The sequence below is a fragment of the Rhodococcus sp. KRD175 genome, from assembly GCF_017168275.1.
Lineage (GTDB): Bacteria > Actinomycetota > Actinomycetes > Mycobacteriales > Mycobacteriaceae > Rhodococcoides > Rhodococcoides fascians.
Map to the genome: position 1 here is coordinate 454,867 of NZ_JABFAQ010000004.1, position 110,616 is coordinate 565,482.

The window sequence follows — 110,616 nt, forward strand, 5'->3', positions numbered from 1 at the left end:
GCGATCTCCCGGTACGTCTCGAGCGGGTCGGCGTCGTCGGGCAGCGAGTGCAGCGTCACGTGCGACGCGCCTGCAGTGAGGTGCTCGTCGAGTCGCGCCGCGATGGCGTCGGCATCGCCGTGTGCGACGAGCGCGTCGATCAGTCGGTCACTGCCGCCGTCGCCGATTTCCTCGTCCGAGTAGCCGAGCCGGTTCAGATTGTTGGTGTAGTTGCGCAGATGCAGGTAGGGATTGTTCACCGGTGGCCGACCGATCGCGCGTGCCTTCTCCGGATCGGTCTCGAGCACCACCTTGTGCTCGGGAGCGAGAATCTTGTTCGGTCCCACTGCTTCTCGGGCTTCACGGGTGTGTTCGGGAGTGGTCAGATAGGGGTGTGCGCCTGCGGTACGGCTCGCGGCCAGCGCGAGCACCTTGGGGCCGAGCGCGGCGAGGACCCGACGCTCCATCGGGACTCCGGCCTCGTCGAGGTCGTCGAGGTAGCTCACCAATGCGTCGTACGGCTTCCGGTATTCCTGGGTGGCCTCGGGGTGACCGGCACCGATGCCCAGGACGAACCGTCCGGGGTGCTTGCTCTCGATGCGGTGATACGACGCGGCGACGTCGGCGGCTGCATCGGACCAGATGTTGACGATGCCGGTGGCGACGACGATGGTGTCCGTGGCGTCGAGGATCTCCTCGGTGGTCGTCAGGTCCGCGGGCGGGGATCCGCCGAGCCAGATGGTCCCGTAGCCGAAGGACTCGATGGCGCGGGACAACTCCGGCGTGAACGCCGAGTGCAGTCGCCAGACGCCGTACTTGCCGAGTTCAGGTGTGGAAGTCATGTTCGAAGTCAACGCAGCAGCCTCTCGAAGATTCCGGGCATTCTCATTCGTCCGGTTCGATGATGCGATTTTCCGGGAACCGTGCGGGCGGCGGGCCGAAGGCGTCACGGGCGTTCTTGATGACGCCTTTGCCGACCACTCGGTTGCCCGCGCCGCCGATCGCCGCGCCGATTCCGGCGGGAAGCATCTTGCCGACCAGCAGTGCGCTGCGCTTGGCCAGGTATTTGGTGACGAACTTCTTCACCAGCGATTTGTTCATGCTGGCCATCGAGCCGCCCGGAATGCGTGAGGTGATGAGCGGGCCCCAGTTCTTGGCTGTCTTGCCCACTGTTCGTTGAACGATCTGCATGCCTGATTCGCCCAGTGCCACCGAGAGCACCAGCGCGCGTCGCTGCTGGTGATTCTCGACGGGAATGCCGTGCACGGACGCGACCGACAACGTCAGCAGAGCCGACGACTCGATGAAGAACGCGGTCTCGGCACCGACGGCGGCGAGCGATGCGACCGTACCGATTCCGGGGACCGCCGCTGCGCCTCCCACTGCCGATCCGCTGCCGGTGACCGCCAGCAGGAATCGCTTCTCGAGCCGTTCGATGATCTGGGCCGGGGTGTCGTACGGGTGTGCTCGACGCACGTGCGCGACGTATTTGTCGACGGCGGGTCCCTGTAGGCGGCTGGCGTTGTCCAGGATGTTGACCAGGGCCCGTTCGAGCTTGCCTCCGCTCGAGATCTCGACCTGAGCGTCGTCCTTCTTGCCTGCCATCGGTACCTCTTTCGGTTGCGAGCGTCGGTGACGCTGGTCGGGGGAGTTACCCGCGAATTCTTCGTTGCACACGTACGGGGCAATTTAGACTCGTGGCGTGCAGATTCCTCCGAGCGAGGTGGTGTCCGGTGGCGCGCGCCGCGTCGGGGTGCGGGCGTGTTCGAGACCCTGGCGAGCGGCATCGCGGCCGGTGACGATCCGCGCGGCAGACGAGGAAGGTATGGCGTCATGACGACACACGTTTGGCCCACTCTGAAGTACGACAACGCACGCGACGCGATCCGATTCATCGTCGACGTGTTGGGATTCGAGGAGTGCGCGGTGCACGGCGAAGGTGACCGCGTCGATCATGCGGAACTGCGCTGGCCCGACGGAGGCGGGGTGGTGCTGGGCAGTGTTCGCGACGGGAGTGCCATCGGCGAACTGCCGCCGGGTGTCGGGTCGATCTACATCGTCACCGACGACCCCGACGGCATCCACGATCGCGTCGTCGCGGCGGGCGGCACCGTCACGCAGGGCCTGCGCGAGGAGGACTACGGCAGCCGCGGCTTCACCTGCCGCGACGCCGAGGGGGTCTACTGGAGCTTCGGCACCTACGCCGGGGCATAGCCGTCACTGTTACACCCAGTGCTCGGGCGGGACCAGTTCGTCCGGCTTCGGCGGCTGCGGCGCGGTGCCGTCGCCGAAGGGCGATCCGCCGAGTGATTCGCGTCCGTGCGGTTCGAGCCAGCCGGCCAGATCGGGCCCCTTCGGCACGATGCCCGACGGATTGATGTCGGTGTGCACCTCGTAGTAGTGCCGCTTGATGTGATCGAAGTCGACGGTGTCACCGAATCCGGGGGTCTGGAACAGGTCGCGTGCGTAGTTCCACAGCACCGGCATCTCGGTGAGCTTGCTGCGGTTGCACTTGAAGTGGCCGTGGTAGACGGGATCGAAACGGACGAGGGTGGTGAACAGTCGCACGTCGGCCTCGGTGATGTGCTCGCCGACGAGATACCGCCGGGTGGACAGCCGTTCGACGAGCCAGTCGAGGCGAGCGAACAGGCGGTCGTACGCCTTCTCGTATGCCTCTTGCGAGCCGGCGAATCCGCAGCGGTAGACGCCGTTGTTGACGTCCTTGAACACCAGATCGGCCACCTCGTCGATCTCGCCGCGGAGCGCCTCCGGGTACAGATCGGGCGCGCCCTCGCGGTGGTACTGCGTCCACTCGGTGCTGAGGTCGAGGGTGATCTGTGGGTAGTCGTTGGTGACGACCTGGCCGGTGGGAACGTCGACGATCGCCGGCACGGTGATGCCTCGTTCGTAGTCCGGGAACCGTGCGAAGTAGGCGTCCTGCAGCCGAGGGATCTGTAGAACCGAGTCGACGCCGCCCGGCTCCTCCTGGAAGTTCCAGCTGCGCGGGTCGTGGGTCGGACCCGGAATGCCAAGGGACAGAACATCTTCGAGCCCGAGGAGTCGACGCACGATGATGGATCGATGGGCCCACGGGCAGGCCCGCGCCGCGATCAACCGGTAACGCCCGGGCTCCACCGGATACCCGTCCCGGCCGTCGGCGGTGATGCGCGTCGGGATGTAGTTGGTATCGCGCTTGAATTCCTCGCCCGGCTTCACGTAGGTGGCGTCCTCGGCCATGATCGAACTCCTCACATCGGTCGGTCTCACGAACGCTACCCAGTCCGGACCGGATTCAAGCGCCTAGGTTCGACGCACGGCGGTGTGGCAGGCGCCGATCTCCACGTAGTCGAGCCGGGCGGCAAGGCGTCGAGCGGTCGTGTTCTCCGGTCGCGCTCGCCACTGCGGTATCAGGCCGTCGTCGATGGCATCGTTGGTCGCGAGCCGCCCGACGACCGCGGCGTATCCGTGTCGTCGGTGTTCCGGGTCGGTGAGAACGCGCATGTCGGCCAGGATCATATTTTCTTCCGAGTACCCGGCCGAGGCCAGGGATCGCGCCGAATCCGCGGGTCGGTCGTCTCCGAGCAAAGTGAACCAGTGCCGCGACACCGGCTCGCCGAATGCCTCCGTCACGTCGGCCTCGCTGCAGTGCTCCGCCAGAGCACGGGCGTGCTCTGCGTCGTGGGAGATCAGCGGATCGTGGACGTCGATGGTGTGGCCGATCTCGGATCCGTAGGCCAGCGTGTGGGAGTCGATCTCGTACTGCTCGACGCGATCGCCCAGCAGCGTCGCCAACCACGTCCGACCGGTGTCTGCCTGGCCCTCGATGCCGCGTGCGGCGTCCACGGCCCAGGACGGCCCGACGATCAGAGTGGTCTGCGCCAGTCGGAGTACGACGATGTTCTCGGTGTCGGTCCGATGTTCGACGCGGTCTGCGGTGGTATCGAGGGCACGGTCGTCCAGCGACAGCCGTCGGCACCAGGCGAGTCGGACGATGTCGAGTCGGTGGGGATCGAATCGGTCGGCATCGTAGGCAGGCAATTCCACGGTTCGACAGTAGCGACGGCGCCGGAACCGACGGGCTGCGGCAGCTGTGGCGGCATTTCTGTTTCACCGTCCCAAAGCAATCTTTCGAACTTTTTCGCCCCCGGTGTTTCGCTCAGCGCCGATAGATGGCAGACTCGGTTTTGAGATTAGAGCTTCGACGTGAAGATCTAGCTCGCTTACAGAAGGTTTACAGAATGACGCAGGGCAGTGTGAAGTGGTTCAACGGCGAAAAGGGCTTCGGCTTCATCGAGCAGGATGGTGGCGGACCGGACGTTTTCGTTCATTACTCGGAGATTCAGGGTAGCGGCTTCAAGTCGCTCGACGAGGGCCAGCGCGTGGAGTTCGAGGTGGGCCAGGGTCAGAAGGGCCCCCAGGCTACCGGCGTCCGCGCCATCTGATTCAAGCTTCGTAACCCGATTTCTCCTGGTGGACTGAAACTCTAGACTTTTTCAGCACCAGAAACTCGGTGACAGGGCCGGATACACGGAAGTAATTCCGAGTATCCGGCCTTCGTCTGTTCGGTGAGGGCATCGACCGCGGTCGGTGCCCATTCTGTGTCGAAAGACGCCTTTGTCCCCTGGTGGGCGCATTGTCCGGGTTGCTCCGAGGCTACCGCCGGCCCTATATTCCAGTTGGAATAATTCGTGCGGGATAGGTGACGGGGGATCGATGCGAGCCGGAACCGTCAATCCGCTGGGCGTCTCGATTCTGGCTCTGCTCTCGGAGGGCCCGATGCATCCCTACGAGATGTATCAATTGCTGCTCTCCCGCAAGGAAGATCGAATCGTCAAGATTCGCCCGGGTTCGCTCTATCACGCGGTCGCACGTCTGCACGAGCAGGAACTGGTCGACGAGGTCGGAACCGACCGGGGTGGCAACCGTCCGGAGCGCACCACCTATCGGATCACCTCGGCCGGACGGCACGTGCTGACCGATCGGCTGACCGAAATTCTGAGAACCCCGGTGCGTGAATACCCGCAGTTCGTCCTCGGCCTGTCCGAAATGCACAACCTACCCGCATCCGACGCGACCGCCCTGTTGCGGGAGCGAATCGTGGACCTGACCGCGGACATCGACGAACTGTCGGGCTATCAACAGCTCGCAGCAGATCGCCAGATATCCGAAATCTATTGGGCCGGAATCGATTACATTCACCACATGCTGCGCGCAGAAGTGCAGTGGCTGACGCGCTACCTCGATCGGATCGACAGCGGCGAGCTCGACTGGCCGCATCACATCTCCGCACATCACACGAACCCGACTTCGGGGATAGGGAGCGCTACATGAATTCCGTCGAGACTGCCCCGTCGCAGCACGAGATCAGACCGTGGCCGGCGCTGTGGGCACTGTGCTTGGGCTTCTTCATGATCCTGGTGGACACGACGATCGTCGCGGTCGCGCAACCTGCGATCCTCACCGGGCTGAACACCGACATCAACAACGTCATCTGGGTCACCAGCGCGTATCTCCTCGCCTACGCCGTTCCACTGCTGGTCACGGGCCGATTGGGTGACAAGTTCGGTCCGCGGAATCTGTACATCGCCGGCCTGGTGCTGTTCACTCTCGCGTCCGTGTGGTGTGGGCTGTCGGGATCGATCGACATGCTCATCGCGGCGCGCGCGGTTCAAGGTCTCGGCGCGGCGATGATCACCCCGCAGACGATGGCGGTGATCACTCGTGTGTTCCCGGCGGAGAAGCGCGGAACGGCGATGGGGGCATGGGGTGCCGTCGCAGGCGTCGCTACGCTCGTCGGGCCGATTCTCGGCGGTGTGCTGGTCGACTCGCTCGGCTGGGAATGGATCTTCTTCATCAACGTGCCGGTGGGCATTCTCGCAATTGCGTTGGCGCTGAAGTTCGTTCCGGTGCTGCCGACCCACGATCACAAGTTCGATCTGCTGGGCGTTGCGCTCAGCGCTGTCGGACTCTTCTGCATCGTCTTCGGTATCCAGGAAGGTCAGAAGTACGACTGGGGTACCGGCGTGTGGATCCTCATCGGTGTCGGTCTGCTGGTCTTCGCGGGGTTCGTCTACTGGCAGTCCGTGAATACCAGCGAGCCGCTAGTGCCCTTGGCCCTGTTCCGCGACCGCAACTTCTCGCTGTCCAATATCGGTATCGCCGCAATGGGTTTCGCGATGTCCGGCATGATGCTGCCGATCATGTTCTACGCGCAGAGCGTCACCGGTCTGACGCCCACCCGATCGGCACTGCTGTTCGTTCCGATGGCGCTGCTCACCGGACTGCTCGCACCCAATATCGGCAAGCTCGTCGACAAGACGCATCCGCGGTACATCGCCGGATCGGGACTGTTCATCCTCGCCGCGTCGCTGCTGTGGTTCGCCTACGAGATGACGCCCACGACGGCCATCTGGAAGTTGCTGCTCCCCGTCGCTGCAATGGGTGTGGCGAATGCGTTGATCTGGTCTCCGTTGGCAGCGACGGCCACTCGCAATCTTCCGATGAGCCAGGCGGGTGCCGGTTCGGGAATTTACAACACCACCCGCATGATCGGCTCGGTTCTCGGTAGCGCGGGCATCGGCGCGCTCATCCAATCGCGCTTGGCCGCCGAACTACCTACCGGTGGATCGGCTTCGGGGGCAAACGAATTCGCCGGCCGAGTGCCCGAGATGCTGCGTGACGGCTTCACCACCGCCATGGCGCAGTCGCTGATTCTGCCCGCCGTCGTGCTCCTGGTCGGCATGGTCGCGGTCTGCTTCTACGCCCGGCCCGCGTTCGAGAAACCCATGTGAGTGGAACCTCGACCCCTGCTACGAAGTTCCACTCACATGCGGCGAAGCCGCTCTACAGCCCCAGATCCCGGCCGATCAGTTCCTTCATGATTTCGTTCGATCCGGCCCAGATCTTGGTCACGCGAGCGTCTTTCCACGCGCGGGCGGCGCGGTATTCGTTCATGAATCCGTAGCCGCCGTGCAGCTGGACGCAGTGGTCGAGAATTTCGTTCTGCACCTGCGAGCTCCACCACTTGGCCTTGGCTGCATCGATGGCCGTCAGCTCGCCCTGGCCGTGGGCGACGATGCAGTTGTCGATGTATGCCTGTGCCACATCGAGTTTGGTGACGAGCTCGGCGAGCAGAAACTTGTTCCACTGCAGCGAGCCGATCTGCTGACCGAATGCCTTGCGGTCCTTGGCGTACTGCAGCGTCTCTTCGAGAATGGGCCGTACGTGTCCGAGGTTGGCCACCGAGCAGCTGATGCGTTCCTGGGGGAGCAGCTGCATCATGTGGATGAAGCCGCCGTCGAATTCGCCGATCATGTTGGCGCTGGGTACTCGCACGTTCTCGAAGAACAGTTCCGCGGTGTCGGATTCGGGCTGGCCGACCTTGTCGAGTTTGCGGCCGCGGGTGAATCCCTCGGTTCCGTTCTCGACGGCGAACAGCGTGATGCCCTTCGCCTTCTTCTCGGGCGTCGTGCGCGTGGCGACGATGACGAGGTCGGCGGAATTGCCGTTGGTGATGAACGTCTTCGAGCCGTTGATGATGAAGTCGTCGCCGTCCTTGACGGCGGTGGTCTTCAGCGCGGCCAGGTCCGAGCCGCCGGAGGGCTCCGTCATGGCGATGGCGGTGAGGATCTCGCCGCTGCAGAACCCGGGCAGCCAGCGCTTCTTCTGCTCCTCGGTGGTGAGCTTGACGAGGTAGGGCGCGACGATGTCGACGTGAATACCGAAGCACGACGCCACCGCGGCACCCGAGCGGGCGAGTTCCTCACCGAGGACGGCGTTGAATCGGTAGTCCTCGGCTCCGCTGCCGCCGTATTCCTCGGGCACTTCGAGGCCGAGGAAACCGTTGCGTCCTGCTTCGAGCCAGATCTCGCGGTCGATGTATCGCTGTTCGACCAGCTTTTCCTCGACCGGTGTGATCGTCCTGGTGACGAACTCGCGTACCGATGCGCGGAAGTCGTCGTGGTCGGACTCGAACAGGCTGCGCTTCACTTACTTGTTCCTCTCGGTAACGGCTGATACGCGCACAATACTCGTCGATAACTACGCCCCGGAACGCGTATGGCACTATGCGAGGCATGGCTGACGCACCTACCTCGCTCGTCCGATCGACCACTGCGGCCGGCGCTGAGGTCGCTGTCCTGACGTTCGACCACGGCCCCCTCAATCTGTTCGATCAGGCAATGTTCGACGCGGTGGCCGCGAACGTTGCCGATCTGGCCGCGAACCCGCCGCGTGCGGTTCTGCTGCGTGCCGAGGGCAAGGTCAACTCGGCGGGCGTCGACGTGCACGTGTTCGAGGGATTGTCCGCGGCCGAGGGTGCCGATCTGTGGCGTGGGTTGTTCGCCGGCATCATTCACCCGCTCGAGGCGTTGCCGTGCCCGGTGATCTACGCCGCGCACGGTTTGACGCTCACCGCGGCGTTCGAGATCTCGCTGGCCTGCGACATCGTTCTTGCCGGACCCAAGGCGAAGTTCGGTCTGGTCGAGACCGTCGTCGGGTTGACGCCGTCGATGGGCGGACCGCAGCGTCTGGCCGAGCGGGCCGGGTCGGGTCGGGCACGTGAATTCGTCATGACCGGAGATCTCTACGACGCCCAGACGTTGAAGGAGTGGGGCGTGGTCAACCAGATCCACGACGACGTCGATGCCGCGGCGCTCGCGTTGACACACCGACTGGCCGACGGCCCTACCGTCGCCCATGCGGCCACGAAACAGATTGTGGCGGCGTGGCGTTCGGGCGGTGTGGCGCACGCGGACGACATCACGTCGGAGGTGTCGGGCGCATTGTTCGAGACCGATGATCTGCGCGGTGCGGTGACGAGCTTCCTCGAGGTCGGCCCTGGTAAGGCGACGTACACCGGCAAGTAGAATCGTATGAGTGAGTAATGATCAACTGGCCGAACTGCACCTGCACATCGAAGGGTCGCTCGAACCGCCGCTGATCTTCGATCTCGCCGAGCGCAACGCAATCACGCTGCCGTACAACGATATCGACGAATTGCAGGCGAAGTACGAGTTCACCGACCTGCAGTCCTTCCTCGATCTGTACTACGCGAACATGGCCGTGTTACGCACCGCCGAGGACTTCGCCGATCTGGCGCGCGCGTACTTCCGCCGCACCGCGCAGGCCGGGGTGACGCATGCGGAGATCTTCTTCGATCCACAGGCGCACACCGAGCGCGGTGTACCGCTCCAGGCCGTCGTCGAGGGATTGGCCGACGCCTGCGCGACCAGTGAGCGCGAATTCGGCGTCACCAGCGGGTTGATCGCGTCGATCCTGCGAGACAAGCCGGTGCTGCACGCCAACCAATTGCTCGACGAGCTGTTGGCGATGAAGGCACCGATCATCGGCCTCGGTCTCGACTCCGCCGAGGTCGGCTACCCGCCCTCGCTGTTCGTCGACGTGTTCGCCAAGGCACGCGCCGAGGGCCTGCACGTGGTCGCCCACGCCGGTGAGGAAGGCCCGCCCGACTACATCTGGCAGGCACTGGATCTGCTGAAGGTGGAGCGCATCGATCACGGCGTCCGGTGCCTGGAAGACGAGGCGCTGGTGAATCGACTTGTCGAGGAACAGATTCCGCTCACCGTCTGCCCGTTGTCCAACGTTCGGCTCAAGGTGATCGACGACGTCGCGCAGTTGCCGCTACGGCAGATGCTCGAACGTGGGTTGTCGGTGTCGATCAATTCCGACGACCCCGCTTATTTCGGCGGGTACGTCGACGACAACTTCGTCGCGCTGGAAGAGGGCATGGGTCTGACCGCGGACGAGCGGAAGCAGTTGGCGGAGAACTCGGTTCGCGCCAGCTTCGCGACAACCTGAATCAGTTCGCCGTCACCGAGATTTTCGGGTAGCCGGTTGCTCCGTCGGGGACGGTGTCTGCAGTCTTGTTGGTCTGCAGCTCCCCGGCGGAGTTGGTGGCCCGGGCGCGGATCGCGTGCTGGCCCGCCGGCAGGTCGAGCTCGATCATCCACTGCCGCCACGTGTCCTTGGAGTACTCCTCCGACAGGGTTGCCGGCACCCAATTGCCCTCGTCCACTTGTACTTCCACGGCCTCGATGCCGGTGTGCTGATCCCAGGCGACGCCCGCGAACACGGTCTTTCCCGCGGACACGGAGCTGCCCGACCGCGGGGTGTCGATGCGGGCAGCGGTCTTGATCGGACCGAGTACGCCCCAGCCGCGGTCGGTCCAGTATGCCGTCACCTTGTCGAATCGGGTGATCTCGATGTCGGTGACCCACTTGGTGGCCGAGACGTATCCGTACAGTCCGGGCACGACCAGTCGGGCCGGGTAACCGTGCTCCACGGGTAGCGGGGCGCCGTTCATCCCGACGGCCAACAGTGCGTCGCGGCCGTCGAGCAGCACTTCGAGGGGAGTGCCTGCGGTGAAGGCGTCGCTGCTGGACGACAGGGCCATGTCGGCGTCGGGGGAGATGCCCGCTTCTTCGAGGATGTCCTTCAGTGGGTAGCCGATCCACGTCGCGTTGCCGACGAGGTCGCCGCCGACGATGTTGGACACGCACGTCAACGTGACTGTTTTCTCCACCGCCTGACGCTGTGCCAGATCGGCGAACGTCAACTCGATCTCGCGGTCCACCATGCCGTGGATCCGCAGCGACCACGTATCCGACGCCACGCGTGGCACGACCAACGCGGTGTCGATGCGGTAGAAGTCCTCGTTCGGGGTGATGTACGACGCGAGGCCGTCGATCTTCAGGTCCGCCCCCGACGGTATCGGCGTTTGCGGCGTCGGGGTCGGGAGCATGAAGCCGAGTCGATCGGCGGTGACCGCTCGCGCCGAGGTGAGCATTCGTCCGGCCGTCCCTGCGACGACTCCGAGTACTGCGGCACCGGCGGCGAGGGTCAGAAAACTGCGTCGGTTCATTCCGTCGGTCGCCGGGGTGGCGGATCCGATGAGGGCGTGCAGCACGACGATGCCGACGATGACGCCGCCGATGGTCGGGACTGCATAGAACACCGTCGCGTCGGGTCGGGTCACCGCGGCGAGGACGCCGATTACGCCCAAGGCGGCGAACACCGCGGCCCCGATCGGTTTGCGAGCGATTCCTGCCGCGGCGGCGATAGCGCCGATGACCACGGCCATACCGAGGAACAGGGCGAGCTTGTCGGAGGTGCCGAACGTGTCGATGGCCCATTCACGGACCGGTGCCGGACTGTTGTCGACGGCCGAGGATCCGACGGCGGTCAGTGGTGACGAGTTCGGTCCGATGGGGACGGCGATCAATTCGCCGACGCCGAGGACGACTCCGGCGGCGATGATGCCGGACAGCGCGCGTTTTCCTGTGCTCACCGAGTCCAATGTAAGCGAATCCGTCGTGCGCGGTATTTTGTAGCAGGGTACGAGATACCGCTCACGACAGCAGGTGCGCCAAGTAGTCGTTGCGGAACAGCTGCGTCGGGTCGAGGGAATCGCGGATGCGCAGGAAATCGTCGAAGTGCTCGTAGGAATCACGCAGCTCGGCGCTGCCGAGAGAGTGCAGTTTGCCCCAGTGCGGCCTGCCGCCGACACTGCGGCAGATGGTTTCGACGGCGTCGAAATACTCCCGGTGATCGCGGCGGTGGTACTGGTGCACGGCGATGTACGCCGTCGGACGCCCGGATGCCGTGGACAGCCAGATGTCGTCGGCGGCCGCGAACCGCACCTCGACGGGGAACGCGATGGAGATCGCCGAACGCTCGAGCCAGCGATCCACCTCGCGCAGCACCCAGGCGATCTCGGAGACGGGCACGGCGTATTCCATCTCGACGAACTTGACCGTCCGCGACGACGCGAACACCCGGTACGAGCGGTCGGTGTACTCGCGGGCCGACAGTGCTCGGGCCGAGACCGCGTTCACCCTGGGAATCAACGCAGGCACCCGCGTCACCAGTCGGTTGAGGCCCTCGAAGACCGTGTTGGACAGCAGCTCGTCGTCGAGATACGAGCGCACCTTGCCCAGCGGACACAGATCGGTGTCACCGGGCAGGCGGGTGTTGCGTTTGGTGAGCACACGATCGGTGTGCGGAAACCAATAGAACTCGAAATGGTCGACGCCGGCGACGGTGGCATCGAGATCACGCAGCGTCGCCGTCAGCGTCGACGGCGTCTCGACGGCCTGCAGCGCGAACGCCGCGACGCAGTTCAACGTCACACGCGTGATGACGCCGAGAGCGCCGAGACCGATGCGGGCCGCGTCGAAGAGTTCTGTGTTCTCGTCTCGGGAGCACTGCACCGACTGTCCGTCTGCGGTCACCAGCTCCAGCGCGTGCACCTGGGTGGCGATGCCGCCGAACCGGGCACCGGTTCCGTGAGTGCCCGTCGAGATGGCCCCGGCGACGGACTGCTCGTCGATGTCGCCCAGATTGGTCATCGCCAGACCGAGCTCCCACAACCGCGCCGACAACTCTCGGAGTCGGATGCCGGCCAGTACCGTCACCTGGGCAGATCCGTCGTCGGCGCGTTCGACGTATTCGATACCGCTCAGCGCATCCAAGGCGATCTGGATACCGTCGGTGACGGCAATGGGAGTGAAGGAATGCCCTGCCCCGACGCAGCGCACCGGCAGAGAGCGTTCGGCGGCATCGCGCAGAATCGCACGCATCTCCTCGACCGACGAGGGCTCGGCTCGACGCGCCGGGAATGCATGTTGATTGCCCGCCCAGTTCTGCCACGACCGCTCGATCATCGAATCACTATCTCGCAGCGCGCTCCCCTGGGGCAATCCAAGGCACAGATGTCGACCGCGACCTAGTATCGGGTCATGCAATCGAGGCTGCCCGCCGACGTGCGCCGCGCACAACTGGTGCAGTCGGCAATCGACGTCGCCGAGCGGGTCGGTATCGAGTCGCTCACCGTTCGGGCGCTGTCGGAATATGCCGACGTCACCAAAGGCATCGTGCAATACCACTTCGAGACCAAGCAGGATCTGGTGATCGCGATGGGCGAGCACCTCATCGTCGACGTCACCGAGATACTGCACGCCGCGTTGGACAGCGCGGTCGGAACACACGAACTACCCGGTGTTCGGGGGCTGCGCGAGCTGGTGCACAGCGGGCTGAGCGCGGTGTGGCTGCTGATCGAGAAATCGCATGGTCGGCAGCTGTTGGCGTACGAGATCAAGACGTATCTGTTGCGGCATCGCGCACTGGGTTCGGCCACGGCCGCCGAGATCGCCAGCGGGCAGTATCGAATCCGGGATTCCGAGGCGCAGCTGTTCTTCGAGAATTGTTCCGACCACACCGGCACGCGGTGGCTCGAACCAGTGGAGTCGATCGCCCGCTTCGGGATGGCGACTCTCGACGGTTTGGTGCTGCGGTGGTTGGTCGACGGCGACGATCTCGAAGTGTTGGCCCAGATCGACGACCTGTCCGGGCTGATCGCCGCGAAGGCAGAAGATCGCTGAGTGGAAAACCGCTCGACGGGACTTCTCGGCTGCGGAGTGTTTGACTGTGTCGGCCCGGCAACGACGACGAAGGAATGTGCCGAATGAGTTCGATCGCCGGTGACACCACCACCGCTACGACCCCGCTGTCCCGCATTGTCGCAGCCACCGAGGGTCTCGAATCTCCTTCGGCAGCAGTCGATCTGACAGCTCTCGATGCCAATGCTGCAGCACTGCGCGCACGCGCGAACGGTGTACCGATCAGGATCGCCAGCAAGTCGGTGCGGTGCCGAGCCGTGTTGAATCGGGTCCTCGCGGCGCAGGGTGTATCCGGAGTGATGGCCTATTCGCTGCGCGAAGCGATCTGGTTGGCGCAGTCCGGCGTCGACGACATTCTGATGGGGTATCCGACGGTCGATCGAACAGCGCTCGCCGAGGTGGTCAACGACCGCGTGCTGTCGGGACGCATCACGTTGATGGTCGACGACGTCGCGCAACTGGACCTCGTCCGAGACGCCGCGCGGAGCGACCTACTCAAGCCCCGCGTCTGTATCGACGTGGACGCATCGTTGCGGGTGGGGCCGCTGCACATCGGGGTCAGGCGCTCTCCGCTTCGGGATCCGGAGCAGGTGGCGCAGTTCGCCCGTCAGGCTCGTTCGCGGGGGTTCCGGGTGGTGGGGTTGATGTTCTACGAGGCACAGATCGCCGGTGTTCCCGACGCCAACGTCGCTGTCGAGCTGATGAAGTCGCTGTCGTCTCGTGAGATCGGTGCGCGGAGAACAGCAGTGGTGGACGCCGTGACCGCGGCGATCGGGCCGCTCGAGATCGTCAACAGCGGTGGTACCGGGTCGATCGATTTCTCTGCCGCGGGTCCGGCCGTCACCGAGGTCACCGCGGGTTCGGGTCTGTTCGCGCCGACCCTGTTCGATCGGTATCGCGCGTTCTCGGCCGAACCCTCGCTGTTCTTCGCACTGCCGGTGGTGCGCAAGCCGACTCCGCGGATCGCCACCGCGTTCGGCGGCGGCTACATCGCGTCGGGCCCGGCGTCCTGGTCGCGGTCACCCCGACCGGTGGGCTGGTCCAGGAGGGCAGCGGGCGTTGTCGCGTCGGGCCTGAAACTGCTGCGCAACGAGGGCGCGGGGGAGGTGCAGACCCCGGTGAGCGGTGCCGAGGAGGTGCGCATCGGCGATCGAATCTGGTTCCGCCACGCCAAGGCCGGGGAGTTGTGCGAGCGGTTCGACACCCTGACCCTGGTGCATTCCGACGGATCGGTCGACGCCGTTCCCACCTACCGCGGCGAGGGTATGGCGTTCGGCTGACGTGCGTTCTCGCACAGCCGCATGAACGTGCCGAGCGTGACGAGTCCGTCCGGGGTCGACGGCAGATAATGGGTCAGCGCGCGCGAGCGCACCAGGATCGCGGCCCACTGACCGCGGGAGATGGCGACGTTGAGTCTGTTGCGCGACAACAGGAATCCCATTCCGCGGGGCACGTCCTCGATGGCCGACGCTGCCATGGAGATGAGGACCACCGGTGCCTGACGGCCCTGGAATTTGTCGACGGTCCCCACCGACACCTCGTCGAGCCCGGCGGCTGCGAGTTGCTCGACGATGACGGCGACCTGCGCGTTGTAGGCCGCGACCACCAGAAAGTCGGACTGCTGCATCGGTCGCGGGTCGCTGCCGTGTGCGGGGTCCACCCACGGCCGACCGAGCAACGACCGGACCCGCGTGACGATCTCGTCGGCTTCCTCGATCGAGTCGGTGGAATTGCCGTGGTGGTCCAGAAGGACGACGTGCAGGCCCGGTTCCAGACCCGACAGCGAACGTGACTGTGTCACATCCTTGTTCGATTCGAGCTTGCCCTCGTACGACAGCGTCGACACCGGCGCGCACAGATCCGGATGCATCCGCCACGTCGTCGCCAGGAAGTAGCCGCGGTCGGCGGGCAGGGTGGCGTGCCCGGTCGTCAGCCATCCGAGGGCCGATTCGTCGACGGGCTCGGGGTGGGTGCCCTGACTGACCTGGGGGAGCTGCGCCGGGTCGCCGAGAAGCAGCAGATTGCGCGCCGATACCGAGACGGCGATGGTGTTGGCGAGGGAGAACTGACCGGCCTCGTCGACGACGAGTAGATCGAGGGAGCCGGGTGGAATTCGGCCGGGGTTGGAGAAGTCCCAAGCGGTGCCGCCGATGACGCAGCCCTCGTCGGCCTCGGTGACGAAGTGCGAGTATCCGGCGATGTCCACGACGGTGTGCGCGGTCGGGGCCTTCTTGCCCACTTTCGAGGCGTCGACCCCGGCCCCGACGATGGTGTCGAGCAGGTTGTTCACCACGTGATGCGACTGGCCGACCACTCCGATCCGCCAATGATGTGTGTTCACCAGGTGTTCGATGACGCGCGCCGCCGTGTAGGTCTTCCCGGTGCCGGGCGGGCCCTGCACCGCCACGTACGAATTGTCGAGATCGAGCAGCGCGGCCGTGATCGCATGTGCGTAGTCGTTGTCGTGGACCACGGGAAGGCCGGCACCGGAACGGGTTCGAGGCGTCGAGCGCGTCAGCAGATCGGCGACGGCCGTACGCGGTAGTTCCGGCAACCCGCCGAGAACCTCGGTCGCGACGGAGACGATCGCCTGCTCGAGATGTTTGGTGTTCGGGGGCGGCTCGGGCGCGGTGGCAACCGGGAAATCGGTGTACTCCTCCACGCCCTTGCGTAGATTCTCCTGTACGACAACCACATCCAGGGTTCCCTCGTACCCGGTCTGCACGATCTCGACCGATGTGGTGGCCCGATGCGTCGGTTGCTGCTTCGTCAACCCCTCCGGCGCCGGGTTCTCGTACAGCAGCTTCACCTTCGAGCCGGACAGCACGCCGTTGCTCAGGTGCCCGACCAGTGTGACCTGACGACGCAGCACCCGTTGTCCGGGTGCAGTTTTCATCCAGTCGTGCACCAGCTCGGCGCGCTCGACCTTCAATACGTCCGCGGCGTCGGCCCATTCGTCGAGCGGATGGGTCAGGCGGTCGTAGTGGCCCCACCAGAACGGCTTGTTCTCTCGTCGGTGATATCCGATGGCACCGGCGAACAATCCGAGCGCGTGCTGCGTCGGCGTGCGATCCCACGGCAGTCCGGCGTGCTCGGCCAGTTCGAGTTCGAGTGGGGTCGCGGTGCGGTCGACGACGTCCTCGAGGTCCAGCTGCTGCGGGGACCGCGGTGCCACCCCGGCGTCCGATGCCCGATCGAGCAGCCAATCACGCAGTCGCAGTGTCGATTCGCAGTCGGTGCGGTTGTACTCGGCAATGTCGGCGAGCAGAGCTGCCGCCTCGGCGTCCTTGCCTCGGTCGCGCAGTTCGCACCAGTGCGCGTATTCGACGATCGACGCCGCCGCGTCGGTGACGTCTCCGTCACGGGCCGCGGGCATGTACAACGGTTCGAGTTTCTTGATGCTGTACGAGCGGGCACCGATCCGAACAGCCGACCGTACGACGGGGTAGAGATCCACGAGAACGTTCTCCCGCAGCAGATCGTCGACGGCGTCCTCGCCCACTCCGTACCGGCCGGCCAGCCGCTGCAGAGCCGTTTTCTCGTACGGCGCATAGTGATACACGTGCATCTTCGGATACTCGACTCGGCGGGCGGCGACGTAGTCGAGGAAGTCGATGAGCGCACGACGTTCCTGCGCGCGGTCGTGTGCCCAGAACGGCAGGAAGTCGCCGTCCGCGGTGTAGACGCCGAACAGGTACTCGAGACCCCAGTCGGACGAACCGGATTCCGCGTACAGCGGATCTCCCTCGAAGTCGAAGAAGATGTCCCCGTCGTCGGGCTCGGGAATCACCCCCAGTGCCTCGGCGTCGAAGATCTCGAATTCGGCTGCCCCGCTGCGCTCTTGGCGTACCTGCAAGGCCGCCTGCGACCGCAGGTTCTCCAGTGTCCGGGAGGACATGCCGTCCACCGGGGTACTCGACTCGGCGAGCTCGTCGATCGATGAAATACCTGCGTCCAGTAGGCGGTCCCTGGTGCTGCCGCGCATGCCGGCGACGAGCACCAGATCGCGATGCTGCTCCACCTCGGCGGTGCAGGCATCGCATTGCCCGCATCCCGAATACCGCGGATCGAACCACTCGACGACGGAGCCCTCGGCGTGATGCTCGTCGAGAATGTGCTGCAGGTGTGCTCTCGACTGCCGGTAGACCGGAAGAATGTCGGCCAGCGCGTGCGCGGAGTCGCTGCCGTCGCCGAGCATCAGATGCACCTGTTCGCTCGGAGTGATACCCCCGGCCTGCAGCGCGTCGGCGTACGCGGCCAACTGCAGCAGCGCCGGCACCTTTGCACGTCTCGACAGTTTCGTGTCGTAGACGGTGTAACGAGAACCGTCGGCTACCAAGAAGTCGCAGAAACCGAGAAATCGTCCGTCGAAGAAGGTGGCCTGATAGAGCACCGGCGTGCGTGAGGTCAGGGCGGTGAAGGTCGCCCACGCCGCGTCCGCCAGTTCCTGTGCGGTGCGGCCCGGTCGGTCCATGGTCAGGACGCCACCGGGAAAACGCTGCTCGAACGCCTCGAGTTGGCGTCGTTCGTGCTCGAATCCGAGCGTGGACGTGCGGTCGAGCATCGGGTCGACTGCGACGCTCTGCCGTGGGATTAGGCCGGTGACAGCGTCCAGTCGTCGGAGCAGGCCGAATTCGCAGGACGCCGCCGCGGCGAGGTCGCTGGCGCTGTAGACGACCTGATCGCCGAGGAGGAACACAAGCGTCCACCCTAGCGACCCACGACAGCGGCACCGGTCACGTTGCGCGCGGAAGCCGGCGGGAACAGGCAAAATGATTCAATGCCTTTTTTCGACGGAGCCACCGGTGCTGTCCACTATCGAACCTGGACCGTCGCCGACGCTCGATTCGGTCTCGTTTTCCTGCACGGTCTCGGCCAGAACAGCGCCCATTACCACCGCTTCGCGCGGCTACTGAACGAGCGTGGGGTGGACGTGTGGGCGGTCGATCACGTGGGGCACGGCCTGACCGAGGGTGAACTGACCGACGCAGCGCAGATCCCCGGTCTCGCACAGAACGCGCTGCAGTTGATCGACATCGCCGAGGCCGAGCACCCCGAGCTGTCGTTCGCCCTGATGGGCCACTCGCTCGGTGCCGCGACGGCCATCGCAGCGCTGGGTGCGCATCCGGAGGCCGTCCGATGCGCAATCCTGTGCGGCACGCCCAAGTCCGTGACCGGTTCTGCCGACGACCTGTCCGACAACGTCATCCCGTTGCTGGCCGTGCACGGCGTAGACGATCGTCTGGCACCGGTCGATGCCGTGCGTGAATGGATCGGACGCGTTCCGCAGGCGAGCCTGCGCGAGTTCGAGGACGGCGGACACGATCTGCTGCACGAAAAGATTCACCAGGCCGTGACCACGGTGGTCGCCGAATTCCTCGACGACCACATGCACTGACGACCACATGCACTGACGATGACATGCACTGACGATCACATGCTGTACGACGAAGGGCCCGACGCGATTGCTCGCGTCGGGCCCTTCGGCACTCGTGCTGGGCGATCTACGAGTAGATGGCCTCGATGTCGCTGCCACGTTCGGTGTGGATGATGTTGCGCTTGAGCTTCATCGTCGGAGTCAGCTCACCGGTCTCGACGGTGAAGTCGTTCTCGAGGATCGTGTACTTCTTGATCTGCTCGGGGTTGGAGACCTTCTTGTTGGCCTCGGCCACGGCCTTGTCGATCTCGGCGACGAGGTCGGCGTTCTTCGACAGCTCCGAGAAAGGGATGTCGGCAGCGAGGTTGTGGCGTTCGAGCCAGCCCGGCATCGCTTCGGGGTCGAGGGTGATGAGCGCACCGATGAACGGCTTTGCGTCACCGACGACGAGGCACTGGCTGATGATCGCGTTGGCGCGCAGCGCGTCCTCGAGCACCGCGGGGGCAACGTTCTTGCCTCCTGCGGTGACGATGATTTCCTTCTTGCGGCCGGTGATCGAGACGAAGCCTTCCTGATCGATCGACCCCAGATCGCCGGTGTGGAACCAGCCGTCGACGATCGCTTCGGCGGTGGCCTTCTCGTTGTGCCAGTAGCCGCTGAACACCACCGGGCCCTTGAGCAGCAGTTCGCCGTCCTCGGCGACCTTGACCGCGTGACCGTCGATGGGCTTGCCGACGGTGCCGACGCGCTGTTCCTTGGTGGTGTTGACGGTGACGGCCGCGCTGGTCTCGGTCAGTCCGTAGCCCTCGTAGACCGGGACGCCCGCGCCGCGGAAGAAGTGGCCCAGGCGAGCGCCGAGGGGGCCACCGCCCGAGACCGCACGATCGCAGTTACCGCCGAGGGCAGCTCGCAACTTGGAGTAGACGAGCTTGTCGAAGACCGTGTGCTTGAGGTTGAGCACCAGGCCTGCGCCGCCCTTCTCCTGGGCTTCACTCCACTCGATGGCCGTCGCGGCGGCCTTGTCGAAGATGCTGCCCTTGCCGCCGTCGTGTGCCTTCTGCTTGGCCGAGTTGTAGACCTTCTCGAACACGCGCGGCACCGACAGGATGAAGTTCGGCTTGAAGACGGCGAACTGATCCACCAGTGTCGACACGTCCGAGGTGTGGCCCACGGTCACCTTCGACTCGAACGAGCCGAACGACACCGCGCGGGCGAACACGTGCGCCATCGGTAGGAACATCAAGGTGCGGTTGCCCTCGCGCATGGAGTCGTGCAGCGCGATCTGGGTGGCCTGGACCTCGGCGTAGAAGTTCGCGTGTGTCAGCTGCACACCCTTGGGGCGGCCGGTGGTGCCCGAGGTGTAGATCAGTGTCGCGGGGGAGGCGGCAGTGACCTGGTGTCGACGGGTGTGCACGTCCTCGTCGCTGATTCCCGCGCCTCGGGTGGTCAGTTCGTCGATGGCTCCGCCGTCGATCTGGAGTACCTCGCGCAGTTCGGCGGCACCCTCGGTGACGTCCTTCAGGTTCGAGACGTGCGCTGCGGTCTCGACTACGAGCAGCTTGGTAGCGGAGTCCTCGAGGATCCACTGGGCCTGATCGGGCGACGAGGTCTCGTAGATCGCGACGGTGCACCCGCCGGCGGTCCAGATGGCGTAGTCGAGGACGACCCACTCGTAGCGGGTCGCGCTGAGGATCGCGACGCGGTCGCCGAGTTCGACGCCCGACGCGATCAGGCCCTTGGCCACGGCGGTGACCTCTTTGGCGAACTGACCCGCGGTGACGTCGGTCCAGGTGCCGTTCACCAGGCGCTGGAACGGGACGAAGTTTGGTGATTCCTTCTGGTACCGGAAGACGGTGTCGGCCATGGATGCGTCGTCGGGAATGGTGAATGACGCCGGCACAGAATATTCGCGCACTGCTGGACCCCTTACGGATAAATAGCGTGGTAGTTGTGCATTTCATCACACCCGAGTCCGTAACGCACCACCGAGGTTGTCCGCTTTGTGAATTTTCGGTCGTTTTTCGGGGGAGGTGAGTGTGACTCGGGGTACAACATAACGGTGTCCGGTCGTGTGTCTCCGGCGGGTCGCCCTCGCAGGGCCGCGTGTGCGTGCCCCCATCACCGCTGTTTTCGTCACCTGATCAGCGCAGAAGGAGTCGCGGGGGCCGGGCAGGTACTAAACTCGGGTGTATATGAGCACTTCAGAATCTGATCAGGATGCCGCCGTGACGTCTGACGAGACGAGTTCGTCCCCTCCCGTCCACGCAGGTGAGTCTTCTTCGACAGCGGATGACGACATCACTTTTGCCGATCTCGGAATAGACGAGCGGGTCCTGAAGGCCCTGCGCGACGTCGGATACGAGAGCCCGTCGCCCATCCAGGCGGCCACCATCCCGCCGTTGATGGCGGGGAACGACGTCGTCGGCCTCGCGCAGACCGGCACGGGTAAGACCGCCGCGTTCGCGGTGCCGATCCTGTCTCGTCTCGATGTCTCGCGTCGGACGCCGCAGGCCTTGGTGCTGGCACCGACCCGCGAGCTGGCGCTGCAGGTGGCCGAGGCGTTCGGCAAGTACGCCACCCACATTCCGGGTCTGCACATTCTGCCCATCTACGGCGGTCAGGCGTACGGGATCCAGTTGTCCGGCCTGCGCAAGGGTGCCCAGATCATCGTCGGCACCCCGGGCCGTGTGATCGACCACCTCGAGAAGGGCACGCTCGACCTCTCCGGGCTCGAATACCTCGTGCTAGACGAGGCCGACGAGATGCTCAAGATGGGGTTCCAGGAGGACGTCGAGCGCATCCTCTCCGACACTCCCGAATACAAGCAGGTCGCGTTGTTCTCGGCCACGATGCCGGCCGCGATTCGCAAGATCTCGAAGCAGTATCTGCACGACCCGGTGGAGATCACCGTCAAGACCAAGACGTCGACGGCACCGAACATCACCCAGCGGTACGTGCAGGTGGCGCATCAACGCAAGCTCGAGGCGCTCACTCGAATCTTCGAGGTCGAAGAGTTCGAGGCCATGATCATGTTCGTGCGCACCAAGCAGGCCACCGAAGAGCTCGCCGAGAAGTTGCGCGCACGGGGATTCTCCGCCGCCGCGATCAACGGCGACATCGTGCAGGCACAGCGTGAGCGCACCATCGGCCAGCTCAAGAACGGCCAGATCGACATTCTGGTGGCCACCGACGTTGCGGCTCGTGGTCTCGACGTCGACCGCATCTCGCACGTCATCAACTACGACATCCCGCACGACACCGAGTCCTACGTACACCGCATCGGCCGTACCGGCCGCGCGGGTCGCGCCGGTCAGGCTCTGCTGTTCGTCGCGCCCCGGGAGCGTCACCTGCTCAAGGCCATCGAGCGCGCGACGCGGCAGCCCATCACCGAGATGCAGCTCCCCAGCGTCGACGACGTCAATGCGCAGCGCGTGACGAAGTTCAAGGACTCCATCACCGAGAGCCTCGGCAACGAGAATCTGGCGCTGTTCCGCCGTCTCATCGAGGACTACGAGCGCGAGCACGACGTGCCTTTGGTCGACATCGCAGCAGCTCTGGCCATCCAGTCGCGCGACGGCGAAGCCTTCCTGCTCAAGCCCGAGCCGCCTGCCCCGCCGCGGGCACCCCGCGAGCCTCGTGAGCCGCGGCCACCGCGGACGTTCGACGAGGATGCGGCCAGCTCGCATCACCGCAAGACCGGCCAGGAGATGGCGACGTACCGGATCAGCGTCGGTAAGCGTCATCACGTTGCTCCCGGTGCCATCGTCGGTGCCATCGCCAACGAAGGCGGTCTGCGTCGAAGCGACTTCGGGCACATCAGCATTCGCCCCGACCATTCGCTGGTCGAGTTGCCTGCCGACCTCGCCGACGAGACAGTCGAGGCGTTGCGTCGTACCCGCATCAGCGGTGTGCTGATTCAGCTGCAGCCCGATTCCGGTCCTCCCGGACGTAGCGGCGGACCGCGCGGCGGCGGAAAGTTCAAGGGCAAGCGCTAGCACCACGTGCGCGGAACTTCGTAGCCTGCTACGAAGTTCCGCGCACGACCCGCCGGCTCGAGCGTTTGGTGGCCCGGACCCCGGGTATCCGCCCGGGCATGACCAACGTCACTCTGCGTGTCAACGGAACCGATCGCGAGATCGACTGCGACACTCGATCCACTCTGCTCGACGCACTTCGCGAGAACCTCGATCTGGTCGGGGCCAAGAAGGGCTGCGACCACGGGCAGTGTGGTGCGTGCACTGTCCTGGTCGATGGCCGCCGAATCAACAGTTGTCTCACGTTCGCCGTCGCGCAGGGCGGGCGCGAGATCACCACGGTCGAGGGCCTCGCCGACGGCGACACGCTACATCCCGTGCAGCAAGCGTTCGTCGACCGTGATGCCTTCCAGTGCGGGTACTGCACGTCCGGGCAGATCTGCTCGGCGGTCGCGGTGATCGAGGAGGCGAAACAGGGCTGGCCCAGTGCGGTCACCGAGGACCTGGAGGCCACCGACGTCGAACTCGACTCCGGTGAAGTGCGCGAGCGTATGAGCGGCAACCTGTGCCGCTGCGGTGCGTATGCGAACATCGTTCCCGCAGTGCAGGACGCGTCATGAAGACCTTCGAGTACCGAACCGCCACTGCGATCGACGACGCTCTCGAACGCCTGGCGGGGGACGAGAACGCGATGTTGCTCGGTGGCGGCACCAATCTGGTCGATCTGATGAAGCTGGGTGTGGCCGCACCATCGGCGTTGATCGATGTGACGCGATTGCCGTTGCACGACATCGACGTCGCCGACGACGGAGCGTTGCGGATCGGCTCCGGGGTGTCCAACAGCGATCTTGCGGTGCATCCGGTTGTCCGCCAGCGGTATCCGGTGCTCTCGCGGGCAGTGTTGTCCGGGGCCTCGGGCCAGTTGCGCAACATGGCCACCACCGGCGGAAACCTGTTCCAGCGCACCCGATGCGTCTACTTCATGGACGCATCCAAGCCGTGCAACAAGCGCGAACCCGGCTCGGGTTGTCCGGCACGTAACGGCGAGCATCGAAACCTCGCCATCCTCGGTGCATCGGAGGCCTGTGTGGCGACGCATCCGTCCGACATGGCCGTCGCGCTGTCGGCTCTCGACGCGCGCATAGTCGTTCGCGGAGTCGACGGTGAACGGAAACTCGAGATGGACGAGTTCTACCGATTGCCCGGCGATGATCCGACGCGAGACAACACTGTCGCCCGAGACGAGATCGTCACCGCCATCGAAATTCCGAAGGCTGCCGACGGCACTGTCTCGACGTATCGCAAGGTACGGGACAGGCAGTCGTACGCGTTCGCGGTCGCGTCCATCGGTGCTGTGCTCGACGTCGAGGACGGAATCGTACGTGGGGTGTCGATCGCGCTGGGCGGGGTCGCGCACCGACCATGGCGGGCCCGAACCGCCGAACATGCACTGCTCGGAACCGCCCCCGACGAGGCGTCGTTCCGGGCAGCGATCACCGAAGAGCTGCACGCGGCAGAGCCGTTGCGAGACAACGCTTTCAAAGTTCCTCTGGTCACGAACCTGGTGACGCGCACTTTGGTGGAATTGGCTGAGCTGGGCACACACGAAGAGTTGGGAGATCGGTCATGACGGCATCGATCGGTCAGTCGATTCAGCGCACCGAGTCCGTCGACAAGGTCACCGGCCGGGCGCGCTACGCCGCCGAGCAGCCGCCGATCGCCGGCCAGGTGTACGCCTGGTACGTACCTGCAACGGTCCCCGCCGGGACGGTCGAGCATGTCGAACTCGCTGACGGGGGTCCATCGGTGCACGCGCTCCTGTGGCACGGCAACGCCGAGAAGCTGGGCGACGTGGAAGATGCCGAACTGCATGTGCTGCAATCGGATTCCGTCGCTTACCGCGGCCAGATCGTGGCCGTCGTTCTGGCCGACACCCTCCAGGATGCTCGCGCGGCTGCGGCCGGAGTGCAGGTGCGTTACGCCGACGTTCGTTCACCCGACAACACTCTGAGCGCCGATCACAGCTCGCTGTACGCGCCCGAGTCCGTCAACGCGGGGTTCCCCACCGACGTGACGATCGGTGATCCGGACGCTGCGTTGCAGACGGCCGAGCACGTCGTCGACAACTGGTACTCGACGGCTCCGATGCACAACAGTCCGATGGAACCGCACGCCACCACGGCGCACTGGTCCGATGGTGTGCTGACGGTCTGGGATTCGACGCAGGCACCATCGGGCGTTCAGGGCGACCTGGCCACGGCGTTCGGGCTCGAACCCGAGAACGTTCGCGTGATCGCCGAGAACGTCGGCGGAGGTTTCGGAGCCAAGGGCAGTACACGGCCCAACGCGGTTCTCGCTGCGATGGCGGCGCGAGCAACCGGCAAGACCGTCAAGCTGGTCCTGCCGAGGCAGGCCCTGTTCGATGTGGTCGGATACCGCACCCCGACCCTCAATCACGTTCGGCTCGGTGCAGATTCGGGCGGCAGGCTGCAGGCCATCGCTCACAATTCCTTTCAGCAGACCAGCACGATCTTCGAGTTCTGCGAGCAGACGTCGGAATCGACCCGGCACATCTATGCTTCGCCCAACCGCGCCACGACGCATCGCCTCGCGTCGCTGGATGTCGGCACCCCGCGCTGGATGAGAGCCCCGGGTGAGGCACCCGGCATGTTCGCCGTCGAGACGGCGATCGACGAATTGGCCACGGCCACCGGAATCGATCCGATCGAGCTCCGGATCCGCAACGAACCCGACGTCGATCCCGCGAGTGGGAATCCGTTCAGCTCCCGCAGTGTGGTGCAGTGCCTGCGCGAGGGTGCCGAGAAATTCGGCTGGGAACATCGAGACTCCACGCCGGGCCAACGCAGAGAAGGCAATACTCTGCTCGGAATGGGCGTCGCGACAGCGAGTTACCCGGTGCTGATCTCGCCGAGTACCGCGGCGGCTCGGGTCGAGCAGGACGGCACGGTCACGGTGTCCGTCGCTGCGTCCGACATCGGAACCGGTGCGCGGACAGTGCTGCGGCAGATTGCCGCCGATGCGCTCGAGGTCGACGCGGATGCCGTCACACTGCAATTGGGCGACAGCGCTTTGCCCAAGGCCCCCGGTGCCGGTGGATCCTCGGGCACCTCCTCCTGGGGCTGGGCGGTCACCAAGGTCTGCACCGCGTTGCGGGACCAGGGACCGTTGCAGCCGGGTAACTCCGCCGAGGCCGATACAACCGACGACGTCGAAGCCCAGAAAGAGTTGGCGCGCATGGCGTTCGGTGCCCAGTTCGCCGAGGTGGCAGTCGACGTCGACACCGCTGAAGTACGCGTGCGCCGGATGCTGGGGGTGTTCGGCATCGGGAAGGTGATGAATCCACGACTGGCCCGGTCGCAGCTCATCGGCGGCATGACGTTCGGACTCGGAATGGCGTTGATGGAGAGCGGCGTCGTCGATCACGAATTCGGCGGCTTCGCCAACCACGACCTCGCCGAGTACCACATCCCGGCCTGTGCGGACGTCACCGATCTCGAGGCCGTGTGGATCGAGGAGGTCGACACCGAGCTCGCACCGATGGGCGGTAAGGGAATCGGTGAGATCGGTGCGGTGGGCTCGTCGGCAGCCATCGGCAATGCGGTCTACAACGCCACCGGCGTCCGAGTCCGCGACCTACCGATCACCCTGGACAAGGTGCTACCGCACCTCTAGAACGGGCGCAGCCCCTCTACGCCAAGATTCGCTGTAGGAACTGTCGGGTACGGGGCTCGGTCGGGTTCGCGAGAACCTGCTCGGGTGTCCCGCGTTCGACGACGACTCCGTTCTCGAGGAACAACACCTGATCGGCCACTTGCTGGGCGAAGCGGATCTCGTGGGTGACGATCACCATCGTCCATCCTTCGGCGGCAAGGCCCTTGATGACGCCCAGTACTTCGCCGACCAGTTCGGGGTCGAGTGCGGAGGTCGGCTCGTCGAACAGCATCAGTTTGGGGCGCAAGGCGAGGGCCCGGGCGATTCCGACGCGTTGCTGTTGGCCGCCGGAAAGCTGGAACGGGTACTGATCGGACTTGGCGTCGAGACCGATCTGGTCGAGGATTGCGTGAGCGTCGCGAATCGCGTCGTCCTTGGCCCGCTTCTGGACGATCACCGGTCCCTCGATGATGTTCTGCAGCACGGTCTTGTGGGGGAACAGATTGTGGCTCTGGAACACCATGCCGCTCTGTGCGCGGAAATGGCGTAGTCGCGCGGCATCCACGGGCTCGGCGAAATCGACGGACACGTCGCCGATGCGGATCAGGCCGGCATCGGCCCGGTCGAGAGCGTTGAGCGTGCGCAACACCGTGGTCTTGCCGGAGCCGGACGGCCCGATGATGACGGTGACGGTGCCCGACGGCACGGTGAACGAGACGTCCTTCAATACCTCGATCGGCCCGAACGATTTCTTCAGTGCGGATACTTCCAGCAGGTCTGTCATTTCGCCACGTACCTGTCGAGTCGGACTTCGAGTTTGCCTTGGAAGGACGAGAGAATTATGCAGATCACCCAGTAGTACAGGGCGGCAACGGAGTACAGCGTGAAGAAGTCGAACGTCGGGGCCGCCGCCAGCTGCGCGACGCGCAGCAGCTCGGTCACCAGGATGGTCGATGCCAGCGAGGTGTCCTTGACCAGCGAGATCAACGTGTTCGACAGCGGGGGCACGGCGGTGCGCAGTGCTTGCGGAAGCACGATGCGCTGCAACGTGGTTCGGTAACCCATGCCGATCGTCTGCGCGGCCTCCCACTGGCCCTTGGGCACGCTCAGTATCGCAGCGCGAATGACTTCGGCGGCGTAGCCGCCGACATTGAGCGAGAACGCCACGACGGCCGCCGGAAACGGCGAGATCACGACGCCGAACTGCGGCAGGCCGTAGAAGATGATGAACAGCTGCAGCAGTAGGGGGGTGCCGCGAATGATCGAGACGTAGAACCGGGCCACTGCGGCGAGCGGTGTGATCGACGAAATCCGGGCGAGTGCCACAGCGAGCGCGATGACCAGTCCCACAACGAAACTGATTGCGGTCAGCGGGATCGTCATGGTTACTGTCGCCTTCAGCATCGGCCACAGGTTGTCGAGTACCAACTGCATCTTCGACGGCGCAGTGGTTCCTGCGTCCTCGCTCACCGGTGCCGCGGTGTCGGCGGTCGGTGCCGCGACGTCGCTGCCGAAGTACTTCTTCGAGATCTCGGCGATGGTGCCGTTGTCACGGAGGGTGTCGATGGCCGCGTCGACCTCGTCCATCAGGCCACTGTTCTTGCGGGCCACGAAGGACTGCAGCGTCGTGTCGCCCGTGTTTCCGGAGACCCGCACTCCCGTGTCGCCGGTCTGCTGCAGGTATTCCGCGATGGCGAGCGAGTCGTTGACGGTGGCGTCCACCCGGCCGTCCTTGACGAGGGCCACCGCTTGGACGAATCCCTCGACCGCCTCGACGTTCGCGCCCGCGTCGGCAGCGACCTCGGCCCAGTTGCTCGTCGACGATTGGGCGGTGGTCTTGCCGGCCAGATCGGCTGTCGAGGTGATCGTGGTGTTGTTCGCGGCGGTGAGAATCTGGCCTTCGGACACCGTGTAGGGCTTGGACAGGTCGTAGGCCGACTGCCGGGCGGGGGTGATCGACACCTGGTTCGCGATCAGGTCGAAGCGTTGCGATTGCAGGCCGGCGAAGATCGAGTCGAAGGGGGTTTGCACGAAGTCGACGCGGACGCCCAGTTCGTCGCCGACCGCGTTGATGACGTCGATGTCGTAGCCGGTGAGTTGGCCGTCCCCGCCCTGATAACTGAACGGGCTGTACGTGCCCTCGGTGCCGACGACGAGTACACCGTCGTCGCGCACTCGGTCCAGGAGGGATTGCGACGACGAACTACACCCGGACAATCCGAGTATGCCGATCAGAATCGCGACCAGAACCAGAGTGGATCTGCGCACCATCTAGGCCTGCTTTCGCTGTAATGACGAGTGGAGAAAAACCTACCCGTCGATCTCCAGTTCCGCTGACACGACGACGGTGTTGTTCATCGGCAATGCGGCCGCTCCCAGCGCAGTCCGCGCATGCGCACCGACCTCGGGTCCGAAGATCGCCAACACCAGATCGGAGAACCCGTTGACGACGGTGGTGGTCTGAGTGAAGCCGTGATCGGCGTTGACCGAGCCGGTGACGGTCAGCCACGCGCTGATTCGATCGAGATCTCCGATGGCACGGGCGAGGCTGCCCAATACCGCGAGGGCGGTGTCACGCGCGGCGTCGGTGGCGGCGTCGAGGTCGACTTCGGACGGCACCGCACCGAACGGACCGGCGAGGGTTCCGTCCGGTGCGAGCGGCGAATGACCCGAGACGAAGACGCGGTTGCCGCGCACGCGAACCCAATCGAAGGAGAACTCGAATCCGGGTGGTGCGCTCGGTTCACCGGGCAGCTCGAAGCCGAGTTCGGCGATGCGACGTTCGATCTCCATGGACGAAAATCCTGTCAGACCGCAACGCCGTTGATGGTGCGAACCGTCCATCGGGTGCCGTCGTGTTCGAGTGTGGACACACCGGCGTTGAGTATGCGGGGTGAGTGTCGTCGACGGATGGCGTCGAAGATGGCTCGTATGACGCCACCGTGGGCCACGGCGATCACCGCGGAGTCGGGGTAGCGCGAGGCGATCTCGTCGACGGCTCGCACGCCCCGGACGATCAGATTCGATCGTGGCTCGAGGCCCGGGTATCGCCCGTCCGGCCAATGCGAGTACGCGTCCCAGTCGGTGAATCCCTCGGCGTCACCGAAGTGACGCTCGGCAAGATCCGGGAATTCGGCGGTTCGGTTCAGACCGAGATGGGTCCCGATGATGTCGGCGGTTTCTGCGGCTCTGACCAGTGGCGAACTGACCAGGTGATCCCACGTACGGAACTCCAGTTCGTAGCCTGCCTCGCGGGCCTGAGCTCGTCCGGTGTCGTTGAGAGGGATGTCCGAAGAGCCCTGCAGGCGGCCGTGCAAATTCCAGTTCGTTTCACCGTGCCGAACCAGCGCCAGAAAAGTCATAGTGAGCGGAGAATATCCCAGAGTTACCAGGGAGTACGGTCGATACCGAGATAAGCGAACGAGCACGGAGGATTGTCGATGAATCTTGCCCTGACAGAAGAAGAGGCCGCGTTCCGCGACGAGATGCGGACGTTCTTCACCACGAAGATCCCCGCCGAGATTCGCGAGAAGAACGCGACGGGTCAGGAGTTGAGCAAGGACGAAGTGGTCACGACCATGCGAATCCTGAACGAGAACGGACTGGCAGTACCGCACTGGCCTGCGGAGTTCGGTGGCCGCGACTGGTCTGCGGTCCAGCGTCACATCTGGCTCGACGAAATGCAGCTGGCCTCGGTACCCGAGCCGCTGGCGTTCAACGCGTCGATGGTGGGCCCGGTCATTGCGACGTTCGGGTCGCAGGAGATCAAGGAGAAGTTCCTGCCGAAGACGGCGAACCTCGACATCTGGTGGTGTCAGGGGTTCTCCGAGCCCGAGGCCGGTTCGGATCTCGCCTCGTTGCGTACCACCGCCATTCGGGACGGTGACGACTACATCGTCAACGGCCAGAAGACGTGGACCACTCTCGGCCAGTACGCCGACTGGATCTTCGCGTTGGTACGCACCAACCCCGATGCACCGAAGAAGCAGGCCGGAATTTCGTTCCTGCTCATCGATCTGAACACCCCCGGCATCGAGATGCGTCCCATCAAGCTGGTCGACGGCAGCGTCGAGGTCAACGAGGTGTTCTTCGACAACGTCCGCGTCCCGGCCGAGAATCTCGTGGGCGAGGAGAACCAGGGCTGGAGCTACGCGAAGTTCCTGCTCGGCAACGAGCGCACCGGCGTCGCCCGCGCCGGGCACACCAAAGTTCGACTGGGACAGGCGAAGAAGCACGCGGCGCAGACGAAGGTCGGCACCGGGACGCTGCTCGAGGATCCACTGTTCGCGGCCAAGCTGGCCGAGGTGGAGAACGAACTGCTCGCCCTCGAGCTCACCCAGTTGCGGATGGTCTCGAGCTCGGACGACGGCAAGCCGAACCCGGCATCGTCGATTCTGAAGCTGCGGGGTTCCGAATTGCAGCAGACCACAACCGAATTGCTGATGGACATCGCCGGGCCGGACTCCTTGCCCTACGAGGCAGGCGAGGACATCGAGAGCGACGGTTGGGCGCAGCGGTCGGTACCGAACTACCTCAACTATCGCAAGGTCTCGATCTACGGCGGCTCGAACGAGGTTCAGCGCACCATCATCGCGTCGGCGATTCTCGGACTGTAAGGGAGCATCTGAAGACATGGATTTCGAACTCAACGAAGAGCAGAAACTGCTGCGCGACACCACCCGTGAGGTTCTCTCGCGCGCCTACGACACCGAGAAGCGCAACAAGATCGTGGCCGGTGAGCTGGGGTGGAGCACCGACGTCTGGAAGCAACTGGCCGAGGTCGGTCTGCTGGGTCTGACGTTCAGCGAGGACGACGGCGGTATGGACGCCGGTCCCGTGGAGATCATGGCGGTCATGACCGAGGTCGGACGACGGCTCGCGCCGGAGCCCATTCTCGACGCCGTTCTCGTGCCCGGCGGGCTCATCTCCGAGCTCGGCTCAGCCGATCAGCGCAAGCGACTTCTGCCACCCGTGGCCGAGGGCTCGTCGATGTTGGCGTTCGCGCACAACGAATCCCGCAGTCGCTGGCCCAACGTCGAGGTCGCCACCACGGCGACCGAGGACGGTGGATCGTGGTCGATCAGCGGCGTCAAGAACCCGGTTCCGCACGGCGGCAGCGCTGACGTCATCGTCGTCAGTGCCGTGCTTCCCGGCGGTGGAACCGGATTGTTCGTCGTCGACGGCGACGCGACCGGGCTGACCCGCAAGTCGTACGCCACCCACGACGGGCAGCGCGCCGCGCAGATCGAATTCTCCGACGTTGCTGCAGAACCGCTGGGTTCGGCCGAGAACGCAGCCGCTGCGATCACCGGTGCCGAGGTGCGCGCACAGGCCGCACTGTGTGCCGAGGCAGTGGGAGCAATGGAGGAGGCGCTGCGGCTGACCACCGATTACCTCAAGCAGCGCAAGCAGTTCGGGGTTCCGCTGGCCAAGTTCCAGGCGCTCACCTTCCGTGCGGCGGACATGTACGTGCTACTCGAGCTGGCCCGCAGCATGAGCCTCTACGCCACGATGTCGTTGGCGGACGGCAATGTCGACACGACCATCGCCTCGCGCGCCAAGCTGCAGATCTCGCGTTCCGGTCGCAAGATCGGCCAGGAGGCAATTCAGCTGCACGGCGGAATCGGCGTCACGGCCGAATATCCCGTCGGGCACTACACCAGTCGGCTCGTTGCCATCGAGCACACTCTCGGTGGGGCCGACGAGCACCTGCGCATCCTGTCGGACAAGGTCGCCGATCACGACCTCATCGGAATCTGATCCGGTAAAAGGATACGGGCCCGGCCACCTCGTCCAGGTGGTCGGGCCCGTTCTCGTCTGTCGGACGCGTCAGCTACCCGAATCCGCCTGCACCACAAGGTCGGCCACAGCTGCGGGGTTGGAAACCAGGATCGCGTGCGAGCCCGGAACCTCGGTCACCCGGGCCCCGGCCCGCTGCGCCATGAACCGCTCGGCGGAGGTCGGGATGATCTGATCCTGCTGGGGGATCAGCGCCCACGACGGGGTGTGCGCCCAGGACGGCGGACCGCTCGGTTCGAGCAAGGCACCGGCAGCGATGGTCTTCTGGTGAGCGGCCATGCGGGCGGCCTGCTCCTCGGTGACGTCGGGGGCGAAGAACGGACGGAACAGCGCGGGCGTGATGTACGAGTCGACGTTCTTGCCGATCAGGTTGGTCGAATCGTCGACGATCGACAGCCCGATCACGGGTGGGACCAGAGCCGTCACGGGGAATCGGAACGGGTCGAGTTCGAGGGCGACGGGTTCGCCTTCGACCGGCATGAACGCCGAGACGTAGACCAGTGCCTCCACGTTGTCCGCGTGCACGTTGCTGATCACCGTGCCGCCGTAGGAATGGCCGACCAGCACCACGGGCCCGTCGATGTTCTCGACGACGTCGGTCACCGAGGCCGCATCGATCGCCGGGCCGCGCAGTGAGTTCTCGGCGGTGACGACGGGGTAGCCGCGGCCGCGTAAGTTGGCCGCGACACCGTCCCAGCTGGTGCTGTCGGCGAAGGCACCGTGCACGAGGACAACGGTCGGCAGGCCCTGCGCAGCGGCCGGAGCCACCCCGATCCCGAGCATCGTGCCCACGGTCAGTGCCGCGGCTGCGAGCAGGGAGGTCCACTTGGAAGACGTCATGTTCTCAACCTGCCACACGCCAGGAGTTTCCACGGTGTTCACCGTCCGGATTCGACCAGCTTTTTCTCAGTGAACGCTCGTATGCTTGGCTTGTGGCAGTGGCGTTCGCCCGACCGGGTGATCGTGAAACGGTAGGTCCGATCGTGAGCGAGAGTTCGATGAAGTCTCGGATGGCCGAGTACCCACGTCCCCATCACTGCTTGTTGCACATCAGCGACACGCATCTCGTCGACGGCGGCGGTCGGTTGTACGGCGGCGTGGACAGTGAGTTGCGGCTCGAACAAGTGATGACCGATGTTCGGAACTCGGGGGTGCGGCCCGATGCGTTGGTGTTCACCGGTGATCTGACGGACAAGGGCGAGGCGGGCGCCTACGAGAAGCTCCGCGCTCTGGTCGAGCCGGTTGCCGAAGAGCTCGGTGCGCAGATCGTCTGGGCGATGGGCAATCACGACGACCGCGCGACGTTCCGCCGGGCGCTGCTCGACGCCGAACCGAGCGGGCAGTCCATCGATCGCGTGCACGACGTCGATGGTCTTCGCATCGTCACCCTCGATACGACGGTCCCCGGAAAGCACCACGGTGAGCTCGCCGACGAGCAATTGGCTTGGCTCGCAGACACTCTCGCAACCCCTGCCGAGTTCGGCACGATCCTGGCGATGCACCACCCGCCGGTACCGACCGTGCTCGATCTCGCAGTTCTGGTCGAGCTCATCGATCAGCCGCGCCTGGCGGACGTGCTGCGCGGCAGCGACGTGCGATCGATACTCGCTGGACATCTGCACTATTCGACGACAGCGACGTTCGCGGGCATTCCCGTCTCGGTCGCGTCGGCCACGTGCTACACCCAGGATCTCAATGTTCCCGCCGGCGGGTTACGCGGTCGCGACGGAGCCCAGGGCTACAACCTGGTTCACCTCTACGACGACACCGTCGTCCATTCGGTGGTACCGACGGGCTCGTACGACACTGTGGGAGAGGCAGTGTCGGCAGAGGAGACCGCGCGTCGGCTCGACGCAGCGGGAGTGACCATTGCCGACAGCGCCCGTCGAAAGTTGTTCAGCGACGCCTAGTTCTGGGTGCGTTCCCAGGGGGCGACGATGGGGAAGTACTTGTCCAGGAACTGCGTCACGGTGCGCGTGCGCAGATCGAGGTCGACCTCCGGGAAGCTGCCGTCGTTGAGGCAGAAGAAGTCGACCGATCTTTTGGGCAGCAGCTTCTCCATCAACTCGAGACCCGCGACGGACGTGGTGTCGATGTACCGAACCTTCGCATCCTTCTGGACCACGGCGCGTCCGCTCATCAGCGCGTAGTAGTGGTACAGCGAATTCGTGACCGAGATGTTCGTACTCGCGCGGAATGCACTGGCAGCGGTGGAGGCGAACTCGTCGGGGAACTCGTTCTCCATTTCCTGCATCACGCTGCGGCGCAACGGCGTTGCCGCATGCTCGAGGTGCCGGGTGGTCGTCATCCCGAAGCGGTCCTGCAGGATCCGACGGTTCACGCGTGCCGCGTTCTCGAAGCCGCTGCGGTCGGCGTCGCTGTAGCCCAATCCGATTCGCGTCGTCGCCTCGATGAACATGCTGATTCCGCCGGGGGAGAAGAACATCGACGGGCTGACGGGGCGACCGAAGAACATGTCGTCGTTCGAGTACAGGAAGTGCTCGGACAACCCGGGGATGTGGTGCAGCTGGCATTCGACGGCCTGCGAATTGTGCGTCGGCAGTACGGAGGTATCGACGAAGAACGCCTCGCTCGGCACGAACGTCACCTTGGGATGGTCGGCGAGCCACGCCGGCCTCGGGGAGTCGGTGGCGACGAAGATGCGCCTGATCCACGGTGCGTACAGGTGAATCGACCGCAGTGCGTACTTCAGTTCGTCGATCTGCCGGTACCGGGCGGCCGAATCGTCGCCTTCGCCGACGACGTAGTTCGCCATCCGGCGGGCGCGTTGAGCCTGGAATTCCGCGGACGAACCGTCGACCCACGAGAACACGATGTCGATGTCGAAATTGATGTCCGACGCGTGGTCGGCGAACATGTTCTCGATGGTCGGCCAGGTTCGGCCGAAGCGCTCGACGGTGCCGCGGACGGCCTCGTCGGGCCGAATGTTGCGGCGAGTGAGCGAGTTCTCGATCGGCAACACGATCTCGGACGGTGAGAACGACCACAGCTCGATCTGCACCGCGGTCGATGCGCCGTAGTAGAGCCCGCTGAACGGCTCGACACGTGGACGGTAGAGCCGCACGATGCGTGCGTTCGACGACGGCGACAAGGTGCCGTCGGCTACCAGTACCGCTTTTCCGCGGGCGTCGACGGTCTTGGAGTAGAAGGGCTCGGCGCGGCAGGCATGCACCAGGGCCGTGGTCAGTGCCTCGCGAGCGGCCAGTTCTATGGCGATGACGGGACGCTCGTCGTTCCCACGCACCAGTAGGTACTTGATCCGCGCGGCGTCGAGCACGGCGCGCACGAACAGCAGATCTTCGACCATCGCCTGGTGCGGGGTGGTCGAGGTGATGGTCAGTGCGTAGCGGCCGTCGTGGCTGACGACGTCGGACCGTTCGCTCAAGCGCGCGGCGGCAGCGTCGGATTCTCGGGTGACGGCATCGTTGGTCTCGTGCTCCGGTGGAACGAGGTAGATATCGTGCGGGGCAGAAGACGAGGTGATGACGTTCCTTCCGGAGTGTTCGCGCTGGCCGAGGAACCCCCGGTGCCGTCTCAGTCTAGTGCAGGTGCGGTGCCTTTCGGACGCGCTGCGGTAGAACCCTGCTCGCTGCGACCAGGCCCAGTGCGATACCGACGACGTCGGCGAGTGCGTCGGCGGCCGATCCGGAGCGACCGAGCGGCAGGATCGCCTGCAGGAACTCCGATACCACTGCGAACGCCGACACCCACAGTGCGGTCTTCACCCAGCCGATGCCGGCGAGTCGGGAGGTGTAGGCGAGAGCAGCGAACAGGATGCAATGAATGATCTTGTCGCTGTGCTGAAAGCTGGAGGGCACCCCGGACGCGGGGGTGAAGAGAACGATCAGCGCGACGACGAACGTGACGGCCAGGGGAATTCGGTACGTCGACTGCGAGATCACTGCGAAGAGTTTACCGGCGCTGCAGCACCACCACTGTGTCGATTCGCTCGTCGCCGTCCGGCGTCGTCCGGGTGCGGTGTTCGGCGTGAATCACCTCGAACCCGTCGCCCGCCGCAGCGACGACCGGTTCCGGTGCGAACAGTCGGTGCTTGGCCGGGTGCTGCGAGGCGTGGCTGTCGCTGGGACTGTGACCGACGATCAGTAGACGGCCCTTCGGCGCGACCGCCGCGGCGAACCTGCCGGTGGTCAGTTCCAATTCGTCCGGCGGCACCTGCAAGAAGTGCACCGACACCAGATCGAACGCCGCGGCCGGGGGAGTCCAGTCCAGTACGTCTTCCTGACGCCAATCCACCGCGAGCGTCTGTGACCCGAGTGCCTGCTGTGCGGCGCGAGCGCGGCCCAGGGCCACATCGGAGATGTCGACGCCGGTCACGTTCCATCCTTCGCCGGCCAGCCAGAGTGAGTCGGCACCTTCACCGCAGCCGATGTCCAGGGCGCGGCCCGGAATCAGCTCGGACGCTTCCTGTACCAACACGGCGTTGGGATTTCCGCTCCAGATGGCGGTGCGTTGGTTGTAGAGGTTGTCCCAGAACGATTCGTCGAAGGCACCGTTCTCGAAATCCGGTTCCGGGTGGGTCGGGTCGGCTGGATGAGTGTGCGCAGGTGTGTGGTCGGCCATGGTTCGAGACTGCCCGCTGTCGCCCCCGAGCGCAAACGAATTTGCTCATTCGGCAAAAATAGGCCTTGGGTAAAGTAATCCGTCATGACCGAACCGGAACGCGAAGTACTGACGTGGGAGACCTTCGGAGACGCCTCGCGCGATCTGACGAAGAAGATCGTGGGCGACGGGTTCGTTCCGGACATCGTCATCGCGATCGCCCGCGGCGGACTCATCCCTGCCGGTGCCATCTCCTACGCCATGGGCGTCAAGGCTGCCGGCACCCTCAACGTCGAGTTCTACTCCGATATCGAAGAGACTTTGCCCGATCCTGTTGTGCTCGAACCACTTCTGGATACCGACGCGATCGTCGGCAAGAAGCTGCTCGTCGTCGACGACGTCGCCGATTCCGGCCGCACCCTGGCGCTGGTGATCGATCTACTGAAGGCGCACACGGCCGACGTGCGGTCGGCCGTGATCTACACCAAGCCCAGAACCATTGTGCAGCCGGACTACTCGTGGCGAGAGACCGACAAGTGGATCAATTTCCCGTGGTCCACATTGCCGGTCATCACCTGAATTATTCGCTGGAGACGTCGATCAGCACCTTGCCGACGGTTCCGTTCTCCACGGCGTCGTGTGCGGCCGCGGTCTCGCTCAGCGGGAAGCGGTGCAGTGGCAGGCCGGTGGCTTCGCCCACCTCCAGCACGCCTGCTGCCGCCGCTGCGCTGACGTCCGCCTCGGCGTTACGCAGAGCCTCGTCGCCCACGGTGTAGAGCAGCACGAACTGGTAGCGAGTGTTGAGCACCATGTTAGGCCGGACGTCGAGGGTGATGGTGTCGCCGCCGTTGTTGGCGTAGACGGCTACGGAGGCTCGGTTCGCTCCCACGGCCGCGTTGAGTGCGGCGTTCTGTGCGGGAGCGACCTCGACCACCAGATCGATTCCGCCGGGCACCAATTCGCGGATGTCAGCGGCGGCGTCTCCGGTCTTGTAGTTCACCACGTGGTGCGCGCCGGCAGCGGTGGCCAGTGCGCCCTTCTCCGGTCCGCTGACGGTCGTCACCACGGTCGCGCCTGCCCAGCGGGCCAATTGGATCGCGGCATGGCCGACGGCACCGGCACCACCGGCGACGAGTACCGACTTGCCTTCCAACGCGCCGGGATGCAAGCGAGACGGGCCGTCCTCCGACACCGTCAGTGCGCGGTGTGCCGTCATCGCGGGTACGCCGAGGCTCGCGCCGACGTCGAAGCTGACGCCGTCGGGGAGAGGAACGACTCGTGATGCGGGAAGGTTGGTGAACTTCTGCGCCGTTCCGGTCGGACGCTGATGCTGGGCCAGGTACACCCAGACTCGATCTCCTACGGCCAGCCCCTCGACGTCAGGGCCCACGGCGTCGATCACTCCGGCACCGTCCTGGTTCGGAACCACCTCGTCGAACGCCAGCTTCTCGCCCGGTCCGGAACCGGTCCTGTTCTTCCAGTCCGTCGGATTGACGCCCGAGACCACGACGCGCACGCGCACTTCGCCTGCGGCAGGGTCGGTCACCTCGCGATCTTTCGGTTCGAGGACGGACGAATCGCCGGTGCGGGTGTACACAATTGCTGGAGAAGTCATACCGGGTTCAACGCGCCTGGAGGGCCCCGATGTTCCCTTCGAGGCAATCGGGGTATGCATGACTGGCTATCAGTGCTCGACGAAAGAGGCGTACTCGATGAACCACAACGACCTGCTGACCGACGCATTCGGTCGAATCAAGGAACTCGTTCACTCGGTGTTGGACGACATCCCCGCTGCCGCGTTGACCTATCGGCCCGACGCCGATGCCAACAGCATCGCGTGGTTGCTGTGGCACCTGACGAGGGTGCAGGACGACCACATCGCGGGTGTGGCCGGGAGCGAACAGGTCTGGACGTCGGACTCTTGGTTCGAGCGTTTCGGATTGCCGTTCGACAAGTCCGACATCGGGTACGGCCAATCGTCCTCCGACGTCGCTCGGGTCACCTCGAGCGCCGAGTTGTTGCGCGAATACCACGACGCCGTGCACTCGAAAACCGTTGCGTACCTGAGCGGTATCTCGACCGACGATCTGGACCGAATCGTCGACGAGAACTGGGATCCGCCGGTCACGTTGGGTGCGCGCCTGGTGTCCGTGGTCTCCGACGACCTTCAGCATGCCGGGCAGGCGTCGTACGTTCTCGGCCTGTACACCCGGCAGGCATAGTCGTCAGGCGTAACGCTTCTGCAGGTTCTCCAGCGTCTTTCGGATGTTGCGACGCTGGAACTGCGGGAACGTCTTGCCGCTGGTGACGATCTTGTCGAACACGAGCGCCAGGGCATCGGGCCATTTTGTTCTGTCGTCGGTCCAGGTTTCGGTGACCTTTGTGCCGCCCGCGACTGGCTCGAAGTCGTATCGCCAGGTTGCGTTAGCGCCCTTGATCTTCGGAGCGCTCTTACCGATGGCGTGGACGCGGAACTCGAAGGTCTTGCCCGGGTCGGCTGCGGTCACGGTGCAGCGAGTGATCCACTTCGCCCGGCCGCGCTTGTTGGTTCCGTCGAATACCATTCCCACGTAGGCGCTCTCGCGGGGATCGTGCACAGTGGCACCGGTATTTTCGGGACTCCACTGGCCCATCTTGGTGGGGTCGCTGATCGCAGCGTAGAGGGTGTCGGCGTCGGCGTTGACAACGACGCTGTCGGACACCGTGAACTCGCGGCTCATGAGGATGCGCCGTTCTTCAGGCCTGGATGAATACGAGTGAGCATGGGCACCAACAATGTTCGCGGGGTGATCTGGGCAAAGATCGATCCGATGCGGTTGGCGGGCCCGGGGATCGACACCATCCGTCCCTTGTCCATGTCGTCGACGGCGGTCTTGGCCACCGTTTCTGCCGACACCCACATGATCGATGGCAGTGCCTTCTCGGCGTCGTCTTTCGCGAAGCCCGCGGCCTCGCCGAAACCGGTCTGCACCGGTCCTGGGCACAGCGCGGTGGCGGTCACGCCGGTTCCGCGCAGTTCTCCGGTCAGAGACTGGGTGTAGGAGAGAACGAACGCCTTGCATGCGCCGTAGCCCGCCTGGCCGGGAAGCGGCTGGAACGCGGCGGTGGAGGCCACGTTCAGCAGAGCTCCGCGTCGTCGCTCGGTCATGCCGGGGAGGAAGCGAGTGCAGAGATCGGCGACGGCAACCACGTCGACCTCGATCATGTTCATCTCTGCTTCGGGGTCGGATTCGACGACCGGGCCGAGCGTCGACAGCCCGGCGTTGTTCACCAGGATGTCCGGTATCAGTCCGAGTTCGGTGATGCGCCCGAGCAATTCGGCGCGGGCGCTGCGATCGGACAGGTCTGCTGCGAGCACCTCGGCGCGAACTCCCCGCGAGCGGAGTTCGTTCGCAAGCTCGTCGAGCTTGTCGGCGCGGCGGGCGACGAGGGTGACTCCGTGACCTCGGGAGGCGAGTTCGCGAGCGATTGCGGCACCGATTCCGGAAGACGCTCCGGTCACGACGGCAGTCCGGTCGGGTGCGGGGCGAGGAAGGCTCATGCCCCCACCGTAGCGAACGCCCGCTGTGCAGCGCATTTGAATCCGGATGAGAGGTTAGCCTAGGGTTACTTTAAATTCCCTTTGCTTGTCGAAAGGTAACCATGTTCTTTGTTTCACCGACCGGCCGACGGACTGCTCGCCGCGCAACCCTGCTGTCCGCGCTCACGGTGTCGGCCCTTGTGGTCGGCGCGTGTTCGAGTACCGATACCGCGGAGGAACCACAGGCGGGCAGCGACTTCGCGGCCGTCACCATCGATTCGGCGTTGGGTCAGGCCATCATCACCGAGAAGCCGGAGCGCATCGTGACGCTCGGGCAGGGTTCGGCAGAGACGGCGATTGCGCTGGGTACAGTCCCGGTGGGCGTCGAGGAGTATTCCTGGGGTGCCGACGACACCGGCTACCTCCCGTGGGTGCACGACGCGGTCACCGAGTTGGGTGCCGAGCTTCCCCAGCAGTTCACGGGCGGAACCGAATTGAACATCGAGGCCGTCGCGGCTCTCGAACCGGATCTGATTCTGGCACCGTGGTCGGGCGTCACGCAGGATCAGTTCGACAAGCTCAGTGCCTTCGCCCCGGTGGTCGCATACGAGGAGAAGCCGTGGACCACGACGTGGCAGGACCAGATCACCGTCATCGGCAAGGCCATGGGCGAGGAGCAGAAGGCGGCCGAGGAGATCGACAAGATCGAGAACCGCTTCGCCGACGCTGCCGCCCAGCACCCCGAGTACGCGGACGTGAGTTTTTCGTACATCTACAACACCGGCCCCGGAACGCTCGGAGTGTTCCTCGCCGACGAGCAGCGCGTCGCGATGGTGCGCGGACTCGGGCTGCAGGTCGATCCGGTGGTGAACACGCTCGACGAGACCGAGGGCACCGACTCATCGGTCATCGGGTTAGAGAATGCCAATCTGCTGAACGATTCCGACCTGATCTTCACCTTCTACTCGGATCCCCAGAATCGCACCGACACCGAGAATCAGCCTGCGTACAAGCAGATTCCGGCCGTGTCCCGTGGGTCGGTCGTTGCGCCGACGGATCAGTCCTTCGTCACCGGGTCGTCGATCATCAACCCGCTGACAGTGCCGTGGGCACTCGAACGATACGTGCCGATGATCGACGAGGCGGTCGCGAAGCTCGACGCGAAGTAGGTCACCGGTCGCTCGATCGGAGCGGAGACGAACAGGATTGGCTTCACGCAGGTCGTGTACATGCGCAGGAAGCATGCAGTGTCTGATCGAAACACCCAGCTCGACAATCTCTTCCAGCCCCGCACCGTGTTCTCGGTGTGGGGCTGGTGCGTTTGTGTGGGGCTGGTGCGTTTGCGCGGCTATGCGATGTGAGGGCCTGCTCGGGCGTGGGATTGTCTCGGTTGTCGGTAGGGGTCGACCGTGGCGGGTGGGACGAACCACGGGTGGTTGTCGGTGCCGATGAACACTTCCCAGTCACTGTGGTGGATGAGTCGGTGGTGGAATCCGCAGAGTAAGACGAGGTTGTTCATGTCGGTGGGTCCGCCGTCGGTCCAGTGCCAGATGTGGTGGCCTTCGGTCCAGGCGGCGGGTTTGCCGCAGCCGGGGAACGCGCAGCCGTGATCGCGGGCGGTGAGGGCGCGTTTCTGTTTTGCGGTGACGGTGCGGGCGGTGCGGGCGAGGTTGAGTGGGTTGCCGTTCTCGTCCATGACGATGGCGGTGAGAAGACAATCGCAGGCGAGTTGGCGAGAGGTGTTGCGGGAGAGCGGGCCCATCCACGGCAGCCACCCGACCGACGTGCCGTCGCCGAACAGGTCCCGATACGCACCGCGATCCTGGCTCGGTCCGGCAGCGCTGTAGGTCTCGAGTTCATCCGCCGCGTCCCACTCGGTCGGGTCGGATCGTATTGGGTCGGAGTGGATCGGGTTGCCGGCGTCGATGTCCACCGGGTCGGCTGGATCGGCGTTGTCGGATTCTGCTGCAGCGCGGGTGGTTTCGTCGTCGGTGATGTCGTCGGTGTTCTGACCGCTCAGGTTCTGGAGGTCCTGCAACCGGATGTGCAGGTTGATGTGCGGTCTTTCGCCGCCCTCGGTGGGGCGATCCTTGGTAGCAAGGTAGTGGTCGAGGATCTGCCCGAATGCGTCGGCGCGTCGCCTCGCAGGACTGCGTTCGTCGGGGGTGCCGTCGGCTGCGGGCCGAGGTTCGGTCAGCGGTGAGAGTGCGGTGACGAGCTTTTCCGCGGTGACGGCATCGAAGTCGGCCTTGAGGCACAGGCGTTGGTTGAGCATCTTCGATGCGAAGAGTTCGTTGCGGTCGGTGTCCTCAGGGGGCGGCTTGTCGCTGCCGTAGGTGTCTTCGAGTTTGGTGATCGCTTCACGGATCTTGTCGGTGCGTGCCCCAGGCCCGGTGGCGGCGGTGATCATCGCGGTGCGGGCGATATCGCGACCCTCTTGCGGGAGGTTCTTCGGTGGTGTTTCGGCGAAGGTGAGGATCAGGGCGGCGTGGTCGACGGACATGACGCCGGTGTTGACGGCGTCGGCGATGTCGGGGAAGTTCTTCAGTCCGCGGGCGAGGGCAACGATCTTGGTGGCTTTGCTGGGGGTGAGCAGGGTGGTGGAGGTGAGCCAACCGGCGGGCCCGGGGAAGCCGAGCTTCTCCCGGCTCACGCGGGTGTCGATGTCGGCGACCAGAGCAATCCGCCGTGCTTCGAGCAGTTGGATGTCGTGGGAGACCGCGGCAGCGTCGGCGAGCAGTTCTGCTTCGCTCAGTTGCCAGATCTCCGTGGTCATAGGAAGAAGTGTATCGAACGGGTGTTCGATGCGCAATGATGGTGCAATCGAAAACTATTGCTGTGCAGAAGGATTCGGGATACGGAACCTGTCAGTGGTCCGTGGTAGAGGCTCGATCTCCCCGACGATCGCACCAGACCGCCATTCTGCGGCGACAGGAGCTGTGGAACACGGCCGGCTCCCGTGTCAGCGCCTCAGTAATAGTGGTGCGCGTTGCGCAGTCGATACCAACAGAGACCACTCGACAGGGTCCGGCCGTGCACAATTTGCCGGGGCGCGTCAGTACACCTCGCGTTGACGTTCCTGTTCCAGCACCTGCTCGAGGTCGTTCAATCGGTTCATCGACGACACCTGTCGCGCGGTGCGGTGGTTCAGTGCCAGCATCTCGCGGTGTCGGTGGACGAAGGCCCAGTAGCCGGCGGTGAAGGGGCAGGCGTCGTCACCCAGCCTCTTTTTCGGATTGAATTCGCATGTGCCGCAGTAGTCGGTCATGCGGTTCAGGTACGCCCCACCCGAAGCGTAGGGCTTGGTGGCGATCACTCCGCCGTCCGCGTGCTGGCTCATGCCGATGACGTTCACCGGCATCACCCAGGCGAACCCGTCGACGAAAGCCGTCGCGAACCACTCGGTCAGCGCTCGTGGGTCCCAGGCATGTTGCAGCGCAAAGTTTCCCAGGATCATCAGCCGCGGAATGTGGTGCACCCAGCCGCGGTCGCGTACGCCGTCGACGGTACTGGAGAGGCATTTCGCCACCACCGCATCGCCGTCCAACTCGAGAAGCCAATCCGGTAGTGGCTCATGGGCTTCGAGTTTGTTCCGTTCGAGGTACTCCGGCCCCATATGCCAGTAGAGGTGCCACACGTATTCGCGCCAGCCGAGGATCTGCCGAACGAAACCCTCCACGCTCGCCAGCGGGGTGCCGTCGCGATGGGCGTCCTCGGCGGCGTGCGCCACGTCCAACGGTTGCAGCAGACCGAGGTTGAGCGGGACCGACAACAGCGAGTGCGACATCGTCCAGTCGTCGGCCATCACTGCGTCCTCGTATTTGCCGAAGTCGTCCAAGCGGTAATCGATGAAGTGCGACAACGCTTCCGAGGCCTCGGAGGCAGTTACCGCGAACACTCGTGGCCCGTCGACTCCGACTGTGTCCAGCTCCCACGAATCGAGATCGGCACGCACCTCGTCGTCGATGGCATCCTCGGTCGGCCACCACGGTTCTTCCACGCCCAGGGTCAGCCGACCCTTCGGGGGTGGCGACTGATTCTCGGCGTCGAGGTTCCATTTGCCAGAGACTGGGTCGGCACCGTCCATCAGCACATCGAATCTTTTGCGCTGCTCGCGGTAGAACGTCTCCATGCGAAAGGTTCCGCGCTCGGCCGCCCAGTCGGCGAACTCGGCCCGGGGGAGCGCGAACATCGGCGTCGGCAGAATTTCCGAGACCAGACCCTCCTCGTGCAAGGCAGCGACAAACATCTCCGCCGCATGCGAGGTGGGCTCGAACACCACCACGGGCTTGCCGTACTCGGCCAGGGCTTCGCGATACGTCTCGGTCTGCAGATAAGTGACGCGATCACCCAGCTCGTCGGCCAGATGACGCATCCCCGACAGCACGAGATGGAGCTTCTGTCGGTGGTATCGCCGGCGTCGAAACACGCGCCGGGACTCGATCATCAGCACGTCTCGCTCGGCATGCTCGTCCACGGAGTGGAAGTGCGGGCCGAGCTGATCACCGAACAACCACAGAGCGTCCATTCTCGGAGTGTTCTCCCGCAGCGACGACGGCAAACCAGCGTCCGCAGCATGGCCGGCTGGTGAACACTGTGGCCGACCCAGGCGCGCCTTACTTGACCACCGACGATCCATCGCATGGACTGACCCGATGCCCGCTGATTCTGCGCTGTCCAGAAGAACGTTTCTTCGCTCGTCGTCGGTGGCCGTTGCCGTGGCCGGAGTCGTCACGACACTGCCCGCGGTCGCCCACGCCCAAGGCAGCGACCGAGGCTTTCTGCACGGGGTGGCATCGGGAGATCCGTTGCCCGACGCGATCATTCTGTGGACCCGCATCACCCCCACGCCCGACGCCACCCCAGGCTCCGGCGTCGGCCCGCAGGTATCGGTCACCTGGCGCGTCGCCCGGAACGTAGACATGAGTGGCGTCGTCGCCTCCGGAACCGTTTCCACCGGCCCCGATACCGATCACACCGTGAAAGTCGACGTCGACGGCCTCAGCGCAGACACCACGTACTTCTACGATTTCCGCACGAACGACGCGGCGTCGGCCGTCGGGACCACGCACACCGCCCCGGCCAACGATGCCGACATCGATGCGATGCGTTTCGGCGTCGTCTCGTGCTCCAACTGGGAATCGGGCTACTTCGGTTCCTATCGCCACCTGGCAGCCAGGGGAGACCTCGACGCCATCGTCCATCTCGGCGACTACATCTACGAGTACGAGACGGGCGGCTTTCCGGGGCGCGACGGCGTCGTCCGACAGCATTCGCCCACCCACGAGATCGTCACCCTTGCCGACTACCGCCAGCGTCACGGTCAGTACAAGTCCGACCCGGATCTGCAAGCAGCGCACGTCGACGTGCCGTGGATCTGCACGTGGGACGACCACGAGTCGGCCAACGACGCCTACGACGGCGGTGCCGAGAACCACACGCCGGCCACCGAGGGCGATTGGTACACGCGTAGGGCCAACTCCGAGAAGGCCTACTACGAGTGGATGCCGGTCCGCGCAGCAGGCACTGCCACCAACCGTCACCTGTACCGCAGGCTGCGGTTCGGCAACTTGCTCGAACTCTCGATGCTGGACCTGCGCACCTACCGCTCGCAGCAGGTGTTGCCGTTCAACGGCCCCGAGGTCGATTCACCGAACCGCACCATCACCGGTGCCGAGCAGATGCAGTGGCTCACCGACGGCATCGTCTCGTCGCCGACGCAGTGGAAGATCGTCGGCAACCCGGTGATGATCACGCCCACTCTGATCCCACCGCTCGATCGAGACGCAGCCAGGGCCGTCACCTCGCTCCTCGGAATCCCGGAGGGCGGCTTGCCCTACAACGCAGATCCCTGGGACGGCTACACGGCCGACCGCCGCAAGCTGCTCGGTGCCATCGTGGACGCAGGCGTCGACAACACGGTCTTCATCACCGGCGACATCCACTCCGCTTGGGCCTGCGAGGTACCCCTCGACGCAGCGCACTATGCAACGACGGAACCGGCTGCCACCGAGCTCGTCGTCACCTCGGTGAGCTCGGCCAACATCGACGATCTGACGCACACTCCGCCGCACACGCTGGGCCGGGTCGCCGAGGAAGCGTTCAAGGCGCTCAACCAGCACGTGAAGTTCGTCGACCTTGACAGTCACGGTTTCGGCGTCTTCGAGGTCACCAAGACGGCGGCTCGGATGGACCACTGGTTCCTCACCGCCAAGGAGGATCCGCGGACCGGCGTGTACTGGGGAGCGGGCTTCACCGTCGACTCCGGCACCCAGCGGCTTCGGGCGGCGGCACCGCCACGGGGCTGACCCGCCATACTGGACGGCGTGGCTGTACCGAAAATCGTCCTGTTCTACGTGTTCACTCCATTGCCAGATCCCGAGGCGATCCGGCTGTGGCAGCAGACTCTGGCCGCGTCCAACAATCTGACCGGACGCATCCTCATCTCCGAACACGGCATCAACGCGACGGTGGGCGGCAACGTAGACGACGTCAAGAGGTACGTCCGCGGCACCCGCAGCTACCCGGCCTTCAAGTCGGCCGACATCAAGTGGTCCGATGGGCTCGGCAACGACTTCCCGCGATTGAGCGTGCGAGTGCGCGACGAGATCGTCACGTTCGGTGCCCCCGGGGAACTGAAGGTCGACGCCGACGGCGTGGTCGGCGGTGGCACTCATCTGAGCCCGCAGCAGGTGCACGAGCTCGTCGATTCCCGCGGCGACGACGTGGTTTTCTTCGACGGCCGCAACGCGTTCGAGGCGCAGATCGGCAAGTTCAAGAACGCGGTGGTGCCCGACGTCGAGACGACGAAGGACTTCGTCTCGCAGCTCGATTCCGGTGCCTACGACCATCTGAAGAAAACCCCGGTGGTCACGTACTGCACCGGGGGAGTGCGGTGCGAGGTCTTGTCCTCGTTGATGGTGGCCCGCGGTTTCGAGGAGGTCTACCAGCTCGACGGCGGAATCATTCGGTACGCAGAGACTTTCGGCGACGATGCCCTGTGGGAGGGCTCGCTGTTCGTCTTCGACAAGCGGATGGCGCAGAACTTCTCCGACCACACCGCCGTCATCGGTCGCTGCAGTGCGTGCGGCAATCCGACGTCCCGGTACCAGGACTTCGACGGTGATGCCGGCCGCGGGCTTCGGTTGATCTGTCTCGACTGCGCCTGAGTGATGCTGCCTTTTCGAGACGGTCTCGCACCACTGAGACTGCTTCTACCGCATGGTGATTCGGCCGACACCATCGTCGAATATCTCGAACGTGAGATGCCCGAAGACGATTGGCGTCGGGCAATCGGCGACGCCGAACTGGTGGACGAGAAGAGTCGGCCCATAACTTTGGACACTCGCTACCGCGCCGGTAGCCAGGTGTACTTCTATCGTGTTCCGGCGCATGAGGTTCCGGTGCCGTTCGAGATCGGCATCCTGCACGAGGACGACGACCTGTTGGTGGTCGACAAGCCACATTTCCTCGCCACCATCCCGCGTGGTCGGCACGTCACCGAAACCGCGACCGTGCGGCTGCGCAAGCAGTTCGACTGCCCCGACCTCACGCCCGCGCATCGACTCGATCGCGCCACCGCTGGAGTGCTGCTCTTCACCAAGACCAAGCATGCCCGACGGCCGTATCAGGAACTCTTCTCGACGCGCAACGTCGCCAAAGAGTACGAGGCCGTCGCGGGTTTCGATGCAGCACTGCAGTTTCCGCGCGTCGTACAGAGCAGGATCCTGAAGGAACACGGTGTCATGACAGCGTACGAGGAGCCGGGGGAGCCGAACAGTGAGACCAGAATCGAGCTCATCGACACTCTCGGCGACCTCGCCCGCTATCGACTCTTCCCCAAGACGGGTAAGACCCATCAGCTGCGAATCCATCTGTCGTCGTTGGGGATTCCCATCGTCAACGATCCGTACTATCCGGTGTACACATCGACTCCCGCCGACGACTTCACTCGGCCGTTGCAGCTCCTGGCCCGGGCACTGGACTTCATCGACCCGCTCACCGGCGAACAGCGGCGATTCGCCAGCGCCCGAGAACTCCAGCTCTGACGCTCAGAATCGTTCGTTCGGACGATGGTGACAATTCGGGCGCGAGGTTAGCGTGTCGAGCAGATATGTCCGATGGAAGAACAGAGGAGAACTGCGTGAAGCGTCGTATTGCTGTTGTGTTGGGAGCTGCCGTCATCGCCATAGCGTCGCCAGCGGTCGCGGTGGCCGATACCGGAAGCGCGAGCACCGGTAGCGCGAGCGGTGCGTTGGGCGGTTTCGAGATGCTGTCGCGGCTCTGGGAGGCCTGCGCGGTGACCATCTTCACCGGTCAATGCACCGGTGTCGTCGCAACGGACGTGACCTACTGGTAGCGCACGCCCTGCACTGAACCCCCAACCGACAAACCCCCTGAACCATCAAACGCGCGCGCGTTCGCCGGACGCTCGCGGAATCGTTCACCATTCCGCTCGCATCGAGCAAACGCGCGCGCGTGTGCGTGGAGCCTGAGCCCTACTTCGCCAACGACCGCGCCATTCCGCGTTCGACGGCGGCGACCAGCTGCGGGCGTAGTTCGGCGGCGGGGACGATGTGGTGCACCGATCCGACGCTCTGTGCGCGCTGGATGTTGTGGATGGCCTCGAATTCGGCTGCCACCTCACCCAGTTTGGCGTTGCGGGCGTTAGCTCGCACGGTGGCCAGTTCGACGCGCAGTGCCGAGCGGGTGGCGTCGTCCTCGGCTGCGTTCAGTCGTGCTTCGAGCTCCTTGACGTCGGCGTCCGCTGCGGTGCGGGCGTTGACGTCGCGGGTGAATACCACGGCTGCTGCCGGGGCACCGCCGAGTACGGAGGCGAAGGAGCCCTCCACTGCGAGGACCTCCATGTTGTCGTTGAGTGCTCCGGAGAACACCACGAACGCGCCGCCGTGGTAACGCGAGACGACACAGAACACGACCGGTCCGTCGAAGTTGACGATGGCGCGGCCGATCTCGGCTCCGTATTCGAGCTGGATGTTGCGCAGCGACTCGGGTGATCCGTCGAAGCCGGAGAGGTTGGCCAGCACCACGATCGGCCGGCTTCCGCTGGCGGCGTTGATGGCGCGTGCCGTCTTCTTCGACGAGTTCGGGAACAGGGTTCCCGAGGTCCACTGATCGGGGCCGTCGGACGGGAACCAGCCCTTGCGGGGGATGGCTCGCGATTCGATACCGATCACACTGACCGGGATTCCGGCGAGGTGGGCGTCGAACACCACCGAGGTGTCGGCGTCGGCCATGTCGGCCCACCGCTCGAGCACCGAGTGGTCCTGGTCGACCACGGCGCGCATCACGGTGCGGATGTCGAACGGCTTCTTGCGGTCCGGGTTGGTGACCGAGGAGAAGATGTCGCCGACGGTGGTGAAGTCGCTCGACGGGTGCACGTGCGGGTAGGTGCGTACGTCACGCTCGGTCGGGTCGGCGGTGGCTGCACGGCGTGGGAAGCGTTCTCCCGGTGCGGCATACGCGTGATCGTAGTGAGCGAACAGGATGTCGCATGCGGCTCGCAGGTTCGGTGCCCAGTACTGCGCCTGGCCGTTGGGGCCCATGACGCGGTCGTAGCCACCGATACCGAAGTTGTCCTCGGCCGAGACGCCGCCGGAGTAGTCCAGGGACTGCTTTCCGGTGAGCACCATCGCACTGTCGGGGGTCATCACCAGGATGCCCTTGGTGTGGGTGAGCATGGTGGCTTCGGCGTTCCAGTACGGCTGCGCGCCGACGTTGATGCCCGCGACGACGATGTTGATCTCGCCGCCGGCCTGGGTGAAGGTGATGATGCGGCGCAGGCCGCGCGAGACCCAGTCCATGTTCTCGGTGCCCGATTCCATGGAAATCGTTGCGCCGGAGGATAATGCGAACCATTCGACGGGAGCCCCGAGTTGTTCGGCGAGGTCGATGGCCGCAACGATCCGCGAGCACTCCGCCTCGGCGACGGTGCCGAGCGCCTTGGTGGGGTCACCGAAGAGTGCGACGCGGGTGATGCCCTCGGGGTACTTGGCGGTCGGGGTGGTGGCCACACCGACGATGACGCCCGCGGAGTTGCGGCCGTAGGGACGATCGACCGGGGCGAGCACACCGTCGGCGTCGAAGTCGTACTCGGTGAACGTGCCACCGTTGCTGCTGAGCAACGGAATCAGCTCGTACGGGTACACGGTGCCGCGGGCCTGGGACCGCTGCACCTTCTGGGTGTATTCGTCGAGCGGGCGCATCGGCTCGGTCGGCGGCGGAGTCACCTTGGCGACGATGCCGGCACCGGACCGGTACGACAGGCGCAGCGCCACCTCGCGCGGGGTCGCGCCCGGTGTTTCGGCCAGGCGAGCGATGAGGGTGATCTCTTCGAGTCCTGCACCGATCGTCAGCGGCGCGATGTGCCGGGCGATGGTGGCGATGCGGTCGGCGGGCACGTTCAGTACCGGCCAGACGTAGAGCACAACGCGGTTGGCGTCGAGACGCTTCTTGCCGCGTCCGGCCTGTGCGCGGCGGATGCCGTCGAGGCAGGCTGCGACGGTGCGTTCGATCTCCGGCACGGCGACGATGTTTCCGGCGTCGTCCAATTGTGTTGTGATGCCGCGGATTTCGGCGAGGGCGACGAGTCGCTCGTCGGACGGGTTGGCCTTGGACGTCAGGTGGAACAGGTAGGTCCCGGCGCTGGCGGGCAGGCGAACTCCGTCGAAGTTCTTCAGTCGCCACAGGTCGAGTCGCTGACCGGTGAGTGGGTGCATGTCCCGGATGATGGTGTCCTCGGCGAGGGGCTCGGATCCCTCGACCGTGGTGCGGCGGTACGTCATCTTTCGCGTGACCGCGCCGAACACGGTGACCGTGACCCGGCGCCAGCGGCCGGAGCCGGAGTGGGCGGCCAGAACTTCCTGCAGTCGGGCCGAGAGCACGTCGCCGTCGGCGGGGGCGTCCGGCCACGACAGGTACAGGTCCACGGCAAGGTTTTCCGGCGACGGGCCGGCGATGTCCTCGACGGCGTCGAGAGTCGTTGCGAGGGAGTCGAAGTCCGTCGCGGTCGAGATCAGATGCAGTCGTTCGCCCGAGAGCTCGAAGTTGCCGGTGACGAAGTGCTTACCGTCGCGGTCGAAGGCCTTGACATCCTCGAGGGTGCGAATTTCGTAGTACTGACGGGTGATCACCTCGAGCAGAGCACCGGGCTCGGTGATCCGTTGTGCCAGAAGCTCGATCAGCGGTTCCGGTGTCGCCACGAGAGCTGCTACACGCGCCGAGTAGTCGGCTGCGTCCGGGTTCTCGGCGAGGTACTGCAGGCTGCCGCGGACGCCGTCGTAGACCTTCTCGCGGGCGATCCGGATCTGCGGCTCGTCGAACAACCGGAAGCGCAGGTTGCGGGCGACGTCGCCGATGACGGGGTAGCGGGCCTGAGTGGCACCGATGAGGCGCTCGAGTACCTCGGCCATGGCCGGGGTGGCCTCTGGCTGGGCTGAGGAGTCGCTGAGCCAGTGGCCGAGCAGCGCCGCGATCACCGGAACCTGGTTCTCCATGCGCTGCAGGGCGAGGAAGACGCGGTAGACGGCCTCTTCGAGAGCCGGGGTTCGGCCCTCGTCGATGGCAGCGTCGTAGTGCGCGAGCGCGCGAGTGAGCTTGGCGCGGAACGACTCCGGCAGACCCTGTACGTCCGCGTCGAGCGAGTGCAGGAACGAGTGGAAGTGCTCGCGGGGGGAGTGGACTCGCTCGTCGTTGTTCTCCTCGTCCATCGTCGGACGGTTGCGGGAGAGCTCGCAGATGTCGGCGAAGGTGTTCAGCAACGCCAGTTCGGCGGTGACCAGCTCCGAATCGTCGCGTGGCACCTCGGCACGCAGAGTCTCGTAGGTGGACAACAGGTTTCGAGCCCGGGCACCACTGACGTCGAAGCCGGTGATGAGGGCGGCAAGTTCGTCGAGCCGGTCCAGAGCGCGACGCTGCGGCGAGCGCTGCGCGGCGTCGTCGACGCCACGGAACTGCACCCGAGGTGCCTGCTCGGAGACTTTCTGTTCTCCTGCCTGATCGACGCGCAGCAGTGCAGCTCCTGCGTCGACCTGTCCGTTGACCGAGGCCAGGACCTCACGCACGGTGCCCGCGTACGGGGACCGGACGGCAGTTTCCATCTTCATCGATTCGAGGACGACGAGGGTCTGTCCTGCTTCGACCTCGTCGCCGACGGCGACCGGGACGGCGACGACGACAGCGGGTGCAGGCGCGCGGACCAACCCGGCCTCGTCCTGGGAGATCTGGTGGCTGATGCCGTCGACCTCGACGAGGAAGTGGGCGGCTCCGGCGACGGTGACCACCTGGTAGCGGCGGTCACCGATGACGAGGCGGCTCTCGTAGGTGCCGAGGCGCTCGACGTCGACCTGCAGTTCGCCGATGCCGTCGCTTTCGATGCTGTAGCGGTGAGTTCCGGTCTGGCCGACCTCGAGCTTGTAGGCCTGGCCCTGGTAGTTCAGCTCGACGGTGCGGCCGATGGCGTGTGTCGCGCGTGGGCGGCCGCCGCGAGCGGAGTTGAGGAACGAGGTGCGTTCGCGGCCTTCTTCGGCGTCGTAGGCGTCGATCGCTGCGGCGATGATGGCGATGTCGGCGACGGCGGTCGGCCCCACCTGGGAACCGGCTTCGGTGCGGTCGAGCCAGCCGGTGTCGGCGGAGGCGGAGATGACTTCCTCGCGGTCGAGCAGGCTGAGCAGGAACGACTTGGTGGTGGTGCCGCCGTCGATGACGACCGTGGTCTCGCGCAGTGCGTTGCGCAGTCTCGCCAGCGCTTCGCTGCGGTCGCGGCCCCAGGCGATGACCTTGGCGACCATGGAGTCGTAGTCGGGTGGGATGACGTCGCCCTGGGCGATGCCGGTGTCGACGCGGATGCCGGTGCCGAGGGGGAACTTGAGCAGCTCGACGGTGCCGGGGGCCGGTGCGAAGCCGTTGTCGGCGTCCTCGGCGTTGAGGCGGGCCTCGACGGCGTGACCGAACTCGGGCGGGCAGTCGCCGGGCAGTGCCTGGCCGTCCGCGACGAGGATCTGCAGCTTCACCAGGTCGATGCCGGTGGTGTATTCGGTGATCGGGTGCTCGACCTGCAGGCGGGTGTTGACCTCGAGGAACGTGAAGATCTTCTGCTCGGGCTGGTAGAGGTACTCCACGGTGCCCGCGCCCTGATATCCGGCGGCCTTGACCAGCTCGGCCGACGCGGTGCGCAGCTGATCGGACTGTTCCTTGGTCAGCAGCGGAGAGCTGGACTCCTCGATGACCTTCTGGTTGCGGCGCTGAATCGAGCAGTCGCGCACACCGGGGGCCCACACGTTGCCGTGACTGTCGGCAATGACCTGGACCTCGACGTGCCGGGCATCGGTGACCAGACGCTCGAGGAATACGACTGGGTCGCCGAACGAGCGCTCGGCCTCACCCTGGGTGCGTTCGAGGGACAGTTCGAGTTCGTCCTCGTGGAAGACCTTGCGGATACCGCGGCCACCGCCGCCCGAGCGGGCCTTGATGATCAACGGGTAGCCGATCGCCGCGGCGTGCCGACGGGCGTCGGCGCGGGTCTCGACGGGGCCGCCGGACCACGGTGCGACGGGAACGCCGACTTTCTCGGCGAGAATCTTGGCCTCGACCTTGTCGCCCAGCAGGCGCATCGCGTCCGCGGACGGGCCGATGAAGGTGATGTTCAAGCGGGCGACCAGGTCGGCGAACGTCGGGTCCTCGGCGACGAAGCCCCAGCCGACCCATACGGCGTCGGCCCCGGATTCCACCAGTGCCGCTTCCAGCACGCCGTAATCGAGGTAGGCCGAACCGCTCGCCGGCTTACGCAGCGTGACCGCTTCGTCGGCCAGGCGGACGAACATGGCCCGCTTCTCGGCCTCGGTGTGCAGCGCTACGGTGCGGATGCCGTAATCGTGTTCGGCGTTGAGCTCTCGGACGGCTCGGATCAGCCGTACTGCTGCCTCGCCTCGGTTGACTACTGCAATCCGCTTGAACAACGTATCTCTCTTCGCTCGGTGTAGGCGCACATCGCGTCGGTGCACTCGATGGGAGGTGGGTCCGGCTGGGCATGTCCGTTTGATGGTTGTCGGGTCGTTCCGCAGGCTCCGGTCCTGCGCCCATGCAGCACTCCGGTCGACTTATTCTAGCGGCAACCGGGCCCTGTGCCGTGCCAACGGCGTTCGGGGTGAGTGTGATTGATCACGAACGAGCCAATTCAATTCTGTGACAACACATTCCGTACTGGACATTTTCTTTGCTCTGCCTCACATCGGATTCGTACTCACGAGTAGCGTTGTCGGGACGCATAATTCGTGATTCCTCACCATCTCTGGCTACCGGCGAGTACATTACCGACGGGTACAGGTCGACGAAGGCGGTTTCGGACGAGCAGCAGGTTGCCGAGGAGGCGTTCATCCGGTGTGTCCGACGCTCTTGTCCGGTATCCGCAACGCGTTGACCCACAGCCTCGTCGCAGTGGCGAGCAGCGCCTCGTAGTCGGCGTCGGGATTGCCGTCCTCGGCGTCGACGACGAAGTGGTTGAACGCGAGACGACTGATCATCGACGACAACGCGCGGGAGGCGAGCAGGGGATCGAGGTCGGTATCCGCCACGCCGCGTTTCTGCAGGCTCTCGATACTGCGTGCGTTGCGTCGAACGAACGCGTCGGCGCGTTCGCGGCGTAGGCGGCGAAAGTCGGGATCGATGTTGGAGACCTGCTCGAGCAGTGCCATCAGCTTGGCGTTGCGCCGATATGCCTCGAAGTACGCCCGGTTGCTGGCTGCGATCACGGCAGCGGGATCGTCGTGCGGGTCCACCCGTTCCGTGCCGGGGTGCAGCATGTCGTCCCTGGCCTGTTCGAGCACCGCGGCCAGAATCTCTTCCTTGCTGGTGAAATACGTGTAGAAGGTCCCAGCCGAGCAGTGCGCGGCTCTGGTGATGTCGATCAGCCGGGAGTCGAGGTAGCCGCTGTCCTCGAACACGCGTCGGGCGGCTGCCACCAGTGCGGATCGGGTCCGTAGTCCGCGCTGGGTCGTCGGCCGGCGAGTCGGCTGCTCCCCTTCGGACACCGGTGCGGCAGGCATTCAGTCTTTATACGTCATCGCTCACCGCCGTCGGGGCGAACCAGCCGGGTGAACCGCACGCCGCTGTCGAACTGGCGTGAGTGCAGATGCTCGAACCGTCGTGCGATCGGCGGCTCGGGTCCGGTCTCGGGCGCGAACAGCCCGATTCCCCGGCCGAGCACGACGGGATAGACCTTGAGAAACAGCTCGTCTATCTCGTCGACGAGCTGCCCCGCGAGGTGGCCGCCGCCGCAGAGCCACACGTCGGCGTCGCTGTCCTCGGCTTTGAGTTCTCGAATCAGGTCGATCGGGTTCCGGCCGACGATCGGCTCGGTCGCGTCCGTCGCGGCAGGCAACGTGTGGGAGAGCACGTACTGCCGCAGATGGGGGTACGGGCTGGTGATGCCGATGTCGAGTGCGGGTTGCAGGGTCGCCCGGCCCATCACCACGGTGTCGAACCGCGCCGGCGGGGCATCGATGCCGAGTGCGGCGCGGACGTGCACCGGCAGCGTCTCGGGCAGCTCGGTCACGATGGCCTCGAGGTGATCACCCTCGGTCGCGAAGCAGTCGTAGGTGCCGTCGGGCGCGGCGATGAATCCGTCGAGTGTGACGGCGATGTAGTAGACCAGCTTGCGCATGCGACGCTCCTGCGATCGTCGGCCCATGCGTGTCCGGACGGGCCGCGTTTTCTGTTGTCGTTCCAAGCAACCGAGTCGGTCTTTGTGACCGAACACTAGAACGCATTCTGTGTGCTCGGACCCCGGTGAACAACTGCTTTTCAACGGCTACTGTGACGCGGGTGCGTAAGCACTGTCCCCTGGCGGGACGGCCATTCGAGCATTTGTGGGGAAACTGTGACGGCTGCAGCGGCTACCGGTCGTGAATACGACGACGAGCTCAAGAGCAGGGTTGCGCGCCTGTTGCGCTTCCTGCGCGAGATAGTCGAGGCGCGGTCGAATCCGGTCCTGAGGTTCGACGATCATGTCCAGGTCGAGTGGCTGTACTCCGGTGAGATTCCGGTTCGTCTCGACCCGAAGGCCGGCCAGGGCGGGGTCGTACTTCGGGCGCCGCGCATTGCCGTCGACGACCCGCCCGAGCCACCGGCGCTTCTGACGGGTTGGCTCGATCCCCAGGTCGTCGGTGACAGTCGCTACCGCGAGATCGAGCTCGCCGACGCGTCGACGGCGGCATCACGTCGTCGCGGCGAGGCGCAGGAGTCCGACGCCGATTTCGATATTCGCAAGGCCTACGAGATCAAGAAGGCTTTCGAGCAGTACTCGGAGTCCTGGAAGCAGTGGGCTCAGGAAGATCGAGACCGGCGGCCCAAGGCAGCGCTGTACCAGGCATTGCAACTGATGATGCAAGAGCTCGCCTCGCGCCCCGAGTCGATCGAACTGGTGGTGGCGTCGGGTCTGCTGACGTCGAGCAACCCCGACCCCCAGCGCAGCGTGCGTACTCACCTCCTCACCCAGTCGGCCGGAATCGAACGTGATGTGCGGACCGGCGACCTGTTGGTTCGACTGGTCGCCGGTAGTGCCCCGCGTCTCGAGGACGGCCAGCTGCTCACCGGATCGAAGGACTTCGATACCTCCGGCTCGGTGGCCCTCGCCGAGAAGCTGCACGGCAACGTCGACTCGCCCCTCGGTGAGGGCGTCGAAGAATTCTTGCGCGAATGGGCGACGCGAGTTCCCCGTCACGAGATCGAGGTGCTCGATCGCCTCGGGCCCCCGGGAGCTCTCGCGTACATCGACGACGATCGAACGCTGACGGTCTCACCCGCACTCGTGCTCCGAACCCGCGACTCGTTCGCGCTGGTCGAGTACTACGAGCAGATGATCGCCGATCTCGACGCCGCCGACTCACCGGTTCCGCTGGGCCTCGCGCAATTGGTCGACGCGATCGAGCCGGCCGATCGCATGGCATGGCTCGAACGGACCGGAGCCGGCGCGTCAGCGGCGCTGGCCGAAGATCCGCTGTTTCCGCTGCCGGCCAACGCCGAGCAGTCGCAGATCATCGAACGACTCGGACGCGACAGCGGTGTGGTCGTCGAAGGGCCGCCCGGGACGGGGAAGACCCACACCATCGCGAACCTGATGTCCGGGCTGCTGGCGCGAGGTCAGCGGGTTCTGGTCACTAGTGAAAAGTCACAAGCTTTGCGAGTCCTGCGCGACAAGCTGCCGCCCGAGTTGCAGGAGCTCTGCGTCTCGATCACCGACCTCTCCCGTGGTGGTTCGGACGAGTTGAATCGCAGCGTCGCCAAGATCGCCGAGCGTAAGACCTCGTTCGACGAAGCCAGTGAGCAGCAGAAGATCGACGCGCTCACCACCCGCCGCGCGGCCGCGCTCGCTCGTCGGACAGAACTGCTGAACCGTGTCAGCGCCCTTCGCGAATCCGAAACCGTTGTGCACGAATATGTTTCGGATGGGTACGACGGCACGGTGGCGTCGATCGTACGTAAGGTCAAAGCAGCCGAAGGCGCCCACGAGTGGCTGCCCGGGCCGTTGCTCGCCGACCGGCCACCGTTCGACGGTGCCCAGGTCGACCAACTCCGAGCGCTGATTGCGACCTCCGACGGTGCCCGCGAGCAACGATCGCGCCAGGTGCTGCCGCGTCCCGAAACGATGCTGCCGAATTCGGCCGAACTCGCAGCGCTGTGCCGACGTGTGCACACGTCGATAGACGCCGTCCCGCCGCTGGCTGCCGACCTGATCACGTTGCTGGGCGGCGTCGAACCTGCCGTCTCGTCCGACATCCGTTCTCTCTGCGAGGAATTGGCGGCTCGCGTGCGAGTGGTCGCGGAGCTCGATGCCACGTATGCGCGGGTGACCGACTCGGTGCTGTCCGGCGAAGCGTCTCACCTGTGGTCGCGGGTCAGCGGAATCGACGACCTCGTTGCCACTGCCGCAGCGTCCGACCGGTACATCGGCGCGCACGACGTGCAGTGCTCGTCCACGTCTGCTGCGACTCTGCAAGCTATGGATGCGCTCGCAGCTGCGCTGGAATCGGGAATCGAATGGAAGCCGCGATTTCGGCGTAGCGAGGAGCAGAAGACCGTCGAAGCTCTCGGCATCGTCGCCACCGTCGACGGGCAACCGGCGACGAGTGCGATGGCCGCTCGGCTTGTCGCGGAACACATTCGGGCTCTCGACACCGTGCAGACGGCGGCGGTGTTGCTGTCCGACCTGGCGATCGTCGTCCCCCTCGACGGCCCTCGATCGATTCGCGTCAACACCGTTGCGCAGATCGCCGATCGGCTCCGTTCCGTAGCGGCAGTGGTTGCCGCTCGTGACGCGCTGGTACACCGGCTCTACACGGTGTCGCCTGCTGCGCCGTGGATCCGAAGCCTCGCCGAAGCTCAGGAGATAGCCGGAGCCGCTGCGGCCATCTCCGCGCGCGTCGACATCGACATCGCCCGCGCCGAGCTGGACGCTCTGCAGTTCGCGGTGGCCACTCGTATCGACGCGGGACCGTCCCCCGAAGGTCTGAACCTGGTGACGGCCCTCGGCGCTGCCGATCCTGCGGAATTGGCAGGCGCGGTCTCCGCCTACGCTCAGGCCTGCGCGGAGCAGGAGAATCAGCTGCTGCTCGAGTCGATGTCGGCCACACTGTCGGCAGTCGCGCCGGCCCTGTTCGAGTTGGTCAAGGACACCGCGGCAGACCCGGAATGGGACGAGCTCAGTTGGCAGCTGTCCAAGGCGTGGGCGTGGCGTCGCGCGCGCGAATGGGTCGGTGAGCAGCACCACGGGGGTCTCGAGCAGCAACTCGAAGCGGAGTTGGCCGCCGCGGATGTCGATATCGCTTATCTCACGACGCGTCTCGCTGCCGCGAGTGCCTGGCTCAACAGCCTGCAGCGGATGACGGCCGTCGAGGTTCGCGCACTGCAGACTTACCGCGAGCACATTTCCAGTATCGGTTCGGGTGCCGGCAAGTACGCCGAAACCTACCGCAGCGCAGCACGATCGGCGATGCGAGAGGCACAGAGCGCGGTGCCCGCCTGGGTCATGCCGCTCTCCCAGGTGCTCGCGTCGATTCCGCCGGTGCCGGGTAGCTTCGACGTCGTCATCGTCGACGAGGCCAGCCAGGCCGACATCACGAGCCTGTTCCTGCTGTACCTCGCGCCTCGGGTGATCGTGGTGGGAGACGACCGGCAGTGCGCGCCCGCCGATGTCCCTCAGGCCGGCACGCTCGAGGACGTGTTCGACCGCCTCGATGTATATCTCCCGGATCTACCGGAGCACGTGCGGGCGACGCTGACACCGCGGTCGAGTCTGTTCTCCATGCTACGCACCCGGTTCGGTCAGGTGGTGCGACTACGAGAGCACTTCCGTTCGATGCCGGAGATCATCAATTGGTCGAGTCAGCAGTTCTACGGAGACTCGCCACTCGTGCCGGTGCGGCAGTTCGGTTCCGATCGACTGCCGCCGCTTCGGCACACGTACGTTCGCGGGGCGACGGTCACCGGAAAGAACGCCTCGCTCGTCAACCGTACCGAGGCCATCGCCATCGCCGAGCAGATATCCGAGTGCCTCGCCGATACGGCGTACGACGACCTGACCTTCGGAGTCGTTGTGCTGCAGGGGCAGTCGCAGGTCGACGAGATTCGCAACGAGCTGATCAAACGTATCGGCATCGAGCAGTGGGAACAACGCCGCTTGCGAGTGGGCACGCCACCGGACTTCCAGGGCGACGAGCGCAACGTCGTGTTCCTGTCGATGGTGGTGGCACCGGATCAGAACTTCGCCACCCTGACCTCGAACCAGTACAAGCGTCGGTTCAACGTGGCCGCGTCGCGGGCGCAGGATCAGTTGTGGCTGTTCCATTCGGTCACCGTCGATCGCCTCAAACGAGCAGACCTGCGTAACTCTCTGCTCGGCTACGTCACGTCGGTCTCACCCGCTCCCGCCGATCCGATGCCCCAGAACGTCTCGCGCGAGATCAGGAAAGCCCCGTTCGAGACGCTGCTGGAACAGCAGCTGTTCAACGACCTCGTCGAGCGTGGCTTCCACGTCAATCCCGGTGTCGAAGTGAACAATCGGCGTATCGCGCTCGTCGTCACGGGGGAGTCCTCTCGCCTCGCCGTCGAATGCGACGTCGATTCGTTCTCGACCACCCCCGCGCAACGATCGGCGGATCTGCAACGCGAGCAGGAACTCAAGCGATGCGGGTGGACGTTCTGGCGCGTGCGGGAATCGGAGTACCACCTCGATCGTGACGGTGCTCTCGACAGTCTGTGGTTCACCCTCGCGCGATTGGGAATCAAGCCCGGTGCCGTTGGTGCGGAAGGCGGAACGGCGTCCGAGGAGACCTGGACACCGGTACCGCTCGAGTCCTCGCAGTTCGACGATTCCGGGGCTTTCGAGGCTGCGACACGAACGAACGCACCCGTTCGGCATGATTCGGTGCTGTCTCTGTGGACGATGCCCCGCCTCGACATACCTACCGACAACACCGCCGACACCGACACCACGAACGGAACCGGCACATCCAGACGGTCGGGGTCGACCAACGGAACCGGTGCTGCGAACGGTTCGAGCACGATCGACGCGACCGGAGCTCCGCGCGTGTCCACACCCCCGACAGCACCGAAAGAGCCTGCCGTAGCTGCGGACTCGGACGGACCGGGTGCATCCGATTCGGTCGACAGCTCCGAAGAAGTGCGGGGCGCGGTCGACGGAGCCGAATCGAGTGGTGGCGTCGAGGAGTCCGAGAGCTCGGTCGACGAGGTGGTCGCCGAGCACCAACTGCCTCTCAACGGACTGCGGGGATACACCACGCGCCGAAGCCCGTAGGTGTAGTCCGCGGGAGTCGCGGCCCGTCAGCGTGCAGCTCGTTACCGTCGTAGTCTGGTTCGCGGTATTCGCGCACGTTCGAGCAAAGAGGGTCTCCGCCGATGGCAGATCGACAGACGCAGGGGCTGCACGCCGACAGGGCGGTGCCCGAACGGCCCGACCGAACGCTTCGTCGGCGAATCTTGCTGCCGGCCACGGTTGTTGCACTGTGTGCGGTGCTGTTCGGGCTGCCCATGTGGACCGTGCTGTTCGCGGGGGCGCAGTGGCCGCCGGTGGTTCGGCTGCTCGGCGCGGCACTGGTGATCGCTGCCGCGCTCGCCTTGCCCACCGCGATGTATCTCGGTCACCGGCCCGGCAGCGAGGGGGACAGGAAGGACGCCTGGGCGCGTCTCGGCGACGTCCTGCTGGGTCTCGCCTGGATCGCGTTCGTATGGTCGGCGCTCTCACTGTTGCTCAGGCTCGGGCTGTGGGCGGCCGGTGTCGACGATCCATTGCGGTCGCGAATCACGGCGGCGGCGACGGTGACAGTGATCGTCGGCCTTGCCCTCTGGGGCCATTACGAGGCCATGCGCACTCCGCGCGTTCGGCACACGAGCATCAGCATCGCCCGGCTCGGTGCCCGATTCGACGGCCTGCGAGTCGTCCTGGTCACCGACACCCACTTCGGTCCGGTGAACCGAACCGTGTGGTCGAGGCGACTGACCGACGCCGTCAACGCGCTCGAACCGGACGTGCTCGCGCACGTCGGCGACATTGCCGACGGTTCCGTGTCCACGCGCAGGCAACAGGCTGCGCCGCTGGAATCGATGCGCGCGTCCGCCGCCCGCGTCTACGTCACCGGGAATCACGAGTATTTCGGTGAGGCGCAGGAGTGGCTGGACCACATGCAGAGCATCGGGTGGAACGCGCTGCACAATCGTCATGTCGTGCTGCATCGAGGTGACGATGCCTTGGTCATCGCCGGTGTTGACGACGCCACGGCAGCAGGGTCGGGTGCCCCCGGCCACGGTGCCGATCTGGCTGGGGCACTGGCCGGGGCCGATCCGTCGATCCCGGTGTTGCTGCTGGCCCACCAGCCGAAACAGATCGGCGACGCCGTCCGAGCGGGCGTCGATCTTCAGGTGTCCGGCCACACCCACGGCGGTCAGATCTGGCCGTTCGCGGCATTGGTTCGACTGGACCAGCCGGTGGTGCACGGACTGAGCAGGCATGGAGCGCGTACGCAGCTCTACACCAGTCGGGGGTCGGGATTCTGGGGGCCGCCGTTCCGGGTGTTCGCACCGAGTGAGATCTCGGTCCTGACGTTGGTGGCAGGCTGACGCGTCGGCACCTGGCAGTATCGGACGGGTGAGGCACACGGGAGAGATCCAGGTAGTCGCAACCGATCTCGACGGCACGCTACTTCGTTCGGATCGAACGGTGTCGGCGCGGACGGCAGATGCGATGGCCGCGGCCGAAGCCGCCGGCATCCGGGTGGTGTGGGCGACGGCGCGGGCGCGGCACTCCATCGCCGAGCTTGCGGCGTCGTGTGGGTTCACCGGTACGGCAGTGGGAGCGAACGGTGCGGTGGTGCTGGACCTTGCCGATGGCAGCCCGGTCATCGTCGCGACCAGGTCGGTGCCGACGGAGACGGTCGCGGCTGTCACCTCCGCCGTTCGATCTCTGGTTCCCGGTGTGGCGTTCGCAACCGTGGGTGCCACTCGTTTCGTCGCCGAGTCGAGATACGCGGAGCTGTGCGTCTTCGCCGACCATCACCGCCACCCGCACGAGATGGAGCTGTCGGAGGACGGTTTGTCGGCCGACATCGAGCCGACAGTCAAAATTGTTGCACGACACAGTGATACGCCGAGCGAGGAGTTGTACGCGTTGGTGGCCGAGGCAGGTCTCGTCGGTGTGGAACTGACGCACTCCGGGGCACCGTACATCGAGATGTCCGCCGCCGGGGTATCCAAGGCCACTGCTCTGGCGGAGTTGTGCGAACAGTGGGGCGTAGCTCAGGACGACGTGGCAGCGGTGGGAGATGCGCGCAACGACCTTCCCATGCTGGCGTGGGCCGGTACCGCGCTGTGTCCATCGAATGCTGCGGAGCCGGTGCGCGCTGTGGCCGATCGTGTACTGCATTCGCACGACGACGATGCGGTTGCTCGCTATCTCGAAGAACTCACCGAGCGTCGAGTGCAGCGGTAGTCGTTCGCGATACTGTTCTCGGTCGACCGGCCTTCGACCCATCTGGGTCCGACATCACGGATGGCGTTGTCTCGGAACAGATCGCTTTGTCTCCGAACAACAGTGACCTGCTGTGTGGAGTCGTCGAGGTAGGTTCGGCGGACGCCGGTAGCCTCGGTCGTGCCGAATCGACCACCACGAAGGGCCTGCAGTGAACGACTCTCCCACGACCCGACCGTCCGAACCCACCACGATCGCCGAGTATCTCGACGCTCATGCACTGCAGGTGTTGCCGCTGGACGGCGCTGCGGCGGCCGATCTCGGCATCACGGTGCCGGTTCCCGCGGGGTGGCAGACGCTCGATCCGGCACAGTTTCCCGGTGCGACCCAAGTGACGGTCGAGCCGAACCTGGTGGAGAACGGTTTCGCGCCGAATGCTGTCTTGCTGGTCGGGAAGCTCTCTCACTCCATCGACCCGGAAGCGTTGATGGCGTTGGGTTTCGGTGACGGGCGCGCGATGCCCGGGTGGGTCGAGCGGGAGGCGAGTACGGCGTCGTGGGTCGGTTGGCCGTCACGGTTCATTCGGGGCACCTACGTCGCCCAAGGGCTCGCGGCTGCGGTGACGACGCGCTACGCAGTGGTCGGCGAGGGAGCCCAGTACTTGGTCCAGTTGACCGTGACGACGCTCGAGTCTCAGCTGGATGCGCTCGCATTCGACGTGTCCGCGATCAACGACGGACTGACGCTTCCCGCGGCGTAGAGGCACTCGGATTTTCTATGCCAACCCCGTGCTGTCGGGCCGGGAAAGATGCAGTCGGGCGGACGCCCCGGCGACCGAGCCGCAGCAGTCCAGGGCGCACGGAGTCTGCCCCGCGCGAGAGTAGGCGATGCCTGTCCGCTCTATCGCCGCAGACGGCGTCCGAGTGCGCCGGGCAGCGACACCTGGGTATGCCGCACCGATCCGGCTAGGGTCGTTCGCATGTCGATCAGAACCGGCCGCGTTCGGCACCTGTCGGTGGTGCCGGATATCCCCGAAGCCGACGAGCCGGCCGAACCCAGCGCAACGGAGGGTGCCGCGCGTGGCCTGGCGAATCTGGTGCTGAGGGTGAGTATCGATCACACGCGGCCGTCGATCTGGCGACGAGTGCGCGTGCGATCGGATCTGTTGTTGTCCGAGTTGCATTCGGTACTGCAGATCGCCGTGGGCTGGGAAGACCGACACCTGCACGCATTCAGTGTCAGAACCGCGGGGGCGACCCGACGGTTCGAAATGCAGGAGACCCTCGACGACGAACCGGACGACGATGCCTCCAGCGAGGAGCGGGTACGCGTCGACGAGGTGTTGACGCACCCGGGATCCGTCATGACGTACGAATACGATTTCGGTGACGGGTGGACCCACACGGTCGAGCTGGAACACGAGGACTCCGATATCGACGACCTTCGTTCGATCTGTCTCGACGGCGCCCGCGCGTGTCCTCCCGAGTCCTCGGGCGGTCCGTCGCGCTATACCCAGGCGCTGGACATCTCGGCAGACTCGTCCGACCCCGAACACTCCGAACTTCTCTCCCAGTGGGGTCCGACGTTCGACCCGGCCCGTTTCGAGGTCGATGCAGTCAACCGCGTGCTGCAATCCGCCGATGTCGGTAGGTCCACGCTCGCCGAAGCTGTCGCGGCCGCACCGGCCATCGGGCGACTGTTCGACCGAGTACGACCCACCCAGGTGCCGTCACTGATGGCGTTGCTGCCCCGGTGCGAGCTCACCGTCGAGAGCTCGGTGGACCTGGCGGTTGCCGAGATCGCGATGGCCAAGCTCACCTGGTTCCTCCGAAAGGTCGGCGACGGCGGCGCTGTCCTCACCGATGCCGGCTACCTCAAGCCCGCGTTCGTGGCAGCGATCCGCGACGAGCTCGATTGGGGTCTGGGGTGGGGAACACTACGACACGCTCACCTCCCACTCGCATCGATCACCATCCCGGCAACAGGAAGCGGTGGCACACACGACGGTGCGTGCCACCGCTTCACCATGCCGTCGTTGACAGGCCGACCTCCATATGAGAGCGGCTTCGCCGCATGTGCGCGGAAATTCGTAGCAGAGACCGAGTTTCCGCGCACAACGATCCAAGGGGGTTCGAGCAACGGTTCGGGCACCATGGAGGTCGGACGCGACCGACGTCGTTCGTGAGAGGGGTCTTCGTGTCGATTCGTCCGGCCGAGGTCGGCACCGTGTCGATCGTGTTGGGAGCGCTGGTCGTTCTGGTTCTCGATGCTCACACTGCATGGCAGACGCCTTCGCACCTTCGGCGCACGATCAGTGAATACGGACTCGGCGCACAGCAGTGGGTGTTCTCGATCGGGGTCGTCCTGCTCGCGTTGGGTTCTGCTTTCACTCTGCTGGCCGCGGTGCGACAACGGCTCACCCGACATACCTCGGTAGCGTCCTTGTGTCTGATGCTGTGGACTATCGGCCTTGTTGCCGTTGTCGCCGTGCCGAAGCAAGATTGGTCGAACGACGCGTCACTGAGCCTCGGCGGGACGATCCATCGACTCGGTGCGGCAGTGGCGTTCGTCAGCATCCCCGTCGCGGTCTTCGCGTTCTCGCGGCCCTGGATTCGTCAGGGTCCATGGACTGTCCGGGCACGAACGACACTGTGGCTGAGCGTGCTGTCCGTCTGCACGCTGCTCCCGATCGCATACGCACTCGTTGTCGGTGCCGTCGGCACGCGACCCTGGTATCGGGTGGTCACCCTCGGCTACGTGGAGCGCGTGCTCGTCGTTGCCGAAGTGATCGCATTGATCTCGCTGGCCTTGTGGGTGTGGGCAGCCGAACGTAGGAGTCCTGCTTCCGTGAAGTCGCAGGAGATCGAGGCCTCGCGGCCCGTCTAGGGAACCGATCGCGCGTTGCGTGCGTCCAACCTGTCAGTGCCGTCGGAGTCGAGAGGTTGAATGAATGCGTGTGATGTCTGGACGTCGAATTGCTGTGGCGTGCAGCGCGGTGCTGTTGCTGACGGGATGCGCCGGCTCGACGAATGAAAGCCCGGTCGCGAGCGAGGACACATCCACGTCGGCGGTGACACCGGGTCCACGAGAGCCATTCGATCCATGCACTATCCCGAAATCTGCGGTGACAGCAAGCGGCTTGGACGTGAGTACGGAACGACCCGACTTCGCTGGAATCACCACATACCCGGGTTGGAAGAACTGCACGTGGGATGCACGAGGGCCGGAGGCCTGGTACTACCTGTCCGTCATGTCGTCGATCAACTCGATCGACGAGTATCTGCGTAGCCCACAGAACGAGCGGCAACTCTCAGTCCAGGTCGGCTCGCGTGACGCAGTTCAATACAACTCCGACTACCAAGGAAACCCGCCGACTGGATGTGACATCGCATTTGACGTGAACGGAAATCTGATCATTTTCGTGGTGGACACGATTGGTTCAGAAGACACCTTGGGTGATCCGTGCGAAGAGGTTATGGAGCACGCAATCAAGCTCGAGCTGCACCTACCGAAGTGAGGAAGTAGACGCATGACCGACAGATCGTTCGGACTCACCGACAACCTCATTCATTGGCAGATGCTGCGGGACCGAGCCTCCGCAGGCGAGCTCTCGGTCGAATCGGACGTTGCCCAGCGGTGTGACAGGGCATGCGAGATTTATTTGCTCGACCTGTCCAGGATGCTCGAGATGACCAAGGGTCTGTCGAGGCCTGAAGCTTTTGGCAATCTGCCGTCAGCCCAACAACTCGGAGCCAAATTCCATCGCCTTGCTGTCGGCGAAGAAGGCTCCGCTCGCTTTGCGATCAAGCAGCAGATCGAGATCATCAAGACCATGCGCGAGTTCTTTCGACACTATTTCGCGAGTGTCGAGGCCGTGGACAGTGCCACCGCGGCAACAGTCGAAGCGCTGTCGCCACCGCGATAGACGAAAAATCCCGACGACCCAGTTGCTCGGTCGTCGGGATCGGTCGTTCGAAACGTGCTGCTAGCGAGCCAGTTCCACTTCGGCTTCCTCGTCGACGAAGGGATCGCCGTTGCGCGGAGCGTTGTAGCGCTCGAGATTCAAGATGCCTTCCCGCTTGGCGACGATGGTCGGCACCAGAGCCTGACCGGTGACATTGACCGCGGTACGGCCCATGTCGACGATCGGTTCCACTGCAAGCAGCAGGCCGACGCCGGCGAGAGGCAGTCCCAAGGTCGACAGCGTAAGAGTCAGCATCACCGTCGCGCCTGTCGTTCCTGCTGTTGCCGCTGAACCGATCACAGACACGACGATGATCAGCAGGTAGTCGGTGATGGTCAGGTCGATACCGTAGAACTGCGCGACGAACAGTGCTGCGATGGCGGGATAGATTGCCGCGCAACCGTCCATCTTCGTCGTCGCCCCGAGCGGTACCGCGAACGAGGCGTACTCACGCGGAACGCCGAGGTTGCGTTCGGTGACACGCTCGGTGAGAGGCAGAGTGCCGATCGACGACCGCGAGACGAAACCGAGCTGGGTCGCCGGCCACACGCCCGAGTAGAAGGCGCGCACCGAAAGACCATGAGCGCGAACGATCAACGGGTACACCACGAAGAACACAACAGCCAGGCCGACGTAGATCGAGACGGTGAACACTCCGAGCGAACCGATGGCGTCCCAGCCGTAGGTGGCCACAGCATTGCCGATCAGAGCAGCAGTGCCGATCGGCGCGAGGCGAATGATCCACCACAGCACCTTCTGGACAATGGCCAGCAACGAGGCGTTGAACGCGAGGAAGGGCTCGGCCTTCTTGCCGACCTTGAGTGCAGCGATACCGATGGCAGCGGCGATCACCAGCAACTGCAGGATGTTGAAGCTCAACGACGTGGTCGCGGTACCGCTCTCGGCAACCGTGGTCTTCGCACCGAGCGCGAGGAAGTTGTTCGGCACCAAACCGGTGAGGAACGACCACCAGGATCCGACGCTGGACGGATCTCCTGCCGAGTCCGCCCCAGCGCTGGTCCGCGATCCGGGCTGGGCGACCAGACCGATGACGATGCCGATGATCACCGCGATGAACGCCGTGATGGCGAACCACCACAGCGTCTGGATTGCCAGACGTGCAGCGTTCGTGACTTCACGAAGATTGGCGATGGAACTGACGATGGCCGTGAAGACCAGCGGAATGACCGCGACGGTGAGCAGCTTGACGTAGCTCGAACCGATGGTCGAGAGGGTACCGACCAACCAGTTTTCGTTGCCATCGGCCGCGTCGGGCATCGATCGAGCGATCAGCCCGAACACGACACCGAGTACGAGACCGGCAACGATCTGTGGACCGAACGCGGTTGCCCAGGTAGGGACACGGCGCGTACGGGTAGCGCTGGGCGCAGACATGGTTATGCCTTTCGAAAAGAAGAGACGCCGACAGAGGTGGGCGAGAAAGTGCTCATCGGGACGATGTGCCCGACGGAGAGGTTGCGGTCTAGAGGACCGTCAACAGGTAGCGCTGGCTTGCAGACGCAAGTCGACGTAGCGTCGAGAGGTCAGCAGCGGATTCACTGGTAAGACGGTACTCGTCCGACAATCGCCGCGACGGGCAGGGTTCTTCTGAGGGTTCACTGTGGAATCGATGAGGGTGCGCTGCGCGATCGACGGTTCGCCGATTTCGTGAGCTACGTTGAGTTTTCCGCAGCCGACGAAACGAGATCATGAGTACGACAGCAAAGCCTCGAGGACTGGTTCGGCGACTACTACAAGCGATGTGCGCTGTTGTCGCAGCGCTGGTCGCGGTCGTTCTGGCATCGGCCGGATGGGTTGCGTACGCGACGGCGGGCAAGGTCTACGACGTCGACGACGCACCGGACGCGCCAGTAGGGATCGTTCTCGGTGCCCAGGTGCGCGACGGCAAACCGATGCGCTTTCTCGCCGGTCGGCTCGACACCGCCATTCAGTTGATGGAGGCCGGAAAGATCAAGGCAATCCTTGTCTCCGGTGATGCAGACGGCAAGTCCGGCAACGAGATTCAGGCTATGACCGAGTACCTGATCGAGCATGGAATCGACCCTGACGTCATCATCGGAGACGATCACGGCATCGATACCTACGACACGTGCGCCCGCGCGAAAGAGACGTTCGGCGTCGAACGTGGACTCATCATCAGTCAACCCCTTCACGTCTCGCGCGCCGTGGCGCTGTGCGAGGACATGGATCTGGAGGTCGACGGCGTGACCGCCGATTGCATCGACTGCAACACGCTCGCTGTTGTGCGGAACTACGCACGAGAGTTGTTGGCACGCCCCAAAGCAGTTCTCGATCTGTGGTCCGGACGCGATCCAGTCGTTGTGTCCCCGCCGAACGATTCACTTGCGACAATCACCGGCAAATGAGCGTGCCCGACGGCGGTATCGCGGTCCCGACCGTCGTACGAGAGTTGGCAGGGTACGACGGAATCGAACCTGTGTGGTCGAATGTGCTGGGAGGCATGACATTCCGCCTCGGCCAGGCGCGCTACGTCAAGTGGACGCCGGTCGAAAGCTCGATCGACCTGGAAGACGAGCGGTGTCGTCTGGACTGGGTAATTCGGTACACCCCGGTTCCGAAAGTCCTCGAAACCGGTTCGGACGCTACCGGGTCCTGGATGATGACTGAGGCTCTGCCGTGGGAGAACGCCGTCGCCGATCGCTGGATGGAGGACCCGGCCACCGCGGTCCGAGCGGCGGCAACCGGCCTTCGCGCCTTTCACGATGCAGTCCCCGTCGCGCAGTGCCCGTTCGACTGGTCGGTGGTCTCTCGTATCGGCGATCGCGAGTTGCCGGTGAAATCTCCGTCGGTCGATCGACTGGTCGTGTGTCACGGCGACGCCTGCATGCCGAACACCCTGATCGCCGCCGACGGATCCTGCGCAGCGCACGTGGACATGGGCAGCATGGGCGTCGCCGATCGTTGGGCAGACCTGGCACCGGCAATCTGGAGTACCGAATACAACTTCGGCCGGAGTTACTGCGATGCATTCTTGGATGCGTACGGCATAGACCTCGACCGTGAACGGCTCGATTACTACTTGTGGTTGTGGGAGTCGACCTGATCGGCGACGCGGAGCGTTCGCACCGACGCGACTACAGTGAGCGAGTCGGTTCGACGACTCAGCGAACCCCGTGCTTTACAGGAGTGGACGCTTGAGCTGGATTCGCTTGAACGACGTTGCCAAGGGATACGACCAGAAGGTGATGTTGCGTGAGGTGTTCTTCCGCCTCGCCGACGGCGATCGCATCGGTCTGATCGGCCGCAACGGCACAGGCAAGACCACTCTGCTGCAGCTTCTTCTCGGCCGAGAGACCCCGGATTCGGGGACCGTCGACGTCACCGAGGGTGCTCGCATCGGCTACTTCTCGCAGTTCTCCGAATTGGACGGCGACCGCAGCATTCAAGCGGAGCTCGAATCTCTCTTCGGTGCTGTCCACGCAATCGAGACCGAGTTGGCCGAGGTCGAGGCCGCATTGGGCGGTGACCTGGACGAGAAGCAGATGTACAAGCTCGTCGATCGTCAAGCCGAACTGCTCGACGCCATGGAGAACAGTGGCGGTTGGACCTACCACCAGCAGATCGATACCGTGTTGTCGATGCTCGGATTCAACGCCGAACGACGGGAGCTCCCCGTCGATCGACTGTCCGGTGGTTGGCGCAACCGCGCGGCGTTGGCCAAGATCCTCATCGAGGCCCCGGACGTCCTGCTCCTCGACGAGCCGACGAACTTCCTCGATGTTGCCGGAATCGCGTGGCTCGAACGCTGGCTACGAGACTTCCGCGGTGCGCTACTCGTTGTCTCGCACGACCGCGCATTCCTCGAGCAGGTCGTCACCAGCATCGTCGAAATCGAGAACCATCACCTGCAGACCTATGACGGTAGCTACTCGGAATACGTGCAGCAGAAGCAGTTTCGACTCAAGAACCTCGAGCGTGAGTTCAGCAACGAACAGCAGCTGCTGGCCTACGAGCAAGAAGCGATCAGTGATCGTAAGGAAGCAGTGAAGAACCCCAGCGGCGTGCTCAAACGTCGACTGGCGAACATCAAGAAGAGCAAGAGCCCCCGCCCGGTCGACACGGTGGTCACCGCAATCTACGGCGGATTGCATGTGCACGACAACCTCGCGGAGATCAAGGGAATCTCGAAAAGCTATGGCGAGCAACGACTCTTCGAGAACATCTCGTTCACCGTGCATCGCGGCGACCGCATCGCCATCACTGGACCCAATGGATGTGGAAAGACCACTCTCGTCGATATTCTCGTCGGTGCCGAGCAACCCGACAGTGGCAAGATCAAATGGAAGACCAAGGCACCGTCGTTCATCTATTACAACCAGGTGCTCGCCGATCTCGATCTCGACGACACCGTGTCGCACTCGGTCAACGCGATGCCGGGCAGTCTCGCTCTGACGGCGACGAAGAAGGAAGTCCACCGCTTTCTCACGTTGCTGCAGTTCTCCGAGATGGATCTCAAATCGAAGATCGGCGTGCTGTCCGGAGGGCAGAAGGCACGAGTTGCATTGGCGCAGTGCCTGTTGTTCGGCGCAGGCGTCATCGTGCTCGACGAGCCCACCAACCACCTCGACCTACAGAGCACCCAGGTGCTCGAACGTGCGCTGATGGCCTTTCCCGGCGCGGTGATTCTGGTGAGCCACGACAGGTTCTTCGTCGAGAAGGTGGCATTTCGGCAGCTGTCGTTCGACGGCAAGGGCGGCGTCACCGAAATCGCCGGTGTGCAAATGGCGTGACCAGAGTTGCTATCCGTTGATCTTGGACGCGGACGTGCCCCACTCGGCGTCGCGCAATTCCTTCTTTCTGATCTTGCCCGTCGATGTCTTCGGCAGCTCGACAATGAACTCGACGTTGCGCGGAGCCTTGTACGACGCGATGGCCGATTTCACGTGCGCCACGAGCTCGGCTTCCGAGACGTCCACGCCGGCCACCAGCACCACGAACGCCTTCGGCCGCTCTCCCCATTTGTCGTCGGGCACCCCGATGACCGCAACATCCGCGACGGCAGGATGGCTCGCTAGTGCCTGTTCCACCTCGATGGTGGAGATGTTCTCGCCGCCGGAGATGACGACGTCCTTGGCGCGATCGAGTAGCTGAACGTAGCCGTCGGGATGCATCACCCCGAGGTCACCGGAATGGAACCAGCCGCCCGCGAAAGCCTGTGTCGTTCCGGCCGTGTCGTTGTAGTACCCCTTCATGACGTTGTTGCCGCGCATGACGATCTCACCCATTTCGGTGCCGTCGGGTTCGACATCGATCAAAACCCCACCGGGGCCAGGCTTGTCGCGGACCACGCGCAGACGGTCTGCGGTGAGCATGCCGACTCCTTGTCGAGCCAAGCGACGGGCCTGTTCGTCGGCGTCCAGTTCGAGCCATTCCTGCTTCGCCTCGCACACCGAATACGGACCGTAGGTTTCGGTGAGGCCGTAGACGTGTACGAGCGTTGCTCCCAATGCTCGAATCTTGGCGATGATCGTCGGGCTCGGAGGAGCTCCCGCAGTGACGATGGTCAACGGTCGATCGAGTGAATGTGCCTGTGCAGCAGTGGCGAGAGTGGTCAACACGGTCGGCGCACCGGCAAGGTGATCGACGCCGTTGTCGATGGCCGACCAGATGGCGTCGCCGCGCACTCCGCGAAGGCACACGTGGGTGCCGGACGCGGCCGTGACCGCCCACGTGGTGCACCACCCATTGCAGTGGAACATCGGCAGAGTCCACAGATAGCGGGTGTCGACCCCGAATCCCTGGTGGTGAAGTTCCCCCAGGGAATTGAGGTAAGCACCGCGGTGGGTGTACATCACGCCCTTGGGTCGACCGGTGGTGCCCGAGGTGTAGTTGATCGTGATGGTCGACGTCTCGTCGTCGACCTCCCAATCCATCGGTTCGTCCGTGCCCCGTTCGAGGAACGCGTCGTATCGCGTGGTGTGCGGCAGCCTGTCGTACGTGCCGTCCACCGAGGGGGTCTCGACGATCTCGGTGACCGAATCTGCGATGGGATCTGTTCCGAGACCGGCCAGCAGTGCCGAATCACCCACCAACAGAACCGAACCGGAGTGATCGCAGATGTACCGAACTTCGTCCGGCGAGAGCCTGGTGTTGATCGCGACCAGAACGGCACCGGCCAGTGGCACCGCGTAATGCGCGAACAGTAGCTCTGCCGAGTTCGACGCCATGTAGGCCACCCGATCGCCGTGGCCGACCCCCGACGCGCGCAGTGCATGCGCGAGCCGGGTGACGGCGGCGGCGAACTGCTCGTAGGTGAAGGTGCGCGGACCATCCTCCACGGCGATCTTGTGGGGATGAACCTCCGCAGCGCGTTCGAGAAAGCGAAGTGGTGTCAGCGGAGTATCCAGACCGGTCATGCCAGCCAATGTAGCGCGCACTACGAGGCCAGATCTGATTTGTCGATACGTTCGCGCCCACCGGTAAGGTCGGCGCGTTCGGCGGCGGCACGGCCTGCACGTCGACCCGCATGATCGCGTGCCTCGATACGCACCTCCGTTGTCGACGGATACATGGCCGTGAATGCCTTGTTCACGGCATCGCTGCGCTCGGCCAAGATCGGCAGCAAGGCGCTACCGTGATGCTCCGACGCCGCCTTTGTAGCTCGCTCCCGAGCTTCCAGCAAGCGCTGGCCGATACGGTGGGCGTACGCGATCAGAAAAGATTTTCTGAAGCTGCGACCTCGGGCTTCCGGTGATTCGGCGAGTTCGTCGAGTGCGCGAGAAGACTGCACGAGTAGCGATGTGAACAGCAGCTCGCACAAATCCAGATCGACTTCGAGCCCGACGATGTTGACCAGAGCGAATCGCTTGTACCACAGGGTTCGGGCACCATTTGCTTCGCAAACACTGTGCAGGAGAAGAGACTTGGCCTCCGAGTACGGACTGTCGACCAAGATGCGGCGGGTGGTTACGTCGCCGATCGAACCGCGCGGGTTGTCGGACTCGAGCAGCGCATGGTCGATGGCATAGCGGGTCATGAGATCTTGAGCCTTCGCCGAAAACGCCTCGGCCTCGGCTGGAAACTGGGTGGACTCCGCCTTTGCCAGTAACCCCCGGATCTTGCCCAGCATCTTGGAATCCGAGACGCCACTCTTGCGGGCCGATGACGGTGCGGGCGAGGATCGAACCGACGACCACTGCGACGGAATGGGAACCAGCTTGTCGAGTGAACCCAGTGAGGTCGTATGACCGAGGACGGTCAACACCGTGTTCCAGGAGTCGGACGTGGAGACCCGAGGCCTCGCACACCACCTCCGGAGACGGTCGACGGACACGCCTGCGGTGGAATCGATTTTCAGATCGATCAGTTGCTCTCGCCAGGAATCGGGTGCGTTGGTGAGGGCAGAGGAACGCCCCGCATGGGTGGCGATCGCCTCCACCACGAGCATCCCGGCCGCGCCCCCGACCATCTTTCGAGTAGCGTGCGCGAGTTCGGCCGGCTGCCAACCGATCTCGAACAACCTGTCGACAGAGTGGTCGAGTATCCGTGCTGATACGGCGTACGCAGGATCGACCTCGGGCGTGTACTCGAATTTCGCGAGACGGTCTGCAACCAGCCGAACGTACGCCTTCCACCCTGACCCTCGAGTGGCGTAGTCGAGGCCCATTTCGACGAGGCGAACCGGATCCGCGTCCGGCCGGATTTGACCGGTGCGGTGAAAATTTTGAAAGCTGTCCAGATCGATACGACTCATCGTCGTCCCCTCCACGTCCCCCGGTGTGGTCCCCGAACTTTTCGGTGAATCGCAGAGTAGGGGAGGGGTCCGACAAGTTATTCGAACATGTCAGCGAGGAGCGAGCATCAGCAGCAGTTCTTCCACCGACGGCAGGCCGGGAATCACGGGAAGGTTCGGTACAGGAGAAGCAGCGGCGGTGCCGTCAACTCGACGCCGCCCAGCGCTGCCAGGACGTCGTCGGTCTGTGAGCGGCGCGGTCCATACGTGTTGGAAGCCACGACGAACTCGTCACCGATCGACGTGGACGCAACCACGCTCGATCCGTCGTCGGCCCATCCCCATTTGCTACCGGTCACGCCGGGTAGTTGCTGGGTGCCCCAGTCCTGCACGGTTCCGTCGGCTGCAACCGGTGCGGCGGAGTTCATCCAGCCGAGGACCGGGCTGGCGGGGTCTGTTCGCTTCTTCGCCGCCAGGAATCGCACGGTGTCGGCTGTGCTGGTGTAGGAACTGCCCCAGAAACCGCCCCGCGAGGTAGAGGTGAGTCCGAACTCCGTTGCCGTCGAATCGATGGCCTGGGGATATTTGTTGTCGAGTACCGAGGCGGCACCGTCGTCACTGACCTGGACCATGCGTGCGGCCAGGTCGCGATCTCGCGGCGAACCGTCTCCGAAGCGCACGACGTAGTCGGCCATGTAGAGCTTGACCGTCGACAACCCCGGGCGCGCCGAATTGTCCTCTGCGCTGCCGACGTACGTACCCGTCGGGACGTGTTCGTACGAGATCGACGTCCGCGCCGGCACATCTGCCAGATCGCCCGGTGTGGGCAGAGCCTGCGCCGGTGCGGCGCACGCGAGCGCCATGGCAATTCCGACAAATGGGACAGCGGCTGTGGTTGTGATGCGACGCAGGCCCGGCATCTCGGTCTCCTCGAGGTGTTGGCCCGCCGCGAATCGGTGGCCGATACACCCCAATCTACCCCGATGGTCGTCGCTTCAACCTCACGCCCGGACCGGATGAATGTGGCTTTGTTGCACTCAGAACGACTGACAGTCGCATTGATCCCGGCCGGGTGGGGTGTCGGACCCGAGCGGTCAGGATCGGCGCAGTGCCAGCAATTTGTCTTTCGAGCGACGCAGCGACCCTCGACCCGAGCTCGCCGTCCATGCGCTCGGCAGATCGATCGGATCGGTCAGGCGGCCTGCGTTGAAGTCGTCGACCAGATGTCCGACGGTCTCCTGAGCACACGACTTGTTGGTGCCGATGAAGCCCGAAGGTCCTCTCTTGATCCACCCGGTGACGTACGTACCGGTCGACGGGGATCCGCCCACTTCCTCGAGGACGCGGCCGCCGAGGTTGGGGATGATGCCGACTGCGTGATCGAACGGAATTCCCGGCAGCGCGACGCCGCGGTATCCGATGGAGGTGAGGACGAGGCCGGCGTCGATCGTTTCGATCTCGCCGGTGGCGGTACTGCGCACCACATCGTCGGTGTCGGCGGTCAGACCCATGCGCTCGAACTCGACCCCGGTGACCCGATCCGTGCCCAGGATTCGAGTGGGGGAGAGCAGGTAGCGCAGCGTGACGCGCTTTCGGCCGTCGATGTGCTCGGGTGACTCGTCGACGTGCCGCAGCAGTTGCAGCTTCTGGGCGACGGCGTGAGGCAGGTCGTTGGTGCCGGCCAGTCGTACCGTCACCGGATCCAGTGCGAGCTCGCTGCGGTCGACGGTGAGATCGATATCGGGGACGGTCAGCAGTCCCGCGAATTCGGGCACCGTGAATGCGGATTGCGCCACGCCGCGCCGACCGACGACCATCACCTCTCGAATGGCACTGTGGCGCAGCGCTTCCAAGGCGTGGGGGGCGATGTCGGTCGCGGCGAGTGCGTCGGGGTCCATGGTCAGGATCCGGGCCACGTCGAGTGCGACGTTGCCGTTGCCGATGACGACCGCTCGTTCGTGTGACAGATCGAACGTGCGGTGAGCGTGATCGGGATGGCCGTTGTACCAGGCGACGAAGTCGGTCGCCGACGTGCGCCCGGGCAGTTCGGCTCCGGGGATACCGAGTTCGCGATCCGACGACGCTCCGACCGCATAGATCACGGCGTGATGGGTGTCCATCAACTCGTCGTGCGTCACGTCTTTTCCTACCTCGACGCCGAGGTGATAGGTGAATCCCTCTTGCGCCGAGATGGTTTCGAACAGCCGTGACACTTGACGCGTCTTCTGGTGGTCGGGTGCAACGCCCAGGCGTGCCAGACCGTGCGGTTGCGGAAGCCGATCGTAGACATCGACGCTGACCCCCGGCTGCGTGAGCAGCTCGTCGGCCGCGTACATCGCTGACGGTCCGGACCCGACGATCGCCACCCGGAGCGGTTGGCGATCTCTCGACACCGAGGCGGCCGGCGTGACCGGAGCCAGAATCGGCCGTGGCGGCCGCTCCTGCTTGTAGAAGTCGGCGTTGATCGTCAGGAATGGAAGTTGAGCCTCGGTCAGTTTGGCCTTGGGAACGATGGCGTCCACCGGGCAGGCCGACACACAGGCACCACAGTCGACACACGACTGCGGGTCGATGTGCAGCATTTCCGCCGTCAGGAAGTCCGGCTCGTCGGGGGTGGGGTGTATGCAGTTGACGGGGCACGCGTAGACGCATGACGCGTCGCTGCAACATGATTGGGTGACGACGTGGGGCATGTGGGGTTCCTGACGGCGGGCGCTGCTGTACGGATAACTGGCGCGTGGGGTGTCGAGAGGGCTATGCGGCGAACTGGCTGGAGCTGCGGTCCGGCTCACTACGGAAACGTGATGCCTTGCCGTCGATTCCGCACAGCTTCCACATCAGGCGAGCCGCCCGGTTCATCATTCCGGTATCGGTGGCCAGCATGCGCACATCACCGAAGTAGTCCTGCAGAGCGTGCTGCGACTGCTCGGTTCCCCAGAAGAGGTCCTTCTTGACGCTCTTCGGAATGTCGAACTTCGTCCAGAATTTCTTCGGCGGGATGACGATGACGTCGCACAGAATGCGCATCGTGACGGGGAAGGCCAGCGACAGCAGGAAGCGTCCGATCTTGGACATCTTGGGCACACGACGACGCAGGAGCTGGTGCGCGAAGGAGATGTGGCGAGCCTCCTCGGCCACGTGAATGGCCATCACGCTCTGCATGATCGGATGGATCTCTTCGCCGGAGCGAAGCACCGACTTCTGGATGTGGTCGATGGGTTCCTCGCCTGCGAGGACGCCGACGAAGAACAATTCGGGTAGCAGCGTCGCGAACAGGGGGATGAACGGCGAGAGCATCTTCATCGGTCGACTCATGCCGGGAGCGTCGGAACCCACCCGATTGACCATCTCCTGGAACATCAGGGTGTGGTTGCACTCTTCGATGGATTCGTGGGTGCAGTAGCGCGCCTCGGCCGAACCGTTGGGCAGCGAGAATACGTACTGCATCATGCCGCGGATCAGAATGTTCTCGAACTGCAGGCCGACCTTGGCGACATTGGCCTGACGCCACATGCCGATCTCGATCTGCCGGTCCAGCGGCAGGGACTTGTACCAGTCATGGCCCCCGATAGGGTCGGTCTTGGCGGGCAGTACCCAGCGGGGATCATTGGCGGGAACCGCGAACTTCTCGGACTCCCAGTCGATGTCGACGTAAGGATCGAAGTGTTTGTGCACCGAACCCTCGGACAGCAACGTGAGTGTTTCGTTGTACTGCTGCTCATCCGTGGCGTCGATGTCCACCGAAACGGACGTGGTGCCGGTCGTCAGTGTCATGGCTTCTCCAAACGTGATGCGAACATGGAGTTAATGTAACCCCAGTTAACATGAAAGGGAAGCCCGTCGAAACTTTGCTGTTCGGATGGCGCTACTGATCGTCCGAACGCTCGTCGGACACCTCCGCGACTTCGTCGGTCTCGAATAGCTGCAATTGGATCGCCGACGGATCGACCACAGGAGTGACCTGTTCGGGGGTGCTCCGCAGCACCTCCCGCAGGGCAGCCACTGCGCTGCCCCAGTTCGCGGCCTCGCGATCCGCCTCGTCCACATCGCAGTGTTCGTCGCCCAGGTCCGCGGCTACCGCCATGCCGCGCCACGATGCCTCCTGCTCGGCGCTGATGCGGAGATACGACACGACCACGTCACGGTCCGAAGAGCAGCACTCGAGGACGGTGCGTGGCTCGACAGCATCGGGCGAATCCGCGATCAGCTCAATCAACGCGAGCAGACCGTCCGGGAAGTCGTCACCTTCGAGGACCGGAGGGGTCGGTTCGCCGAGCCTGCCCCCGAAGTCCTCGGCGAACTTGTCGTCGACCTGCTCCCACACGTGCGAGAGCATCCGGACCGCCCACAGCAGGTGATCGGCCACGAACGGTGATCCGCTGACACGTACCTGGGCCACAATGCAGTCCTGGACGAGATGCAACATCACATCCGGAAGCTGCACGTTGAGATCGACCAGCAACTCGGCCGCGCGGGTGCGACCGGTGACCGCGTGCACCAACGTCGAGTTGATCTCGACGACCGGCTCGGTGGATTTGACCGTGACGTATGCGGTGCCGTTGACGAATCGCAGAGGAATGTCGCCGTCGGGGTCGTGATCGGGCGGAAAGCCGAACCAGGGTTCGAGTGCACGATCGACCAGTTGCTGCAGGTGGTCCTTGCCTTTCGGCTGCACGCACAGTGGAACGACTGCCGAGACGGGTTCGGTGCTGGCCTCGAAGCTCGGCACGTCGTAGCGTCCGGTGGCCCGCGAACTCAGAAAAGACGGGTGCGGCAGGCCCCAGATGTCACGGAACACCGCGACCGTCTTCTTCGCCAGATCATCGGACCACGAGCGATTGCGGTCGACGTGGGGTGGCGTCGGCTCGGAATCCCGAGACGTTCGAAAGCCCAACGCGTTCAGTGCTTCTCGCTGAGCGTCGGTGATGGCGCGACTACTGTGTAGGTGCTCGTTGGCGGGCAGCTCGCAGCGAACCATGTCGAGATCCCAGGCGTAGAACTGGACGCAGGCCGCGGTGTCGGGAACGCCGTCCGTGCTGTCGTATCGAGACTCGATCACCAAGGCGTCACCGTCGCGCATGGCGCTGACGTACTCGCCGAGCCGGCGCTGGAAGTGCATCCATGCCGAGTCGACGTCGAAGTCGAACTCGAGTGAATCGCTCATGTCGGCTCCTTACCCGAATCGCGCTGAGATAACGCGGCGTCGGTCACACTAGCGGCGAGCACCGACAGAGTCTCGGCGCGCGCGAGTGCGTTCACGACGACGCCGAGTCCTCGAGCGGCTCGTGCGTCTCCTCGTCCAGCGCCCCGAAAGGGTGCGCCTCGGCCACCCCGTCCAGAACAGCGGGACGCAGCGCATGTGGAACCGCCAGGACCTCTTCGATTCGCACGAGAATGCCTTGCTCGATCAGAGATCGAACCCGATGGTCGATCAGCTGCGCCGTCCGCAGGTCCTCACCCTCCAGATCGGCGTAGTCCTCGCCCTCGTTGTTCAGAGGCAGCTCGTCGGTCATCGCGGCCAGCAGGGTCTGCACCGCGAACGTGTTGGCCAGCGAACGGGACACGTCGGGGTCGTCGGCGTCTCCGGACAGCTGCACGCGGACGTGTTCGGCAACCAGCTCATGAACGGTCTCCGCCTCACGCTTGGCCAGAGAGGGGGCGTTGTCGCCGAGCTTGGCCGTGTGGCCGTCGATCCGGACCAGTTCGGTCGCGATGGCCGTCGACCAGTAATCGACGGCTGCAACGTCCGAGGACTCGGTGAGTCCGGCGGGGTCGAGTGGAGCCGGGCCGACGGCGGTGCGTAGATGGACGTCGTCCGACACTGCCAGTCCGTCGGCGACGCGAGCAACGATGTCATCGAGCGCAGGCAACAGCGGCAGAGCCGAAATGGCCGCAAGCTCCTGGTCGAGCGAGACGTTCGGCAGATCGATGTCGTCTGCGTCGAGCATGTCGGGCTCGTCGCCCTCGAGGAAGTCGGAGAGGTCTTCCATGCAGTGTGCGTAGTCCTCGGGGCTGCCGTCCCACAGATCGGTCTCGTCGAGGAATGTCAAATACTGCAGTGACGTCAGAACGAGGTTCACTGCCGTGTCCTCGGCTGTCTCCGATTCCTCCTGCAGAATGCGTTCTGCAGCATCCACCAGCAGGTGCGCATCGGCGGGAATCCACGCGCTGGGGGAGAACCCGTGGCGCGCACCGGACAACTGGGTCAGTGTCGACGACACCAACCGTGAGATTGCCTCGGCCTGCTCCGACATCTCGCTCTCGTCGAGCCACTCGACGAAACCGTCGATCAGATCGCTGATCCGCTCGGATACGACACCGGTCGGTGCCGGCCGGGATTGCTGGTGACGCCGTTGCCGGGCCTTGGTCTTTTCTGCACGTTTCTGTCCGCGGTTGGCAGGCCGCTTCGATCCCATGGCTCGCAGCTTATCCGCTGGCATGTCCGGTTTCGTCGCGCGACGCCTCTAGCCGCGAAGGAACGAGTCCGCGGAAGCGGCCAGTGCAGCCTCGGGTGCCCGGCGGTACAGCTCGGCCGGGCGACCGCCACCTGCCGTCGTCGTCGTGCTCGTTCCCTCGAGCGCGGTGATGACGTGGCGGCGAAACGTGTCTTTGGAGAACGCGCGATCGAAGACGATTTCGTACAGCGATCGCAGTTCGAGGAGCGTGAAGGTGGAATCCAGAAATCCGGCAGGGTCGATCTCTCGCGCGTAGCGAGCTCGGAGGTCCAGCACTGCCTCGGTGACCATCTCGCTGTGATCGAACGCCAGCGTCGAGCCCGGCACCACACCGTCGATGGCGACCGATTCGGCTGTCGCAGGCAGTGATCGACTCGGTGTTGCTGCGCCGTGCGCCATCGACAGCACCCAACCGCGGTCGTCGCGGCCGGGCTCGTCGAAGAGCTTGAGTTGGTGGAACTGCAGATCGACGATGTTCGCCTTGGACTCGAGTGCGCGTTCGGCGGCTTCGGTCAGGGTTTCCGACGGGCGCAGAAACGTTCCGGGAAGTGCGAGGCCCCGCTCCGAGGGCACGACAACGACCTGTAGCTGCTGTTCACGGACCGTCAGGACCGCGACATCGACCGCAACCGAAGGGCGCGGGTAATCGGTCAGAGCCTTGCCGTCTCGGTCCGTCCACGTCATGGGTTGCAGCTTAGCGCAAGTCTGATCTATTGTTAGATCAACAACGATCTAAGGGGTAGTGAATGAATTTGACCGACAATCAGCGGGATCGGGCGCGTGGGGTACTGCTCGGCACTGCAGTGGGCGATGCGTTGGGCGCGGGGTACGAATTCGGATATCCGACGCCGGAGACCGCTATTGCGATGATCGGGGGCGGCGCGTTCGACTGGGCCCCGGGGGAATGGACCGATGACACGTCGATGGCACTCTGCGTTGCGAGCGCTCTCGAGATCGGCGGAGACGTCGACGAGGTGGCAGCGAACTTCCGCGCCTGGTTCGCGGTGAATCCTCCCGACGTCGGCAATCAGACCCGGAAAGTGCTGTCGCAGAGAGCGAGCACCGGATCGGAGATGGCCGCGGTCGCGGCGTCGCTGACCGGCCGGACCGGTGGAAACGGCTCGTTGATGCGGACCGCGCCCGTCGCGCTGGCCTATCTCGACGACGTGACCGGATGCCGGGCTGCTGCGGAGCGGATCAGCGCGCTGACCCACTCCGATCCTCGTGCCGGTCAGGCATGTCAACTGTGGTCGCACGCGATCCGGCACGCGGTGCTACACGGAACGTACGACGGTATCGCCGACTTCCTGCGCCACGAAGAACCCGATGTCCGGGACTTCTGGCAGCCGCTGCTCGGCAGCGCTCGGGAGGGCGAGCCGACCGACTTCCCGAAGAACGGTTGGGTCGTGCACGCGCTCCAAACGGCCTGGTGGGCGATACATCGCGCGGCAGACGCATCGCTGCCCCTTCCCGCCGCACTCGAATTGTGTGTTCGAGCGGGCGGGGACACCGATACCACCGCCGCGATCGCAGGCGGACTTCTCGGCGCACGGTGGGGTGCGTCTGCGGTCCCGACGCAGTGGCGCGAGCTGGTCCACGGCTACCCGGGGCTGCGCGCCGACGACCTCGATCGCATCGCCATCGCGATCGCCGAGAAAATGGACGACGCATGACGATCATCGACGTAGTGCATGGTGATATCACCGAGGTGGCCGCAGACGCGATCGTCAATGCGGCCAACACCCGACTCCTCGGCGGTGGCGGGGTGGACGGCGCGCTGCATCGGGCCGGAGGCCCCACGATCCTCGCGGAATGCAAGGCATTGCGGGCCACCACCTTGCCCCACGGCCTCGACACCGGTGCCGCTGTGGCCACCACCGCAGGCAGGTTGCGCGCCGAATGCGTGATCCACACCGTCGGCCCGCGCTATTCGAAGAACGAAGACAGATCCGAACTACTACGCCTGTGCTACCTGCGCAGCCTGGCGCTGGCGGCGTCGATGAATCTGAAATCCATTGCGTTTCCGCTCATTTCAGCTGGGTCTTACGGTTGGCCGATGCACGACGCCATCACCCAACAGGTCGTTGCCGTCAAGGCAGCGCGGCCATCCGTCGACCTCGTCATGCTGGTCGCATACTCCCGCGAGGCTGCCGAGCTGACACGGCGGATGGTGAATTAGTTCTCGCAGCCGACCCCGTCCCCGTCGCGGTCGAGTTTGCTGCTGTAGCCCGGGTCGCCGGCGTAGATAGGGGCTGCGCCTGCTGCACGCACCGCGGAGCAGTTTGCGTAGTAGGCGCTCTCCGGCACCGCTGCCAACGGCGCGGGAACGGTGTAGACGGGCTCGGGTGTGTACACCGGCTCCGGGATGTAGACAGGTTCGGGAATGTAGACGGGCTCGGGATCGGGGATGTACTCCGACGTCGTCGGTATTTCCACGATCGCGGCGACGGGCTCTGTTGTGGGTGCGGCCGTGGTTGTCGTGGTCGGTGCCGGTGTGGTGGTCGTCGGATGTGCGGAGGTCGTCGTCACGGTGGGTAGCGCGGGCACGGCCGCGACCGGGGTGACGGCCACCTTCTCGGGTTCGGTCGATCCCGTCAGTCCCATGACGATCAATGCCGGAAGAACAGCGATCGCCGGAACGGCCCAACCCTTGCGTCCACGCTCGGGGGACAACCGAAGGTACGCGACGCCCGAAGCGAGCATCGATGCGCCGACGAGTACCGCACCGAACTCGAACGAGATTATGGCTCCGATCAAGAAGATCGCGCCGAAAATGATTGCCGCCCAGGCGAAAATCTTGCCGACGAGGGGTCGGCGAGAAGGAGCTGGCTCGGGTGCGGGGCGCTGGAACGGTGGTGGGTAGGCACTGGTCATGTCGGATCGTCCTCGGGTCACGGGGTGTCGGCCTCGCGGCGAAGGGTGTCCGCGAGACGGGAGCAACCCCACGTTCTTCCGAACCGGGCGGTCGCATTTCCTTCCACCATGTCGCACCGCGTGCGAGCGTCGTTACACCTCGAGCCGAGACGGCACGCCCCGGCTCAGTAGTGCTCGCGAAAACCGCCGATAGCGGTGATGGAATTGCCGTCGAGATCCGTGGCCGTGGACAGCCGAACGCCCTTGTTGGCTTCGACGATGTCGGCGAAGTCGATTCCGCGCGAGTGGGCCGCCGACACGAACGATTCGAGGTCGTCGACCGCCACATTGAACAGCGACGAGCCTGCACGCTCGGAATCCACGGTCACCTGCACCCATGCTCCGGGAGCGGCCTGCCACTCCACCAGTGTCGACATCGGATTGTTGTCCGCCCGGCGGTCGAACAACTTCTCGTACCAGGCGTTCGCGATATCGATATCCCGGACCGCCACGACCGCGAAAATGTATCTGAACATGCCGTTCTCCTCCGTTGCTGTCGGGTTCTGCATATACGGACCGGTGCCGAGGGCTCGACTCACCGGACAGAACTTGTCGGTGGCTCGAGTAGGGTCGTCACCAGTCCGAATTCGGGCGTTCTCAGACGAGCAGGCAGGGGACTTCGACCGTGTTGACGCTCCACCGCGCCGAACGTGCAGGAACGCTCGCTGCAGCCCTCGCCGATGTACTGTCCGAGCCGCTGCCCGATGCCTTCGTGCCCGAAATCGTGTCGGTGCCGGCAAGAGGTGTCGAGCGGTGGCTCACCCAGCGTCTGTCGAGCGTCCTCGGGACTCCGGACGGTGATGGAATAGCCGCGAACATCGAGTTCCCGAGCCCGGCGAGATTGGTCGCGCGCACCATCGCCGAGGTCGACGGCATCGATCCCGACGACGACCCGTGGTCGCACAATCGAGTGCTGTGGACCGCGCTGTCGGTGATCGACGACTGCCGCACCGAACCGTGGGCCGCGGTGCTCTCCAAGCATCTGGGATCGGGGTCTGACGATCATCGGGTAGGGCGCCGCTGGTCGACGGCCGCGCACATCGCGGAGCTGTTCCGCGCCTACGGATCTCAGCGACCCCAGATGCTGCGCGACTGGCGCGCCGGACGATTCACCGACGGGCTCGGCCAGGAACTGGACGACGACCTGACGTGGCAACCGCGGATATGGAGCCTGGTGCGCGAGCGGATCGGCAGTCCGAGTCCCGCCGAGCGCCTTCCCGATACGTGTTCGACACTGCGATCGGAACCGAACGCGGTGGACCTACCGTCCAGGTTATCGGTGTTCGGTCCGACTCGGCTGACCGCCGACCAGCTCGACATCCTGCACGCACTCGCGCACCACCGCGACGTCCACATCTGGATCCCACACCCCAGCCCGTCGATGTGGTCCACACTCGCCGACGTCCCGGCGGCCACCCGACGGCGCGACGACGTGACCGCCCTGGCCGTCGAGCACCCGCTGCTGGCGAGTCTGTCGCGCGACGTGCGGGAACTGCAGGCAACCATCGGCTCGATCGCCGATCACACCGTGCACCACGAAGGGCCCGGACCAACGCGGACCTTGCTCGGAACGATCCAATCCGACATCGCCGGCGACGAAGTGCCCTCTCACGCAACGACGGTCGGCGATCCAGCGCTCGCCGACGGCACCGTGCAGATTCACGCATGTCATGGGCCTGCCCGCCAGGTCGAGGTGCTGCGCGAGTCTCTACTGCATCTGTTCACCGACGACCCGACTCTCGAACCCCGTGACGTGCTCGTCATGTGCCCGGACGTCGAGACCTATGCGCCGCTGATCCGTGCCAATTTCGGCCAGGCCACATTGGTGCATCCCGGTCATCGACTGCGGGTCCGGCTCGCCGATCGGGGCCTGCGTCGCACCAATCCGGTACTGGATGTGGTGGCTACGGTGCTCGACTTCTCCGAGGGGCGAGTGACGGCCAGCGAACTACTCGATTTCGCGGCGAGCGGCCCTGTGCGGCAGAAGTTCTCGTTCACCGACGACGACCTCGAACGCCTCCGCGAATGGGTTGCCACGTCCGGAGCCCGCTGGGGTTTGACGGTACGACAACGAGAATCCTTCGGTTTGAACAACTTTCGGCAGAACACCTTCAAGTCCGCACTCGACCGTATCCTCCTCGGGGTAGCGGCGGACGAGAGTGGGAACGACTATCTCGACCTCGCGCTGCCCCTCGACGACGTGGACAGTAACGACATCGGGCTCGCGGGCCGATTCGCCGAGCTGGTCGACCGGCTCGCCTCGGTACTACGGGCGCTGTCCGGGCGCGCCCCGGTGACCGAATGGACGCGGCAGCTCGGCCGCACCCTCGATCTACTTGCCGACGTGCCCACCGCCGACGAATGGCAACTGGCTCAAGCGCATCGCGAGATCGCCGAGGCCACCGAGCACGGCGACACCGCCGAGCTGCGGCTGGCGGACGTGCGCGCCATGCTCGGTGGCCGGCTCACCGGCCGCCCCACCCGAGCGAACTTTCGCACCGGAGAGCTCACCGTGTGCACGATGGTGCCGATGCGATCGGTCCCGCACCGCGTCGTAATCCTTCTCGGTCTCGACGACGAGGTGTTCCCCCGCGTCGGCAGCCTCGACGGAGACGACGTCCTCGCACGCGACCCGGCCGTCGGCGAACGCGACATCCGCAGCGAGGACCGACAGCTACTGCTCGACGCCGTGATGTCCGCCGAAGAAAAGCTACTGCTCTTCTACACCGGTGCCGACCCCGTCGACGGATCGACCAAGCCGCCCGCGATCCCACTGCGCGAGTTGATGGACGTCCTCGACGTGACCGCCGGCCGTAGCGTCGAACACCGGCATCCACTGCAGCCCTTCGATCCTCGCAATTTCGAGGCCCGACACCCGTTCAGCTTCGACACGGTGGCGTTGGCAGGCGCAGTGTCTCAGCAGCGGCCGTCCGTACCGGTGCCGTTGTTCTTGCCAGATGCATTGCCCCCAGCGAATTCGGGCGACGTGGAACTCGCCGACGTGATCGCGTTCGTGGAGAATCCGGTTCAGGCGTTTCTGCGTCAACGTCTCGGGTTTCGAGTTCCCGAGCTCGAAGACGATCTGGCGGACAGTCTCGACATCGAACTGGATCCGTTGGCTCGGTGGAACATCGGCGATCGGATGTTGGCAGCGGTGCTGGCCGGCACGGACATCGGCGAATTCGCCGACGCCGAGTGGCGGCGCGGCACGTTGCCTCCGTTTCATCAAGGTCGACGCGAGATGTCCGACATCCGCCGAGTCGTCGGAATCATCGCCGACGCGGCCGCGCCGTTTCACGAAGGCCCGGCCGAGACCACCGACATCGTGGTCGATCTCGGTGATGGGCGACGTCTGACCGGTACCGTCACCGGCATTCACGACCGGACACTCGTGCGTTCGTCCTATTCACGGCTGGCGGCCAAGCACAGGCTCGCGGCGTGGGTGCGTCTGCTGGCGGTGGCAGCGTCCGAGCCGGGGGAGTGGAGCGCGGTCACCATCGGGCGCGCCAGCGGAATGCGTCCGCCTCGCCGGTCCCGCCTGACGACCCCTCCGAATCCCCTCGCGGTACTCCGTGACGTGGTAAACCTGCGGGATCGCGGATTGATTGCGCCGCTGCCGATCTCGACCGGTACGGCAGCTGCCTACGCGGAGAAGCGGTTCGGCGGCGGATCGATCGAGGACGGATACGAATCTGCCGGTTGGGCGTGGCGCGGCGATTTCGGTGACGGCACCGACCGATCGTTGCGATACGTGCACGGCCCGACGCTCTCGTTCGGAACGTTGCTCGATCCGAGCCCTCTCGACGACGAGACCGACCCCGCGAACGAGCAGAGCCGCTTCGGAGTTCTCTCCCGCCGGTTGTGGGATCCATTGCTGGCCGCAGAGAACATGGGGAGCGCATGACCGCCGCACGCGGATTCGACCTACTGGGTCCGATGCCGACCGGGACGACCGTGCTCGAGGCCAGTGCAGGAACGGGCAAGACGTACGCGATCGTCGGACTCGCGGCGCGGTACATCGCCGAAGGACTGGCCGAAATCTCGGATCTTCTGCTGGTGACGTTCAGTCGGGCCGCGACCCAGGAACTGCGCGATCGCACCCGCAGCCGGTTCGCGTCGATCGCCCGAGACCTCGGTGATCCGGACTCTGCGCGTGGTGCTCGCGACCCCCTCGTCGCCTTTCTCGCCGCGGCAGACGACGACGAAGTGGACAAGCGGCGCCGGCGACTGCGTAAAGCGCTGTCGGACTTCGACGCCGGGACGATCGTCACCACGCACAGCTTCTGTCAACGCATGCTCGACGGGCTGGGTATCGCGGGTGAGCGCGAACCCGAATCCACGTTCGTCGAGTCGGTGTCGGATCTGCTCGAGCAGGTGGTCGACGATCTGTATCTGCAGATGTTCAGCGGCGACGACGAGGCACCACCGTTCGGGCGACGCGACGCCCAACAACTGGCCGCGGCTGCCGTCGGAGATCAACAGTCGATCCTGTATCCCGACATCGACGACCTCGACGGTGACGACGGCAACCGGGAAGCCGCCCTGCGGGTGCAGTTCGCTCGGGAGGCCCGCCGTGAGGTCGAGCGTCGCAAACGTCTTCTCGGCATCCGCGACTACAACGATCTACTCGGATTGCTGCACTCGGTGTTGTCCGATCCCGTGCACGGGGAGGCAGCATGCGCGCGCGTGCGAGACCGGTTCCGTGTCGTGTTGATCGACGAATTCCAGGACACCGACCCCATGCAGTGGGACATCCTGCGCCGGGCCTTTCACGGCTACACGACATTGATCCTCGTCGGAGATCCGAAGCAGGCCATCTACGCTTTCCGCGGTGCCGAAGTGCTGAGTTATCTGGATGCGGTGCAGTCGGCCGATCATCTGTACGAGCTGACGGCGAACTGGCGTAGCGACTCCGGGCTCCTCGACGCGTTGGACCACCTCTACGGAGGTGCCGCCCTCGGACACGACGACATCGTCGTCCATCGCGTCGAAGCGCGGAACCCGTTCTCGCGCATGGCAGGACATCCTCCGCTGCGGCTGCGCTATCTCCCGCGCACCGGAGCAGGGCCGTTACGTTCGGGATTCCCGGCGGTGGATCGACTTCGCTCTCGGGTGGCTGCAGATGTGGCGGCCGAGATCGTGACGCTCCTGTCCGGGAACGCCGTCATGGACCGGCCTGACGGGCCGAGGACGGTCGAACCGCGGGACATTGCGGTGTTGACTCGCACGACCAAACAGGTTGCGCTGATTCGAGATGCGCTCGACGCAGTGGGTGTGCCGTCGGTGGTGTCGAGCAGCACCAGCGTCTTCGGCACCGACAGTGCTCGACACTGGTTGTGGCTACTGCAAGCGATCGAACAACCGCACCGCACCGACCGCGTCAGACTCGCAGCCCTGACACCTTTGCTCGGTTGGACTGCCGCCCAACTCGATTCCGGAGCCGAGGACGCTCTGTCGCAGGTGAGCAGCCGGCTGCGTGAGTACTCCGTGCTGTTCGACGAGGCGGGTTTCGCGGCAGTGTTCGAGCGGGTGTCGGCGCAGTCGGGTCTCGATGCTCGGTTGCTCGCGGTCGAGGCGGGGGAGCGCACGATGACCGACCTGCGGCACATCGCCCAACTACTCAATCGTGCAGCGGTATCCGAATCGTACGGAATCACCGCTCTCACTCGGTGGCTCACCGATCGAATCAAGGAACCGGCAGCCGGCGGGTCCACCGATCGCAGCCGCCGACTCGACAGTGACTCGGCGGCAGTGCAGATCATGACAACGCACGGGAGCAAGGGGCTGGAATTTCCCGTCGTCTACCTTCCGTACGCCTGGGACACGCTCTACTTCAGCTCACCGTCGACCCTGCTGCTGCACGAGGACGGCCACCGCATCCGGGACGTCGGCGGTCCCTCCGGGGCCGGCTACGCAGCACGAAAGCTTGTCAACGATCGTGAAGAAGCCGGAGAAGAACTACGGCTGCTGTACGTGGGACTCACCAGAGCCCAGTGCCAGGTGGTGTTGTGGTGGGCACCGGGACGCAACACTGCTACGTCGTCGTTGCACCGCATGCTGTTCGGCCGCATTCCGGGGATTGCGCAGCCGGAGCCGTCGTACAAGGTGCTCGACGACGCCACTACCGCCAACCGCGTGCAATCCTGGGTCGGTCCGTCAGCGGATCTGATCTCGATCGAGGCAGTCGGCCCCACACCACCCTCGGATCAGCAGTGGGTTCGACCCGAGGAGGAACACCGCGACGTCACTGCCGCTCGCTTCGGGCGTGCTCTGGATTTGCTGTGGCGTCGAACGTCCTACTCGGCCTTGACGGCTCACGCGCACGATGCGTCGCCCGTCGAGCCGGAGGTGGGGGTGACCAGTGAGGCCGAGCGGCCCGAGAAAGCGGATGAGCCTGTCGAACCTCCGCTGGGAAGCGCGAACCCGGACGAGCCCGTGGACGGGATCGCGTCGCCGATGAACGGCATGCCGGCCGGTGCCGCATTCGGAACCCTGGTGCACGAGGCCCTCGAACACGTCGATACCTCCGCAGCCGATCTACTGTCCGAACTCGAGCAGCGCTGCAGAGCTGCCGTTGCCTCACGGATGGCAGATGTCGATCCGACGGCTCTGGCAGCCGCTCTGTTGCCGGTGATGCAGACACCGCTGGGCTTCGGGACGCTGGCCGACATCGCGCCGAACGACCACCTGGCCGAGTTGGATTTCGAGCTGCCCTTGGCCGGAGGCGACGACCCGGTGGACTCGAGCGTGACTCTGACATCGGTTGCGCAGCTGCTGCGTCGACATCTCGACCCGGCGGATGTCCTCGCGGACTACGCCGACCTGCTCGATGCAGTGGAAGCCACCCCACTGCGCGGCTTTCTCACCGGGAGTATCGACTCCGTTCTTCGGGTACCCGGCCCTCGCTACATCGTGGTCGACTACAAGACCAACCGCCTGGCCCGAGGCGATCTGACGACCGGCAATTTCACGCGCGAGAAGATGGCGCAGGAGATGATGCGGTCGCACTATCCGCTGCAGGCCATTCTGTATGCCGTTGCGTTGCACAGGTATTTGCGATGGCGGCAACCGAACTACCGGCCGGAGACGCATCTCGGCGGAGTACGGTACCTGTTCGTTCGCGGCATGGTGGGGCCGCAGACTCCGGCCGGCTGCGGTGTGTTCGACTGGGATCCGCCTGCGGCGCTGGTGGTCGAGTTGTCGGATCTACTCGCCGGAAAGGTACAACGATGACGAGTGTCTCGACGGCGCTGCGCGGCAGCGGAATTCTGCGGTCCTTCAACGACGCCGGTGTACTGACAGCGGCCGACGTGCACGTGGCGTTGCGGCTCGGTGCCCTGGCCGGGGAAGCCTCCGAACCGGTGCTGCTCGCCACGGCTCTGACGGTGCGCGCAGTGCGATCCGGATCGATATGTCTCGACCTGCAGCGACTGCGGGATGTCACGGTGGACGAGGAATCGGACGTGGATCTGAGCCTTCTTCCCTGGCCCGATCTGTCCGACGTTCTCGACGCGTTGGCGGTCAGCCCGCTCGTGCTCGGCAGCGCCAACGGGCCGCTGACGCCGCTGAAGCTGGTGCGCACCGACCTGGGTGAACTGCTGTACCTGGATCGATATCACCTGCAGGAGAATACAGTTCGAGGCATACTCGACGCTCGATCGCAGTCGCACCCCGTCGTCGACGGTGCAAAGATCGACCGTGCGTTGGCCGAATTGTTCATCGACGAATCCGGCGCACCCACCACCCCTCCCGATCGACAGCGGATTGCAGCAGCCCTCGCGGCGACGCACTGGACCACGGTCATAGCGGGCGGGCCGGGCACCGGTAAGACCCACACGGTGGCTCGAATTCTGGCGCTGTTGGTTCGAGAACACGGCAGCGATGTGAGAATCGGTCTTGCCGCCCCCACCGGCAAGGCTGCCGCTCGTCTGCAGGAGTCGGTGGCCGAGCAAGCGGGACTGCTGGGTCTCCCGGCAGAACTGAAAGCAATGACTCTGCATCGCCTGCTCGGGTGGAAACCGGGCAGCAAGACCAGGTTTCGTCATGACTCCCACAATCGACTGCCGTACGACGTGGTGGTCGTCGACGAGACGTCGATGGTGTCGTTGACGATGATGTGCCGGCTGCTCGAAGCAGTGCGACCGGAATCGCGGTTGATACTGGTGGGCGATCCCGATCAGTTGACGTCCGTCGACGCCGGAGCAGTGTTGGCCGACCTCGTCGCACGGCCGGTCACTGGCACCGAGAACCCTGTGTTGGCGCACCTGGTCGACGCGGATTTCGACGCAGCCGAGGATCCGGACGAGGCGGCGCTCAGTGCGTTCGAGCGAGACAGGTTGCGCGGCGGAGTGGTTCGGCTCAGCCGCGGTCGACGATTCGGTGGCGCGATCGCCCGTCTGGCCGTCGCAGTTCGAGACGGCCGCGGTGACGAGGTGATGAAACTACTCGAATCCGGTGACGACCAGATCTCGTTCCATGCACCCGAGGACACCGACGCATTGCGGGCCGACGTGGTCGACACCGCCGCCGAGGTCACAGCGGCGGCAACCCGCGGTGACGCCGCCGCGGCGCTGCTGGGACTGGAGAAGCATCGACTTCTGTGCGCGCACCGTGAGGGGCGGTGGGGCGTTGCGCTGTGGGATCGGCGGGCACTCGAGTGGGTGGGAGAAGCGAACAAGGCCTTCCTCGACCCCGCCTACTGGTACCCCGGTCAGCCGCTGCTGGTGACGGCCAACGATCACGAAGCGCGAATCTACAACGGAGACACGGGTGTTGTGGTGTCGGGTGAGAACGGAACTCCGATGGCTGCTTTCGCGCGGGGTCGCGGCCACGTTCTCATTCACCCGAACGTCCTCTCTGCCGTCCAGACCGTGTACGCGATGACGATTCACCGGAGCCAGGGAAGTCAGTACGACACCGTGTCGGTTCTGTTGCCCGCCGAAGCATCGACTCTGCTCACTCGCGAGTTGCTCTACACCGCGATCACCCGTGCGCGGTCGCATGTACGGGTGATCGGCACCGAGGAGGCCATCCGAGCCGGAGTCGAACGTCAGGTCCTGCGGGCCAGCGGATTGCGGCGAAGGATTCTGTAGCAGTTCAGCGACAGGCGTGCCGGTCCGATCCGGCTGCAGCTGCGATACTGCGGGCAACCAACAGCCAGGTTCGGGCCAGTCCCGTCCACACCGCGATCGAGGTGCCTGTTCCCTCGGCTGCGCTGCGGTCCGAGTGTGCGGCAGCCGAGCGATGCAGGGCGAGCGCGTGTAGACCGAGTTCGTCGATGTCCGCCCCCACGCACACCGAGTGCACTGTTTGCGCGTCGGCTTTTCGACCGGTCAATTGGCACAGAGTGTGCAGTGATCGCAGTTCGTCGGGAACGTCGGTGATGTCGAACGGGGGATCGGTCGGTGTCGAGTCGACACGGCTGTCCCCGGCAGAGCTGGACCGGACGCCGACGATTCCGCGCTGGAGGTCGATCGGCCCCGAGGCGGCTCCGTCTGCGGCGACGCCCCACACGCTGAGAAACGACGGATGGGGAACGTTCCACAGCTCGCGGAACGCCCGGGTCACCATCTCGGCGACGAGAGCAGCGTCGGCCCTCGAATCCGTTCGCGTGAGATCGATGACCGACCCGTCTGCGACGGGCTTGCCGCGGTCAAGCCACCCGAAGTCGAGCAACTGAACGTCGAGGGTGACCGACTCGGGTGCCTCTGGATACAGCAGCGAGGGCAGCGACGCGATCGACACCAGGGCCCCGTCTCGAGTTGCTGCGATGTCGATGTACGGCCGGAGCCCGCGCTCGCCCGGGCTGGCTTGCGCGGCCGTGACAGTGATGTAGTCCCGCATCGGCAGCGACCGCAGGTGCGCGTGCAGATTCTCGGTGAACGTGCCCCATGCACGCGCGGTGGTGGAGTCGAAATGGTCGTTCTGCACTGCGTTCACGGTGCACACCCTCTACTCGGACGAGAACTTCATTGCTGTGCCCGTGACGGTAGCGAGGGGGTCCGACAAGAACGGCCCGTCAGTAGACGTCGCGCAGATAGCGCTTGGCGCGCTTGAGGTCGTTCACGTAGTCCTCCGCGGCGTCGGAGGAGCGCCCACCGTGTTCGGCGACGACCTCGTGGAGTGCCTCGTCGACTCCCTGCGCCATGCGTGACGCGTCTCCGCAGACGTAGATCTGTGCGCCTTCTTCGAGCCAGCCGTACAGCTGTTTTCCGGCCTCGCGCATGCGGTGCTGTACATAGATCTTCTCGAACTGGTCGCGCGAGAACGCCAGATCCAGCCTGGTCAACAGACCGTCACGCTCGAAGTCCGTGAGTTCGTCCTCGTAAAGGAAGTCGCTCGCTCGATGTTGGTCCCCGAAGAACAGCCAGTTTCGGCCCGACGCACCGCGAGCCCGACGTTCCTGCAGAAACGCACGGAACGGTGCTACTCCGGTGCCCGGACCGATCATGATGATCGGAGTGTCGTCGGAAGGAAGTCGGAACGACTTGTTGGCCGAGAGAAACACTCCCGCTTCCTGCGCGTCGCCGACACGATCTGCCAAGTACGTCGAGCACACCCCGCCGCGATCTCGCTCGGCCGATCGGTATCTCACGGTCGACACGGTGAGGTGAACGCTTCCCTCGTGCGCTGTCGGCGACGACGAGATCGAATAGACGCGGTGCTGCAGGGGACGGAGCAGGCCCAGGAATTCAGCGGGGTCGAGAGCACCCGACCGATCGAGGTCGAGAACGTCGACGACGTCGCGTCCCCATGTCCACGCGTCGAACGACGCCCGGTCGCCGTTCTGCAGCACGTGGTCGAGTTCGGCATCACCGGCCCGCTCGGCGATGGCTTCTATCAGGTCCATCGACGGTATGCCGATTTCGTATTCGGTGGTCAGTGCCTGGGCGAGGCTGATTTCTCCGGACTTGGTGTGGACGGCCGTGTCTGCGGGGACACCGAGACGGTCGATGACGGCCGAGACCAGTGCGGCGTCGTTGACGGGTTTGACGCCGAATCCGTCTCCCGCCTCGTAGGTGATTCCGCTGTCACCGAGGTCGATCGAGAAGTGTCGTACTTCTTTTGCAGAGGTGGGACCGGACAGCAATCGGTTGCTCGACACCTGCGCGCGGTACGGATTCTTCCGATTCCACGGTGACCGCTTCGATGCTGTTCGGGTGGTGCCGAGGTCGCCGGTTCGAGCGTCGATGTCCTGTACCTGCCTTGCCGTAGCTGTCGTGATCGGTCGAATGTCGAGAGTTCGAGAACCCCGTGGTATCGAAATGCCCGAACTGATCGAAACCTTAGTAGGGACCGCTCAGTTGCGGTGCAGCACCTCGATACCGTCCACGGAGTAGACGACGTCGTATCCGGTGGTCAGTGCCCGGTCGATCGCCTGCCGATCGCCGCGTTCGTCGGTCGGCCAACCCGCGGGCCGTTCTCGGTTGACGACGATCCAATCCGGGACGGTCGAGTCGGTCGGTCGCTGCGGAAACACCGAGACGTCGTGGTCGGCGACGAGTTGTGCCACGAGGTTGTTCGACGCCGCAACGCGGTCACCGGCGGGGATCCAGGCCGAGATGTCGCGGGCAGTGGCTGCCTGTGGATCGACACGCCACTCCTCGGCGTGCACCATCCGCGACATGGGCAGGAACGGTAGCGCCACCAGTGCGAACGCAGCGACGAAGGCGACGATCGCTCGTCGACCTCGTTCGGTCAGCTGGGCGTGGCGCTCGCTGCGTGCCAAGGCGTCGATCAGGGCGACGAAGACGATCACCATCAGAATGGCGTTGTAGTGGTAGATCGGTTTCCAGAAGTTGGTGTTGTCGCTGAGGAAACGCCAGGCAACCGTCGGTACCGCGACCAGCAGGAGTGGAGAGCGCAGCGCGAAGAACCCCGTGACGGCAAGCAGCAGAAACGCCGTCGCGGCCCGGGAGTCTCCGGCAACCAGCCCGTGCGCGGTATCGGCGATCCCTTCGCCGATGGGCGGCAATTTCGAGCCCTGGCCGTACGAGTCGTCGGAGCTCAGCGCGGGAACGATCACCTTGACGGTCACTATCACCCAGGTCAGCCCCCACACCGCGGTCATCGCGCCCAGGATGCGCGGGCGGCCGGTGGTGAACAGGGCAACCAGTGCGCCGATGACGACGACCGTCAAACCCATGTCCTCTTTGACGAACACCAGCGGAAGAGCCCAGGCCAGAGCGGGCACCCAGCGTTCGCGAACGAGAGCCACCAGGGACATTGCCAGTAACGGCATCGCGAAGGCCACTTCGTGGAAGTCGAAGTTCAGCGCGGCTTGTACGCCCCACGACAGGCCGAACGCGCCGGCAATCACTGTTCCGACGACAGTGCCGAATTTCTGCACCGCCAACCGGCTGATCGGAATCACCGCGAGCGCGAACAGAACCGCCTGAGCGACGAGCAGCGTCTCGGCATGAGGGAAGACGCGATACACCGGACCCAGCAGGGCCGTGATCGGCGAGAAGTGATCACCGAGGGTGTTGTAGCCGGTGCCCAGCAGATCGGAGGTCGGAGCCCGAAACTGCGAGTACGACGCGACCTGCTGCACGAATATTCCGAGGTCGAAGCCCGATGTGCGCAGTTGACGGTGGCCGAGAACGGACATCGTCGAGTACAGCGATGCAAGGAGTACGAACGCGACGGTCGGGACCATCACATCGGGAGACCGGAGTCTCCTGCGCAGACGGCCGATGGCACGTGTGCCGGTCGTAGTTGCGGCGACGCTATCGCCGTCGGTGACGACCTGGGATTTCTCGGTAGTGGTCACGAGATGGCATGTCTACCGGACCGACGTGAGATCTTCCTGAGAAACGCCGGTCAGCGCTTGCGTTTCTTTCCTTGCGTGCGCCGCGGCGGCTGCGAGGTCAGGTGGTAGTACAGCGCGTCCTCGGAGTCCTCCACGACGACGTCGATGTAGTCGCCCACCTCGAGGTAATCGTTGACTGCGATGCGATCGGTCGAGCCGATCACGGCTTTGACCGACCGTGCGGGGACGAGCCCACGGCGCCCGTCCGGACCGACGGCCAGGGCGTAGCGGGGGCCGGTGCGCGTGACGCGTGCCCGGATGAAGTCGGGGTCCTTGGGGATCGGGTCGGGTGCCACCACGCTGCCGTCCTTCGAGGCGGCGGTCAGCGAGTCGAGCTGCGCGGCGAGATCGTCGGCCATGGCGTCGACTTGATCGAGCAGGTGCGCCATGTGCGCGGCGTAATCGGTGTGCTTCTTGGTCGGTTTGAGTGCTTCACCGGGCTTGTACATGTCCTCGTGGGTCAGCTCGCCCCACGCGTCCTGCAGCCGCGTCTTGACCTGAACCTCCACCTTCACGTCGAGGTCGCCCTGATGAGTGGCCACTCGTACGACAAGCACAGCGTGATATGCCCGGTATCCGCTCGGCTTGGGAAACGAGACGTAGTCGGTGGGCGGCTGCGCGAACCGCACCGAGCATTTCGGATCGGTACACGCGCGCTCGAGTGCGGTGACGAACGAGAGCTGGTCCCGTGGGGTCTTGCACAGCACCTTGATGCCGACCAGATCGGGCAGTGCGTCGGCCACGGCGTCGGCGTCGTGCGGTTCGCTGATGCGTCCCTCGGACAGATATCGACGGAGTTTGTCGGCAGATCTGCCAGGGTCCTTGATCCGCGCGGTCTGGGCATTGAGTCTGTCTCGGTCGACATCTTCGAGTATCTCGTCGGCGATGGTCTCGAGAAAATTCTGTGCGGTGACGAGTGCGGCTTCCCACGCGCGACGACGATGCAGATACAGCTCTTCTACCAAGTCGTCGATGCTGCTGAGCGATGTCACGAGCCGAGGTTAACCCAGAGGCCCGACCAATCCCGGCGGTGGCGCGCGATCGGCCGTCGATGCGGGCGAACCCGGTTTAAGCTCTTCCGCATGACCGTGGCATCTGTGCAGAACGACGACTTCGTCGCGCAGTTCGATCCGTTCCGTCGCGAGCTGTTGGCGCACTGTTACCGCATGACCGGGTCCATCCACGACGCCGAGGACATGCTCCAGGAGACCTACATCCGCGCCTGGCGGGGGTACGCCAAGTACGAGGGCCGATCGTCGCTGCGCACCTGGCTGTATCGAATCGCAACGAACACGTGCCTCACCGCCCTCGAGGGACGAGCCAAGCGTCCGCTTCCTACCGGACTCGGCGCGCCGAGTTCGGGCCCGACCGACGAGCTGGTGCAGAACAACGAGGTGCCGTGGCTCGAACCGATTGCCGACTCGGATCTGGCCGACTCGAACGACCCGGCCACGTTGGTGGTGGGGAGGGAGTCGGTTCGCCTCGCGTTCGTCGCGTCGCTGCAGCATCTGTCGTCGAGACAACGCGCAGTGCTGTTGATGCGCGAGGTGTTGCAGTGGAAGGCCTCCGAGGTCGCCGAGGTTCTCGCCACGACGACCACTGCGGTCAACAGCCTCCTGCAGCGGGCCCGCGAGCGACTCGAAGAGATCGCTCCGGAACTGGACAACGTGGAACCCATCGAATCTGCCGAACTGCGCCAGCTCCTGGCCCAGTACGTGGAGTGCTTCGAGCGTTACGACATCGACCGGCTGGTCACACTCTTCACCTCGGACGCGGTGTGGGAGATGCCCCCGTTCGTCGGCTGGTATCAGGGAGCCGAGACGATCGGATCGCTCATCCGAAACAACTGCCCCGCCCAGGGAGCGGGCGACATGCGGATGGTGGCGACATCAGCGAACGGTCAACCTGCGTACGGGCTCTACATGGTGGGCGAGGACGGAATACATCGACCGTTCCAACTACACGTTCTCGACGTCGACGCGCGAGGCGTCGGGCATGTCGCCTGCTTCTTCGATCTGTCGCTGTTCGATCGATTCGGACTGCCCGACCGCCTCTGAGCGACATCAGCTCGTCGGAACGGCCGAGGGGTCCATCCACATCACTTCCCACACGTGATCGTCCAGATCACGGAATGCTCGGCCGTACATGAACCCATGATCCTGCGGTTCCATCCACTTCGATCCACCCGCGGCGATGGCCGCGTCCGTGAGTGAGTCGACCTCGGCGCGGCTGTCGGCCGAAATACACATCAGTACCTCACGAGCCGACGTCGTGTCGCAGATCGAATCGGAGATGAAATCCCCGAACCTCGATGTGGCCAGAAACATCACCGTGGCCTGGTCGCTGACGATCATCGAGGCGGTGTTCTCGTCGCTGAAAATGTCGTTGAACTCGAACCCGAGACCCTCGAAGAATGCGCGGGTGGCCTCGACATCGCGGACGGGCATATTGGCGAACAGCAAACGGGACATGGATGACACCTATTCGTCGGGTACCGGCACGACCGTCGAACAACGGTCGTGCCGGTACTGACAACGGTCCGTCGACAAATTCACCGGTGCCGTGCCCAGACACGACGCGACCCCGCCGAGACGTGCTCGACGGGGTCGCGGACTGCGAAATAAAGGGGGAAGGACGTTACCGGGTGATCTGCGCGAGGCGGGAAAGCATCCGCGAGAAAACACGGCCGTCGTTGCCGAGATCGGCGTAGGGGTCTGCTGTGGTGTCCGACACGGTGGCGTCGGGCGTCACGGCAGCGAGGGTGCGCGCCAAGCGGGTGCGGCGCTCGATGGCGTCGAGGATGTTGGCGTCCAGCGTTGAAACTTCGTCGAAGAGTTGGTCGACGTCTGCGATCGCATTGTCGGCATTGCTGGTGCCGGCTGCGAGCGAATCGATCTGAACAGTCACATCGTCTCCTTTTGTTCGCGTCCTGAGGTGTGAGTCGTTCGTCCGAGCCGAACCGTTACAACCCAAAATGTGTGAACGCGATGTTTCGTCTCGCAAACCAAGATGCCCACCGGACGGGCCTGGGCCAACCTTTACGGGGTGTGATGCTGCATACAGTTCGTTCGGTTCGATTTGTTCCGGCCTTCCGAACCGAGGCGTCGGAGTGGTTGCGCTCACGCGGTTCCGGGTAGCCAGGTCGTCGATACCCCCACGTGCAAGGAGTGAGCGATGCGATACGACTACCTGATCATCGGCGGCGGAATGGTTGCCGACAGTGCTGCTCGTGGGATTCGTGAACAGGACGCAACGGGTTCCATCGGGATCTTCGGGGCTGACTCCGACGAGCCGTACACGCGCCCCGCGTTGTCGAAGAAGTTGTGGACCGACAGCGAATTCGGCCGTGATCAGGTTCCGCTCGGTACCGCCTCGGACACCGGTGCCGAGGTCCATACGGGTACGCGTATCGCGTCGGTTGATCGGTCGAAGCAGGCGGTCACGACAGCTGCCGGCGAGAACCACGAGTATGGAACGCTCTTGTTCGCAACCGGCGCAGCGCCGACGCAGATCGACCTGTCGCCCAGTCCGCGAGTGATCTACTTCCGCACCTTCGCCGATTACCGGATGTTGCGGGAACTGACCGAGACCGCGGAGCACATAGCGGTGGTGGGCGGCGGCTACATCGGAACGGAAATCGCAGCAGCGCTGTCTCAACAGGGTGTCAAAGTCACCTTCGTCACGTCCGACGACGTCGTGGGCAGCCACATGTTCCCCCGCTCGCTGGCCGCCGGATTCGACAAGGGGTTCTCCGATCACGGGGTCACCGTGCGCCGAGGAACCAAGGTCACGTCGGGTGCGGAGGCGTCGGCTCGTGTCCAGCTGCAATTGGACGACGGGTCCGCGGTGGAAGCAGATGGGGTCGTGTTCGGCCTCGGCGTTCGGCCCAGCACAGACCTGGCCGAGGCGGCAGGTCTCGAGGTGGACAACGGCATCGTCGTCGACGAGTTCCTGCGCACCGCGGACGAGCACATCTACGCGGCCGGCGACGTGGCCAACTATCCGGACGCCATTCTCGGTCGCCGACGCATCGAGCACGTGGACAACGCAACCGAGATGGGCAAAGCGGCGGGCCGCAATATGGCAGGTGCCGGCGCGGCCTACACCTACACCCCGTACTTCTATTCCGACGTGTACGACGACGGCTACCAGGCAATCGGAACGGTGGCAACGTCGCTGAACACGGTGGAGGACTGGAAGACGATCGGCAAGGAAGGCGTCGTCTACTACCTCGACGACGATGCCGTCGTGCGCGGGGTACTGATGTGGAATGTCTGGGAGGGGCTGGACGAGGCGCGCACCTTGCTGGCCGAGAAGAAGCCGCACACGGAGGAAACCTTGAAGGGGTTGATCTGAACTTTCTGGAACACTCGACGGCGAGCACGCCGGACCGCGGTGCGACCGAGGAGAAATCATGTCTCAGTTCGATGCAGGCGATTCGGCACAGCAGCGCGCTCGATTCGATGACCGGGTGCATCGCCTCTGCGCCGACTGTCGGCTACCCGGCCATTCCGAGCCGTTGTCCGACGCCGCCGCAACGGCCGTCGCGGCGGGCAGGGTCGATGAAGCAACCAGAACGGTGCTCATCGCTCGGTGGCGTGCGGGGCGTTCTCTCCCGTCGGTCGGGGGATTCGGAACCCTGCGGCAGTTGGTGGACGAGCGAGATCGATGGCGTGCCAAGGATTCGTCGGGTAAGCCCGGCGCGGCCTTGGTCTACAAGTTGCGAGCCGCGGAGTCGAACAAGCGGATCGAGCATCTGCGAACCACGGTGGTGATGTCGAATCGGCATTACGCCAACGGCGTCCGCGCGGCACGCAAGGAACGTCGCGAAGGTATTCATCTCGACCTGGAACAGCGCGACGCGGTCTTCGATGCACTGATGCACACGCCCGCACCCATCAAATTCGGGGTGCTCGCCGAGCGAGGTCTGACGTTGGCGGACGCCGCAAAGGATCGAGTCAGCACGCTTGCGCGTAGAACGCCCATCGACAAAGGGGTGCAGTGGGCAGCCGGGGTGGTCGATCAGTTGATCGATCGCAAAGACGATCGATTCTCGGACCGCTACGACACGCTGCTGTTTCTCGCGGGCACCTCGTTCGATCGCATACATCGCTCGCCGGCGTGGCAGTCGACGTACTTCGAGTTTCAGCGAAGCCAGGTCGATCTGTTCGTCGAGCTTGCCGAAATCTCGGTCGACGCAACGTCTTTGCGGTCGGTAGGGGAGGAGTTGATCCGTATAGGTCGGACGATGGTCGACGAGGACACGGCGGAACAGGTCGAATCACGTCGCCGCGCACTGGAAGTCGTATGGACCCAGTTGACGGGACGAGTGGCTGCGTTGGTTCGTTTGGCCGATCTGGTCGAATCTTCGGAGGGTGAAGCACGTACGTCGGACGCCATGGCTCGCGCCCACAGCCTGGACGATCGAATAGACGATCTCGTCGGACGGTCGGGGAGCCGGGAGATGTCGGCAGAGAACACGCACTTCGTCGGTGATCAGGTGCACTCCCAGTGGCGCGATCAGGTGCCCACGTCGACACCCGACCGCGCCCTCGAGCTAGGCGATGATCGCGAAGAGAATGCCGGCAACCGCGAAGCTGACCACGGACAGAATCGTCTCGAGGACGGTCCACGTCTGTAGCGTCTGCTTGACGGTGAGGTTGAAGAACTTCGAGATGATCCAGAAGCCTCCGTCGTTGACGTGGCTCGCGATGATCGAGCCCGCTGCGATGGACATGGCGATCAATGCGACGGCGGGGGCCGAGTAGTCCTGCGCTGCGACGAGTGGGCCCACGATGCCACCGGTGGTGACGATCGCGACGGTGGCCGAACCCTGTGAGACGCGCAGTGCACAACTGATGATGTACGCGAGGACGATGATCGGTAGACCTGCTGCTGCCATGGTGTCGGCCAGTGCAGTGCCGATCCCTGTGGCAGAGATGACCTTTCCGAAGAATGCACCCGCGCCGACGACGAGCAACAGCATGCCGACCGGGCGCAGCGACTCACCTGTGAGCTTGCTCAGCTCCTGAACGGTGGACCCGCGGCGGATGCCCAGAACGTAGAACGCGATCAGCACGGCAATGAGAAGTGCGACGGCCGGAGTGCCGAAGAATGTTAGCACTTCGAGCAGATTGCCCGGGTCGAGCAGGATGCTGCCGAAGGTGGCACCGAGGATGAGGACCAGCGGCACTGCGATGATCGCGCCGATGGTGCCCACCGAGGGAGGCGTCGTGACCACCGGTCGTGCGGTGGTGACGGCACCGGCGCCACCGTTCGAGTCGCGGGGCGAGTCGTCCCCGTCGTTGATGAAGTCGTCCGGAACCTCGACGATGACGCGCTTACCGATCCAGTTTCCCCATACCAGGCCCGCAGCGATGAATCCGGGTATGCCACAGATGAAGCCGAACAGGATCAGCCAACCGAGATTGACCTCGAGCAGTCCACCGAGTGCCACCGGCCCGGGGTGCGGCGGCAAGAATGCGTGCGTCATCGACAAGCCGGCGAGCATCGGCAACGCGTACAGCACCAGCGACTTTCCGCCCTGGCGCGCGGCGACGTACACCAGCGGGGCGAGCACGAAGATGCCGATGTCGAAGAACACCGGGATACCGAAGATCAATCCGAGCAGGCCCATCGCGACGGGTGCGCCGCGTTCGCCGAAAATTCCGAGCAACTTGGCGGTCAACGCCTTTGCGCCGCCGGACTTTTCGAGTATGGCCCCCAGTACGGTGCCGAGGCCGATGATGACGGCGATATGCCCGAGAATTCCGCCGAAGCCGGTCTCGAGCAACGACTCGTTGCTCTTGATCGCGGTTCCGACGATTTGATTGACCGGAAGACCGGCAGCCAGGGCCAGGCCGAGTCCGACGATGAGCAGTGCGACGAACGGTTCCAGTTTGATCTTGATGATCACGACGAGCAACACGGCGATTGCTATGCCGCACAGCACCAGAAGGCCGGGTGTCGAGGTTCTCAGCCAGTCGACGGCAGAATTCATGACAGTTCTTTCTCGTTGGCGGTTTCGATGGCGTGGACGAATGCCCGGGCTCGTGCTGCGATGTCGTCCCACTGAGCGGTAGCAACAGAATTCGGTGGCACCACATCCGTGCCGGCAGTTACAGCCACTGCTCCGGCTGCCAGAAAGTGCGCGGCATTTGCGGCGTTGACGCCGCCGGACGGGACGAGACGTGCATCCGGGAACGGACCGAGCAGATCCTTGAAATAGGCCGGTCCGACGGTGCGCGCCGGGAAAATCTTCACCGCGTCTGCACCGTGGTCGAGCGCGGTCATCACCTCGGACGGGGTGAGTGCCCCCATCATCAGCGGTATGCGCGCGGCGGTCACCACGGCGGCGACGTCTGACCGCAGCCCGGGTGTCACGACGAAACTGGCGCCCGAGTCCAGGGCGGCCCGGGCTTGATCGGCTGTGAGGACCGTTCCGGCCCCCACGATGGCACCCGCATCGGATGCGGCGCGGATGAGGTCGAGGACTCCCGGCGTGGTGAACGTGAGCTCCACGGCGCGAATTCCGCCGCCGGCCAGGGCGTGTGCGAGTGCGGCGGGATCCGAGATGTGCGGCGCGCGCACCACGGCGAGTGCGCGGTCTTCGAGAATTGCCGTCAGTGCATTCACGACGTCTGCTTTCTGGCTGAGTCCATACGCAGGGCATGGCCTGCCAAGGAGTGGGTGGGAAGGAAATCGTCTATCGCGAACGAGCCGTTCACCATCACGTGGCTGATTCCCTCGGCCTGCTGTTTGGGCTCTTCGAACGTGGCGGTGTCTCGAACGGTGTCCGGGTCGAACACCACGAGATCGGCAGCATGACCCACGGCGATCGTGCCGCGCCTGCGCAGTCGTAACCGTGCAGCCGGACGACCCGTGAGGTGATTGATGCACTCCTCGAGTGAGAGCAGTTGCTCGTCCCGCACGTAGTGGCCCAGATAGCGGGGGAACGTTCCCCACGCACGCGGATGTGGCTTTTCGCCTACGAGAATGGCGTCACTGCCGCCCATGTGGCGCGGATGCTGCATGATCTCGCGAACGTTCTCCTCGTGCCCGACATGCTGCAGGATGGTCGTGGCCAGAGCGTCGCGGCGTAGAAAGTCGAAGAACACGTCGACCGGCTCGAGCCCTTCGTCTGCCGAGATGTCGGCCATCGTGCGACCGACGTACCGGTCGAGTTCCGGGTTCGATACTCCGCTGAGCTGAATCGTCTCCCACTCGACGGTGACTCCGTGGCAGCCGTCCGAGCCGTCGACATCGACGTCCTGCGCTATGCGGCGACGCTCGGCCGGATCGTCGAGTCGTTCCAGCGCTCGGTCCGGCCCACCCGACATCGCCCAACTCGGCAGCAGCGCAGACAGAGTCGTGGCCCCGGGTAGGTACGGATACGTATCGAGCGTGACGTCGCAGCCGTCGGCGATCGCGGAGTCGACAAGATCGAGAAATTCACGTGCCCGACCACGATTGACACCGAAGTTCATCGTTGCGTGGGTCAGATGCAGGGCGCATCCGGTTTCTCTGGAGAGATCGAGCATCTCCTGGTAGGCGTCGAGTGCACCAGCGCCGTACGACCGGGTGTGGGGAGCATAGAACCCGCCGAAGTCTGCCACTACCTCACACAGTGCTCGCAATTCGCTTGTGTCGGCATACATTCCGGGTGTGTAGGTGAGTCCGCTCGACATTCCGACGGCACCGTCCTGCAGGCCCTGCGCCAGCAACTCCTGCATGCGGGTGATCTCGGACGGCGTTGCGGGACGTCGATCGGCACCGACGGCCAGGTAGCGCAGCGTTCCCTGCGGAACCAAATATGCGGCGTTCGGAGTGATGCCACGGTCGAGTCGGGCGAGATACTCGGCAACCGTCCGCCAAGAGAAGTCCAGATCGACGGGATTGCCGTTCCACCCGGCGATCTGTCGCCGGATGACGTCCAACGTCGCATCGTCGATGGGCGCGTACGCGATGCCGTCCTGTCCGATCACCTCGGTGGTGACACCCTGGCTGATCTTGGCGAAGTGCCCAGGATCGGTCAGCAACCCCAGATCGGAGTGCGCATGCATGTCGATGAAGCCGGGGGACAGGACGTGACCTGGTGCTGCATCGACGATTCTGTCTGCACTGGAAAGGCTTCCGGGCTCGACGAGTGCTGCAATGGTGCCATCACGGACGAGAACGTCCCGACGCAGCCGCGCGGAACCGGTGCCGTCGATGACGTCGAACCCGCGAAATAGTGTGTCCGCCATCAAGTTCTGCTTCCTAGAAAAAGGTGTGTATCAGATCGACCACGAGTGGGTCGTCGCTGTCCGAGTCGTCCACGACGGGGATCAGACGCCATTTGTCGAACGCAGTGCAGGGGTGAGAGAGGCCGAGCCGCAGCACCGCCCCCACCGGAAGTGCGTCGGCGTCGTCTGCCGGTAGTCGAAGAAAAGCATGCTGGTCGTTGAGTGCCGTCACCTCCGCGCCCTGATCCAGGAGCTCATTACCTCGAACACGTTGCGGGACGGGCATTCCTTCGTCGAAAGGAAAGTCGCGCTTACCTGCGTCCAGCAATGCGAGGCCGGGCTCGGGGCGTGACACCACTCGCGCCCATCCGTGCATCGCAGAAACCAACGGCGTCTCGGTTCGGGCGGGAGTCAGCGGTGAGATCTGCGAATAGAAGCCGTCGTCGTGCGCCACGTAGGCCCCGGATCGGAGCACGACGTCGGTGCGCACGCCGTTGCCCGAGGTCAGAGAATGCAGGCGTTCGACCACCAGATCCTGGTACGCGCTCCCGCCTGCGGTCACAATGGCGTGATCGCCGTACAGTCCTTCGGCATCGAAGGTGCGATGCAGTGCGGCGAGAGTGTCGAGGTAGGTGCGTACTGCCGCGAGACCGGCCTCGGAACGGTCGTGGCTCAGGGCACCCTCGTAGCCGCCCACACCGGCCAGTGCGAGACGCGGTGACGCGGCGATCTCCCGTCCTACTGCGACGGCCTCCTCGGTCGTTCGCGCGCCGGTTCGTCCGTGCTCGCCGCCGAGTTCGACGACGACGGACACCGGTCGATCGCCGTGGTCGCCAAGGATGCGGTTCATCTCTCGCACCGTGGCGACGCTGTCCGCCCAGCAGTAGAACTCGAACTCGGGATGCGAGTCCAGTTCGGCAGCAACCCAATTCAGAGCAACAGGATCGACTTCGGCATTGGCGAGAACGATTCTCTCTACACCGAATGCGCGTGCCACCTGAACTTGCCAACCGGTAGCGAGGGTGATGGCCCAGCAGCCCGCATCCAGTTGCTGCTTCCACAGTTGGGGAGCCATGGTCGTTTTGCCGTGGGGTGCCAGGAGGACGCCCGCCTTCTCGGTCCACTGCGCCATCACATCGACGTTCGATGCGATGCGTGTCCTGTCGAGGGTGAGTACTGGGGTGGTGAACTCCGACAGCCGCGGCGCGGTGGCCAGAAAGCTCTCGGCGCTCTGTCCCCACGATCTCGCTGGAAGCGATTTGTGTTCGGGCCCCAGGAGTCGTCGACTCAGCGCCTCGACTCCGGCAGTGTCGATCACGGCAGTCTCCTCGAATTCTGCGTTGCGCTATATGCAACGACGGTTGCGTATCGTGTCTTTCATTTGTAGTCTGCATCCAACGATGCATTCCCGCAAGAGTTCGAGGAGACGGACATGGCAGCCCCCCGGGTGGTGTGTGTAGGCGAAGGCCTCGCTGTCCTCGTCGCGGACCCTGGCCCACTGGAACGGTCGGAGACGTTCCATCGCACGGCTGGAGGTGCGGAAGCCAACGTGGCTCGTGTCCTCGTCCAGCTGGGAATCGAGGCTGCGTGGGTCTCGCGGGTGGGTGACGACGGGTTCGGCCGATATCTGGTCGCGGAACTCGACGCTGCCGGTGTGGACACGTCGGGCGTGATCGTCGATAACGGGCGGCCGACGGGCCTCTACATCAAGGAGCGCGGATCGGGGTCCGATCACCGTCACGACCTGCCTCTGGGAGACAGCGCGATGACGTACTACCGGTCTCTTTCGGCTGCTACTGCGCTCTCGCCCAACGATATTCACGACGAGGTGCGAGCGGCGATCGACTGCGCCGACATCGTCCATTTCACCGGCATCACCGTCGCCATCTCACCCACTGCGGAACAATTGACGCGAAGCCTGATGGCCGGCCCGTCCACTGTCAGCTTCGATCTCAACTATCGGCCGGCCTTGTGGGCCGGGCGTTCGGACGACGCGGCCCGCGTCCTCGGTGAGCACGTCCGCGGTAGCGACATCGTGTCGATGGGTGCCGACGAGGCCGCTTCGGTGTTCGGGACATCGAGTCCAGTGGAACTACGCGAGATGTTTCCCGAGCCCCGTCATCTGGTTATCAAGAACGATGCGCACACGGTGACGGCATTCGAGGGAGTCGTGCGAGTCGACGTCCCCGCATTGACACTCGACGTCGTCGAAAAGATCGGTGCAGGTGACGCTTTCGCCGGCGGCTTTCTGGCCGCGTTGCTGATGGGATACAGCGCGGCGCAGCGTGTGCGATTCGGACATCTCTGTGCCGCAGGCGCATTGACCGGCCACGGTGATGTAGCGAAAGTCCTGCCGCACGACGAACTGGCAGCACTGGCCGGAATCGACGACAATGCGTGGGCGACACTCGACTACGCGGCCGTGGCAGCGATGCACACCGAGGCGGCGTTGTGAGCCAGAGCTTGTCGAGGGCGCTGACGATCCTGGGATTGCTCGGGGACGGATCGAAGTCACTCGACGAACTCGCCGCAGTCCTCGGTGTACACAAGACGACGGTGCTGCGACTGCTTCGGACCATGGAATCGGACAGGTTCGTCAGCCATGGAGCAGATCACCGGTACCAACTCGGTTCGAGGCTGTTCGAGCTCGCAAATCACGCGCTCGAGCAGCGAGACGTGCGCACCGTCGCGCGACCGCATCTCGCTGCACTGAACTCCGACACGGGCCAGACGGTGCACCTGGCCACGTACGAGGCGGGGGAGGTCATCTACATCGACAAGTTCGACGCACAGCAGAGCGTGCGGATGTACTCACGCGTCGGCCGGCCGGCACCGCTGCACTGCACCGCGGTGGGAAAGATACTGGTCGCAGGCCGCCCGCGCGCCGAACGAGAAGAGATCGCTCGACGCATCACGTACACGCCGTTCACGGAACGCACGATCAGCACACCGGAGCAATACCTGCGCGAGCTCGAGCTCGTGGACCAGCAGGGTTTTGCGGAGGACCGTGAAGAACACGAATCTTTCGTCAATTGCATCGGCTGCGCGGTGCGCAACGGGACCGGAGACGTGGTGGCCGCGGTGTCCATGTCGGTACCGGACATGTTGCTCGACCACCAGCAGGTACTGGCTGCGCTGCCCGCAGTGCGCGGCACGGCAGCGGCAATTTCCGAAGGACTGGGCTGGCGGCCGCCCGATCTATAAGACCGCCCACTGACAAACGACAGTTCGATGGAAGGAAAATCATGAGCGAAAAGATCGAAATCCGCACCACCGGTGCCCCGGCCCCGGCACACACCTTCTCCCAGGGGGTGCGGAAAGGGCCGTTCGTGCAGGTTTCGGGTCAGGGCCCGGTGGATCCGGCGACGAGCGAATACCTGTTCCCAGGTGACGTCGCCGCGCAGACCACTCGAACCTTGGAGAACGTCAAGGCAATCGTGGAAGCCGGCGGCGCGACGTTCGACGACGTCGTCATGCTGCGCGTGTACCTGACCAAGCGTGAGGACTTCTCGATCATGAACGACGCCTATGGCGAGTTCGTCTCGGCGAACACGACAGGCGACGTGCTGCCGAGCCGCACGACCGTGTTCACGGGGCTTCCGCGCGAGGAGATGTTGGTCGAGATAGACGCCATCGCCGTCGTCTGACTGCACGCTCGACCCAGATGTTCACACGAAAAATACATCTGACCAGGCGATTTGCGTAAGCGTTGGTCTTCGCGTAACTTTTGTCGAGTCAGAGCGACACGGACACCGACCCGGTCTTCACAAACCGGGACAACGAGGTTGTACGGAGTACGTCCTGAACAACCCAGACAAGGCAGAGGTTATCAGCCATGTCTGGGGTTCGAGCGTGTAAGCCCCGGACGTTGCCGTTCACACGGTGACCATGGTGTGTGCGTGTTCTTTGAGAACTCAACAGTGTGTCGATGAATGTCAGTGCCGAATTTTATTTGGTGAAAGCATTCGATGTATCAGCCATCCGCTTGTGGTGGTTGTTGTCGGGTGTTGTTTTAAAAATGCTAGTTGAGTTTTTTTTGCTAGTGATTTGACTTGATGTCTTTGACTGATTCACGGTCTTTCGGGACTGTTTTTTCGCAGGTCTTTTACGGAGAGTTTGATCCTGGCTCAGGACGAACGCTGGCGGCGTGCTTAACACATGCAAGTCGAGCGGTAAGGCCTTTCGGGGTACACGAGCGGCGAACGGGTGAGTAACACGT

General features: G+C 64.6%; 91 protein-coding genes and 1 pseudogene. 46 read left to right on the forward strand and 46 right to left on the reverse strand.

Annotated elements, in window-relative coordinates; genetic code table 11:
- Both J1M81_RS06705 and J1M81_RS06710 read right to left on the reverse strand, forming a co-directional pair.
- On the reverse strand, window positions 1–821 hold an 821-nt coding region (locus tag J1M81_RS06705; protein ID WP_206497897.1), incomplete at its 3' end, for an LLM class F420-dependent oxidoreductase.
- Window positions 822–864: 43 nt separating this feature from the next.
- Complete coding sequence (locus J1M81_RS06710; RefSeq protein ID WP_032365401.1) at window positions 865–1,584, reverse strand: hypothetical protein; 720 nt, start codon at window positions 1,582–1,584, stop codon at window positions 865–867.
- 97 nt (window positions 1,585–1,681) lie between these two features.
- Here J1M81_RS06710 and J1M81_RS26630 point away from each other — a divergent pair, with 97 nt between their 5' ends.
- Both J1M81_RS26630 and J1M81_RS06715 read left to right on the forward strand, forming a co-directional pair.
- A complete protein-coding gene (locus tag J1M81_RS26630; RefSeq protein ID WP_257885960.1) occupies window positions 1,682–1,816 on the forward strand; it encodes a hypothetical protein in 135 nt (44 codons plus the stop codon).
- Complete coding sequence (locus tag J1M81_RS06715; protein WP_206497794.1) at window positions 1,813–2,193, forward strand: VOC family protein; 381 nt, start codon at window positions 1,813–1,815, stop codon at window positions 2,191–2,193. The genes J1M81_RS26630 and J1M81_RS06715 overlap by 4 nt, the downstream gene beginning before the upstream one ends.
- A 9-nt stretch (window positions 2,194–2,202) precedes the next feature.
- On the opposite strand, the gene J1M81_RS06720 is transcribed toward J1M81_RS06715, so the two are convergent.
- Together J1M81_RS06720 and J1M81_RS06725 are read right to left on the reverse strand one after the other, a co-directional pair.
- A complete protein-coding gene (locus J1M81_RS06720) occupies window positions 2,203–3,216 on the reverse strand; it encodes a glutathione S-transferase family protein (protein WP_045840759.1) in 1,014 nt (337 codons plus the stop codon).
- 63 nt (window positions 3,217–3,279) lie between these two features.
- Window positions 3,280–4,023: a GNAT family N-acetyltransferase gene (locus J1M81_RS06725; RefSeq protein ID WP_080733434.1), complete on the reverse strand. Its 744-nt coding sequence runs from the start codon at window positions 4,021–4,023 to the stop codon at window positions 3,280–3,282.
- A gap of 194 nt (window positions 4,024–4,217) precedes the next feature.
- On the opposite strand from J1M81_RS06725, the gene J1M81_RS06730 reads away from it, so the two are divergent.
- The 3 genes from J1M81_RS06730 to J1M81_RS06740 all read left to right on the forward strand — a co-directional run bounded on the left by J1M81_RS06730 (window position 4,218) and on the right by J1M81_RS06740 (window position 6,770).
- On the forward strand, window positions 4,218–4,421 hold the full coding sequence (locus J1M81_RS06730; protein ID WP_008714360.1) for a cold-shock protein: 204 nt from the start codon (window positions 4,218–4,220) through the stop codon (window positions 4,419–4,421).
- A gap of 271 nt (window positions 4,422–4,692) precedes the next feature.
- Window positions 4,693–5,310: a PadR family transcriptional regulator gene (locus J1M81_RS06735; protein WP_052054800.1), complete on the forward strand. Its 618-nt coding sequence runs from the start codon at window positions 4,693–4,695 to the stop codon at window positions 5,308–5,310.
- Window positions 5,307–6,770, forward strand: a complete 1,464-nt coding sequence (locus tag J1M81_RS06740; RefSeq protein WP_027498009.1) for a DHA2 family efflux MFS transporter permease subunit — start codon at window positions 5,307–5,309, stop codon at window positions 6,768–6,770. Before J1M81_RS06735 ends, J1M81_RS06740 begins: the two co-directional genes overlap by 4 nt.
- A gap of 52 nt (window positions 6,771–6,822) precedes the next feature.
- On the opposite strand, the gene J1M81_RS06745 is transcribed toward J1M81_RS06740, so the two are convergent.
- The gene (locus J1M81_RS06745; RefSeq protein ID WP_206497795.1) at window positions 6,823–7,968 is read right to left on the reverse strand and encodes an acyl-CoA dehydrogenase family protein; all 1,146 of its coding nucleotides are present in this window, start codon (window positions 7,966–7,968) and stop codon (window positions 6,823–6,825) included.
- A gap of 86 nt (window positions 7,969–8,054) precedes the next feature.
- On the opposite strand from J1M81_RS06745, the gene J1M81_RS06750 reads away from it, so the two are divergent.
- Window positions 8,055–8,846: an enoyl-CoA hydratase/isomerase family protein gene (locus tag J1M81_RS06750; protein WP_032375185.1), complete on the forward strand. Its 792-nt coding sequence runs from the start codon at window positions 8,055–8,057 to the stop codon at window positions 8,844–8,846.
- A gap of 10 nt (window positions 8,847–8,856) precedes the next feature.
- Entirely contained in the window at window positions 8,857–9,798 is a 942-nt protein-coding gene (locus tag J1M81_RS06755) for an adenosine deaminase (protein ID WP_032375178.1), read from the forward strand.
- A 1-nt stretch (window position 9,799) separates the two neighbouring features.
- Here J1M81_RS06755 and J1M81_RS06760 read toward each other — a convergent pair whose 3' ends face one another.
- Together J1M81_RS06760 and J1M81_RS06765 are read right to left on the reverse strand one after the other, a co-directional pair.
- On the reverse strand, window positions 9,800–11,287 hold the full coding sequence (locus J1M81_RS06760) for a molybdopterin-dependent oxidoreductase (protein WP_032401320.1): 1,488 nt from the start codon (window positions 11,285–11,287) through the stop codon (window positions 9,800–9,802).
- A 61-nt stretch (window positions 11,288–11,348) separates the two neighbouring features.
- Window positions 11,349–12,662: a D-arabinono-1,4-lactone oxidase gene (locus J1M81_RS06765; protein WP_206497796.1), complete on the reverse strand. Its 1,314-nt coding sequence runs from the start codon at window positions 12,660–12,662 to the stop codon at window positions 11,349–11,351.
- A 75-nt stretch (window positions 12,663–12,737) separates the two neighbouring features.
- Between J1M81_RS06765 and J1M81_RS06770 the strand changes: the two genes are divergently transcribed.
- A complete protein-coding gene (locus tag J1M81_RS06770; RefSeq protein ID WP_027498003.1) occupies window positions 12,738–13,379 on the forward strand; it encodes a TetR/AcrR family transcriptional regulator in 642 nt (213 codons plus the stop codon).
- Window positions 13,380–13,462: 83 nt separating this feature from the next.
- Window positions 13,463–14,677, forward strand: coding sequence for an alanine racemase (locus tag J1M81_RS06775; RefSeq protein WP_206497797.1), 1,215 nt, complete (start codon window positions 13,463–13,465; stop codon window positions 14,675–14,677).
- On the opposite strand, the gene J1M81_RS06780 is transcribed toward J1M81_RS06775, so the two are convergent.
- Complete coding sequence (locus tag J1M81_RS06780; RefSeq protein WP_206497798.1) at window positions 14,647–18,096, reverse strand: bifunctional RecB family nuclease/DEAD/DEAH box helicase; 3,450 nt, start codon at window positions 18,094–18,096, stop codon at window positions 14,647–14,649. The two genes, J1M81_RS06775 and J1M81_RS06780, sit on opposite strands and share 31 nt — an antisense overlap.
- Before the next feature lie 81 nt (window positions 18,097–18,177).
- Here J1M81_RS06780 and J1M81_RS06785 point away from each other — a divergent pair, with 81 nt between their 5' ends.
- A complete protein-coding gene (locus tag J1M81_RS06785) occupies window positions 18,178–18,795 on the forward strand; it encodes an alpha/beta hydrolase (protein WP_032375181.1) in 618 nt (205 codons plus the stop codon).
- Window positions 18,796–18,901: 106 nt separating this feature from the next.
- Here the strand turns inward: J1M81_RS06785 and J1M81_RS06790 are convergent, their stop codons facing one another.
- Window positions 18,902–20,689, reverse strand: coding sequence for a long-chain fatty acid--CoA ligase (locus J1M81_RS06790; RefSeq protein ID WP_027497999.1), 1,788 nt, complete (start codon window positions 20,687–20,689; stop codon window positions 18,902–18,904).
- Window positions 20,690–20,966: 277 nt separating this feature from the next.
- On the opposite strand from J1M81_RS06790, the gene J1M81_RS06795 reads away from it, so the two are divergent.
- From J1M81_RS06795 to J1M81_RS06810, 4 genes are all read left to right on the forward strand, one after another.
- Complete coding sequence (locus J1M81_RS06795) at window positions 20,967–22,769, forward strand: DEAD/DEAH box helicase (RefSeq protein ID WP_032364895.1); 1,803 nt, start codon at window positions 20,967–20,969, stop codon at window positions 22,767–22,769.
- Window positions 22,770–22,867: 98 nt separating this feature from the next.
- A complete protein-coding gene (locus J1M81_RS06800; RefSeq protein ID WP_032401318.1) occupies window positions 22,868–23,368 on the forward strand; it encodes a 2Fe-2S iron-sulfur cluster-binding protein in 501 nt (166 codons plus the stop codon).
- Window positions 23,365–24,378, forward strand: a complete 1,014-nt coding sequence (locus tag J1M81_RS06805; RefSeq protein ID WP_206497799.1) for a xanthine dehydrogenase family protein subunit M — start codon at window positions 23,365–23,367, stop codon at window positions 24,376–24,378. The genes J1M81_RS06800 and J1M81_RS06805 overlap by 4 nt, the downstream gene beginning before the upstream one ends.
- Entirely contained in the window at window positions 24,375–26,441 is a 2,067-nt protein-coding gene (locus tag J1M81_RS06810; RefSeq protein WP_206497800.1) for a xanthine dehydrogenase family protein molybdopterin-binding subunit, read from the forward strand. Before J1M81_RS06805 ends, J1M81_RS06810 begins: the two co-directional genes overlap by 4 nt.
- Window positions 26,442–26,457: 16 nt before the next feature.
- On the opposite strand, the gene J1M81_RS06815 is transcribed toward J1M81_RS06810, so the two are convergent.
- From J1M81_RS06815 to J1M81_RS06830, 4 genes are read right to left on the reverse strand one after another with little or no spacing between them, the layout of a single operon-like run.
- On the reverse strand, window positions 26,458–27,204 hold the full coding sequence (locus J1M81_RS06815; protein ID WP_274611602.1) for an amino acid ABC transporter ATP-binding protein: 747 nt from the start codon (window positions 27,202–27,204) through the stop codon (window positions 26,458–26,460).
- The gene (locus J1M81_RS06820) at window positions 27,201–28,691 is read right to left on the reverse strand and encodes an ABC transporter permease subunit (RefSeq protein WP_206497801.1); all 1,491 of its coding nucleotides are present in this window, start codon (window positions 28,689–28,691) and stop codon (window positions 27,201–27,203) included. The genes J1M81_RS06815 and J1M81_RS06820 overlap by 4 nt, the downstream gene beginning before the upstream one ends.
- Before the next feature lie 39 nt (window positions 28,692–28,730).
- A complete protein-coding gene (locus J1M81_RS06825) occupies window positions 28,731–29,213 on the reverse strand; it encodes a RidA family protein (protein ID WP_032371653.1) in 483 nt (160 codons plus the stop codon).
- A 14-nt stretch (window positions 29,214–29,227) separates the two neighbouring features.
- Window positions 29,228–29,782, reverse strand: a complete 555-nt coding sequence (locus tag J1M81_RS06830; protein WP_027497992.1) for a histidine phosphatase family protein — start codon at window positions 29,780–29,782, stop codon at window positions 29,228–29,230.
- Between the two features lie 78 nt (window positions 29,783–29,860).
- On the opposite strand from J1M81_RS06830, the gene J1M81_RS06835 reads away from it, so the two are divergent.
- Entirely contained in the window at window positions 29,861–31,036 is a 1,176-nt protein-coding gene (locus J1M81_RS06835; RefSeq protein ID WP_027497991.1) for an acyl-CoA dehydrogenase family protein, read from the forward strand.
- A gap of 16 nt (window positions 31,037–31,052) precedes the next feature.
- Window positions 31,053–32,180 carry an acyl-CoA dehydrogenase family protein gene (locus J1M81_RS06840; protein ID WP_032401298.1) on the forward strand — a complete coding sequence of 376 codons (1,128 nt, stop codon included), beginning with the start codon at window positions 31,053–31,055 and terminating at the stop codon, window positions 32,178–32,180.
- Between the two features lie 69 nt (window positions 32,181–32,249).
- Here the strand turns inward: J1M81_RS06840 and J1M81_RS06845 are convergent, their stop codons facing one another.
- Window positions 32,250–33,059 carry an alpha/beta hydrolase gene (locus J1M81_RS06845; RefSeq protein WP_032401317.1) on the reverse strand — a complete coding sequence of 270 codons (810 nt, stop codon included), beginning with the start codon at window positions 33,057–33,059 and terminating at the stop codon, window positions 32,250–32,252.
- Window positions 33,060–33,217: 158 nt separating this feature from the next.
- On the opposite strand from J1M81_RS06845, the gene J1M81_RS06850 reads away from it, so the two are divergent.
- Window positions 33,218–34,129 (forward strand): phosphodiesterase, encoded by a 912-nt coding sequence (locus tag J1M81_RS06850; RefSeq protein WP_032401316.1) that lies wholly within the window; start codon window positions 33,218–33,220, stop codon window positions 34,127–34,129.
- On the opposite strand, the gene J1M81_RS06855 is transcribed toward J1M81_RS06850, so the two are convergent.
- From J1M81_RS06855 to J1M81_RS06865, 3 genes are all read right to left on the reverse strand, one after another.
- Window positions 34,126–35,625 carry a stealth family protein gene (locus J1M81_RS06855; RefSeq protein WP_027497987.1) on the reverse strand — a complete coding sequence of 500 codons (1,500 nt, stop codon included), beginning with the start codon at window positions 35,623–35,625 and terminating at the stop codon, window positions 34,126–34,128. The two genes, J1M81_RS06850 and J1M81_RS06855, sit on opposite strands and share 4 nt — an antisense overlap.
- A 154-nt stretch (window positions 35,626–35,779) precedes the next feature.
- Window positions 35,780–36,142 (reverse strand): VanZ family protein, encoded by a 363-nt coding sequence (locus tag J1M81_RS06860; protein ID WP_032401297.1) that lies wholly within the window; start codon window positions 36,140–36,142, stop codon window positions 35,780–35,782.
- A 10-nt stretch (window positions 36,143–36,152) separates the two neighbouring features.
- Entirely contained in the window at window positions 36,153–36,821 is a 669-nt protein-coding gene (locus J1M81_RS06865; RefSeq protein WP_206497802.1) for a class I SAM-dependent methyltransferase, read from the reverse strand.
- Between the two features lie 84 nt (window positions 36,822–36,905).
- Between J1M81_RS06865 and J1M81_RS06870 the strand changes: the two genes are divergently transcribed.
- A complete protein-coding gene (locus tag J1M81_RS06870; protein WP_027497985.1) occupies window positions 36,906–37,379 on the forward strand; it encodes a phosphoribosyltransferase in 474 nt (157 codons plus the stop codon).
- A gap of 1 nt (window position 37,380) precedes the next feature.
- Here J1M81_RS06870 and J1M81_RS06875 read toward each other — a convergent pair whose 3' ends face one another.
- Window positions 37,381–38,415, reverse strand: coding sequence for an NADPH:quinone reductase (locus tag J1M81_RS06875; RefSeq protein ID WP_032375477.1), 1,035 nt, complete (start codon window positions 38,413–38,415; stop codon window positions 37,381–37,383).
- 97 nt (window positions 38,416–38,512) lie between these two features.
- On the opposite strand from J1M81_RS06875, the gene J1M81_RS06880 reads away from it, so the two are divergent.
- Entirely contained in the window at window positions 38,513–39,022 is a 510-nt protein-coding gene (locus J1M81_RS06880; RefSeq protein ID WP_032364903.1) for a DinB family protein, read from the forward strand.
- 3 nt (window positions 39,023–39,025) lie between these two features.
- On the opposite strand, the gene J1M81_RS06885 is transcribed toward J1M81_RS06880, so the two are convergent.
- Together J1M81_RS06885 and J1M81_RS06890 are read right to left on the reverse strand one after the other, a co-directional pair.
- Entirely contained in the window at window positions 39,026–39,520 is a 495-nt protein-coding gene (locus tag J1M81_RS06885) for an SRPBCC family protein (protein WP_032375476.1), read from the reverse strand.
- Entirely contained in the window at window positions 39,517–40,341 is an 825-nt protein-coding gene (locus J1M81_RS06890; RefSeq protein WP_032375475.1) for an SDR family oxidoreductase, read from the reverse strand. Before J1M81_RS06890 ends, J1M81_RS06885 begins: the two co-directional genes overlap by 4 nt.
- A 101-nt stretch (window positions 40,342–40,442) precedes the next feature.
- Here J1M81_RS06890 and J1M81_RS06895 point away from each other — a divergent pair, with 101 nt between their 5' ends.
- A complete protein-coding gene (locus J1M81_RS06895) occupies window positions 40,443–41,489 on the forward strand; it encodes an iron-siderophore ABC transporter substrate-binding protein (protein WP_052061705.1) in 1,047 nt (348 codons plus the stop codon).
- Window positions 41,490–41,668: 179 nt separating this feature from the next.
- On the opposite strand, the gene J1M81_RS06900 is transcribed toward J1M81_RS06895, so the two are convergent.
- Both J1M81_RS06900 and J1M81_RS06905 read right to left on the reverse strand, forming a co-directional pair.
- Complete coding sequence (locus J1M81_RS06900) at window positions 41,669–43,096, reverse strand: HNH endonuclease signature motif containing protein (RefSeq protein ID WP_206497803.1); 1,428 nt, start codon at window positions 43,094–43,096, stop codon at window positions 41,669–41,671.
- Between the two features lie 279 nt (window positions 43,097–43,375).
- The gene (locus J1M81_RS06905; RefSeq protein WP_032375473.1) at window positions 43,376–44,848 is read right to left on the reverse strand and encodes a cryptochrome/photolyase family protein; all 1,473 of its coding nucleotides are present in this window, start codon (window positions 44,846–44,848) and stop codon (window positions 43,376–43,378) included.
- A 127-nt stretch (window positions 44,849–44,975) separates the two neighbouring features.
- Between J1M81_RS06905 and J1M81_RS06910 the strand changes: the two genes are divergently transcribed.
- The 4 genes from J1M81_RS06910 to J1M81_RS06925 all read left to right on the forward strand — a co-directional run bounded on the left by J1M81_RS06910 (window position 44,976) and on the right by J1M81_RS06925 (window position 48,679).
- Window positions 44,976–46,628, forward strand: a complete 1,653-nt coding sequence (locus J1M81_RS06910) for an alkaline phosphatase (RefSeq protein WP_206497804.1) — start codon at window positions 44,976–44,978, stop codon at window positions 46,626–46,628.
- 18 nt (window positions 46,629–46,646) lie between these two features.
- Entirely contained in the window at window positions 46,647–47,489 is an 843-nt protein-coding gene (locus tag J1M81_RS06915; RefSeq protein WP_206497805.1) for a rhodanese-related sulfurtransferase, read from the forward strand.
- Between the two features lie 3 nt (window positions 47,490–47,492).
- Window positions 47,493–48,368 (forward strand): pseudouridine synthase, encoded by an 876-nt coding sequence (locus J1M81_RS06920; protein WP_206497899.1) that lies wholly within the window; start codon window positions 47,493–47,495, stop codon window positions 48,366–48,368.
- Between the two features lie 95 nt (window positions 48,369–48,463).
- Window positions 48,464–48,679, forward strand: coding sequence for a hypothetical protein (locus J1M81_RS06925; RefSeq protein WP_032371644.1), 216 nt, complete (start codon window positions 48,464–48,466; stop codon window positions 48,677–48,679).
- A gap of 139 nt (window positions 48,680–48,818) precedes the next feature.
- Here J1M81_RS06925 and J1M81_RS06930 read toward each other — a convergent pair whose 3' ends face one another.
- From J1M81_RS06930 to J1M81_RS06940, 3 genes are all read right to left on the reverse strand, one after another.
- Complete coding sequence (locus J1M81_RS06930; RefSeq protein ID WP_206497806.1) at window positions 48,819–54,296, reverse strand: carboxyl transferase domain-containing protein; 5,478 nt, start codon at window positions 54,294–54,296, stop codon at window positions 48,819–48,821.
- Between the two features lie 414 nt (window positions 54,297–54,710).
- On the reverse strand, window positions 54,711–55,382 hold the full coding sequence (locus J1M81_RS06935) for a TetR/AcrR family transcriptional regulator (protein WP_032371643.1): 672 nt from the start codon (window positions 55,380–55,382) through the stop codon (window positions 54,711–54,713).
- A 14-nt stretch (window positions 55,383–55,396) separates the two neighbouring features.
- Complete coding sequence (locus J1M81_RS06940; RefSeq protein ID WP_206497807.1) at window positions 55,397–55,999, reverse strand: dihydrofolate reductase family protein; 603 nt, start codon at window positions 55,997–55,999, stop codon at window positions 55,397–55,399.
- A 216-nt stretch (window positions 56,000–56,215) separates the two neighbouring features.
- Here J1M81_RS06940 and J1M81_RS06945 point away from each other — a divergent pair, with 216 nt between their 5' ends.
- The 8 genes from J1M81_RS06945 (at window position 56,216) to J1M81_RS06980 (ending at window position 67,241) form a co-directional block, all read left to right on the forward strand.
- A complete protein-coding gene (locus tag J1M81_RS06945) occupies window positions 56,216–61,150 on the forward strand; it encodes an AAA domain-containing protein (protein WP_206497808.1) in 4,935 nt (1,644 codons plus the stop codon).
- Window positions 61,151–61,251: 101 nt separating this feature from the next.
- Entirely contained in the window at window positions 61,252–62,469 is a 1,218-nt protein-coding gene (locus J1M81_RS06950; protein WP_206497809.1) for a metallophosphoesterase, read from the forward strand.
- Window positions 62,470–62,497: 28 nt separating this feature from the next.
- Window positions 62,498–63,337: an HAD family hydrolase gene (locus J1M81_RS06955; RefSeq protein WP_027497968.1), complete on the forward strand. Its 840-nt coding sequence runs from the start codon at window positions 62,498–62,500 to the stop codon at window positions 63,335–63,337.
- 190 nt (window positions 63,338–63,527) lie between these two features.
- A complete protein-coding gene (locus tag J1M81_RS06960) occupies window positions 63,528–64,076 on the forward strand; it encodes an LpqN/LpqT family lipoprotein (protein WP_052061704.1) in 549 nt (182 codons plus the stop codon).
- Between the two features lie 219 nt (window positions 64,077–64,295).
- Window positions 64,296–65,501 (forward strand): plasmid pRiA4b ORF-3 family protein, encoded by a 1,206-nt coding sequence (locus J1M81_RS06965; protein WP_206497810.1) that lies wholly within the window; start codon window positions 64,296–64,298, stop codon window positions 65,499–65,501.
- Window positions 65,502–65,512: 11 nt separating this feature from the next.
- Window positions 65,513–66,202, forward strand: a complete 690-nt coding sequence (locus tag J1M81_RS06970; RefSeq protein WP_231578209.1) for a DUF998 domain-containing protein — start codon at window positions 65,513–65,515, stop codon at window positions 66,200–66,202.
- Window positions 66,203–66,275: 73 nt separating this feature from the next.
- On the forward strand, window positions 66,276–66,833 hold the full coding sequence (locus J1M81_RS06975) for a DUF3558 domain-containing protein (RefSeq protein ID WP_231578210.1): 558 nt from the start codon (window positions 66,276–66,278) through the stop codon (window positions 66,831–66,833).
- Between the two features lie 12 nt (window positions 66,834–66,845).
- Window positions 66,846–67,241: a hypothetical protein gene (locus J1M81_RS06980; protein WP_045841349.1), complete on the forward strand. Its 396-nt coding sequence runs from the start codon at window positions 66,846–66,848 to the stop codon at window positions 67,239–67,241.
- Between the two features lie 60 nt (window positions 67,242–67,301).
- Here J1M81_RS06980 and J1M81_RS06985 read toward each other — a convergent pair whose 3' ends face one another.
- Window positions 67,302–68,675, reverse strand: a complete 1,374-nt coding sequence (locus J1M81_RS06985; protein WP_027497711.1) for a dicarboxylate/amino acid:cation symporter — start codon at window positions 68,673–68,675, stop codon at window positions 67,302–67,304.
- A gap of 314 nt (window positions 68,676–68,989) precedes the next feature.
- Here J1M81_RS06985 and J1M81_RS06990 point away from each other — a divergent pair, with 314 nt between their 5' ends.
- The 3 genes from J1M81_RS06990 to J1M81_RS07000 all read left to right on the forward strand — a co-directional run bounded on the left by J1M81_RS06990 (window position 68,990) and on the right by J1M81_RS07000 (window position 72,052).
- On the forward strand, window positions 68,990–69,667 hold the full coding sequence (locus J1M81_RS06990) for a vancomycin high temperature exclusion protein (RefSeq protein WP_045841347.1): 678 nt from the start codon (window positions 68,990–68,992) through the stop codon (window positions 69,665–69,667).
- On the forward strand, window positions 69,664–70,365 hold the full coding sequence (locus J1M81_RS06995; protein ID WP_027497709.1) for an aminoglycoside 3'-phosphotransferase: 702 nt from the start codon (window positions 69,664–69,666) through the stop codon (window positions 70,363–70,365). Before J1M81_RS06990 ends, J1M81_RS06995 begins: the two co-directional genes overlap by 4 nt.
- A gap of 91 nt (window positions 70,366–70,456) precedes the next feature.
- On the forward strand, window positions 70,457–72,052 hold the full coding sequence (locus tag J1M81_RS07000; protein ID WP_241257716.1) for an ABC-F family ATP-binding cassette domain-containing protein: 1,596 nt from the start codon (window positions 70,457–70,459) through the stop codon (window positions 72,050–72,052).
- Between the two features lie 9 nt (window positions 72,053–72,061).
- Here the strand turns inward: J1M81_RS07000 and J1M81_RS07005 are convergent, their stop codons facing one another.
- The 8 genes from J1M81_RS07005 to J1M81_RS07040 form a co-directional block, all read right to left on the reverse strand.
- The gene (locus tag J1M81_RS07005) at window positions 72,062–73,678 is read right to left on the reverse strand and encodes an AMP-binding protein (protein WP_032393044.1); all 1,617 of its coding nucleotides are present in this window, start codon (window positions 73,676–73,678) and stop codon (window positions 72,062–72,064) included.
- A 20-nt stretch (window positions 73,679–73,698) separates the two neighbouring features.
- On the reverse strand, window positions 73,699–75,015 hold the full coding sequence (locus J1M81_RS07010) for a DUF2786 domain-containing protein (protein ID WP_206497812.1): 1,317 nt from the start codon (window positions 75,013–75,015) through the stop codon (window positions 73,699–73,701).
- Between the two features lie 143 nt (window positions 75,016–75,158).
- Complete coding sequence (locus tag J1M81_RS07015; protein ID WP_206497813.1) at window positions 75,159–75,914, reverse strand: hypothetical protein; 756 nt, start codon at window positions 75,912–75,914, stop codon at window positions 75,159–75,161.
- A gap of 174 nt (window positions 75,915–76,088) precedes the next feature.
- Window positions 76,089–77,687, reverse strand: a complete 1,599-nt coding sequence (locus tag J1M81_RS07020) for an FAD-dependent oxidoreductase (RefSeq protein ID WP_206497814.1) — start codon at window positions 77,685–77,687, stop codon at window positions 76,089–76,091.
- A gap of 61 nt (window positions 77,688–77,748) precedes the next feature.
- Window positions 77,749–78,768, reverse strand: coding sequence for a diiron oxygenase (locus J1M81_RS07025; RefSeq protein WP_032364396.1), 1,020 nt, complete (start codon window positions 78,766–78,768; stop codon window positions 77,749–77,751).
- Between the two features lie 91 nt (window positions 78,769–78,859).
- Window positions 78,860–80,158, reverse strand: a complete 1,299-nt coding sequence (locus tag J1M81_RS07030; RefSeq protein WP_051365202.1) for a hypothetical protein — start codon at window positions 80,156–80,158, stop codon at window positions 78,860–78,862.
- Between the two features lie 91 nt (window positions 80,159–80,249).
- Window positions 80,250–81,410 carry a hypothetical protein gene (locus J1M81_RS07035; RefSeq protein WP_241257717.1) on the reverse strand — a complete coding sequence of 387 codons (1,161 nt, stop codon included), beginning with the start codon at window positions 81,408–81,410 and terminating at the stop codon, window positions 80,250–80,252.
- Between the two features lie 48 nt (window positions 81,411–81,458).
- Complete coding sequence (locus J1M81_RS07040) at window positions 81,459–82,133, reverse strand: NUDIX hydrolase (protein WP_206497815.1); 675 nt, start codon at window positions 82,131–82,133, stop codon at window positions 81,459–81,461.
- 62 nt (window positions 82,134–82,195) lie between these two features.
- On the opposite strand from J1M81_RS07040, the gene J1M81_RS07045 reads away from it, so the two are divergent.
- Window positions 82,196–83,122: an ADP-ribosylglycohydrolase family protein gene (locus J1M81_RS07045; RefSeq protein WP_206497816.1), complete on the forward strand. Its 927-nt coding sequence runs from the start codon at window positions 82,196–82,198 to the stop codon at window positions 83,120–83,122.
- Window positions 83,119–83,628, forward strand: a complete 510-nt coding sequence (locus J1M81_RS07050) for an O-acetyl-ADP-ribose deacetylase (protein ID WP_167329407.1) — start codon at window positions 83,119–83,121, stop codon at window positions 83,626–83,628. Before J1M81_RS07045 ends, J1M81_RS07050 begins: the two co-directional genes overlap by 4 nt.
- Here J1M81_RS07050 and J1M81_RS07055 read toward each other — a convergent pair.
- Both J1M81_RS07055 and J1M81_RS07060 read right to left on the reverse strand, forming a co-directional pair.
- Window positions 83,625–84,323 carry an excalibur calcium-binding domain-containing protein gene (locus J1M81_RS07055; RefSeq protein ID WP_206497817.1) on the reverse strand — a complete coding sequence of 233 codons (699 nt, stop codon included), beginning with the start codon at window positions 84,321–84,323 and terminating at the stop codon, window positions 83,625–83,627. The genes J1M81_RS07050 and J1M81_RS07055 overlap by 4 nt on opposite strands.
- Window positions 84,324–84,487: 164 nt before the next feature.
- Window positions 84,488–84,838, reverse strand: coding sequence for a VOC family protein (locus J1M81_RS07060; RefSeq protein ID WP_204858662.1), 351 nt, complete (start codon window positions 84,836–84,838; stop codon window positions 84,488–84,490).
- Window positions 84,839–84,987: 149 nt separating this feature from the next.
- Between J1M81_RS07060 and recC the strand changes: the two genes are divergently transcribed.
- Genes recC through recD form a run of 3 tightly spaced genes read left to right on the forward strand, consistent with a single transcriptional unit; the run spans window position 84,988 to window position 93,454 of the window.
- Window positions 84,988–88,266 carry an exodeoxyribonuclease V subunit gamma gene (gene recC / locus J1M81_RS07065; protein WP_206497818.1) on the forward strand — a complete coding sequence of 1,093 codons (3,279 nt, stop codon included), beginning with the start codon at window positions 84,988–84,990 and terminating at the stop codon, window positions 88,264–88,266.
- Entirely contained in the window at window positions 88,263–91,595 is a 3,333-nt protein-coding gene (locus J1M81_RS07070) for a UvrD-helicase domain-containing protein (RefSeq protein WP_206497819.1), read from the forward strand. The genes recC and J1M81_RS07070 overlap by 4 nt, the downstream gene beginning before the upstream one ends.
- Window positions 91,592–93,454: an exodeoxyribonuclease V subunit alpha gene (gene recD / locus J1M81_RS07075; protein WP_206497820.1), complete on the forward strand. Its 1,863-nt coding sequence runs from the start codon at window positions 91,592–91,594 to the stop codon at window positions 93,452–93,454. The genes J1M81_RS07070 and recD overlap by 4 nt, the downstream gene beginning before the upstream one ends.
- A gap of 4 nt (window positions 93,455–93,458) precedes the next feature.
- Here the strand turns inward: recD and J1M81_RS07080 are convergent, their stop codons facing one another.
- From J1M81_RS07080 to J1M81_RS07095, 4 genes and pseudogenes are all read right to left on the reverse strand, one after another.
- The gene (locus J1M81_RS07080) at window positions 93,459–94,301 is read right to left on the reverse strand and encodes a hypothetical protein (RefSeq protein ID WP_052061242.1); all 843 of its coding nucleotides are present in this window, start codon (window positions 94,299–94,301) and stop codon (window positions 93,459–93,461) included.
- A gap of 79 nt (window positions 94,302–94,380) precedes the next feature.
- Window positions 94,381–95,550: pseudogene (locus J1M81_RS07085) on the reverse strand (sulfite reductase subunit alpha); the annotation flags it as partial.
- Between the two features lie 111 nt (window positions 95,551–95,661).
- Window positions 95,662–97,134 (reverse strand): DUF2079 domain-containing protein, encoded by a 1,473-nt coding sequence (locus J1M81_RS07090; RefSeq protein ID WP_196250948.1) that lies wholly within the window; start codon window positions 97,132–97,134, stop codon window positions 95,662–95,664.
- 50 nt (window positions 97,135–97,184) lie between these two features.
- Window positions 97,185–98,165, reverse strand: a complete 981-nt coding sequence (locus J1M81_RS07095) for a GTP pyrophosphokinase family protein (RefSeq protein ID WP_027497694.1) — start codon at window positions 98,163–98,165, stop codon at window positions 97,185–97,187.
- 90 nt (window positions 98,166–98,255) lie between these two features.
- Between J1M81_RS07095 and J1M81_RS07100 the strand changes: the two genes are divergently transcribed.
- Window positions 98,256–99,230: a sigma-70 family RNA polymerase sigma factor gene (locus tag J1M81_RS07100; RefSeq protein WP_027497693.1), complete on the forward strand. Its 975-nt coding sequence runs from the start codon at window positions 98,256–98,258 to the stop codon at window positions 99,228–99,230.
- Window positions 99,231–99,236: 6 nt separating this feature from the next.
- Here the strand turns inward: J1M81_RS07100 and J1M81_RS07105 are convergent, their stop codons facing one another.
- Both J1M81_RS07105 and J1M81_RS07110 read right to left on the reverse strand, forming a co-directional pair.
- Entirely contained in the window at window positions 99,237–99,644 is a 408-nt protein-coding gene (locus J1M81_RS07105) for a VOC family protein (RefSeq protein ID WP_206497821.1), read from the reverse strand.
- A 166-nt stretch (window positions 99,645–99,810) separates the two neighbouring features.
- The gene (locus J1M81_RS07110; RefSeq protein ID WP_032364406.1) at window positions 99,811–100,080 is read right to left on the reverse strand and encodes a hypothetical protein; all 270 of its coding nucleotides are present in this window, start codon (window positions 100,078–100,080) and stop codon (window positions 99,811–99,813) included.
- A 267-nt stretch (window positions 100,081–100,347) separates the two neighbouring features.
- Here J1M81_RS07110 and J1M81_RS07115 point away from each other — a divergent pair, with 267 nt between their 5' ends.
- Both J1M81_RS07115 and J1M81_RS07120 read left to right on the forward strand, forming a co-directional pair.
- On the forward strand, window positions 100,348–101,529 hold the full coding sequence (locus tag J1M81_RS07115; RefSeq protein ID WP_032399157.1) for an NAD(P)/FAD-dependent oxidoreductase: 1,182 nt from the start codon (window positions 100,348–100,350) through the stop codon (window positions 101,527–101,529).
- A 58-nt stretch (window positions 101,530–101,587) separates the two neighbouring features.
- Window positions 101,588–102,814 carry a hypothetical protein gene (locus J1M81_RS07120; RefSeq protein WP_206497822.1) on the forward strand — a complete coding sequence of 409 codons (1,227 nt, stop codon included), beginning with the start codon at window positions 101,588–101,590 and terminating at the stop codon, window positions 102,812–102,814.
- Here the strand turns inward: J1M81_RS07120 and J1M81_RS07125 are convergent.
- Genes J1M81_RS07125 through J1M81_RS07140 form a run of 4 tightly spaced genes read right to left on the reverse strand, consistent with a single transcriptional unit; the run spans window position 102,731 to window position 107,715 of the window.
- Window positions 102,731–104,173: a GntP family permease gene (locus J1M81_RS07125; protein ID WP_206497823.1), complete on the reverse strand. Its 1,443-nt coding sequence runs from the start codon at window positions 104,171–104,173 to the stop codon at window positions 102,731–102,733. The genes J1M81_RS07120 and J1M81_RS07125 overlap by 84 nt on opposite strands.
- Window positions 104,170–104,808, reverse strand: coding sequence for a bifunctional 4-hydroxy-2-oxoglutarate aldolase/2-dehydro-3-deoxy-phosphogluconate aldolase (locus J1M81_RS07130; protein ID WP_032399159.1), 639 nt, complete (start codon window positions 104,806–104,808; stop codon window positions 104,170–104,172). Before J1M81_RS07130 ends, J1M81_RS07125 begins: the two co-directional genes overlap by 4 nt.
- Window positions 104,805–106,418, reverse strand: coding sequence for an amidohydrolase family protein (locus tag J1M81_RS07135; RefSeq protein ID WP_032399160.1), 1,614 nt, complete (start codon window positions 106,416–106,418; stop codon window positions 104,805–104,807). Before J1M81_RS07135 ends, J1M81_RS07130 begins: the two co-directional genes overlap by 4 nt.
- Window positions 106,419–106,431: 13 nt before the next feature.
- Window positions 106,432–107,715, reverse strand: coding sequence for an alanine racemase (locus J1M81_RS07140; protein WP_032399161.1), 1,284 nt, complete (start codon window positions 107,713–107,715; stop codon window positions 106,432–106,434).
- 114 nt (window positions 107,716–107,829) lie between these two features.
- On the opposite strand from J1M81_RS07140, the gene J1M81_RS07145 reads away from it, so the two are divergent.
- The 3 genes from J1M81_RS07145 to J1M81_RS07155 are packed head-to-tail and all read left to right on the forward strand — an operon-like array spanning window position 107,830 to window position 110,044.
- Window positions 107,830–108,852, forward strand: a complete 1,023-nt coding sequence (locus J1M81_RS07145; RefSeq protein ID WP_052061244.1) for a sugar kinase — start codon at window positions 107,830–107,832, stop codon at window positions 108,850–108,852.
- Window positions 108,849–109,601: an IclR family transcriptional regulator gene (locus J1M81_RS07150; protein ID WP_032399162.1), complete on the forward strand. Its 753-nt coding sequence runs from the start codon at window positions 108,849–108,851 to the stop codon at window positions 109,599–109,601. Before J1M81_RS07145 ends, J1M81_RS07150 begins: the two co-directional genes overlap by 4 nt.
- 41 nt (window positions 109,602–109,642) lie before the next feature.
- On the forward strand, window positions 109,643–110,044 hold the full coding sequence (locus J1M81_RS07155) for a RidA family protein (RefSeq protein WP_032384918.1): 402 nt from the start codon (window positions 109,643–109,645) through the stop codon (window positions 110,042–110,044).
- Window positions 110,045–110,616: the final 572 nt, after the last annotated feature.

Bases quoted from the DNA above. Each gene is read 5' to 3' on its own strand.
- J1M81_RS06775 (WP_206497797.1), top strand. From the start codon at position 13,463: ATGAGTTCGATCGCCGGTGACACCACCACCGCTACGACCCCGCTGTCC.
- J1M81_RS06890 (WP_032375475.1), bottom strand. From the start codon at position 40,341: ATGAGCCTTCCTCGCCCCGCACCCGACCGGACTGCCGTCGTGACCGGA.
- J1M81_RS06720 (WP_045840759.1), bottom strand. From the start codon at position 3,216: ATGGCCGAGGACGCCACCTACGTGAAGCCGGGCGAGGAATTCAAGCGC.
- J1M81_RS06900 (WP_206497803.1), bottom strand. From the start codon at position 43,096: ATGACCACGGAGATCTGGCAACTGAGCGAAGCAGAACTGCTCGCCGAC.
- J1M81_RS06750 (WP_032375185.1), top strand. From the start codon at position 8,055: ATGGCTGACGCACCTACCTCGCTCGTCCGATCGACCACTGCGGCCGGC.
- J1M81_RS07135 (WP_032399160.1), bottom strand. From the start codon at position 106,418: ATGGCGGACACACTATTTCGCGGGTTCGACGTCATCGACGGCACCGGT.
- J1M81_RS06875 (WP_032375477.1), bottom strand. From the start codon at position 38,415: ATGACTTCTCCAGCAATTGTGTACACCCGCACCGGCGATTCGTCCGTC.
- J1M81_RS06795 (WP_032364895.1), top strand. From the start codon at position 20,967: ATGAGCACTTCAGAATCTGATCAGGATGCCGCCGTGACGTCTGACGAG.
- J1M81_RS06940 (WP_206497807.1), bottom strand. From the start codon at position 55,999: ATGCGCAAGCTGGTCTACTACATCGCCGTCACACTCGACGGATTCATC.
- J1M81_RS06715 (WP_206497794.1), top strand. From the start codon at position 1,813: ATGACGACACACGTTTGGCCCACTCTGAAGTACGACAACGCACGCGAC.
- J1M81_RS07145 (WP_052061244.1), top strand. From the start codon at position 107,830: ATGGCAGCCCCCCGGGTGGTGTGTGTAGGCGAAGGCCTCGCTGTCCTC.
- J1M81_RS06845 (WP_032401317.1), bottom strand. From the start codon at position 33,059: ATGACGTCTTCCAAGTGGACCTCCCTGCTCGCAGCCGCGGCACTGACC.
- J1M81_RS06935 (WP_032371643.1), bottom strand. From the start codon at position 55,382: ATGCCTGCCGCACCGGTGTCCGAAGGGGAGCAGCCGACTCGCCGGCCG.
- J1M81_RS06995 (WP_027497709.1), top strand. From the start codon at position 69,664: ATGAGCGTGCCCGACGGCGGTATCGCGGTCCCGACCGTCGTACGAGAG.
- J1M81_RS06950 (WP_206497809.1), top strand. From the start codon at position 61,252: ATGGCAGATCGACAGACGCAGGGGCTGCACGCCGACAGGGCGGTGCCC.
- J1M81_RS06975 (WP_231578210.1), top strand. From the start codon at position 66,276: ATGTCTGGACGTCGAATTGCTGTGGCGTGCAGCGCGGTGCTGTTGCTG.
- J1M81_RS06985 (WP_027497711.1), bottom strand. From the start codon at position 68,675: ATGTCTGCGCCCAGCGCTACCCGTACGCGCCGTGTCCCTACCTGGGCA.
- J1M81_RS07100 (WP_027497693.1), top strand. From the start codon at position 98,256: ATGACCGTGGCATCTGTGCAGAACGACGACTTCGTCGCGCAGTTCGAT.
- J1M81_RS06765 (WP_206497796.1), bottom strand. From the start codon at position 12,662: ATGATCGAGCGGTCGTGGCAGAACTGGGCGGGCAATCAACATGCATTC.
- J1M81_RS06740 (WP_027498009.1), top strand. From the start codon at position 5,307: ATGAATTCCGTCGAGACTGCCCCGTCGCAGCACGAGATCAGACCGTGG.
- J1M81_RS07055 (WP_206497817.1), bottom strand. From the start codon at position 84,323: ATGACCAGTGCCTACCCACCACCGTTCCAGCGCCCCGCACCCGAGCCA.
- J1M81_RS06840 (WP_032401298.1), top strand. From the start codon at position 31,053: ATGGATTTCGAACTCAACGAAGAGCAGAAACTGCTGCGCGACACCACC.
- J1M81_RS07020 (WP_206497814.1), bottom strand. From the start codon at position 77,687: ATGCCCCACGTCGTCACCCAATCATGTTGCAGCGACGCGTCATGCGTC.
- J1M81_RS06865 (WP_206497802.1), bottom strand. From the start codon at position 36,821: ATGGCCGACCACACACCTGCGCACACTCATCCAGCCGACCCGACCCAC.
- J1M81_RS06730 (WP_008714360.1), top strand. From the start codon at position 4,218: ATGACGCAGGGCAGTGTGAAGTGGTTCAACGGCGAAAAGGGCTTCGGC.
- J1M81_RS06895 (WP_052061705.1), top strand. From the start codon at position 40,443: ATGTTCTTTGTTTCACCGACCGGCCGACGGACTGCTCGCCGCGCAACC.
- J1M81_RS07050 (WP_167329407.1), top strand. From the start codon at position 83,119: ATGACGATCATCGACGTAGTGCATGGTGATATCACCGAGGTGGCCGCA.
- J1M81_RS07120 (WP_206497822.1), top strand. From the start codon at position 101,588: ATGTCTCAGTTCGATGCAGGCGATTCGGCACAGCAGCGCGCTCGATTC.
- J1M81_RS06810 (WP_206497800.1), top strand. From the start codon at position 24,375: ATGACGGCATCGATCGGTCAGTCGATTCAGCGCACCGAGTCCGTCGAC.
- J1M81_RS07010 (WP_206497812.1), bottom strand. From the start codon at position 75,015: ATGAGTCGTATCGATCTGGACAGCTTTCAAAATTTTCACCGCACCGGT.
- J1M81_RS06870 (WP_027497985.1), top strand. From the start codon at position 36,906: ATGACCGAACCGGAACGCGAAGTACTGACGTGGGAGACCTTCGGAGAC.
- J1M81_RS06825 (WP_032371653.1), bottom strand. From the start codon at position 29,213: ATGGAGATCGAACGTCGCATCGCCGAACTCGGCTTCGAGCTGCCCGGT.
- J1M81_RS07060 (WP_204858662.1), bottom strand. From the start codon at position 84,838: ATGTTCAGATACATTTTCGCGGTCGTGGCGGTCCGGGATATCGATATC.
- J1M81_RS07045 (WP_206497816.1), top strand. From the start codon at position 82,196: ATGAATTTGACCGACAATCAGCGGGATCGGGCGCGTGGGGTACTGCTC.
- J1M81_RS07115 (WP_032399157.1), top strand. From the start codon at position 100,348: ATGCGATACGACTACCTGATCATCGGCGGCGGAATGGTTGCCGACAGT.
- J1M81_RS07040 (WP_206497815.1), bottom strand. From the start codon at position 82,133: ATGACGTGGACGGACCGAGACGGCAAGGCTCTGACCGATTACCCGCGC.
- J1M81_RS06835 (WP_027497991.1), top strand. From the start codon at position 29,861: ATGAATCTTGCCCTGACAGAAGAAGAGGCCGCGTTCCGCGACGAGATG.
- J1M81_RS07155 (WP_032384918.1), top strand. From the start codon at position 109,643: ATGAGCGAAAAGATCGAAATCCGCACCACCGGTGCCCCGGCCCCGGCA.
- J1M81_RS07030 (WP_051365202.1), bottom strand. From the start codon at position 80,158: ATGAGCGATTCACTCGAGTTCGACTTCGACGTCGACTCGGCATGGATG.
- J1M81_RS06880 (WP_032364903.1), top strand. From the start codon at position 38,513: ATGAACCACAACGACCTGCTGACCGACGCATTCGGTCGAATCAAGGAA.
- J1M81_RS07070 (WP_206497819.1), top strand. From the start codon at position 88,263: ATGACCGCCGCACGCGGATTCGACCTACTGGGTCCGATGCCGACCGGG.
- J1M81_RS07105 (WP_206497821.1), bottom strand. From the start codon at position 99,644: ATGTCCCGTTTGCTGTTCGCCAATATGCCCGTCCGCGATGTCGAGGCC.
- J1M81_RS06885 (WP_032375476.1), bottom strand. From the start codon at position 39,520: ATGAGCCGCGAGTTCACGGTGTCCGACAGCGTCGTTGTCAACGCCGAC.
- J1M81_RS06770 (WP_027498003.1), top strand. From the start codon at position 12,738: ATGCAATCGAGGCTGCCCGCCGACGTGCGCCGCGCACAACTGGTGCAG.
- J1M81_RS06965 (WP_206497810.1), top strand. From the start codon at position 64,296: ATGTCGATCAGAACCGGCCGCGTTCGGCACCTGTCGGTGGTGCCGGAT.
- J1M81_RS06710 (WP_032365401.1), bottom strand. From the start codon at position 1,584: ATGGCAGGCAAGAAGGACGACGCTCAGGTCGAGATCTCGAGCGGAGGC.
- J1M81_RS06820 (WP_206497801.1), bottom strand. From the start codon at position 28,691: ATGGTGCGCAGATCCACTCTGGTTCTGGTCGCGATTCTGATCGGCATA.
- J1M81_RS06910 (WP_206497804.1), top strand. From the start codon at position 44,976: ATGCCCGCTGATTCTGCGCTGTCCAGAAGAACGTTTCTTCGCTCGTCG.
- J1M81_RS06785 (WP_032375181.1), top strand. From the start codon at position 18,178: ATGCCTTTTTTCGACGGAGCCACCGGTGCTGTCCACTATCGAACCTGG.
- J1M81_RS06830 (WP_027497992.1), bottom strand. From the start codon at position 29,782: ATGACTTTTCTGGCGCTGGTTCGGCACGGTGAAACGAACTGGAATTTG.
- J1M81_RS07125 (WP_206497823.1), bottom strand. From the start codon at position 104,173: ATGAATTCTGCCGTCGACTGGCTGAGAACCTCGACACCCGGCCTTCTG.
- J1M81_RS07015 (WP_206497813.1), bottom strand. From the start codon at position 75,914: ATGCCGGGCCTGCGTCGCATCACAACCACAGCCGCTGTCCCATTTGTC.
- J1M81_RS06990 (WP_045841347.1), top strand. From the start codon at position 68,990: ATGAGTACGACAGCAAAGCCTCGAGGACTGGTTCGGCGACTACTACAA.
- J1M81_RS06920 (WP_206497899.1), top strand. From the start codon at position 47,493: ATGCTGCCTTTTCGAGACGGTCTCGCACCACTGAGACTGCTTCTACCG.
- J1M81_RS06905 (WP_032375473.1), bottom strand. From the start codon at position 44,848: ATGGACGCTCTGTGGTTGTTCGGTGATCAGCTCGGCCCGCACTTCCAC.
- J1M81_RS06735 (WP_052054800.1), top strand. From the start codon at position 4,693: ATGCGAGCCGGAACCGTCAATCCGCTGGGCGTCTCGATTCTGGCTCTG.
- J1M81_RS06815 (WP_274611602.1), bottom strand. From the start codon at position 27,204: ATGACAGACCTGCTGGAAGTATCCGCACTGAAGAAATCGTTCGGGCCG.
- J1M81_RS07005 (WP_032393044.1), bottom strand. From the start codon at position 73,678: ATGACCGGTCTGGATACTCCGCTGACACCACTTCGCTTTCTCGAACGC.
- J1M81_RS07025 (WP_032364396.1), bottom strand. From the start codon at position 78,768: ATGACACTGACGACCGGCACCACGTCCGTTTCGGTGGACATCGACGCC.
- J1M81_RS06805 (WP_206497799.1), top strand. From the start codon at position 23,365: ATGAAGACCTTCGAGTACCGAACCGCCACTGCGATCGACGACGCTCTC.
- J1M81_RS06800 (WP_032401318.1), top strand. From the start codon at position 22,868: ATGACCAACGTCACTCTGCGTGTCAACGGAACCGATCGCGAGATCGAC.
- recD (WP_206497820.1), top strand. From the start codon at position 91,592: ATGACGAGTGTCTCGACGGCGCTGCGCGGCAGCGGAATTCTGCGGTCC.
- J1M81_RS06980 (WP_045841349.1), top strand. From the start codon at position 66,846: ATGACCGACAGATCGTTCGGACTCACCGACAACCTCATTCATTGGCAG.
- J1M81_RS06850 (WP_032401316.1), top strand. From the start codon at position 33,218: ATGAAGTCTCGGATGGCCGAGTACCCACGTCCCCATCACTGCTTGTTG.
- J1M81_RS07035 (WP_241257717.1), bottom strand. From the start codon at position 81,410: ATGGGATCGAAGCGGCCTGCCAACCGCGGACAGAAACGTGCAGAAAAG.